The organism is Variovorax paradoxus (genome assembly GCF_009498455.1).
Taxonomy (GTDB): domain Bacteria; phylum Pseudomonadota; class Gammaproteobacteria; order Burkholderiales; family Burkholderiaceae_C; genus Variovorax; species Variovorax paradoxus_H.
Genome location: NZ_CP045644.1, coordinates 1,506,483 through 1,617,605 on the forward strand (window position 1 = coordinate 1,506,483; position 111,123 = coordinate 1,617,605).

The 111,123-nt window shown below is 67.6% G+C and carries 110 protein-coding genes, 1 pseudogene and 1 riboswitch (2 of these 112 running past the window's edge); of the genes and pseudogenes, 62 read left to right on the forward strand and 49 right to left on the reverse strand.

Annotated features, from left to right (window positions below):
- The 3 genes from GFK26_RS06740 to GFK26_RS06750 all read right to left on the reverse strand — a co-directional run.
- Nucleotides 1-203 carry the 5' portion of an SEL1-like repeat protein gene (locus tag GFK26_RS06740; RefSeq protein WP_153281321.1) on the reverse strand. The gene continues 2,725 nt to the left of window position 1, outside the view, so 203 of the gene's 2,928 nt are visible here — the first part of the coding sequence; it begins with the start codon at nt 201-203; its stop codon lies beyond the left edge, outside the window.
- 63 nt (nt 204-266) lie between these two features.
- A complete protein-coding gene (locus GFK26_RS06745; RefSeq protein ID WP_153281322.1) occupies nt 267-1,190 on the reverse strand; it encodes an alpha/beta fold hydrolase in 924 nt (307 codons plus the stop codon).
- A gap of 216 nt (nt 1,191-1,406) precedes the next feature.
- A complete protein-coding gene (locus GFK26_RS06750; protein ID WP_062473724.1) occupies nt 1,407-2,009 on the reverse strand; it encodes a TetR/AcrR family transcriptional regulator in 603 nt (200 codons plus the stop codon).
- 174 nt (nt 2,010-2,183) lie between these two features.
- On the opposite strand from GFK26_RS06750, the gene GFK26_RS06755 reads away from it, so the two are divergent.
- Together GFK26_RS06755 and GFK26_RS06760 are read left to right on the forward strand one after the other, a co-directional pair.
- Nucleotides 2,184-3,128: a CysB family HTH-type transcriptional regulator gene (locus GFK26_RS06755; RefSeq protein ID WP_101490634.1), complete on the forward strand. Its 945-nt coding sequence runs from the start codon at nt 2,184-2,186 to the stop codon at nt 3,126-3,128.
- A 113-nt stretch (nt 3,129-3,241) separates the two neighbouring features.
- Nucleotides 3,242-3,511: a hypothetical protein gene (locus GFK26_RS06760; protein WP_101490635.1), complete on the forward strand. Its 270-nt coding sequence runs from the start codon at nt 3,242-3,244 to the stop codon at nt 3,509-3,511.
- 90 nt (nt 3,512-3,601) lie between these two features.
- Here the strand turns inward: GFK26_RS06760 and GFK26_RS06765 are convergent, their stop codons facing one another.
- Together GFK26_RS06765 and GFK26_RS06770 are read right to left on the reverse strand one after the other, a co-directional pair.
- Nucleotides 3,602-4,072 (reverse strand): RcnB family protein, encoded by a 471-nt coding sequence (locus GFK26_RS06765; protein WP_153281323.1) that lies wholly within the window; start codon nt 4,070-4,072, stop codon nt 3,602-3,604.
- Between the two features lie 137 nt (nt 4,073-4,209).
- Entirely contained in the window at nt 4,210-4,800 is a 591-nt protein-coding gene (locus GFK26_RS06770) for a dihydrofolate reductase family protein (RefSeq protein WP_153281324.1), read from the reverse strand.
- 111 nt (nt 4,801-4,911) lie between these two features.
- Between GFK26_RS06770 and GFK26_RS06775 the strand changes: the two genes are divergently transcribed.
- Nucleotides 4,912-5,334: a winged helix-turn-helix transcriptional regulator gene (locus tag GFK26_RS06775; RefSeq protein ID WP_153281325.1), complete on the forward strand. Its 423-nt coding sequence runs from the start codon at nt 4,912-4,914 to the stop codon at nt 5,332-5,334.
- A 9-nt stretch (nt 5,335-5,343) separates the two neighbouring features.
- On the opposite strand, the gene GFK26_RS06780 is transcribed toward GFK26_RS06775, so the two are convergent.
- From GFK26_RS06780 to GFK26_RS06805, 6 genes are all read right to left on the reverse strand, one after another.
- On the reverse strand, nt 5,344-6,237 hold the full coding sequence (locus GFK26_RS06780; protein ID WP_153281326.1) for a VOC family protein: 894 nt from the start codon (nt 6,235-6,237) through the stop codon (nt 5,344-5,346).
- A 43-nt stretch (nt 6,238-6,280) separates the two neighbouring features.
- On the reverse strand, nt 6,281-7,129 hold the full coding sequence (locus GFK26_RS06785) for an ABC transporter ATP-binding protein (RefSeq protein WP_228121933.1): 849 nt from the start codon (nt 7,127-7,129) through the stop codon (nt 6,281-6,283).
- The gene (locus tag GFK26_RS06790; RefSeq protein ID WP_153281327.1) at nt 7,126-7,977 is read right to left on the reverse strand and encodes an ABC transporter ATP-binding protein; all 852 of its coding nucleotides are present in this window, start codon (nt 7,975-7,977) and stop codon (nt 7,126-7,128) included. Before GFK26_RS06790 ends, GFK26_RS06785 begins: the two co-directional genes overlap by 4 nt.
- Entirely contained in the window at nt 7,958-8,533 is a 576-nt protein-coding gene (locus GFK26_RS06795) for an OsmC family protein (protein WP_153281328.1), read from the reverse strand. Before GFK26_RS06795 ends, GFK26_RS06790 begins: the two co-directional genes overlap by 20 nt.
- Before the next feature lie 14 nt (nt 8,534-8,547).
- Nucleotides 8,548-10,377, reverse strand: coding sequence for an ABC transporter permease (locus GFK26_RS06800; RefSeq protein ID WP_153281329.1), 1,830 nt, complete (start codon nt 10,375-10,377; stop codon nt 8,548-8,550).
- Nucleotides 10,378-10,516: 139 nt separating this feature from the next.
- Nucleotides 10,517-11,701, reverse strand: coding sequence for an ABC transporter substrate-binding protein (locus GFK26_RS06805; RefSeq protein ID WP_153281330.1), 1,185 nt, complete (start codon nt 11,699-11,701; stop codon nt 10,517-10,519).
- Nucleotides 11,702-11,867: 166 nt separating this feature from the next.
- On the opposite strand from GFK26_RS06805, the gene GFK26_RS06810 reads away from it, so the two are divergent.
- Nucleotides 11,868-12,509: a GDSL-type esterase/lipase family protein gene (locus tag GFK26_RS06810; protein WP_153281331.1), complete on the forward strand. Its 642-nt coding sequence runs from the start codon at nt 11,868-11,870 to the stop codon at nt 12,507-12,509.
- Here GFK26_RS06810 and GFK26_RS06815 read toward each other — a convergent pair.
- The gene (locus GFK26_RS06815) at nt 12,487-12,948 is read right to left on the reverse strand and encodes a hypothetical protein (RefSeq protein WP_153281332.1); all 462 of its coding nucleotides are present in this window, start codon (nt 12,946-12,948) and stop codon (nt 12,487-12,489) included. The two genes, GFK26_RS06810 and GFK26_RS06815, sit on opposite strands and share 23 nt — an antisense overlap.
- A 96-nt stretch (nt 12,949-13,044) precedes the next feature.
- On the opposite strand from GFK26_RS06815, the gene GFK26_RS06820 reads away from it, so the two are divergent.
- Nucleotides 13,045-13,422 (forward strand): MerR family transcriptional regulator, encoded by a 378-nt coding sequence (locus GFK26_RS06820; protein WP_153281333.1) that lies wholly within the window; start codon nt 13,045-13,047, stop codon nt 13,420-13,422.
- Here GFK26_RS06820 and GFK26_RS06825 read toward each other — a convergent pair.
- The 4 genes from GFK26_RS06825 to GFK26_RS06840 all read right to left on the reverse strand — a co-directional run bounded on the left by GFK26_RS06825 (nt 13,389) and on the right by GFK26_RS06840 (nt 15,676).
- Nucleotides 13,389-13,913: a class IV adenylate cyclase gene (locus GFK26_RS06825; protein ID WP_153281334.1), complete on the reverse strand. Its 525-nt coding sequence runs from the start codon at nt 13,911-13,913 to the stop codon at nt 13,389-13,391. The two genes, GFK26_RS06820 and GFK26_RS06825, sit on opposite strands and share 34 nt — an antisense overlap.
- A 293-nt stretch (nt 13,914-14,206) precedes the next feature.
- Nucleotides 14,207-14,560 (reverse strand): hypothetical protein, encoded by a 354-nt coding sequence (locus GFK26_RS06830; protein ID WP_153281335.1) that lies wholly within the window; start codon nt 14,558-14,560, stop codon nt 14,207-14,209.
- The gene (locus GFK26_RS06835; protein ID WP_153281336.1) at nt 14,557-15,156 is read right to left on the reverse strand and encodes a cob(I)yrinic acid a,c-diamide adenosyltransferase; all 600 of its coding nucleotides are present in this window, start codon (nt 15,154-15,156) and stop codon (nt 14,557-14,559) included. Before GFK26_RS06835 ends, GFK26_RS06830 begins: the two co-directional genes overlap by 4 nt.
- Nucleotides 15,157-15,175: 19 nt before the next feature.
- Nucleotides 15,176-15,676: a DinB family protein gene (locus GFK26_RS06840; protein WP_153281337.1), complete on the reverse strand. Its 501-nt coding sequence runs from the start codon at nt 15,674-15,676 to the stop codon at nt 15,176-15,178.
- 76 nt (nt 15,677-15,752) lie between these two features.
- Between GFK26_RS06840 and GFK26_RS06845 the strand changes: the two genes are divergently transcribed.
- Complete coding sequence (locus tag GFK26_RS06845; RefSeq protein ID WP_101490650.1) at nt 15,753-17,177, forward strand: FAD-binding oxidoreductase; 1,425 nt, start codon at nt 15,753-15,755, stop codon at nt 17,175-17,177.
- An 85-nt stretch (nt 17,178-17,262) separates the two neighbouring features.
- On the opposite strand, the gene GFK26_RS06850 is transcribed toward GFK26_RS06845, so the two are convergent.
- The 9 genes from GFK26_RS06850 to GFK26_RS06890 all read right to left on the reverse strand — a co-directional run bounded on the left by GFK26_RS06850 (nt 17,263) and on the right by GFK26_RS06890 (nt 25,436).
- Complete coding sequence (locus GFK26_RS06850; protein ID WP_153281338.1) at nt 17,263-18,162, reverse strand: CsgG/HfaB family protein; 900 nt, start codon at nt 18,160-18,162, stop codon at nt 17,263-17,265.
- Nucleotides 18,163-18,293: 131 nt separating this feature from the next.
- Nucleotides 18,294-19,247, reverse strand: a complete 954-nt coding sequence (locus GFK26_RS06855; protein ID WP_099794294.1) for a ParB/RepB/Spo0J family partition protein — start codon at nt 19,245-19,247, stop codon at nt 18,294-18,296.
- Complete coding sequence (locus GFK26_RS06860) at nt 19,247-19,792, reverse strand: RBBP9/YdeN family alpha/beta hydrolase (protein ID WP_153281339.1); 546 nt, start codon at nt 19,790-19,792, stop codon at nt 19,247-19,249. Before GFK26_RS06860 ends, GFK26_RS06855 begins: the two co-directional genes overlap by 1 nt.
- Before the next feature lie 49 nt (nt 19,793-19,841).
- A complete protein-coding gene (locus GFK26_RS06865; protein WP_153281340.1) occupies nt 19,842-20,762 on the reverse strand; it encodes a ParA family protein in 921 nt (306 codons plus the stop codon).
- A 29-nt stretch (nt 20,763-20,791) separates the two neighbouring features.
- Nucleotides 20,792-21,406 carry a LysE family transporter gene (locus GFK26_RS06870; RefSeq protein WP_153281341.1) on the reverse strand — a complete coding sequence of 205 codons (615 nt, stop codon included), beginning with the start codon at nt 21,404-21,406 and terminating at the stop codon, nt 20,792-20,794.
- 114 nt (nt 21,407-21,520) lie between these two features.
- Nucleotides 21,521-22,165 carry a 16S rRNA (guanine(527)-N(7))-methyltransferase RsmG gene (gene rsmG, locus GFK26_RS06875; protein ID WP_153281342.1) on the reverse strand — a complete coding sequence of 215 codons (645 nt, stop codon included), beginning with the start codon at nt 22,163-22,165 and terminating at the stop codon, nt 21,521-21,523.
- The gene (gene mnmG / locus GFK26_RS06880) at nt 22,162-24,150 is read right to left on the reverse strand and encodes a tRNA uridine-5-carboxymethylaminomethyl(34) synthesis enzyme MnmG (protein ID WP_153281343.1); all 1,989 of its coding nucleotides are present in this window, start codon (nt 24,148-24,150) and stop codon (nt 22,162-22,164) included. Before mnmG ends, rsmG begins: the two co-directional genes overlap by 4 nt.
- Nucleotides 24,151-24,327: 177 nt before the next feature.
- Nucleotides 24,328-25,254, reverse strand: a complete 927-nt coding sequence (locus GFK26_RS06885; RefSeq protein ID WP_416222546.1) for a transglutaminase-like domain-containing protein — start codon at nt 25,252-25,254, stop codon at nt 24,328-24,330.
- On the reverse strand, nt 25,251-25,436 hold the full coding sequence (locus GFK26_RS06890) for a DUF1328 family protein (protein WP_056574793.1): 186 nt from the start codon (nt 25,434-25,436) through the stop codon (nt 25,251-25,253). The genes GFK26_RS06885 and GFK26_RS06890 overlap by 4 nt, the downstream gene beginning before the upstream one ends.
- Before the next feature lie 189 nt (nt 25,437-25,625).
- Here GFK26_RS06890 and gstA point away from each other — a divergent pair, with 189 nt between their 5' ends.
- The 15 genes from gstA to GFK26_RS06965 all read left to right on the forward strand — a co-directional run bounded on the left by gstA (nt 25,626) and on the right by GFK26_RS06965 (nt 43,845).
- Nucleotides 25,626-26,234 carry a glutathione transferase GstA gene (gstA, locus tag GFK26_RS06895; protein ID WP_153281344.1) on the forward strand — a complete coding sequence of 203 codons (609 nt, stop codon included), beginning with the start codon at nt 25,626-25,628 and terminating at the stop codon, nt 26,232-26,234.
- A gap of 114 nt (nt 26,235-26,348) precedes the next feature.
- On the forward strand, nt 26,349-27,602 hold the full coding sequence (locus tag GFK26_RS06900; protein ID WP_153281345.1) for a CaiB/BaiF CoA transferase family protein: 1,254 nt from the start codon (nt 26,349-26,351) through the stop codon (nt 27,600-27,602).
- Nucleotides 27,602-28,423 (forward strand): enoyl-CoA hydratase/isomerase family protein, encoded by an 822-nt coding sequence (locus tag GFK26_RS06905; protein WP_153281346.1) that lies wholly within the window; start codon nt 27,602-27,604, stop codon nt 28,421-28,423. Before GFK26_RS06900 ends, GFK26_RS06905 begins: the two co-directional genes overlap by 1 nt.
- A gap of 16 nt (nt 28,424-28,439) precedes the next feature.
- Nucleotides 28,440-29,225, forward strand: a complete 786-nt coding sequence (locus GFK26_RS06910; protein WP_153281347.1) for an enoyl-CoA hydratase/isomerase family protein — start codon at nt 28,440-28,442, stop codon at nt 29,223-29,225.
- A complete protein-coding gene (locus GFK26_RS06915) occupies nt 29,222-31,045 on the forward strand; it encodes an acyclic terpene utilization AtuA family protein (protein ID WP_153281348.1) in 1,824 nt (607 codons plus the stop codon). The genes GFK26_RS06910 and GFK26_RS06915 overlap by 4 nt, the downstream gene beginning before the upstream one ends.
- Entirely contained in the window at nt 31,042-32,034 is a 993-nt protein-coding gene (locus tag GFK26_RS06920; RefSeq protein WP_153281349.1) for a Bug family tripartite tricarboxylate transporter substrate binding protein, read from the forward strand. The genes GFK26_RS06915 and GFK26_RS06920 overlap by 4 nt, the downstream gene beginning before the upstream one ends.
- Nucleotides 32,035-32,089: 55 nt before the next feature.
- Nucleotides 32,090-32,899, forward strand: a complete 810-nt coding sequence (locus GFK26_RS06925) for a GntR family transcriptional regulator (RefSeq protein WP_153281350.1) — start codon at nt 32,090-32,092, stop codon at nt 32,897-32,899.
- A 186-nt stretch (nt 32,900-33,085) separates the two neighbouring features.
- On the forward strand, nt 33,086-34,189 hold the full coding sequence (locus GFK26_RS06930) for an alkene reductase (protein WP_153281351.1): 1,104 nt from the start codon (nt 33,086-33,088) through the stop codon (nt 34,187-34,189).
- 140 nt (nt 34,190-34,329) lie between these two features.
- On the forward strand, nt 34,330-36,831 hold the full coding sequence (locus tag GFK26_RS06935; protein ID WP_153281352.1) for a type VI secretion system Vgr family protein: 2,502 nt from the start codon (nt 34,330-34,332) through the stop codon (nt 36,829-36,831).
- A 14-nt stretch (nt 36,832-36,845) separates the two neighbouring features.
- Nucleotides 36,846-37,958 carry a DUF4123 domain-containing protein gene (locus tag GFK26_RS06940; protein WP_194274043.1) on the forward strand — a complete coding sequence of 371 codons (1,113 nt, stop codon included), beginning with the start codon at nt 36,846-36,848 and terminating at the stop codon, nt 37,956-37,958.
- Nucleotides 37,959-38,001: 43 nt separating this feature from the next.
- Nucleotides 38,002-41,190: a metallophosphoesterase gene (locus GFK26_RS06945; RefSeq protein WP_194274044.1), complete on the forward strand. Its 3,189-nt coding sequence runs from the start codon at nt 38,002-38,004 to the stop codon at nt 41,188-41,190.
- 82 nt (nt 41,191-41,272) lie between these two features.
- Nucleotides 41,273-42,457: a hypothetical protein gene (locus GFK26_RS06950; protein ID WP_153281355.1), complete on the forward strand. Its 1,185-nt coding sequence runs from the start codon at nt 41,273-41,275 to the stop codon at nt 42,455-42,457.
- 61 nt (nt 42,458-42,518) lie between these two features.
- A complete protein-coding gene (locus GFK26_RS06955) occupies nt 42,519-42,767 on the forward strand; it encodes a hypothetical protein (protein ID WP_153281356.1) in 249 nt (82 codons plus the stop codon).
- Between the two features lie 119 nt (nt 42,768-42,886).
- Nucleotides 42,887-43,372: a RidA family protein gene (locus tag GFK26_RS06960; protein WP_153281357.1), complete on the forward strand. Its 486-nt coding sequence runs from the start codon at nt 42,887-42,889 to the stop codon at nt 43,370-43,372.
- Nucleotides 43,369-43,845 (forward strand): GNAT family N-acetyltransferase, encoded by a 477-nt coding sequence (locus GFK26_RS06965; RefSeq protein WP_153281358.1) that lies wholly within the window; start codon nt 43,369-43,371, stop codon nt 43,843-43,845. Before GFK26_RS06960 ends, GFK26_RS06965 begins: the two co-directional genes overlap by 4 nt.
- A gap of 4 nt (nt 43,846-43,849) precedes the next feature.
- Here GFK26_RS06965 and GFK26_RS06970 read toward each other — a convergent pair whose 3' ends face one another.
- Nucleotides 43,850-45,235 (reverse strand): sensor histidine kinase, encoded by a 1,386-nt coding sequence (locus GFK26_RS06970; RefSeq protein ID WP_153281359.1) that lies wholly within the window; start codon nt 45,233-45,235, stop codon nt 43,850-43,852.
- An 8-nt stretch (nt 45,236-45,243) separates the two neighbouring features.
- Nucleotides 45,244-45,933, reverse strand: coding sequence for a response regulator transcription factor (locus GFK26_RS06975; RefSeq protein WP_056574813.1), 690 nt, complete (start codon nt 45,931-45,933; stop codon nt 45,244-45,246).
- Between the two features lie 152 nt (nt 45,934-46,085).
- On the opposite strand from GFK26_RS06975, the gene GFK26_RS06980 reads away from it, so the two are divergent.
- From GFK26_RS06980 to GFK26_RS06995, 4 genes are all read left to right on the forward strand, one after another.
- On the forward strand, nt 46,086-46,934 hold the full coding sequence (locus GFK26_RS06980) for an alpha/beta hydrolase (protein WP_228122052.1): 849 nt from the start codon (nt 46,086-46,088) through the stop codon (nt 46,932-46,934).
- A gap of 17 nt (nt 46,935-46,951) precedes the next feature.
- Complete coding sequence (locus GFK26_RS06985) at nt 46,952-47,239, forward strand: phosphopantetheine-binding protein (protein ID WP_153281361.1); 288 nt, start codon at nt 46,952-46,954, stop codon at nt 47,237-47,239.
- Nucleotides 47,236-48,516: a beta-ketoacyl-[acyl-carrier-protein] synthase family protein gene (locus tag GFK26_RS06990; protein WP_153281362.1), complete on the forward strand. Its 1,281-nt coding sequence runs from the start codon at nt 47,236-47,238 to the stop codon at nt 48,514-48,516. The genes GFK26_RS06985 and GFK26_RS06990 overlap by 4 nt, the downstream gene beginning before the upstream one ends.
- Before the next feature lie 84 nt (nt 48,517-48,600).
- Nucleotides 48,601-49,089 carry a GNAT family N-acetyltransferase gene (locus GFK26_RS06995; RefSeq protein ID WP_228121934.1) on the forward strand — a complete coding sequence of 163 codons (489 nt, stop codon included), beginning with the start codon at nt 48,601-48,603 and terminating at the stop codon, nt 49,087-49,089.
- A gap of 12 nt (nt 49,090-49,101) precedes the next feature.
- Here the strand turns inward: GFK26_RS06995 and GFK26_RS07000 are convergent, their stop codons facing one another.
- Nucleotides 49,102-51,372: a heavy metal translocating P-type ATPase gene (locus GFK26_RS07000; RefSeq protein ID WP_153281363.1), complete on the reverse strand. Its 2,271-nt coding sequence runs from the start codon at nt 51,370-51,372 to the stop codon at nt 49,102-49,104.
- Between the two features lie 162 nt (nt 51,373-51,534).
- Between GFK26_RS07000 and GFK26_RS07005 the strand changes: the two genes are divergently transcribed.
- On the forward strand, nt 51,535-51,729 hold the full coding sequence (locus GFK26_RS07005) for a heavy-metal-associated domain-containing protein (RefSeq protein ID WP_153281364.1): 195 nt from the start codon (nt 51,535-51,537) through the stop codon (nt 51,727-51,729).
- Complete coding sequence (gene cueR, locus GFK26_RS07010; protein WP_228121935.1) at nt 51,726-52,148, forward strand: Cu(I)-responsive transcriptional regulator; 423 nt, start codon at nt 51,726-51,728, stop codon at nt 52,146-52,148. The genes GFK26_RS07005 and cueR overlap by 4 nt, the downstream gene beginning before the upstream one ends.
- Before the next feature lie 22 nt (nt 52,149-52,170).
- Here the strand turns inward: cueR and GFK26_RS07015 are convergent, their stop codons facing one another.
- On the reverse strand, nt 52,171-53,130 hold the full coding sequence (locus GFK26_RS07015; protein WP_153281365.1) for a YcjF family protein: 960 nt from the start codon (nt 53,128-53,130) through the stop codon (nt 52,171-52,173).
- 569 nt (nt 53,131-53,699) lie between these two features.
- Between GFK26_RS07015 and creB the strand changes: the two genes are divergently transcribed.
- Both creB and creC read left to right on the forward strand, forming a co-directional pair.
- Nucleotides 53,700-54,494 carry a two-component system response regulator CreB gene (creB, locus tag GFK26_RS07020; RefSeq protein ID WP_153281366.1) on the forward strand — a complete coding sequence of 265 codons (795 nt, stop codon included), beginning with the start codon at nt 53,700-53,702 and terminating at the stop codon, nt 54,492-54,494.
- Nucleotides 54,491-55,933 carry a two-component system sensor histidine kinase CreC gene (gene creC, locus GFK26_RS07025; RefSeq protein WP_153281367.1) on the forward strand — a complete coding sequence of 481 codons (1,443 nt, stop codon included), beginning with the start codon at nt 54,491-54,493 and terminating at the stop codon, nt 55,931-55,933. The genes creB and creC overlap by 4 nt, the downstream gene beginning before the upstream one ends.
- Here the strand turns inward: creC and GFK26_RS07030 are convergent.
- The 4 genes from GFK26_RS07030 to creD form a co-directional block, all read right to left on the reverse strand.
- The gene (locus GFK26_RS07030; protein ID WP_153281368.1) at nt 55,927-56,532 is read right to left on the reverse strand and encodes a hypothetical protein; all 606 of its coding nucleotides are present in this window, start codon (nt 56,530-56,532) and stop codon (nt 55,927-55,929) included. The genes creC and GFK26_RS07030 overlap by 7 nt on opposite strands.
- Nucleotides 56,533-56,641: 109 nt before the next feature.
- Nucleotides 56,642-59,035 (reverse strand): penicillin-binding protein 1A, encoded by a 2,394-nt coding sequence (locus GFK26_RS07035; RefSeq protein ID WP_153281369.1) that lies wholly within the window; start codon nt 59,033-59,035, stop codon nt 56,642-56,644.
- A 17-nt stretch (nt 59,036-59,052) separates the two neighbouring features.
- Nucleotides 59,053-60,345: a glycoside hydrolase family 3 N-terminal domain-containing protein gene (locus tag GFK26_RS07040; protein ID WP_153281370.1), complete on the reverse strand. Its 1,293-nt coding sequence runs from the start codon at nt 60,343-60,345 to the stop codon at nt 59,053-59,055.
- A complete protein-coding gene (gene creD / locus GFK26_RS07045; protein ID WP_153281371.1) occupies nt 60,342-61,799 on the reverse strand; it encodes a cell envelope integrity protein CreD in 1,458 nt (485 codons plus the stop codon). Before creD ends, GFK26_RS07040 begins: the two co-directional genes overlap by 4 nt.
- Nucleotides 61,800-62,014: 215 nt before the next feature.
- On the opposite strand from creD, the gene GFK26_RS07050 reads away from it, so the two are divergent.
- The 8 genes from GFK26_RS07050 to GFK26_RS07085 all read left to right on the forward strand — a co-directional run bounded on the left by GFK26_RS07050 (nt 62,015) and on the right by GFK26_RS07085 (nt 70,462).
- Nucleotides 62,015-64,075, forward strand: a complete 2,061-nt coding sequence (locus GFK26_RS07050; RefSeq protein WP_153281372.1) for a VIT and vWA domain-containing protein — start codon at nt 62,015-62,017, stop codon at nt 64,073-64,075.
- Between the two features lie 17 nt (nt 64,076-64,092).
- A complete protein-coding gene (gene xrtQ, locus GFK26_RS07055) occupies nt 64,093-65,025 on the forward strand; it encodes an exosortase Q (RefSeq protein WP_153281373.1) in 933 nt (310 codons plus the stop codon).
- The gene (locus GFK26_RS07060; RefSeq protein ID WP_153281374.1) at nt 65,006-65,575 is read left to right on the forward strand and encodes a hypothetical protein; all 570 of its coding nucleotides are present in this window, start codon (nt 65,006-65,008) and stop codon (nt 65,573-65,575) included. Before xrtQ ends, GFK26_RS07060 begins: the two co-directional genes overlap by 20 nt.
- 34 nt (nt 65,576-65,609) lie before the next feature.
- The gene (locus GFK26_RS07065; RefSeq protein ID WP_228121936.1) at nt 65,610-66,857 is read left to right on the forward strand and encodes a biosynthetic peptidoglycan transglycosylase; all 1,248 of its coding nucleotides are present in this window, start codon (nt 65,610-65,612) and stop codon (nt 66,855-66,857) included.
- Entirely contained in the window at nt 66,854-67,618 is a 765-nt protein-coding gene (locus GFK26_RS07070; protein ID WP_153281376.1) for a GNAT family N-acetyltransferase, read from the forward strand. Before GFK26_RS07065 ends, GFK26_RS07070 begins: the two co-directional genes overlap by 4 nt.
- A 61-nt stretch (nt 67,619-67,679) precedes the next feature.
- Nucleotides 67,680-68,582: a pirin family protein gene (locus GFK26_RS07075; RefSeq protein ID WP_416222547.1), complete on the forward strand. Its 903-nt coding sequence runs from the start codon at nt 67,680-67,682 to the stop codon at nt 68,580-68,582.
- A gap of 86 nt (nt 68,583-68,668) precedes the next feature.
- Nucleotides 68,669-69,742, forward strand: coding sequence for a flavodoxin family protein (locus GFK26_RS07080; protein ID WP_153281378.1), 1,074 nt, complete (start codon nt 68,669-68,671; stop codon nt 69,740-69,742).
- Nucleotides 69,743-69,874: 132 nt separating this feature from the next.
- Entirely contained in the window at nt 69,875-70,462 is a 588-nt protein-coding gene (locus tag GFK26_RS07085; RefSeq protein WP_153281379.1) for a Spy/CpxP family protein refolding chaperone, read from the forward strand.
- 94 nt (nt 70,463-70,556) lie between these two features.
- Here GFK26_RS07085 and GFK26_RS07090 read toward each other — a convergent pair whose 3' ends face one another.
- On the reverse strand, nt 70,557-70,931 hold the full coding sequence (locus GFK26_RS07090) for a serine/threonine protein kinase (RefSeq protein WP_153285881.1): 375 nt from the start codon (nt 70,929-70,931) through the stop codon (nt 70,557-70,559).
- Nucleotides 70,932-71,144: 213 nt separating this feature from the next.
- On the opposite strand from GFK26_RS07090, the gene GFK26_RS07095 reads away from it, so the two are divergent.
- The 4 genes from GFK26_RS07095 (at nt 71,145) to GFK26_RS07110 (ending at nt 74,830) form a co-directional block, all read left to right on the forward strand.
- The gene (locus tag GFK26_RS07095; RefSeq protein WP_153281380.1) at nt 71,145-71,942 is read left to right on the forward strand and encodes an endonuclease/exonuclease/phosphatase family protein; all 798 of its coding nucleotides are present in this window, start codon (nt 71,145-71,147) and stop codon (nt 71,940-71,942) included.
- 14 nt (nt 71,943-71,956) lie between these two features.
- Entirely contained in the window at nt 71,957-73,237 is a 1,281-nt protein-coding gene (clsB, locus tag GFK26_RS07100) for a cardiolipin synthase ClsB (protein WP_153281381.1), read from the forward strand.
- On the forward strand, nt 73,234-74,211 hold the full coding sequence (locus GFK26_RS07105) for a lysylphosphatidylglycerol synthase domain-containing protein (protein WP_153281382.1): 978 nt from the start codon (nt 73,234-73,236) through the stop codon (nt 74,209-74,211). The genes clsB and GFK26_RS07105 overlap by 4 nt, the downstream gene beginning before the upstream one ends.
- Before the next feature lie 118 nt (nt 74,212-74,329).
- Nucleotides 74,330-74,830: a polyhydroxyalkanoate granule-associated phasin gene (locus GFK26_RS07110; protein WP_153281383.1), complete on the forward strand. Its 501-nt coding sequence runs from the start codon at nt 74,330-74,332 to the stop codon at nt 74,828-74,830.
- 12 nt (nt 74,831-74,842) lie between these two features.
- Here GFK26_RS07110 and GFK26_RS07115 read toward each other — a convergent pair whose 3' ends face one another.
- From GFK26_RS07115 to GFK26_RS07125, 3 genes are all read right to left on the reverse strand, one after another.
- The gene (locus tag GFK26_RS07115; RefSeq protein ID WP_153281384.1) at nt 74,843-76,102 is read right to left on the reverse strand and encodes a metallophosphoesterase; all 1,260 of its coding nucleotides are present in this window, start codon (nt 76,100-76,102) and stop codon (nt 74,843-74,845) included.
- Nucleotides 76,103-76,224: 122 nt separating this feature from the next.
- Entirely contained in the window at nt 76,225-76,737 is a 513-nt protein-coding gene (locus GFK26_RS07120) for a hypothetical protein (protein WP_153281385.1), read from the reverse strand.
- A 109-nt stretch (nt 76,738-76,846) separates the two neighbouring features.
- A complete protein-coding gene (locus tag GFK26_RS07125) occupies nt 76,847-77,371 on the reverse strand; it encodes a hypothetical protein (protein ID WP_153281386.1) in 525 nt (174 codons plus the stop codon).
- A gap of 413 nt (nt 77,372-77,784) precedes the next feature.
- On the opposite strand from GFK26_RS07125, the gene GFK26_RS07130 reads away from it, so the two are divergent.
- The 3 genes from GFK26_RS07130 (at nt 77,785) to GFK26_RS07140 (ending at nt 80,206) form a co-directional block, all read left to right on the forward strand.
- Complete coding sequence (locus tag GFK26_RS07130) at nt 77,785-78,984, forward strand: ABC transporter substrate-binding protein (RefSeq protein ID WP_153281387.1); 1,200 nt, start codon at nt 77,785-77,787, stop codon at nt 78,982-78,984.
- 179 nt (nt 78,985-79,163) lie between these two features.
- Nucleotides 79,164-79,625 carry a mobile mystery protein A gene (locus GFK26_RS07135; protein ID WP_153281388.1) on the forward strand — a complete coding sequence of 154 codons (462 nt, stop codon included), beginning with the start codon at nt 79,164-79,166 and terminating at the stop codon, nt 79,623-79,625.
- On the forward strand, nt 79,616-80,206 hold the full coding sequence (locus GFK26_RS07140) for a mobile mystery protein B (protein WP_153281389.1): 591 nt from the start codon (nt 79,616-79,618) through the stop codon (nt 80,204-80,206). Before GFK26_RS07135 ends, GFK26_RS07140 begins: the two co-directional genes overlap by 10 nt.
- 74 nt (nt 80,207-80,280) lie before the next feature.
- On the opposite strand, the gene gyrB is transcribed toward GFK26_RS07140, so the two are convergent.
- From gyrB to dnaA, 3 genes are all read right to left on the reverse strand, one after another.
- Nucleotides 80,281-82,902: a DNA topoisomerase (ATP-hydrolyzing) subunit B gene (gyrB, locus tag GFK26_RS07145; RefSeq protein WP_153281390.1), complete on the reverse strand. Its 2,622-nt coding sequence runs from the start codon at nt 82,900-82,902 to the stop codon at nt 80,281-80,283.
- A gap of 134 nt (nt 82,903-83,036) precedes the next feature.
- Nucleotides 83,037-84,143, reverse strand: coding sequence for a DNA polymerase III subunit beta (gene dnaN, locus GFK26_RS07150; protein WP_099794246.1), 1,107 nt, complete (start codon nt 84,141-84,143; stop codon nt 83,037-83,039).
- Between the two features lie 89 nt (nt 84,144-84,232).
- A complete protein-coding gene (gene dnaA, locus GFK26_RS07155) occupies nt 84,233-85,612 on the reverse strand; it encodes a chromosomal replication initiator protein DnaA (protein WP_153281391.1) in 1,380 nt (459 codons plus the stop codon).
- 308 nt (nt 85,613-85,920) lie between these two features.
- Here dnaA and rpmH point away from each other — a divergent pair, with 308 nt between their 5' ends.
- The 7 genes from rpmH to GFK26_RS07190 all read left to right on the forward strand — a co-directional run bounded on the left by rpmH (nt 85,921) and on the right by GFK26_RS07190 (nt 91,541).
- On the forward strand, nt 85,921-86,055 hold the full coding sequence (gene rpmH / locus GFK26_RS07160) for a 50S ribosomal protein L34 (RefSeq protein WP_007834827.1): 135 nt from the start codon (nt 85,921-85,923) through the stop codon (nt 86,053-86,055).
- Nucleotides 86,056-86,156: 101 nt separating this feature from the next.
- Nucleotides 86,157-86,576, forward strand: a complete 420-nt coding sequence (locus GFK26_RS07165) for a ribonuclease P protein component (RefSeq protein ID WP_153281392.1) — start codon at nt 86,157-86,159, stop codon at nt 86,574-86,576.
- On the forward strand, nt 86,573-86,860 hold the full coding sequence (gene yidD / locus GFK26_RS07170; RefSeq protein WP_153281393.1) for a membrane protein insertion efficiency factor YidD: 288 nt from the start codon (nt 86,573-86,575) through the stop codon (nt 86,858-86,860). The genes GFK26_RS07165 and yidD overlap by 4 nt, the downstream gene beginning before the upstream one ends.
- Complete coding sequence (gene yidC, locus GFK26_RS07175; RefSeq protein WP_153281394.1) at nt 86,857-88,542, forward strand: membrane protein insertase YidC; 1,686 nt, start codon at nt 86,857-86,859, stop codon at nt 88,540-88,542. The genes yidD and yidC overlap by 4 nt, the downstream gene beginning before the upstream one ends.
- A gap of 72 nt (nt 88,543-88,614) precedes the next feature.
- Nucleotides 88,615-90,027 carry a tRNA uridine-5-carboxymethylaminomethyl(34) synthesis GTPase MnmE gene (mnmE, locus tag GFK26_RS07180; protein WP_153281395.1) on the forward strand — a complete coding sequence of 471 codons (1,413 nt, stop codon included), beginning with the start codon at nt 88,615-88,617 and terminating at the stop codon, nt 90,025-90,027.
- Nucleotides 90,028-90,128: 101 nt separating this feature from the next.
- On the forward strand, nt 90,129-90,590 hold the full coding sequence (locus GFK26_RS07185) for a Crp/Fnr family transcriptional regulator (protein ID WP_153281396.1): 462 nt from the start codon (nt 90,129-90,131) through the stop codon (nt 90,588-90,590).
- A 105-nt stretch (nt 90,591-90,695) separates the two neighbouring features.
- The gene (locus tag GFK26_RS07190; RefSeq protein WP_228121937.1) at nt 90,696-91,541 is read left to right on the forward strand and encodes a zinc ribbon domain-containing protein; all 846 of its coding nucleotides are present in this window, start codon (nt 90,696-90,698) and stop codon (nt 91,539-91,541) included.
- 114 nt (nt 91,542-91,655) lie between these two features.
- On the opposite strand, the gene GFK26_RS07195 is transcribed toward GFK26_RS07190, so the two are convergent.
- A complete protein-coding gene (locus GFK26_RS07195) occupies nt 91,656-93,641 on the reverse strand; it encodes a monovalent cation:proton antiporter family protein (protein ID WP_153281397.1) in 1,986 nt (661 codons plus the stop codon).
- Between the two features lie 110 nt (nt 93,642-93,751).
- Here GFK26_RS07195 and GFK26_RS07200 point away from each other — a divergent pair, with 110 nt between their 5' ends.
- Genes GFK26_RS07200 through GFK26_RS07215 form a run of 4 tightly spaced genes read left to right on the forward strand, consistent with a single transcriptional unit; the run spans nt 93,752 to nt 96,750 of the window.
- A complete protein-coding gene (locus GFK26_RS07200) occupies nt 93,752-94,726 on the forward strand; it encodes a KpsF/GutQ family sugar-phosphate isomerase (protein ID WP_153281398.1) in 975 nt (324 codons plus the stop codon).
- Nucleotides 94,726-95,274 (forward strand): KdsC family phosphatase, encoded by a 549-nt coding sequence (locus tag GFK26_RS07205; RefSeq protein WP_062473615.1) that lies wholly within the window; start codon nt 94,726-94,728, stop codon nt 95,272-95,274. Before GFK26_RS07200 ends, GFK26_RS07205 begins: the two co-directional genes overlap by 1 nt.
- Nucleotides 95,271-95,921 carry an LPS export ABC transporter periplasmic protein LptC gene (gene lptC / locus GFK26_RS07210; RefSeq protein ID WP_194274045.1) on the forward strand — a complete coding sequence of 217 codons (651 nt, stop codon included), beginning with the start codon at nt 95,271-95,273 and terminating at the stop codon, nt 95,919-95,921. The genes GFK26_RS07205 and lptC overlap by 4 nt, the downstream gene beginning before the upstream one ends.
- 43 nt (nt 95,922-95,964) lie before the next feature.
- Nucleotides 95,965-96,750: an SDR family oxidoreductase gene (locus GFK26_RS07215; RefSeq protein WP_153281399.1), complete on the forward strand. Its 786-nt coding sequence runs from the start codon at nt 95,965-95,967 to the stop codon at nt 96,748-96,750.
- Between the two features lie 91 nt (nt 96,751-96,841).
- On the opposite strand, the pseudogene GFK26_RS34450 reads toward GFK26_RS07215, so the two are convergent.
- A pseudogene (locus GFK26_RS34450) lies at nt 96,842-97,391 on the reverse strand (RNA recognition motif domain-containing protein).
- 259 nt (nt 97,392-97,650) lie between these two features.
- Nucleotides 97,651-97,829, forward strand: a riboswitch (yybP-ykoY riboswitch).
- Nucleotides 97,830-97,846: 17 nt separating this feature from the next.
- Between GFK26_RS34450 and GFK26_RS07225 the strand changes: the two are divergent.
- From GFK26_RS07225 to GFK26_RS07240, 4 genes are all read left to right on the forward strand, one after another.
- Nucleotides 97,847-98,410 (forward strand): TMEM165/GDT1 family protein, encoded by a 564-nt coding sequence (locus GFK26_RS07225; protein ID WP_101490712.1) that lies wholly within the window; start codon nt 97,847-97,849, stop codon nt 98,408-98,410.
- Nucleotides 98,411-98,634: 224 nt separating this feature from the next.
- Nucleotides 98,635-99,795: a homoserine O-succinyltransferase MetX gene (gene metX, locus GFK26_RS07230; protein ID WP_153281400.1), complete on the forward strand. Its 1,161-nt coding sequence runs from the start codon at nt 98,635-98,637 to the stop codon at nt 99,793-99,795.
- Nucleotides 99,792-100,379 carry a methionine biosynthesis protein MetW gene (gene metW, locus GFK26_RS07235; RefSeq protein ID WP_153281401.1) on the forward strand — a complete coding sequence of 196 codons (588 nt, stop codon included), beginning with the start codon at nt 99,792-99,794 and terminating at the stop codon, nt 100,377-100,379. The genes metX and metW overlap by 4 nt, the downstream gene beginning before the upstream one ends.
- Before the next feature lie 37 nt (nt 100,380-100,416).
- Nucleotides 100,417-101,004 carry an IMPACT family protein gene (locus GFK26_RS07240; RefSeq protein WP_153281402.1) on the forward strand — a complete coding sequence of 196 codons (588 nt, stop codon included), beginning with the start codon at nt 100,417-100,419 and terminating at the stop codon, nt 101,002-101,004.
- Here the strand turns inward: GFK26_RS07240 and GFK26_RS07245 are convergent.
- The gene (locus GFK26_RS07245; protein WP_153281403.1) at nt 100,949-101,881 is read right to left on the reverse strand and encodes an ion transporter; all 933 of its coding nucleotides are present in this window, start codon (nt 101,879-101,881) and stop codon (nt 100,949-100,951) included. The genes GFK26_RS07240 and GFK26_RS07245 overlap by 56 nt on opposite strands.
- A 111-nt stretch (nt 101,882-101,992) precedes the next feature.
- Between GFK26_RS07245 and GFK26_RS07250 the strand changes: the two genes are divergently transcribed.
- Nucleotides 101,993-102,505: a bactofilin family protein gene (locus tag GFK26_RS07250; RefSeq protein WP_153281404.1), complete on the forward strand. Its 513-nt coding sequence runs from the start codon at nt 101,993-101,995 to the stop codon at nt 102,503-102,505.
- A gap of 33 nt (nt 102,506-102,538) precedes the next feature.
- Here the strand turns inward: GFK26_RS07250 and GFK26_RS07255 are convergent, their stop codons facing one another.
- Complete coding sequence (locus GFK26_RS07255) at nt 102,539-103,393, reverse strand: DUF72 domain-containing protein (protein WP_228121938.1); 855 nt, start codon at nt 103,391-103,393, stop codon at nt 102,539-102,541.
- Nucleotides 103,394-103,484: 91 nt separating this feature from the next.
- On the opposite strand from GFK26_RS07255, the gene GFK26_RS07260 reads away from it, so the two are divergent.
- Complete coding sequence (locus GFK26_RS07260; protein WP_153281405.1) at nt 103,485-104,996, forward strand: M20 family metallopeptidase; 1,512 nt, start codon at nt 103,485-103,487, stop codon at nt 104,994-104,996.
- 37 nt (nt 104,997-105,033) lie between these two features.
- On the forward strand, nt 105,034-105,909 hold the full coding sequence (locus tag GFK26_RS07265) for an alpha/beta hydrolase (protein ID WP_153281406.1): 876 nt from the start codon (nt 105,034-105,036) through the stop codon (nt 105,907-105,909).
- Nucleotides 105,910-105,915: 6 nt separating this feature from the next.
- Here the strand turns inward: GFK26_RS07265 and GFK26_RS07270 are convergent, their stop codons facing one another.
- The 5 genes from GFK26_RS07270 to GFK26_RS07290 all read right to left on the reverse strand — a co-directional run.
- The gene (locus GFK26_RS07270) at nt 105,916-107,094 is read right to left on the reverse strand and encodes an MFS transporter (protein ID WP_153281407.1); all 1,179 of its coding nucleotides are present in this window, start codon (nt 107,092-107,094) and stop codon (nt 105,916-105,918) included.
- A 106-nt stretch (nt 107,095-107,200) separates the two neighbouring features.
- Complete coding sequence (locus GFK26_RS07275; RefSeq protein WP_153281408.1) at nt 107,201-107,668, reverse strand: YidB family protein; 468 nt, start codon at nt 107,666-107,668, stop codon at nt 107,201-107,203.
- 100 nt (nt 107,669-107,768) lie between these two features.
- Entirely contained in the window at nt 107,769-109,124 is a 1,356-nt protein-coding gene (locus tag GFK26_RS07280; protein WP_153281409.1) for a M20/M25/M40 family metallo-hydrolase, read from the reverse strand.
- Between the two features lie 104 nt (nt 109,125-109,228).
- A complete protein-coding gene (locus tag GFK26_RS07285) occupies nt 109,229-109,960 on the reverse strand; it encodes a 16S rRNA (uracil(1498)-N(3))-methyltransferase (protein WP_153281410.1) in 732 nt (243 codons plus the stop codon).
- Between the two features lie 79 nt (nt 109,961-110,039).
- Nucleotides 110,040-111,123, reverse strand: partial view of an aminoglycoside phosphotransferase family protein gene (locus tag GFK26_RS07290; RefSeq protein WP_153281411.1) — the 3' portion only. Its footprint extends 14 nt past the window's final position; only the last 1,084 of its 1,098 coding nucleotides appear in the window; its start codon lies off the right edge, out of view; the stop codon is at nt 110,040-110,042.

Below are 111,123 nucleotides of genomic sequence, written 5' to 3' on the forward strand. Positions count from 1 at the left end.
AGGTTGTCGGTGCCCGCGTCGCCGAAGACGCGCTGGTGGTCGATGGCCTCGCCGGCCACGCCATCGGCCAGCAGGAGCTGCCAGAGCACGGGGAAGTTGTTGTTGGCTTCGGCGATTTCGTCGGCCGAAGTTTCTTCGGGGTCAGCGCTGTCTTCGTCGCTGGAAATACGGTGTTCAAGATAAAGCCAGGAACGATTGCCCATGTGTGGTCGCGTGTGTCGTCCACGGCGAAGGCCATGGGTGGCGCCCAGTTTAGAGGCGCCGTTTCACGTTCCCGTGACCGTCGCAGGCGACATCAGAAACTGCGTGACGTGCGCGAGCACGGCCTGCTCTTTCAGGATGCGGCGGTGGCCCCAGCCCTGCGTGGGAAAGAGCCGCGCGCCGGCGATCGCGTCGCGAAACGCCTCGGCGTCGGCGAAGCGGTTCACGCGGTCGTCGCGGTCATGCACGATGAGCGTCGGCTGCGCGATGCGCGGGCCCACGGCGGCGGGTTCGAGCTGCTGCATCAAGATGCCCTCGCGCGCCTCGATCAGGCGCTGCATGCCCGCGCGCGTGCGCTCGCTGAGGCCGAACACCTGCGCGAAGTAGCGCGTGTACTCGCGCGGCGACGCCGGCGGTGCGAGCAGCACCAGCCGCTGCGCCGGCAGCCCGCGTCCCGCCGCATAGGCCAGCGCATTGGCGCCCAGCGAATGCGCGACCGCCGCACGCAGCACGTGCCCGTCGGCACCGAGCCGCGCCGCCACGTAGTCGATGGCGCGCGCGAACTGCGGCAGGTTGCTGGCCGTGCCCGCGCTGCGGCCGTGGGCCGGCATCTCCAGCAGCACGGGCCGCAGGCCTTCGGCGGCGATGGCCTGCGCGAGCGGCAGCATCTGGCCCGCATGGCCGCCCCACCCATGCACCAGCAGCACGACCGGCGCCGACTCGGCGCCCGAGTCCTGCGCGGCGAGGTGGTAGATGCCGAGGTTCGCGTCCTCGAACGACCAGGCCTCGCGGCGCCAGTCGGCACCGGGGTGCTGGCCGCGGTACAGCCATTTGGGCGGCAGCGGCGTGCCGAACACACGGTACGCGGCGCGCACGCCGAGCGCGGGCCACAGGCGCTGCGAGGCGCCGAGGCCAAAGCGCATCGCGCGCATCAGCGGGCTGGCGCTGTAGTAGCCCACGGGGGCGGTGGTGGGGGCGGTGGTCGTCATGAGGAAGGCTTCTTTCAGAGGCTCAGTACCAGACCCAGTCCCGGTTGCTGCGCGGCAGGCTGTGCAGCGTGTCCCGCACGCCGCGCACACCGAGAAGGGCCGCGTAGGCGGCGAGAAAGAGGGCAATGATCAGCATGGTGCTTCTCCTTTTTTATCGCACGATGGTGCGAAATCAAGGCAAACGAAGAGGCAAGGGTCGTCGTCTGCGGGTGCGCCTCAGGCGCGGTAGCTGGAAAGAAGGCGCTGCCAGGTCTGGCCCGCGCGCTCGGCTGCATGCCCGTCGCGCAGAAAGCGCGCGTCGTGCAGCTGGTTCATCATGATTCCGTTGATCTCGCTCACGAGCTGGGCGGGATCGGTGTCGGCCTGGAGCTCGCCGGTCTCGACCGCCTGCAGCACCGTGCGGCGCAGTGCGGCACGCCAGCGCGTGATCTCGTCGAACAGCAGGTCGCGCAGCTCGCCTTCGCGGTCGTCGAACTCGAAGGCGCCGGCCACATAAAGGCAACCGTTCTGCGCTTCGACATCGCGCGTGCGGGCGATCCAGCGCGCGACGATGTCGTTCAGGCGGGGCAGGCCCTTGGGCTTCTGCATGGCGGGCACGAACACCTCGGCCAGGAAGCCGCGGCCGTACTCCTCGATGACGGCCTTCTGCAGCGCCTCGCGCGACCCCACGCGCGAGAACACGCCGCTCTTGGACAGCCCGAGCCGGCTCGCCACGGCCTGCAGCGAAATGGCCTCCAGCCCTTCGGCCAGAGCGAGGTGCATCGCCGCGCCGACGATGGCGGCACGGGTGAGTTCGCTTTTCTGGGTCTTGGCGTCCATGCGGCGAACTTTAGCACAGTCGTGCGAAACATCAACTCCCCCATGCAGAAGGGCCTCATAGATGTTTTGCGCATGTGAAACCAACAAACGCATCGTTCCCCGCATTACCGCTTCTGCCGAGAATCGCCGGTCGGCCCCGTTCGGGGTCCGGACCTTTCACCTCCTGCGCGCCCGATGAACTTTCAACAACTGCGCTCGGTACGCGAGGCCGTTCGTTGCGGCTTCAACCTGACCGAGGTCGCCCACACCCTTCACACCTCGCAGCCCGGCGTGAGCCGGCAGATCCGCGAGCTCGAGGAAGAGCTCGGCATCGAGCTCTTCGTGCGTGCCGGCAAGCGGCTCACGGGCCTCACCGAGCCCGGCGGCCACGTGCTGCCGATCATCGAGCGCATGCTGATGGAAAGCAGCAACCTCAAGCACGCGGGCCAGGAGTTCGTCGCGCAGCAAAGCGGCCTGCTCTCGGTGGCGGCCACGCACTCGCAGGCGCGCTATGCGATGCCGGTGGCGGTGCAGGAATTCCGCGCGCAGTTTCCGAACGTGAAACTGCACCTGCACCAGGGCTCGCCCAAGCAGATCGCGCAGATGCTGCTCGACGGCGAGGCCGACGTGGGCATCGCCACCGAGGCGCTGGGCGACTACCCGCAGCTCGTCGCCCTGCCCTGCTACCGCTGGACGCATTCGGTGATCGTGCCGCCAGGGCATCCGCTGCTCGACGCACCGCTCACGCTCGAGGCGCTCACGCAGCACCCGTTGATCACCTACGACACCGGCTTCACAGGCCGCTCGCGCATCGACGAAGCCTTCGAGCAGCGCGGCCTGCAGCCCAACATCGTGCTGGCCGCAATGGACGCCGACGTCATCAAGACCTATGTGCAGTTGGGCCTGGGCGTGGGCATCGTCGCCGGCGTGGCCTACGAGGCCGAGCGCGACACGCAGTTGCGCGCGCTCGACGCGGGTCGGCTGTTCGGCATCAACCTCACCAAGCTCGCCGTGCGGCGCGGCAACTACCTGCGCAAATATGTCTACGCGTTCATCGAATCGTTCGCACCGACCTTGACGCGCGCCATTGTCGAGAAGGCCTTGGGCGACGAGGTCAAGGTTTCTCACTACGAGATTTAGCTCAAGCGCAACGAAATCGACACTTCCGGCTCCAGGGTTGAAAAGAATGCGCGCGGCTTCACACAAGCGGCGTACATTCGGGTTAATTCCTTGGCTCCCGGAACGGATCAGCAATGGCATCGACTTCGCAGCAGCAGCAGAAACTACAGGCCACCCGGGCCGCCCAAAAGGCGGCCGATGCAGCGGAGAAGCGCGAACGCCTGAAGCGTGCCCTGCCTGCCACCGTTGAACTGCTGCAAAGCCGCCAGGCCGATCGCATCGACGATCGCGACATCGACGCCTACGTCGATCTCAACTGGCTCGAATGGCATGGCGGTGGCTTGCGCCTCACCATCACCGGGCGCAACGTGTGCGCCCAGTCGGCCGCCACCGCGGTGGCCTGACAAACCCCTCCCCCAGTTCCCCAAAGAAAAACCGCCACAGTCTCCTGTGGCGGTTTTTGCATGTGCGCGGTGTGAACGCGGAGCGAAGGCTTACTGGCCCGCGATGATCTGCGCGATGAGGCCCGTGGCAATGGCTGCGAGCACGTAGTCACCGCCCACACCCACCCACTGGTAGCCGCGCGGCGGCTGCTGCAGGCGGTAGGCGCGCCAGTCGTTCACCACGTAGTTGCGGCCCCGGTACTCGGTCGGCACGCGGCCACCACGGCGCCACTCGCTGTGCGGCTGCGGGAAGCCCCGGCGGTCGAACTGGCGACCGTCGCGGAAGTCCTGGTCGCCGCGGTAACCGGCGTGAGGGCCGCGGTGCGAGCGGTGGTCGTTGCGCTGTTCGTAGCGGCCTGCACCGCGATGGTCCCCACGGTGGTCATCGCGCTGCTCGTAGCGGCCGCCGCCCGGACGGTGGTCGTCGCCCCGGCGATCTTGCGCCAGCGCGCTGCCTGCTGCCAGGGACAGTGCGAGCGCCGCAACGGCGGCAGTGGTGAGGCGCTTGGTACGGAAGATCATCTGGAACTCCTTTTGTTTGTCTGTGATGACGCCTCCATTGTGTGCAGCCCATGTGTCTGCTTGCGATGCGTCAGGTCTTCGTCGGATGAAATACGGTAAGCGCAGGTATCTGCGCGGCGTGTTGTCCTGCACGTTCTTCATGCGGGTGCGTAGCGGTTCACCACCATGCCGCAGTCGTAGGCCGTCGATCCGAGCAGCCGAAGCGCATGGCCATGGCGCGTGTCGTGAAACACAGAGCGGCCCGCGCCGACGGCCGTGGGGTTCACGAAGAACTGGAACTCGTCGACCAGCCCCGCCGACGTGAGCGACGACGCAAAACCGACACCGCCGATGGTGAGGATGTCTTTGCCCGGCTGGCGCTTGAGCGCATTCACTTCGTCGGCCATGGCGCCGCGTGCGATGTCGGTGCGCTCCCAGCGCGAGGCCTTCAGCTTGTTCGTGAGCACGACCTTGCGTGCCTCGACGATCCGCTGGGCAAAGGCGTAGTCGGGGTTCGCCGGAAAGCGCGTCGCGGCGCGGCCCCAGTGCTCAAGGTAGCCCTCCTCGATGATCTTGCGGCTCAACAGGATGGTGTCGACGCCCGCGAACACGGCGTTGAAGTCACGCTTGAGCGCCGCGTCCCAGCCCCACCGGTCGCCCCAGCCCCACAGCTGCCAGTCGATGTCACCGTTGGCCGGCGACACGAACCCGTCGACCGACATCTGCATTTGCACGATGAGCTTTCGCATCGAAGTCTCCTGAAAAGTCGCTTGCACAAACCGATCTTGAAATGCAAGCAGTTTCAGTATTCTCAAACCGATGCGAAAATGCAAGCAGTTTCTTGAACCGGCGGAATCCCGATGGCCCTCCAGCAGAAGTCCCCGTGCCCGATCAACCTCGCGCTCGAAGTCGTCGGCGACCGCTGGAGCCTGCTGATCGTTCGCGACCTGATGTTTGCCGAGAAGCGGCACTTCCGCGAGTTCCTGCAGTCCGAGGAAGGCATCTCCTCGAACATCCTCACGGAGCGGCTGAACACGTTGGTCGAACATGGCGTGCTCAGCAAGACCGACGACCCCACGCACAAGCAGAAGGCGCTCTACAGCCTCACGCCCGTGGGCATCGACCTGCTTCCGGTGATCACGCAGCTCGGCATCTGGGGGCGCAAGCACCGGCCGGTGACGGCCGAGAGCGGTGCGCCCGCGGCCGCGCTGGAAAAAGGCGGGCCGGTGCTGCAGAAGAAGATGCGGGCCGCGCTGCGCAAGGCGCACCTGGGCGGCCGATAGCGCTGCGCCCTACCCGCCCACCGTGCTGTTCGCCGCGTCGCTGCGCGCACGGCCCTGGGCCACCAGCTCGTCCAGCGGTGGCAGGTCAAGTTCGATCCACGCGCCGTGCGCGCGTGCGAGGTCGAAGGTGCCGGTCGACTGCGGCCGGTCGGTGTGCAGCACCAGCGCGTACGGGCCCTCGCCGCGCACGGCGATGCGCTGTGCGAGCGCGTCCCCACCCAGCTCTGCCGTCGAGGCGCGGTCGCGCGGTGACGACAGCACGAGCACGCTGCTTCCCAATGCGATCACCGCCACGCGCACCTGGCTGGCGGGCACGGCGACGGGCTCGCCGATGTGCGTGCTCGTGTCGTCGGACACGGTGCCCAGCAAGGCGCGGTAGCGCGCCAGCGTGGCGTCGAGGTCGCGCACGGCGATGGCCAGGCTGGCCACGCCAAGCACGCCGTTGGGATGCACGCGCGCGGCGCCCTCGGGCACGCGCAGGGCACGCCGCGTGAGGTCGCCGCACAGGAACGGCAGGTCGGCCGACGGGGCGCGCGCGGTCTGCCAGCGCAGGTGTTCGCCGTCGGGGCGCACGCGCCCGCCGTCGAGCGGGCCTTCGAGCACGAGGCCGCGCGCTTTCGCGTCGGCCACGGTGACCGCCGTATCGCGCGGCAGCAGTGCAAAGTCGACGATGCCTTCGCCGTGCCGCTGCAGCAGCTGCCACCAGCGCTCGGCGGGCGCCGGTTCGCGCCACGCGATGAGTTCGAAGTAGCTGCCGTCGCTGAACACGACGAGCGCGTTGTGCGTGCTGCGGCCCGGATGGTCGCCGCCGCGCAGCACATGGAAGCCGAGCGCGACGTAGTCGGCGATGGCGCGTTCGAGGTCGTGCACGGCGATCACGACGTGGTCGAGGGTCAAGGGCATGGTGAAGGCCTTCCTTCCAGCAGAGGTGGTGTTGTCGTCGTCGTCAGGAGGCTGTGCGGGCGGCGCCCTCGCCACCCAGGTAGGCATCGCGGATGCGTGCGTCGGCCAGCAGCGCGCGGGCCGGGCCCGAGAGCACGATGCGACCGGTTTGCAGCACGTAGCCGTGGTGGGCGATCTGCAGCGCGAGGCTGGCGTTCTGCTCGACCATGAAGACCGAGACGCCCTGCGCGTTGATGCGCGCGATGAGCCCGAGCACCTTGTCGACGTACAGCGGCGACAGGCCCATGGTGGGCTCGTCCATGCACAGCAGCTGCGGCCGGCCCATGAGCGCGCGCGCCATGGCCACCATCTGCTGCTCGCCGCCCGAAAGCGTGCCGGCCAGGAAGCCCAGGCGCTCCGCCACGCGCGGGAACAGTTCGAGCATGCGCGCCAGGTCTTCGGCCACGCCCGCGCGGTCGCGGCGCGCATAAGCGCCCATGAGCAGGTTCTCGCGCACGGTCATCGCGGGGAACAGGCGGCGTGCCTCGGGCACCGAGCCGATGCCCTTGCGGATGATCTGCGGCGTGCTCAGGCCGAGTGTCGATTCGCCGTTGAAGCTGACCTCGCCCGAGCGCGGCTTGAGCAAGCCGAGCACGATCTTCATCGTCGTCGACTTGCCGCTCGCGTTGCCACCGAGCAGGCTGACGATCTGGCCTTTGCGCACTTCGATGTCGAGGTCGAAGTGGGCCTGCACGGGGCCGTAGAAGCTGTTGATCTTCTGGAGTTGGAGCAGTGGACGCGTGGCGTTGCCGGAAGCGGGTGCCGTGGTGCGTTCGGGCAGACCCTCACCCCAACCCTCTCCCCGCAAGGGAGAGGGAGCCAGAAGGCCGGTGCGGGCGACAGTCGCGATCATGCGGGCACCGCTTCTTTCTGCGCTTCGCCGACATGGCGATGGCCGAGGTAGGCCTCGATCACCGCGGGGTCGTTGCGCACCGCGTCCGGCAGGCCTTCTGCGATCTTGCGTCCGTCGTCGAGCACCGCCACGCGGTCGGACAGCTGCATCACGAGGTCGAGCTTGTGCTCGATCAGCAGGATGGTCTGGCCGCGCGCCTTGAGGCCGCGAATGATCTCCAGCATCTCGGCCGTCTCGCTCTCGTTCATGCCGGCGGTGGGCTCGTCGAGCAGCAGCAGGCGCGGCCGCAGCGCGAGGGCACGCGCGATCTCGACGCGGCGACGGTTGGCGTACGAGAGGCTGTAGGCTGGATGGTCGGTGCGCGGCGTGAGCCGTTCGCCGAAGAGCGCGATGATCTCGCGCGCCTCGTCGCGCAGCGCTTCTTCCTCGCGCCGCACGGCACTCGGCTGCACCAGCGCAAGGGCCAGCTCGGCCAATGCACCCAGGCCCGGCACACCGCCCACACGTGGTTTCACGGCGCGCAGCCGCGTGTGCGCGCCGACCAGCACGTTGTCGAGCACCGAGAGGTTCGCGAACACGCGCCCGTGCTGGAAGGTGCGCGCGAGGCCGCGCTGTGCGAGCTGTTGCGCGGGCAGGCCGGTGATGTCGTGTCCGTCGAAGCGCACCTGCCCGGCGTCGGGCTTGTCGAGGCCCGTGACGAGGTTGAACAGCGTGGTCTTGCCCGCGCCGTTCGGACCGATCACGCTCAGCAGTTCGCCTTCGCCCACCTGCAGGTCGACGGCGTTGACAGCCGTGAGCCCGCCGAAGCGGCGCACGAGGCCGCGCACTTCAAGCAGTGGCAAGGGCATCGGCGGTGCGATCGGAAGTGAGGGCGGCCTTCGAGTTCACGAGCTTCACCTCGGCGCGAATGGCCTGCGGGTTGCGCAGCAGGTTGAGGATGGGGCAGTTGCGCTCCACCGCTTCGAACAGCGCGTCGATCTCTTCCCGGCTTGCGGGCGAATCGATGTGCACCGTGTAGCCGATCTCGTGCGGCCAGATCGGCGTCTGCTCGTGGCCCGGCTTGCCGCCGCGCGGGTCGATGACGCCGGTCACCTCGACCTCGAGGCTTTCGAGCGGCACCTGGCGTTCGGCCGCCTGGATCAGGAAGATGTGCGTCACGCAGGTGCCGAGCACGCCCAGCTGCAGCTCGGGCGAACTCGGCCCGAGGTTGTAGCCCGCGAAATCGGGCGGGCTGTCGCTGATGACCTGGTGCTCGCGGATGCGCAGGCGGCGCACGCCGCTGCGGCCTTCGGCGCGCACGCTGGCCTTGAGCTGCGAAGGCTGTGCAGTGCCGGCCGCGACGGTGGCGTTGCGTGCCAGCACGGCGGTGCGTTTCTCGGCGAGGTAGTCGTTGAGGTGGCTCATGGTGTGTGGTTCTTTCAGACAGTGCCGAGCAGGCCTTGGGGACGGAAGCGGATCAGCAGAAGCAGCGCAACGCCGTAGATCAGCATGCGGTACTCGGCCGTCACGCGGAACAGCTCGGGCAGGCTCACGAGCGCGACCGCACCCAGCAGTGCGCCGCTGATGTTTCCGAGCCCGCCGAGGATCACCATCGTGAGTGCGAGGATCGAGATCTGCGAGCCGAAGGTCTCGTGGTTGATGTACGAGTACATGTGCGCGGTGAAGGCGCCGCTCACGCCCGCTGCGAAGCCGCCGAAGCCGAAGGCCAGCGCCTTGTAGCGGTCGGGGCTCACGCCGTAGGCGCGTGCGGCGACCTCGTCTTCGCGCACGGCGCGGAAGGTGCGGCCCAGGTGCGAGCGCAGCAGGCGCCACTGCAGCAGGGCCAGCAGCACCAGTGCACCGAACGAGGCCCAGTAGATCGCCTCGTTCGACGACGCATCGCGACCGAACAGCGACAGCGGCGGAATGCCCGACACGCCGATGGGCCCGCGCGTGAGGCTTTCCCAGTTGAGGATGGTGAGCGCCACGATCTCGCCGATGCCGAGCGTGGCGATCGACACGTAGTGCCCGCGCAGGCGGAAGGCCGGGAAGATGAGCGCCGTGCCGATCAGCGAGGTGAGTACGCCCGCGACCACGATGCCCGTGCCCACGGACAGGTGCAGGTCGAGCACCAGCAGCGACGAGGCATACGCGCCGATGGCCAGCAGCCCCGCATGGCCCAGCGAGATCTGTCCGATGGTGCCGGCCACCAGCGTGAGGCTCAAGGCGAGCGCACCGTAGAGCCACGCGTTGGTGAGCGTCTGCAGCACGTAGGGCGACGGATTGAACAGCGGCAGCAGCACGGCCGCGGCGAACAGCGCGAGCAACACGCGCGGCGGCACGCGCCACGGTTTGCTCGGTGCGATGAAGGTTCCGGTGAGCGGCTCGGGCGGCAGCACACGCTTGCGGCCGAAGAGGCCGTTCGGCTTCCACACCAGAATGACGAGCAGCAGCGCAAACGCAAACAGGTTGCGGTACGGCGTGCCGAGGATCGCCACGCCATAGCTTTCGATGAGCCCCAGCAGCAGGCTGCCGACGATGGCGCCGGGCACGTTGCCCACGCCGCCGACCACCGTCGCCACCACGCCCTTGAGCGTGGCCTGGAAGCTCATCGCCGGGCTGATGTTGTTGTAGTACATGCCCACCAGCAGGCCCGAGAGCCCACCCAGCGCGGCGGCAATGGCGAACACGGTCTGGTTCACGCGATTCACGTCCACGCCCATCTGCTGCGCGGCGTCGCGGTCTTGCGCGGTGGCGCGCACGGCCCAGCCGAGCTTCGTGAAACGCAGGAAGCCGAACAGCACGGCCGCGCTCGTGATGCCGATGCCCGCGATCAGCAGGTCGAGCGCGCCGATGGTGCCGGTGCCGATCTGCAGCCGCCACTCGGGCAGCTGCGTGGGCAGCGCGCGCGGGTCGGGGCTGAACACCAGCTGCACGAGGATGTCGAGCACGAAGCTGATGCCGATGGTGGCCAGCAGCGGCGCGATGCGCGCCGCGCCCTGCAGTGGCCGCAGACCCACGCGCTCGATGAGCATGCCGAGCGCGCCACTGCCGAGCACCACCAGCGCGATGGTGATCGGCAGCGGCGTGTGCAGGTAGGTGATGCTGGCCCAGCCGATGTACGCGCCCACGGTGTACACCGAGCCGTGCGCGAAGTTGATGAGCTGCGAGACGCCGAAGATCAGCGCGAGCCCGACCGCCAGCAACGCATAGATGTTGCCGATGATCAGGCCGTTGACCGTGTGGTCGAAGAAGGAGGTGAAGCTCATCGGTATGACCCCCTCTCCCTCTGGGAGAGGGTTGGGGTGAGGGCAGCGGCCTGTGCGAAGGCCAGACGTGTATCGAAGGCCCCTGCCCTCACCCTGGCCCTCTCCCGCAAGCGGGAGAGGGAACAATTCAAAGACCCGTTCATTTCGACGACGCCACAGCCGCCTTCTCATCGATCTGCGCCCACTTCCCATCCTTCACCACCAGGTTGACGCTCTTCACGCCGATCACGCGACGCGTCTGCGCATCGAAGGTGGCCTTGCCGAAGATGACGCTGGGCACGTCCTTGATCTTGTAGAACGCGTCGCGCACGGCCTTGCGATCGGCCTTCGGGCCGGCCTGGCGCAGTGCGGCGGCGGCGTACACCACGGCGTCGTAGGCGTAGGCGTTGAAGGCGTCGGGCTCCTTGCTGTACTTCGCGCGGAAGGTCTTCACGAACGCCTGCACCTCGGCGCGCGGCTCGTCGGGATAGAAGGCGGTGTTGGTGTGGATGCCGTTCACGGCCGCGCCGCCGAGCTCGATGAACTTGGGCGAGTAGACCGAGCCCACGGCCGCGATCGGCTGCTTCAGGCCCACGCTGCGCACCTGGCCCGCGATGAGCGCGCCGTCGGGGTAGTACGAGATGAGCACCAGCCCGTCGGGGTTGGTGTCACGCACGCGCACCAGGGTCGAGCGGAAGTCTTTCTCGTCGGGCTGGTAGCCCTCGGCAATGGCGAGCTGCGCGCCGCGTTCCTGTGCGGCCTTCACGAGCACGTCCTTGCTGGTGCGGCCCCAGTCGGTGTTCAGGAAGAGCACCGCGATGCGCTTGAAGCCCAGCGTCTTCACGGCGAGGTCGGCCAGCAGCGGCTGCGCGTCGGCCTGGCTGATCGACGGGCTCCAGATGTAGTCGCCGCCCTTGGTGAAGTCGGGGTGCGAGTTGGTGAAGCCCAGCTGCACAAGGCCCGCGCGCTGGTAGATGGGCGAGGCGGCCATCGAGGCCGGGCTGGAGAAGTCGCCGAGTTCGATGAGCACACGCTTGTCGTTCACGAGTTTTTGCGCAATGGCGACGGACTGGCGCGGGTCGCTCTGGCTGTCCTCGAAGTTGTAGGCCAGCGGCCGGCCGTGGATGCCGCCTTGCGCATTGATGTGATCGATCGCGAGGTCGAAGCCGGCCTTCCACTGCGCGCCGTACTGTGCGTTCTGTCCGGTGAGCGGGCCGCTCACACCGAACCACACGGGCTCGCCGCTGGCGGTTGCGGCCCAGGCCGCGAGCGGCGCGGCCAGCAAGGCGGCGGACAGTGCGACCGCATGGCGCAGGAAACGATGGCGGGTGAACAGCGGCGGCATGGGGTCGGACCTCGGTGGCAGTGAAGGGAGGGATGTGCAGGGCCGCGATTCTTCGCCGCTGTCCCCGTGCCGGGAACGAACAAAAACGGAGAGGCTTATGCGCTTTCCGAGCAAGCGAAGGGGCAAGCGCCAAGCGCTGCGCAGCCTCGTTTAAGCTGCGCGCCACATGAAGCGACGCCACCTCCTCCACATGCTCGCCGGCGTGCCGGCCACCGCCCTGCTGCTCTCAGCGTGCGGCAAACGAAAGGCCTCAGCCAACGCGCTGAAGCCCGATGCCCGCGTGCTGGCGCTGGGCGACAGCCTGACCTTCGGCTACGGCGCATCGCCCGAGACGGCATGGCCCGCGAAGCTCGGCGAGCTCACGGGCTGGCAGGTCGAGAACGCGGGCGTCAACGGCGACACGTCGGCGGGTGCGCTGGAGCGCCTGCCCGCGCTGCTGTCCGCCGGCAGCTACGACGCGATCCTGATCGGCATCGGCGGCAACGACATGCTGCGCGGCGTGTCGCCCGCCAGCACGCGCGAGAACCTCGCCGCACTCATCGAGCAGGCGCGCGCGCACACGCCGCATGTGGCGGTGCTGGCCACGCCCGCGCCCGATGCGATGCGCGCGGTGGTCGGCTCGCTCAGCGACGCGCCGTTCTACGAAGAGGTCGCGAAGTCGGGACAGGTGCTGCTGGTCGCGGGTGTGTATTCGGGCGTGCTGTCGGATGCGGCCCTGCGCTCGGACCGCATCCATGCGAACGCGAAGGGCTACGCCCAGGTGGCGGAGCAGCTCGCCGAGCAACTCAAGGCTGCGGGCTGGCGCTAAGGCCCGTCGCGCGGTCGTCGGAGCGCATCGGTGCGCGTGCTGTGGCACCGCGCACCGGCAGGCTCTCCAGCACGCCGAACAACAACTCCATCGCGGTGAAGCCGAGGATGATCAGGCTGGCGCCCTGCGTCACGGCGTAGACCTGCCAGGTGGCGAACAGGAAGCGCGCCACGGCGTCGTAGCGGCCATAGCGCAGGCGCGGATCGCGGATGCGCAGCACGGCCCACACGGTGACCACCGAACCGAGCAGGTTCGCCATCAGCATGTGCACGGGGTCGAAGGCCGGAAAGCTGCCCGGCAGCTGCAGCGTCTGGATGGTCCACAGCAGCAGGGCGTGCACTGCGGCAAAGGTCCACGGCGTGGCGAAGCCGATGGTCACCACGAGGTCGTACCAGGCGCTGGCGCGAACGATGCGTTGGTAGGTGGGAAGCGCGATCATGAAGAAGAGCCCTGCAGGGAGTGAAGAAGCCCCGGAAGCTAAAGCCTCGGGTACGCTCCAGGGTCAAGCACATTCTTCGGCGAAGGAACAACGACCATGCAGATCGGCCAGCTGGCTTCGGCGACGGGCTTGAGCCGCGACACGCTGCGCTTCTACGAAGAGCGCGGCCTGATCCGTGCGGAGCGCGGCAGCAACGGCTACCGGGTCTATGCGAAGGAAACCGTGCAGATGGTGGGCTACATCCGCACCGCGCAGAAGCTCGGCTTCAGCCTGCACGAGATCGGCGACAACCTGCCCGCGGTGTGGGAGTCGGCCGCGCCCGACGATGCGATCGCGGCGCTGCTGGCCGACAAGGTCGCGGTCATCGACCAGAAGATCGCCGAGCTGAACGCGCTGCGGCAAGACCTGCTGGCGCGCGTGCCAGCGGGCTGCCCGATGGCTCAGGCGGCCTGCGCGCGCAACAGGTCGACGTAGGCGCCCTGTACCAGCTGGCGCTCGGCCACGCCGAGCCGGGCCATGAGCGCATGGGCTTCGGCCACGCCGGCCTCGGCGGGCTCGCCCTCTTGCAGCACCACTTCGAGTTCGAGGAATTCACCGAGCCCTTCGACGCGGTCTAGGTGCACGCGCGTGCGGCCCACGAGAAATAGGCGGCGCTGCTTGCGCACGCGGCCGGCTTGGCCCCAGGCGAGCGTGAGCGATTCGCGCAGCGCGTCGGGCGTGGTGACGGGCGTGATCAGGTAGAACGATTCCTTCGGGCCGCTGCTGTCGGCGCGGCGGTAGAAGATGAGCTCGCCGCGGTCGGGGGCGAAGGTGCGCAGCTTGAGGCGGTCGGCGCTTTGCTCGCAGCGGAAGAAGGTGTCGTCTTGTGCGATTTCGGTGGGGCCTTGGTCGGCGAGCGTTGCGGCGATGGCTGCGATGCGGTCTACGCTGTCGATGCGGGCTTTGATCTCTACGTTTCTTGCCATGTCTTCTCGTTTTCTTGAGGCTGTGTTCAGGGCGCGTGCACAGGCCACCGGGTACTTCCCTCCGCGAATGTCCCCCGCTTCGCTCCTCCTTTATTTCGCTGCGGGAAGCACCCAGTGTCCTGCGCACACCGAGCGTGGTCGGGGTTCTGGCCGATCAACGACCACACTGAATGACGCTCACGTCGATGGGGTGCCTTGCGCAGCGAAATCAAGGAGGAGCCGAAGGCGGGGGACATTCGCGGAGCAAGGCTCCCCGTCGGCGGGAGCGTCGCCCTGAACAGCAGCAGAAAAAATCAGGGCGCGTTGCCCTGCGGCCCCACCGGCGGTGGCGCCGCGCGCCCGCTCGAGCCCGGTGCCAGCTTGCGTCCGAAGGACTCGCCCACGTTGCGCACGGGCCGGCTGGCTTTTTCCGACACGTTGCTCACGCCGCGCCGCGTGGCCGCATCGGCGCGGTTGACGCCGCGGCCGGCGGCGTTGGTGCCGCGCTGCACGCTGCCCACCACCTTGCCGTTGCGCGACGGCGAGGGAATGGTGTGGGCGCGTTCGGCCTGCGGCGGGTTGTCGGCGCTCTGCGCCTGTGCAGTGACGGGCAGCCAGAGCGCGGCGGCGATGGCGGCGAGCGATGCGGTGATGTGGAAGGTTTTCATGGCGTCGTCCCCTGGGAGTGGTCTTCGGATTCGGCGGCGGCCGCGCGGGCCATGCGCTCGCTCTTCCAGTACACGTCGTCGCCGCCGTTCATGCGGTTGAGCACGCGTGCGAGCACGAAGAGCAGATCGCTGAGCCGGTTGAGGTATTGGCGCGGCGCGTCGTTGAGTTCGGTGGTGGCGCCGAGCGACACCACCGCGCGCTCGGCACGCCGCGCCACGGTGCGGCACACATGCGCGAGCGACGCGGCGCGCGTGCCGGCGGGCAGGATGAATTCGGCCAGGCGCGGCAAGGTGGCGTTGTGGTCGGCCAGTGCGTTGTCGATCTGCAGCAGCGCCTCGGGCTTGAGCAGCGTGAAACCGGGCATCGAGAGTTCGCCGCCGAGGTTGAAGAGCTGGTGCTGCACGTCGACCAGCAGCTCGCGCACGGGCTCTGGCAGCGGTTCGCACAGCAACACGCCGATGTGCGAGTTGAGTTCGTCCACGTCGCCCATCGCGTGCACGCGCAAGTGGTCCTTGGGCACGCGGGTGTTGTCGCCGAGGCCGGTGGTGCCGTCGTCGCCGGTGCGGGTGGCGATCTGGGAAAGTCGGTTGCCCATGGGCGCTCCTCTGCTCGGTTCAGGTGGTGAGGCTGGCGGCGTCGATCTTGCCGGCCAGCCATTGCAGTCCAGCCAGATGCTGCTGGTCGTGGCTGCACAGGTAATGGATGAGGCTGCGCATCGTGAGCGGGCCGTAGCCCTCGAACACGGCGGTGCGTGCAAGCTGCACATCACTCAGCTGCGAGACGATTTCCATCGTCTGCACGCGTGCGAGGCGGAACTCGGCGAGCACTGTCGCCGCATCGGCCGTGTCGTAGTGGCGTTCGATGGCCAGCGGCTCGCTGTCGATTGATGCGAGCGTCGGATGGGTCTCGGAGAGCGTGCGGCGAAAGCGCATGTGGTAGCCCTCGATCTCGATGTCGCGCACATGGCACAGCTGCTCGATGGCAGTGAAGGCTTCGCTGGGCACGCCCTCCCACGAAGGCGGCGCCCAGTGCCGGAAGGCCTGGGGAATGGCCGTGTAGTGGGCTTCGAGCTGCGATGGAAAGGCCGCAAGGGCTGCAAGGGTCGTGGGGTTCATGTCTTCTACTGAAGCGCATTATGGTGCGCGCTCCGTAAAATGACCGATCCCCCTCAGCCCCTCCAGGAGACGCCCGATGAACGCCCCGACTTCCACCTCGCACCTGATGCCGGCGCTCCATCTGCGCGATGTGCCCGCAGCCCTGATCGACGGGCTGAAGGCGCGCTTTGGCGACAACTGTTCCACGGCGATGGCGGTGCGCACGCAGCACGGGCGCGACGAGTCGTCGTTCGACGCACCGCCGCCCTCGGCCGTGGTGTTCGCCGAAAGCACGCAGGACGTGGCCGATGCCGTGAAGCTGGCCAGCGAACACAGCGTGCCGGTCATTCCCTTCGGCGTGGGCTCTTCGCTCGAAGGCCACCTGCTCGCGGTGCAAGGCGGCATCAGCATCGACGTGTCGCGCATGAACCAGGTGCTGTCGATCAACGCCGACGACCTCACGGTGACGGTGCAGCCGGGCGTCACGCGCAAGCAGCTCAACGAAGAGATCAAGAGCACGGGCCTGTTCTTCCCCATCGACCCGGGCGCCGACGCCTCCATCGGCGGCATGACGGCCACGCGCGCGAGCGGCACGAATGCGGTGCGCTACGGCACGATGCGCGAGAACGTGCTGGCGCTCGAAGTGGTGACGGCAGCGGGTGAAGTGATCCGCACCGGCACGCGCGCGAAGAAGTCGTCCGCAGGTTATGACCTCACGCGCCTCATGGTGGGCAGCGAAGGCACGCTGGGCGTGGTCACCGAGGTCACGCTGCGCATCTACCCGCTGCCCGAGGCCGTGTCGGCCGCCATCTGCTCGTTCCCGAGCATCGAGGCGGCGGTGCGCACCACCATCGAGACCATCCAGCTCGGCGTGCCGATTGCGCGCGTGGAACTGATCGACGTGAACACGGTGCGCATGGTCAATGCCTACGCCAAGTTGAACCTGCGCGAAGAGCCTATGCTGCTGATGGAATTCCACGGCTCGCCGGCCGGCGTGAAGGAGCAGGCCGAGACGGTGCAGGAACTGGCCAGCGGCCACGGCGGCAACGCCTTCGAATGGGCCAGCACGCCGGAAGAACGCACGCGCCTGTGGACCGCGCGGCACAACAGCTACTTCGCGGCCGTCCAGTCGCGCCCGGGCTGCCGCGTGATCTCCACCGACACCTGCGTGCCGATCTCGCGCCTGGCCGATTGCCTGCTCGACTCGGTGGCCGAAGCCGATGCCAGCGGCATCCCCTACTTCCTCGTCGGCCACGTGGGCGACGGCAACTTCCACTTCGGCTACCTGCTCGATCCGAACATCCCCGAAGAGCGCGTGAAGGCCGAGGAGCTCAATCACAAGTTGGTGACTCGTGCGCTGGCGCTCGAAGGCACCTGCACGGGCGAGCACGGCGTGGGCCTGCACAAGATGGACTTCCTGGTGACCGAAGCGGGCGTGGGCGCGATCGACATGATGCGCACGATCAAGCGCGCGCTCGATCCGAAGAACATCATGAACCCGGGCAAGATCTTCAGCCTCTGATCGTTCTCGCGCACGCGTAAAAAAGCCCGGCGGCTCGCAAGAGCGCCGGGCTTTTTCGTGGGCCCGACGGCCCGCGGTTTTCTTCTTACCTCCGGCGACGCGCCGGTGCGGGCTCCGGCGGTACGTAGGTCTGCGACGGTGCGGCACCGCCGTCCACGCCCAGGCGGCCACCGCCGCCGAGGCCCTGCCCGCGCACCGTCTGCGCCTTGTAGTTGCGCAGCGAGCGGACCATCTGGTTGAAGGCGTCCATGAAGGCTGCGGCAATCACCTTGCCTTGCGCGGTGTTCGTGTAGCCGCCGAGGCCACCGGCGCCGCTGCGACCGGCCAGGCCGCCGAAGGCGCCGAAATCGGTCTTGGAGGCACTGCCTTCCGAAGCCGCGACCTGCACGCCGGAGCGGTTGTCGATGAGCGTGAGCAGCGCGCTGGCTTCCTTGGTCTGCATGCTGCCGCCGATGGCTGCGATGGCGCGGCCGCGACCGCCGCCCACGAGGCCGCCGAGCGCGCCGCCGATGCCGCCGGCATCGCTGTTGCTGAACACGATTTCGGGCGACAGGCCGTAGTCGGAGGCGACCATCTGGCCGCGGCCGAAGTTGCTGCCGCCGCGCATTTCGCCCGACTGCTGCAGTGCGCGTTCACGCGTCATCGCGTTCATGCCGGCCGCGCCGCGCTCGACCACGATGAAGCAATTCGACTGCTGCACCAGCAAACGCAACAGATTTGCAGTAGGCGGCAGACGGTACTCGCCCGTGAGGATGGTGTACCAGCCGGCGTTGACGTTCTCGACCAGCGACACGGTGCCCAGTGGCGATTCGCAGCGCTCGAGCTGGCTGCTCGCGCCCGCCGTGGCACCGCCGGCGGCGCTGCCCGTGGCCGTGGTCTTGGCCGATTGGCTGCCCATCTGCATGTCGGTGGTGGCGCAGCCCGTGAGCAGCAGCGCGCCGACGGCGACCGCGGCGAATGGGAACTTGGTGACGAAGAACGGCATGGTGGACTCCCTCGGTTCGATGGTGATGGTCTTGCAACGCTGAACGAAAAACCGCGGTCGAGGATACGCGCAAAGGATTGCAGGAATCAATCAAACGAACGCAGGGGTCCGCGTTCGCAACGCAGGCCGAACTAGGCCGTTCGACGGATGCGCTCGATGAGTCCGTTGAGTGCTTCGATGGAGCCGAAGTGGATCGCCAGCTCGCCGCTTTCGCCGCGCTTCGTGCGCTTCTTGATGCGCACCTCGACCTCGGCCGTGAGCAGGTCGGCCAGTTCTTCCTCGACGCGCTGCAGGTCGCGCGACTTCTCGCCGGCATTGCCGCGCCGCGAGGGCGTGAGCGTGAACTCGGCCGCGAGCTTCTTCACCAGCGCCTCGGCCTCGCGCACCGACATCTTCTTGGCGGCGATCTGGTTGGCGGCAGTGATCTGCGTGCCACGGTCGAGCGACAGCAGCGCGCGCGCGTGGCCCATGTCGATGTCGCCGGCCATCAGCATCAGCTGAGCGGGCTCGGCGAGGTTCAGCAGGCGCAGCAGGTTGCTGGCGGCACTGCGCGAACGGCCGACGGCTTGGGCCGCCATCTCGTGAGTGAGCCCAAACTCTGTGACGAGGCGTTGCAGGCCTTGAGCTTCTTCCAGCGGATTGAGGTCTTCGCGCTGGATGTTCTCGATGAGCGACATGGCCGCCGCGGCCTCGTTGGGCACGTCGCGCACCAGCACCGGCACGGTGTCCAGGCCCGCGAGCCGGGCGGCACGGAAGCGCCGCTCGCCCGCGATGATTTCGTACTCGGCATTCTTGGCCGCGGCCGATTCGGCATCGAGCCGGCGCACCAAAATCGGCTGCATGATGCCCTGCACCTTGATGCTCTCGGCCAGCTCGTAGAGCGCGCCCTCGTCCATGCGGGTGCGCGGCTGGTAGACGCCGGCCACCATCTGGTCGAGCTTCAGGGTGTTGGGGTTCTGCGGCGCGCCGCCCTCTTCTGCCGAGGTGCCGCCGAGCGGGCCGCCCGGGTCGGCGGAGGGTGCGGCCGTCGGGCCGAGCAGCGCTTCGAGGCCGCGGCCCAGGCCCTTGGGTTTCTTGGTCGCCATCAGTGCGTGTCTTTCGAGAGGTCGTTCAGGAGTTGCCGGCCTTCGGGCCAGTCGCCCAGGCCGGATTCGGCGTTCAGGTGGCCGCCCTTGCCGGCGTCGACGAAGCGTGCGCCCCAGTCGCTGGCCAGCTGCTTCGAGCGCGAGGCGTCGCAGTACGGGTCGTCATTGGCGGCGATCAGCACGGCCGGAAACGGCAGCGGCTGGCGCACGATCGGTGCCCAGCCGGGAATCAGTTGGCGCAGGTCGTCGCGCTCCAGATCGCCGGGCGCCACCAGCAGCGCGCCGCGCACCTTGTGCGTGTTGCGCGAATGGGCGGCCCAAGCGGCGGTGAGGATGCAGCCGAGGCTGTGCGCGGCCAGCACCACGGGGCCCGGCGCGGCCAGCACTTCTTCTTCGAGGCGGATGGACCAGTCGCCGCGCAGCGGACGCATCCACTCGTGCTGGTCGACACGGCGGTCGCCGTAGACCGACTCCCAGCGGGTCTGCCAATGGCCGGGACCGCTGTTCTGCCATCCGGGCAGCAGCAGGATGCGGGGTTCACTCATGGCTGGTTGCTACGAACTTGATAGCGCCTGCCGCCCATAGGGGCGGGCATCAGACGGGGTTGGAGTCGGTATCCGCGACGGAAGCAGAAGGCGCGGCGGCCAGCACGTCGTCGGGAATCGGCAGGTCGGGCACCACGCGCGGTGCGGGCGTGACCGGCGGTGCCACCGCGCCCGAGGCGAAGGCGCTCGCGGGCGGCATCTTGGCGACCAACTCTTCCGCGAAGGCGATGAAGGCCTGGCTGCCGCGGGCGGACGGGTCGAACACCACGCCCGGCAGGCCGTAGCTCGGCGCTTCGGCGAGCCGCACATTGCGCGGGATCACGGTGTCGAACACCTTGTCGCCGAAGTGGGACTTGAGCTGCTCGCTCACCTGCTGCTGCAGCGTGATGCGCGGATCGAACATCACGCGCAGCAGGCCGATGATCTGCAGGTTCTTGTTGAGGTTGGCGTGCACCTGCTTGATGGTGTTGACCAGGTCCGTGAGCCCTTCGAGCGCGAAGTACTCGCACTGCATCGGCACGATCACGCCGTGGGCGGCGCACAGGCCGTTGAGCGTCAGCAGGCTCAGGCTCGGCGGGCAGTCGATCAGCACGAAGTCGTACTCGGCGCCGACGGCGGCCAGTGCCGTGCGCAGGCGCTTTTCGCGGCGGTCGAGCGCCACCATTTCGACTTCGGCGCCGGCCAGCTCACGGTTGGCGCCCAGCACGTCGTAGCTGGCCTCAGCCTCGATGAGCTTGTCGGACTTCACCCGCGCCTCGGCCACCGAGGCCGATTCGAGCAGCACGTCGTACACCGTGAGCTCCAGCTGACGCTTGTCGATGCCCGAGCCCATGGTCGCGTTGCCCTGGGGATCGAGGTCGATCATCAGCACGCGCTGGCCTACTTTGGCCAGGCCGGCGGCGAGATTGACAGTGGTGGTGGTCTTGCCGACGCCGCCCTTCTGGTTGGCGATGCAGAAAATCTTGGCCATGTGTCGTCAGTGCGGGTCGTCGGGGTCGGTCAGCGTGAGATCGCGAGCTTGATGCCGAAGGCGATCAAGAACGTGCCAGCCAGCTTTTCGAGCGTGGCCGAGATGCGGGGATTGGCGCGGATGCGCTCGGCCAGAAAGTGCGTGAGCAGCGTCGAGGTCAGGCCGTACAGGAAGGTCAGCACGGCGATGGTCACGGCCATGGCGCCGAAAGTGATGAGGCCCTGGTGGCGCGCCGGATCGACGAACAGCGGGAAGAAGGCCATATAGAACACGATCGCCTTGGGGTTCAGCAAGGTGATCGTCAGCGCCTGGCGCAGGAAATGGCTCGGGCGGATGTTCAAGATCGGCGCCGCACCGGGCTTGGCCAGCAGCATCTTGAGGCCGAGCCACGCCAGGTAGGCGGCGCCCAGCCACTGCACGGCCTTGAAGGCGGCCGGGTAGGCAGCCAGCACGGCAGACACGCCCGCCACTGCCGCCCACATCAAGACCTGATCTCCCAGGATCACGCCGAAGGTCGCTGCCAGGCCGCCACGAATGCCGCCTTTGCTGGTCGAAGTGATCAGCGCCAGATTGCCCGGGCCGGGAATCAGAAGGAACACGACGATGGCGGCGACGAATGCGCCGTAGTCAGCGATGCCGAACATGGGATTTGCCTCGAAAAAGAGAGCCAGGGGGAGGCTTCGAGTCTAAGGCAGGCCGGCGCTGGGAAGATTGCTCCGACACCGGCTTTTGCCGGCGCCGTCGCATCTTTTACGAAATCAGGCGGCCTCTTTGCGCGCCCAGACGATGCAGCGCTCGGCATCCAGGCCCGGCACCGTCAGTTGTTCCACGTGAAACACTGCGACGCCTGCCGGCAAAGCGGCGAGTTCGTCGGTCGGCAGCTTGCCCTTCATGGCCAGCCAGACACCGCCCGGCGCCAGCAGATGCACCGAGCCATTGAAGAAGTCGGGCAGCGATGCGAAGGCCCGCGAGCTGATCACCTCGTAGCTGCCGGCCAGCGATTCGACCCGCGCGTGCAGGCCGCGCAGGTTCGGCAACTCCAGTTCGGCCGCCACCTGTTGCACGAAGGCCGCCTTCTTGGCGACGGCGTCGAGGCAGCTGACCTCGATGCCGGGCCGCATGATGGCGATCACCACGCCCGGCAAGCCGCCACCCGAACCGACGTCGAGCAACTTGCCCTTCCCAGCCCACTCGCGCTGCAGCGGTGCGACGGCTGCGAGGCTGTCGAGCAGGTGGTGCGTCATGACGCCAGCCGGGTCGCGCACGGCCGTCAGGTTGTAGACCTTGTTCCACTTGAGCATCAGCGTGCCGTAGGCCAGCAGCTGTTCGCCCTGCGTGTCGGACAGGGCCACGCCCAAGGCGGCTGCGCCTGCGCGCAGCGTGTCGAGAGGCGTCGCGCTCATGGGGCGGTGTGCGGCTCGGCGGCAGCAGCTTCGGTGGTTGTCGCGGTATCGGCTGCGGCATCGCGGGCGAAGGCCTTGTGCCCGCCCTTGCGCAGATGAATCATCAGCAGCGAGATCGCGGCGGGCGTGACGCCCGAGATACGCGAGGCCAGCCCCAGCGTTTCCGGCCGGTGCTTGTCCAACTTCTGGCGCACCTCGAAGCTCAGGGCCTTGACCTGGCCGTAGTCGAAATCCGCCGGCAGCTTCAGGTTCTCGAAGTGCGCAGCGCGCTCCACTTCGTCGTGCTGCCGTTCGATGTAGCCGGAGTACTTGGCCGAAATCTCGATCTGCTCGATCTCGGACTCGCCCAGGGCCGTACTCGCAGCGTACTTGCCGCCGTCCAGCGACATCAGCGTTGCGTAGTTCACATCAGGCCGGCGCAGCAGGTCGGCTAGGTTGTATTCGTGCTCGATGGCTTTGCCCAGCACCCGCGCCGACTCGGCCGCCGGCAGGTTGCGCGGGTTCACCCAGATCGACTTGAGTCGCTCTGTTTCACGTGAAACAACGTCGCGCTTTCGGCTGAAAGCGTCCCAGCGCGCGTCGTCCACGAGGCCCAGCTTGCGCCCTGCTTCGGTCAGGCGCATGTCGGCGTTGTCCTCGCGCAGCTGCAGCCGGAACTCGGCGCGGCTGGTGAACATGCGGTACGGCTCGGTCACGCCCTTGGTGATCAGGTCGTCGACCAGCACACCCAGGTAGGCCTCGTCGCGGCGCGGCAGCCAGGCGTCTTCGCCCCGGCACTGCAGCGCGGCATTGATGCCGGCGAACAGGCCTTGGGCCGCCGCCTCTTCGTAGCCGGTGGTGCCGTTGATCTGTCCGGCAAAGAACAGGCCGCGGATCGCACGGGTCTCGAAGCTGCTCTTGAGTTCGCGCGGATCGAAGTAGTCGTACTCGATGGCGTAGCCCGGGCGCAGGATGTGGGCGTTTTCCAGGCCGGCCATCGAGCGCACCAGTTGGTACTGGATGTCGAACGGCAGGCTGGTCGAAATGCCGTTCGGGTAGTACTCGTGGGTCGTCAGGCCTTCGGGCTCGAGAAAGATCTGGTGGCTGTCCTTGTCGGCGAAGCGGTTGATCTTGTCTTCGACGCTCGGGCAGTAGCGCGGACCCACGCCGTCGATCTTGCCGGTGAACATCGGGCTGCGGTCGAAGCCCGAGCGAATGATGTCGTGCGTGCGCTGGTTGGTGTGCGTCACCCAGCACGGCATCTGCCGCGGGTGCATCTCGACCTTGCCCATGAAGCTGAACACCGGTATCGGCCTCTTCTCCCCTTCGCCACCGGGCATGCCGTCGCCGGGCTGTTCGGTGCACTTCGAGAAGTCGATGCTGCGGCCATCCAGACGCGGCGGTGTGCCGGTCTTCAGGCGGCCCTGCGGCAGCTTCAGTTCCTTGAGGCGCGCCGACAGGCTGATCGCTGGCGGGTCGCCCGCGCGGCCGGCCTGGTAGTTGTCGAGGCCGACGTGGATGCGGCCGTCGAGAAAAGTGCCCGCGGTCAGCACCACGGTGCGCGCGCGGAAGGAAATGCCCACCTGCGTGACGGCGCCGACCACACGGTCGCCTTCGATCATCAGGTCGTCGACGGCTTGCTGGAACAGGCTGAGGTTCGGCTGGTTTTCCAGGCGGTGGCGGATCGCGGCCTTGTACAGCACGCGGTCGGCCTGCGCACGCGTCGCGCGCACCGCCGGGCCCTTGCTCGAATTGAGGATGCGGAACTGGATGCCCGCCTCGTCCGTGGCAATGGCCATCGCGCCGCCGAGCGCATCGACCTCTTTCACGAGGTGGCCCTTGCCGATGCCGCCGATCGACGGGTTGCAGCTCATCTGCCCCAGCGTCTCGATGTTGTGGGAGAGCAGCAGCGTCTTGGCGCCCATGCGTGCGGAAGCGAGCGCGGCTTCGGTGCCGGCATGGCCACCGCCGACGACGATCACATCGAATTCTTCGGGGTACAGCATTGGAAAAAAGGAGCGCACCACAGGACGCGTGCGCGGCGCAAAAAAGGGCACTAATTTTAAGCGGCGATGCCCTGTCGTGCCCCTGGTGTGGACAAGCTAGAGGGCCACGCCAAAAATGGCCAGAGCCCGCGCCGGGATTGCGGAGGATGCTATATATTTAATAGCAAACAACCCACGTCAGGCGGGCACTTGCGCGGGCTTGGGCACCGGATCGGGCTTCTCGATGCCTCGCAGCTCACCGCTGGGGGCCGGCGTGCGCGGCGGCACCGCGCGTTCGTCCTGCAGTTCCTGAATCGTGAGCTTCTTGTCGGTCATGCGCACGGCGCCGAAGATCGTGGAGAAGGCCACGTCCTTCGCATCGCGCCCCGTGCCCACGCGCACCAGCCGGTCGACGGGCGCCATGCGCGTCGGATCGAACAGCACCCACTGCCCGCCCAGCCAGGCCTCGAACACGGCGTGGAAATCCTGCGGCGGCTCGTCGAACCACACATAGCCCACCACCAGCCGCGCCGGAATGTTGAGCGCGCGGCAGAAGGTGATGCCCAGGTGCGCGAAGTCGCGGCACACGCCGGCGCGCTGCACGAACACCTCGCGCGCCGTGGTGGTCGAGTCGCTGCTGCCCGGCACGTAGACGATGCTGTCGTGGATCCAGTCGGCAATCGCCTGCACGCGGCCGATGCCCGGCGGCAGGTCGCCGAAGAGCTGCTGCGCGCAGCGCGCCAGCAGGTCGGACTCGCAATAGCGCGTGGGCAGCAGGTCGCCCAGCACGGCGTCGGGCAGCTGGCTCACCGGCACTTCGGGCAAGGTCGCCGGCACATGCACCACCGGGCGCCGCACCGTCGCGCGGTAGGCGATGGTCAGCGGGCCGGGTTGGGCGTCGAAGCGCACGTAGCGATTGCCGCTGTCGGCCTCGCAGCCTATCCGCAACCGCGCGGGCGGCTCGATGGTCAGCGTTTCGGCCAGCACCGTCTGCGCGCCCGTGCGCGCGGCCTCGATGTTCAGCCGCAGGTGCGCCGGGGCGTCGACCTCATAGTCCAGGCGCAGGTCGATGTGCGACAGGTGCATGGCACGGGCCAAGGGCGCGCCGGCCGGCAGCGCGGTCAATCGATCGCTTTCTTCACCGCGCCGACGCCGAGTGCGGCCAGCACCACGAACAGCACCGCCAGCACGAGGAACAGCCCGAACAGCAGCTTGGCAATGCCCGCCGCACCGGCCGCAATGCCGCCGAAGCCCAGCAGGCCGGCCACGAGCGAGATGACCGCAAAAATGATCGCGTACTTGAGCATGGTGAACCACTCCTTTGTTGCCTTGCAGCGGCTTGTGCCGCCGTGTCGGGACTGTAGAAAGCCCCGGCCGGCCGCCCGATAGTCGGCGCGCGCGAGCCGCCGTAGGACAAAAACGCGACGCAGCCAAACCCGCTAGCATCCCCTGCGGTCGCACAGATCTTTTCCTTCTATCCATTGGAGTTTTTTCGAATGAAGCTGTACTACTCGCCCGGCGCCTGCTCGCTCTCCCCCCACATCGCGCTGCACGAAGCCGGCATTGCCTTCGAACCCGTGCTGGCCAGCATCAAGAGCCACAAGCTGCAAGACGGCACCGACTACTACGGCATCAACCCGCTGGGCTACGTGCCGATGCTCGAGCTCGACGACGGCACCCGCCTGCGCGAAGGCCCGGCCATCGTGCAATACATTGCCGACCTCGCCCCCACCAAGAACCTCGCGCCCGCCAACGGCACGATGCCGCGCTACCGCCTGCAGGAGTGGCTGACCTTCATCGGCACCGAGATGCACAAGGGCTTCAGCCCGCTGTTCAACCCGGCCATGCCCGAAGAAGCCAAGACCATCTCCAAGGACAAGCTCAAGGCCCGCTTCGAGTGGCTCGACAGCGAACTCGCCGCCAAGCAGTACCTGATGGGCGAGCATTTCAGCGTGGCCGACGGCTACCTGTTCACCGTGACCAACTGGACCAAGCCCACCGGCGTGGACATCTCGGCCTTCCCCAACGTGCTGGCCTGGCACGCCCGCGTGGCCGCCCGCCCCGCCGTTCAGGAAGCAATGAAGGCCGAAGGCCTGCTGAAGTAAGCCGAAGCCCACCGATCCGGGGGAAAACCCGGATCGATTCAGCCAGAAGCCGCCTTGCGCGGCTTTTCTTTTGCCTCATAAACTCTATAAATAGAACTTTAGAGATTGAGGCCGATGTCTTCTTCTTCGCCTTCTTCCAGCCCGGACGAACCCGGCGCACCCGGTGCACGTGGCCCGCTCACCGGCGTGCGCGTCGTCGACGTCACGACCATCTTCATGGGCCCTTCGGCCACGCAGATGCTCGGCGACCTCGGCGCCGACGTGATCAAGGTCGAAGCGCCCGAGGGCGACGTGGTGCGCGGCATTGGCGCCCAGGGCCAGCAGAAGATGGGCCCGCTGTTCCTGGGCATGAACCGCAACAAGCGCAGCATCGCGCTCGACCTGAAGTCGCCCGAGGGCCGCGCCGCGCTGCTCGACCTCGTGCGCGACGCCGACGTGCTCACCTACAACGTGCGCCCGCAGGCCATGGAGCGCCTGGGCCTGGGCTACGACGCGCTCGCCGCCCTCAACCCGCGCCTGCTCTACGTCGGCATGTTCGGCTTCTCGCAGCGCGGGCGCCATGCCGCGAGCGCGGCCTTCGACGACCTCATCCAGGCCGCCTGCGCCCTGCCCCAGGCCATGGCCATGGGCAGCCCCGACGGCACGCCGCGCTACCTGCCCATCACCATCGCCGACCGCTCGGTGGGCCTGTATGCCTTCGGCGTGATCAGCGCCGCGCTCTACGGCCGCGAGCGCACCGGCCGCGGCCAGCGCATCGACGTGCCGATGTTCGAGACCATGGTGCCGCAGGTGCTCGGCGACCACCTCTACAACCAGACCTTCGTGCCGCCGCAGGGCGACTTCGGCTACCCGCGCCTGCTCTCGCCCGAACGCCGCCCCTACCCGACACGCGACGGCCACGTCTGCTGCCTGATCTACACCGACCCGCAGTGGCGCGCCTTCCTCGCCGCCATCGGCCAGCCCGCACTGTTCGACAGCGACCCGCGCTTTGCCGACATCCGCGCGCGCACGCGGCACATCGACGCGCTCTACGCGATGGTCGGCGAGGCGCTGGCCACGCGCACCACCGCCGAGTGCCAGGCCCTGCTCGCGGGCACCGACATCCCGGTGTTCCCGATGCACACCTTCGACACGCTGCTCACCGACGCGCACCTGCAGGACATCGGTTTCTTCAGCGAGATGGACCACCCCGACGTCGGCCGCATCCGCCAGATGGCCGTGCCCAGCGAATGGTCCGGCACGCCGCCCGGCCCCGCCACGCCGCCGCCGCGCCTGGGCCAGCACAGCCGCGAGGTGCTGCGCGAAGCGGGCTACGACGACGCGCGCATCGACGCCCTCATTCACAACGGCGCCGTGCGCGCATCCTGATGACCACCACCGCTTCTTCCTTCATCGCCTGCGACATCGACGGCCACGTCGCCACCCTCGCGCTCGACCGGCCCGAACGCCGCAACGCCTTCGACCTCGAGATGCGCGCGCAGATGTTCGATGCGATCCGCAATGCCGTCGAAGACCCACAGGTTCGTGCCATCGTCCTCACCGGGCGCGGCGGCCACTTCTGCGCGGGCGGCGACGTCAAGGGCATGCGCGAGATCGAACGCCTCGAAGCATCCGCCGGCCGCCTGCGCATGAAGGACGCACAGGCCGGCATGCGCCTGCTGATGCAGAGCGACAAGCCCGTCGTCGCGGCCGTCGAGGGCTGTGCCTACGGCGGCGGCTTCGGCCTTGCGCTGACGGCCGACATCGTGCTCGCCGCGCCCAGCGCGCGCTTCTGCATGTCGTTCATGAAGGTCGGCCTCGTGCCCGACTGCGGCTCGCTCTTCACGCTCGCGCGCAGCGTGGGCCTGAACCGCGCCAAGGCGCTGATGCTGTCGGCGCGCGAGCTCGACGCACAGACCGCGAGGGACTGGGGCATCGTGCATGAAGTCATCGCCGCCGAGGCGCTGCTGCCGCACGCACAGGCCCTCGCCGCCGTACTGGCGAACGGCCCCGCCACCGCCATCGCCCTCACCAAGCAGGGTCTGCAGCGCACCTTCGACAGCGACATGGACGCGATGTTCGAGTTCGAAGCCATGGCGCAAGGCCTGGCCTTCGCCACCGACGACCACCGGCAGGCCATCGACGATTTCACGCAGCGCCGGCCGGCGCGCTTCCAGTGGCCCGCCTCGCCCTCCTCTTCTTCCTCTTGACTCAAGGACCCACCGCATGACCGACCACGCCCCGTCCCCCACCGAACTGCGCGAGGAAATGCGCGGCGCCGTGATGTGGCTCACCATCGACCGCGAAGCACGCCGCAACGCCATCAGCGCGGGCGTGCTCGCCGGCCTGTCCGATGCGCTGGCGCGCGCCAACCACAACACCGACGTGCGCGCCGTCGTCATCACCGGCGCGGGCACGCGCGCCTTCTGCGCGGGCGCCGACCTGCAAAGCGGCAGCGCCTTCAAGTTCGATTACTCGCAGCCCTACCAGGGCTTCGCCAACCTGTTCCGCCAGGCGAAGCAATCGACCGTGCCGCTCATCGCGCGCGTCAACGGCGCGTGCATGGCCGGCGGCATGGGGCTCATGGGCATGTGCGACATGGCCGTGGCCAGCAGCCAGGCCGTGTTCGGCCTGCCCGAGGTGAAGGTCGGCCTCTTTCCCGCGCAGGTGCTCAGCGTGCTCGGCGACCTGCTGCCGCGCCGCGTGCTGTCCGAGATGTGCATCACCGGCGAGCCGATCACCGCCGCGCAGGCGCTCGAACACGGCCTCGTCAACCGCGTGAGCGATGACGTCGACGAGAGCGTCGACTGGCTGCTCGGTCGCATGCTCGACAAGTCGCCCGCCGCCATCCGACGCGGCCTGTACACGATGAAGAAGATCGAGGCGATGGCGTTCGAGGAATCGATGGCCTTCACCGAAAGCCAGATCGCCCTCTTCGCCCTGACCGAAGACGCCGCGGAAGGCCAACTCGCCTTCCGCGAAAAACGCAAACCGCAATGGAGTGGCCGATGAACAGCAGCACAAAAAACAGCAAGGACCGCGTCGTCCGCATCGGCGGCGCCTCCGGCTTCTGGGGTGACAGCAGCGTGGGCGCACCGCAGCTCGTGGCCAGCGGACAGATCGACTACCTGGTGTTCGACTACCTGGCCGAACTCACCATGTCGATCCTTGCCGGCGCACGGCTCAAGAAGCCCGAGCTGGGCTACGCCACCGACTTCGTCTCGGTCGCCATGAAGGCCGTGCTCAAGGACGTGGTGGCGCAAGGCATCCGCGTCGTGAGCAATGCCGGCGGCGTCAATCCGCAAGGCTGCGCCGACGCACTGGCCGCGCTCGCTGCCGAGCAAGGCATCGCGCTGAAGATCGCCGTGGTGAGCGGCGACGACGTGTCGCCGCTGCTGCCCGAGCTGCGCGCATCGCAACCGCCCGTGCGCGAACTGCAGAGCGGCGCGGCCCTGCCCGAGCGCGTGCTCACCGCCAACGCCTACCTCGGTGCGCGGCCCGTGCAGGCGGCGCTCGATGCGGGCGCGCAGGTGGTCATCACCGGCCGCTGCGTCGACTCGGCCGTCACGCTCGGTGTGCTGATGCACGAATTCAAATGGCAGCCCGGCGACCACGACCTGCTGGCGGCCGGCAGCCTCGCGGGCCACATCATCGAATGCGGCTGCCAGGCCACCGGCGGCCTGCACACCGACTGGGACACCGTGCCCGACTGGCCGCACATCGGCTACCCCATCGTCGAGTGCAGCGCCGACGGCGGCTTCGTCGTCACCAAGCCCGCGGGCACCGGCGGCAAGCTCACGCCCGCGGTGGTCGGCGAGCAGATGCTCTACGAGATCGGCGACCCCGCCACCTACCTGCTGCCCGACGTGGTGGCCGACTTCACGCAGGTGCGCATCGAACAGGCCGGCGAACACCGCGTGGCCGTGCACGGCGCGCGCGGGCGCGCACCGACCGCCACCTACAAGGTCTGCGCCACCTACGTCGAAGGCTTCAAGACCGCGGCGCAGCTCACCATCGTCGGCTTCGATGCGGTGGCCAAGGCGCGTCGCACCGGCGAGGCGATCCTCACGCGCACGAGCGAGCTGATCGCGGCCGCCGGCCTCGGGCCCTACAGCGGCACGCAGCTCGAAGTGCTGGGTGCCGAGTCCTGCTACGGACCGCACGCCCAAGCCACGCCAACGCGTGAAGCCATCCTGCGCCTCGCGGTGACGCACCCGCGCAAGGAAGCCCTGGAGCTGTTCGCACGCGAGGTCGCGCCGGCGGGCACCTCGTGGGCGCCGGGCACCACGGGCGCGGGCGGCGGGCGCGCATCGGTCTCGCCGTCCATCCGGCAGTACGCGTTCCTGCTCGACAAGGCGCGGGTGCAGCCGCGCGTCACGGTCGATGGTGCGCCGGTCGAGGTGCCGCCGACGCAGGCGGGGCCGGGAGACGGCGCACCCCGTGCGGCGGTCGCTTCGGCAGACACCGTGCCCGACATCGACACCGCCGACGGCATCGAGGTGCCACTGATCCGCCTGGCCTGGGCCCGCAGCGGCGACAAGGGCGACACCTCCAACATCGGCATCATCGCGCGCCACCCCGCGCTGCTGCCGCTGCTGCGCGCGCAGCTCACCGAGGCCCGCGTGGCCGCATGGCTCGCGCACCTGGTGAAGGGCCGCGTCACGCGCTACGACGTGCCCGGCATCGACGCCTTCAACTTCGTCTGCGAACAGGCGCTCGGCGGCGGCGGCATGGCCTCGCTGCGCAACGACCCGCTGGGCAAGGGCATGGGACAGATCCTGCTCGCGATGCCGGTGCGTGCGAGCACCGCCCTGCTGGCGCTGTTGCCATGAACGCCGCGCGCATCCGGCGACGCAGGCTGGTGCTGGGCAGCTGCGGCGCCGCAGTGCTCGGCGCGCCGCTGCATGCGCTGGCGCAGCCGGCCTGGCCGTCGCGGCCGATCCGCCTCATCGTCTCCTTCAGCGCCGGCAGCGGCAACGACACCATCGCGCGTGAACTCGCGGTTGCGATGACGCAGCAACTGGGCCAGAGCGTGGTGGTGGAAAACCGCGGCGGCGGTGGCGGCGTGATCGGCACCGACGCCGTCGCCAAGGCCGCGCCCGACGGCTACACCATCGGCCTGGGCACCAGCTCGCAGCTGGTGATGAACGTCGGCCTGTACCGCTCGCTGCCCTTCGACGTCGAGAAAGACCTGCAGGCCATCGGCCTGGTCTCGCGCACGCCGCTCGTGCTGGTGGCCAGCGCCGACATGCCGGGCACGCTGAAGGAACTCATCGCGCTCGCGAAAGCCAAGCCCGGCGTGGTCAGCTACGGCTCCGGCGGCCCGGGCTCCATCAGCCACATCGTCGGCGAAGCCTTCGCCAAGGCGGCCGGCGTGCAGCTGCTGCACGTGCCCTACAAGGGCAACGGCGCCGCGCTGGTCGACCTTTCGGGCGGCCATGTGAAGCTGCTGTTCGACGGGCTGATCTCGACCGCACCGCTGGCGAAGCAGGGCAAGCTGAAGATGCTCGCGATCTCGGGCGACAGGCGCAGCCCGATGGCACCGGCGCTGCCGACCTTCGCCGAGCAGGGCCTGCGCGACTACGAGGCCTACACGTGGAACGAGCTGATGGCGCCCGCCGGCACGCCGCCCGAGGTGCTCGCCAGGCTCAATGGCGCGCTCAACCAGGCGCTGGCGTTGCCGGCCGTGCAGGCGCGGCTCGCGCAGGGCGCGTCTGATCCGCTGGGGCCGACCACGTCTGCGCAGGCCGAGACCTATGGACGGGCCGAGCGCGCGCGATGGGTACCATTCATCCGCTCGCTGCGCATCGACACTCCCTGAGGCGCAGTCCCGCCACGCCACGCCACGCCGTACAGCACAGCGCACCGCCCCCGACATGAACCTCCCCGCCGCGTCCCCTCTTCCTTCGCCCCTGGGTGGCGACCACGGCGCGGGCGTCACGCAGTACCTGCAACTGGCCAGCGTGCTGCGCCACCGCATCGCCCATGGCGAACTGCAGCCCGGCCAGCAGCTGCCCACCGTGGCGCAGCTCGCAGCCGACTACAAGCTCGCGCGCGTTACCGTGCGGCAGGCCTACGGGGTGCTCGCGCGCGAAGGCCTGCTCACCAGCCAGCGCGGGCGCGGCACCTTCGTCGCGGCGCGGCCCGCTGCCTGCGCAGACCCGCTGCTGCGCAACGCCATCAACGATCCGCGGGCGCGCAACATCCGTTTCGACATCCTCGAGCAGCGCCGCCAGCAGCCGCTGCCCGAAGGCCTGGCACGCGGCAGTGCCACCTTTGCGGACTACGCCTTCATCCGCAAGATTCACGTGCACGACGACGAGCCCTTCTGCCTCGTCGAGATCCATGTGGCGTCGGAGATCCACGCGCTCTTTCCGCCCGACAGCGAACAGCACCACAAGATCGCCCACCTGCTCGAACAGCACGCCGCCGACCGCATGCACAAGGTGCAGCAGACGCTCACGGTGGCGCCGGCCGACCTGCTGCTCGCGCAGTACCTGCACTGCTCCTTTGCCACCCCCATCGCGCACATGGAGCGCCGCGTCTTCGACACCCAGGGCCGCATCGCGCTCGCCGGACGCTTCTGGTACCGGGGCGACCGCTTCGTGTCCGACATCGAGATGCCCTTCGCCACCTGGGCCAACGCCGGGGCGTCGCTGATCCCCGAGGCCCTGGCGCTGCCCTGAGAAGGGTGAACGAACCCGCCATGCCCGCTCATCCCGCCCAGGCGCGCGGCTCGGCCACGCCGGATTCATTCACACCTTCTGAGCTGACCTGTCGTCCCTAGCACCAATCGGGACAACCGTGCGACAGCAGGGTTGAGGCGGGCGGCTTAGCCTCGGGCCTGTTTCAACTCTGCCCCTCCATCCGCGATGTCCACCCTTTTCGACCCCGTCCAGGCCGGCGACCTGCAGCTCGCCAACCGCATCGTGATGGCGCCCCTCACGCGCAACCGCTCGCCCAATGCGATCCCGCCCGACATCGCCGCCACCTACTACGCGCAGCGCGCCAGTGCCGGCCTGCTCATCACCGAAGCCACCGCCATCAGCCACCAGGGCCAGGGCTATTCCGACGTGCCCGGCCTCTACGGCACCGAACAGCTCGACGCCTGGAAGCGCGTGACCGACGCCGTGCACGCCCAGGGCGGCAAGATCGTCGTGCAGCTGTGGCACGTGGGCCGCGTCTCGCACACCGAACTGCAACCCGATGGCGGAAAGCCCGTCGCGCCCTCGGCCATCACCGCCAAGACCAAGACCGTGCTCATCAAGGACGGCGTGCCCACCTTCGTCGAAACCTCGGAGCCGCGCGCGCTCGACGCCGCCGAGCTGCCCGGCATCGTCCACGCCTACGCCGTGGCCGCACGCAGCGCCGTCGAGACCGCGGGCTTCGACGGCGTGGAGCTGCACGGCGCCAACGGCTACCTGCTCGACCAGTTCCTGAAAGACGGCAGCAACAAGCGCACCGACGACTACGGCGGCTCCATCGAGAACCGCGCACGCCTGCTGCTCGAATCCACGCGCGCCGTGGTCGACGCCGTCGGCGGCGGCAAGACCGGCATCCGCCTGTCGCCCGTCACGCCCGCCAACGACGCGCACGACAGCGACCCGCAACCGCTGTTCACCTACGTCGTGAAACAGCTCGCACCGCTGAACCTGGCCTACATCCACATCATCGAAGGCGCCACCGGCGGCCCGCGCGAAATCGCCGACCGCCCCTTCGACTACGAAGCCCTGAAGGCCGCCTACCGCGCCGCTGGCGGCAAAGCCGCCTGGATGGTCAACAACGGCTACGACCGTCCGCTGGCCGAAGAAGCCCTGAAGGAAGGCGACGACCTCGTGGCCTTCGGCAAGCCCTTCATCTCGAACCCTGACCTGGTCCGCCGGCTGCGTGAGAACGCGCCGTTGAACGAGCTGGACAAGGCGACGATGTATGGGGGTGGGGTGAAGGGGTATACGGACTATCCGGCGTTGAGCTGAGTCGGCCCTTCGGCGTCAACTTCTTCGCGCTAGCCTCGCCCTTTTTCGCAGGCAGCGCGTGAGGTGACGATTGTTCGCAGTGTGCGCCGCGCAGTCCCTGCAGACTGCGCCGACCTCTTTTCCTCCCAAGGAAGTCGTCGATGCCGCGCACGCTGTCTGTTTCTTCTGCTGCGATTCCTGTTGTTCTTGGTCGCCCCGTGCTGGAGCCTGTGCGGCTGTCGGGGCATGAGGGGCTCAATGGCCTGTTTGCCTACGAGCTCTTTCTCAAGACCCCGGATGTGCTGGCTCTGTCCGGCGTCTCTTCTGGCGCCGACTTTGATCTCGATGCGTTCATCGGCCGCGAGATCAGCTGCGAGATCGAACTCGATGGTTCTGTCCCTCGCCAGCTCAACGCCCTGATCACCGACGCGGCCCTTTGGGGCGAAGAAGGCCGCCACGTCCAGTACAAGCTCACCCTTCGCCCCTGGCTGCACCTGGCCACCCTGCGCACCGACTGCAGGATCTTCCAGAACCTCAGCGTCGTTCAGATCCTGGACGCACTGCTCGCCAGCTACGCCTTCCCCGTGGACAAGCGCCTGATCGAGCACTACCCGGCGCGCGACTACCAGACCCAGTTCAACGAGAGCGACTTCGCCTTCTTTGCCCGCCTGTGCCAGGAATGGGGCATCAGCTACCACTTCGAGCATTCGGACGGCAAGCACCGCTTGGTGCTCTCGGATGCCATGGGTGCGTATTCGGCTGGCGATGCGCTGTACGAACAAGTCGAGTACCACGCCCCGGGCTGGAAGATCGATGCCGAGTACATCCACAGCTTCGTGCCTGCCCATCAGCTCACCAGCGGGAAGTACGCCACCCGGGACTACGACTACACCCGGCCGAGGGCTGATCTGAGTGTTTCTCGAACTGATCCGCGCCCGACCGGGCAGGCTGACGGCGAGGTCTACCAGTGGCATGCAGGAGCGGGAAGCAGTCACTACGCCCAGCCCAATGCGGGGGCTGATGCAGGCACTGATCCTCACGGCGACGGCCGCTTGCTCTCTCTTCTGCGCATGCAGGCACTGCGCACCCATGGCGCCCGGGCCCAGGCCAGCGGCAACCTTAGAGGCATGGTGCCCGGATGCACCTTCCAGCTGATGAAACACCCGAGGGAATCGGCCAATGGCGAGTACCTGATCCTGGACACCCGCTTCCTCATCGAGGACGTGGCCGAAGACAGCCAGAACCGCGAAGCCAATCCTGACCGCAAGCAGCAATGGCGCGTGCAGGTGGACTTCACGGCCCACCCGGTCACAGAGCCCCTGCGTCCCGAGCCGACACAGCCCAAGCCCGCGATGGTCGGCCCGCAGGTCGCGCTGGTGGTGGGCCCCGAGGGGCAGAACCTGTGGACCGACGAGCTGGGGCGCATCAAAGTGCAGTTCCCCTGGGACCGGCTGGGAGAGAAGAACCAGCACAGCAGCTGTTGGGTGCGGGTGAGTTCACCTTGGGCAGGCAACCAGCTCGGGGGCATCCAGATCCCTCGCATTGGTCAGGAAGTCATCGTCGGCTTCATTGCGGGAGACGCGGACCTGCCGATCTGCATGGGGCGGGTGCACAACCAGGTCAATCTGCCGCCGTGGCAGCTGCCCGGCCAGAGCGCATTGAGCGGGTTCAGGAGCCGGGAGCTGACCGAGGGTGGGGGCAACAGTGCGGCGGGCCGCTCGAATCACCTGATCCTGGATGACACGGCTGAAAAAATCCAGGCGCAGCTCAAGAGCGATCACCAGAGTTCAAGCCTGAGCCTGGGAGCGATCACGCGCATCGAGGACAACGCAGGCAGAAAAGACCCAAGGGGTGAGGGCTTCGAGCTGCGCACCGACGCTCACGGCGTATTGAGAGCGCAGGACGGGATGCTCATCACGACCGAAGGCCGCCCCGATGCAGCTCGTCACGCCAAGGACATGGGTGAAACCATCCAGCGCCTGACGAGTGCACGCGACCAGATCGAAGGCCTTGCCGACGCGGCCCGCACGGCCGAGGCTCAGGACGGCAACGACGACCAGTCCACCGTCGCCCAAGCCATCAAGCAACAGAACGAAGACCTCCGGGGCCACGGCAGCTCATCGACCGAAGGCCGCTTCCCCGAACTGGCCGCGCCGCATCTCGTGCTGGCCAGCCCCGCGGGCATTGCAGCCACCTCCACCACGCACCTGCATGCACACACCGGCACGCACATCCAGCTCACCAGCGCCGGCCACACCTCCCTGAGCGCCGCGCAACGCCTCCTCGCCAGCGTGGCGGAAGGCATGCGCATCTTCACGCTCAAGAGCGGCATCAAGGCCTTCGCATCGCAAGGCGACATCCGCATCGAAGCCCAAAGCGACGCCATCGAGGCCACCGCCTTGAAAGACATCAACATCGTGAGCACCGAAGACACGGTCTACATCACTGCCAAGAAGAAGGTCACGATCAACGGCGGCACCAGCTTCAGCGAATGGAGCGAAGGAGGCATCCGCCACGGCACGCTGGGCACATGGATCGAGCATGCCGCGATGCATGGGACGCCAGGGCCGGACAAGAAGCCAGGGCCGACAGCGCAGACCGTGTGCTGGGAGTGCCTGGCACGCGCCGCCCGTCAGGCCTCGCCCGTGGCGCCCCGCGTTTGACAAGACCGACACCGATGGAAATTCCAGCGTACGAACGCGAAGCGTTCGAGGACGAGATTTCGCAAACCATTGCGCAGGACATAGGCACTTTCGTCCGCCTCTCGCGCCAGAGCGGTCAACGTGGCCACGCACTGGTGAACGCCGGCCAATGTGGGGTGGTCGACGAAAACAGGCAGGAAGACGGATGGATAGCGCGTCTGGTGGCGCGATACCAACTCGATGCGACACCTTTGTTCCTTCACACGCCGGAAGCCGCTGCGGCCGGCGTCGGACCTTGGTTGGTCGAACTGCCATCCATGGCCGAAGCGGCGGATGCATCGCCATGGCTGCACGACCTCGCACGCGGAGCAGGTGCCGTGCATGCCCTCAGTCTCGTGGCTTCGCCATTGCGGCCGGTCACGCTGGCAGCGCACCTTCGCAGTTGGCTCGACGCCGTGATACCCCCGGATCCTGCGCTCGACGACGACGAGGCCGTCGGCGCCGTGCTTCGCTGGTTCGATCCGCGCATCGGCTTCGACATGGTGATCCGCTGGCCCGACGACGTTCGGCAAGACTTCTTGAGCGCATTCACCTGGGCAGGATGGAACGCCGAATTCCATCCGCACGGTCTTCGATGCAGCAAGCCATTTGCGCCGCGAAGTGCCGCGCGCACAGCACCCTTGCGATTGGACAAGGACCTGCTGCTCGCCATGGCTCCGCTCAACCGGGCCGATGCACTCCTGGCCCATGTGCATGATCGTTTCGGGTCGCCAGTGTTCCAGCACATCGCCCCTGCCTTGCAGCGTTGGATCGCCCTCGATCAGCTGCAAGCCGTGCAGCGCCTCGGCCTGAACGATTTCGAAAACTGGATCACGCTGCTGCATCAGTCGCTGAGCCTGCACCCCGAACTGCCGCAGCTACCCGGCCTTGCCAAAAACTGGGTCGACACGCGAGCTGCGGGGCGCACGCTCGCCCACGTGCTTGAAGCGCAGCCGGCCGAGTGGTGGCAACAACAACAGAATGCCGCGCCTCGCACCTGGGCCCAGTGGGCGTCTCGATTTCTCGCGCCATTGCAGGCGCGACGCGGCACACCTGATGCCGCCCATGCCTTTTCCGCGCTGTTCTCGGACGCGCCGGCCGTCGCCTGACGTCGACGTCTCACCCACTCGCCTCACTCCAGATCGATCCGTCATGCCCTACCAGCCCAAACCCGGCGTCTGCGACTGTTCCGAAACACCGCTGCTCGAAGAAGAAGCCATCATCCTGTTCCCCAGCCTCGGCACGCCGTTGCTGCTGGCCCCGGGCCAGGTCAAGGCCAGCATCTTCATCGCCGCGCCTTCGAGCATGCGTGGCAAGGCCAAGGCAGCGATCCCTATCGGTGAGGCCGTCGAGATGTACAGGCTGGTCGACCAGCATCTGCGTGTGGTCGACCTTGCAAGCAAACAGGAAGCCGAGCAGGCCGAGGGGTCGACGCGGACCGGTACCCTTTTCAAAGACGGCACGGCATGTGCTGCCGCCAAACCTTGCATCAAAGCCTGGCTCGTTGGCTCTTTCGGACCTGGGGCGCTCATCAGCGATCGACACGGCCGCCCCTTCGCCACCATCGCCCCTGCAGCGGCCCAGATCTACACCAAGGTGCAGGACGTCTACGAGGTCGAGCTCGACTTGTCAGCACCGCCCTTCGCCGATCTGCAGAAGCCCGGCGCCATGAAAAGCCTCGCCTGGATGATCCGACTGAGCGCCGAAGACAAGAAGCTTGAGGCCTTCAAAGGCGTCAAGTACGCCGAGGCCCAAGACCTTGCCATCGCACGCTTCCTGCAACAGCAGGCCACGCGCGACCCTTGGCACTTCGACAAGCTATACGAGTTCGCCATGCCGCCGCCCGATGTCCCGTTCAGCTGGAGCAAGCCCGGCCAAAGACCCGAACTGGACACCCTCCTCAAAAGCTGGCACCCCGTCAAGCGCATGACCAAGCCGCACCTCAAGCTGGGGCATCTCTCCGACGTTCATATCAACATGCGCCAGAACGCCATGGGCCGCAGCGATGCCAAAGTGCTCGAGGAGGCCGACGCGGCTTGGAACCGGCCCGTCGGCAGCAAGGTCTGCAACAGCTTCGAGGCCCTCAAGAAGCTGTTCGAGACGATGGCCACGGGCAGCGACCAGGTCGATGCCGTGCTGCTCACCGGAGACTTGATCGACTACAACCGCAACTTCAATCCCATGGCAGAACCCGGCGGCCCGGGCAGGATCGGCGAGCAGTGGAAAGCCTTCAACCTGCTGGGCAATGTCTTCGACAAGGAAAAAGGCCGCCGCCTCTATCCGAGGGGCCTGGACGACATGATGGTCTTCAGCCTGGTGCGTGAGATGTACCGCAATCCGGCGTACCAGTTGCCCATCATCATGACGAGCGGCAACCACGAGGCCTACCAGGTGCCCTACGGCATCAGCGCTCGGGTGGAGGCGGGCGACCAGCACAACTGGGCGTTCATGCTCGGCGTACTCGAGACCGCGACGCCCAACAGCCGCGATGCACGCAAACGCATGGAAGAGAACGCCCGCACGTCCTGGCCCGACGGCAATGTTCCGGCCGAGGCCCGACGGGCGCAACGAGCCCTTGCGCAGCCCGATGCCGTGGAGCGCCACCGCGCCCAGTTCGAAGCCGCCAGCGCCTGGACGCGCGGCAAGGCCAATGAAGGCATGAGCCGCGACCACAACATGACCATCTACGAGGCCTGCCTCGCCTATGGTCCCACCTACGGCCACGCATTGACGGGCTACAACTTCGACGGCGGCCAGTTCGACTGGTTCTATGCGCTGTTCACACCGCTTGCGGACGTGGTGTATGCCTACGGCGCGGAGAGCACCGACAAGCCGGGCGCCAAAGCCGGACAGGTGATTGCAGCGCTGGGCTGGGGCATCGACGAGAACTTCAAGAACCTGCTGGGCATTGCCGATTGGGGCGTGGACCGCCAGGGGCCGGGAATACTCCCGCGCGCCACCGAGTCGTTCAGCCGCGACCAGCTCAAGCTGCTGACGCAGGCCCGAAGCTACAAGGCTGCGAGCAAGGGCACGCTCACCGTCGCCACGCATTTCACCATCGTGAGCTTCGACGAACCCGAGCCCTACAGCAACGTGGCCAAAAAGAAGGACCGGGTCTTCTTCCACCCGCGCGACGGCGCCACCGGTGTCTGGGGCATGAAGGCTGCACTGAACCACGTCAACGTGGGCACCTGCGAAAAAAACCAGGCCACCTACCTGGCCCAATACGTTCAGCCGATGGATCAGGCGAAGGCCAGCCCCACCCCCAAGGTGGATTGGCATCTGTCGGGCCACAGTCATCGCTCGGGCGTCTACAAGCTCGGGTGGGACCCCCGCGGCATCTACGCATCAGATGGCTGGCGCGTCGAGGTGCGAGAAGCCAAGGACCCAGGCATCCACAACACGCAAACAGTCAAACCGAACACCGTGACGGCGCTGATCGTCTCCAGTTGCGGCGGGCCCATCGGCTACCAAAACCTGGACGGCGAACTCAGCGCCTGGACCGGCCGCCCGCCCGCGGGGACCACGCTCGACCCCACAACGGGCGAGATCCGGCAAGTGAAGACCGATCGGTGTCATGTCGAAGGCAAATTCCAGGGCAAGGGCTTCAACGAAAAGCCCCGGCTGGCGGTGGCACTCGACTACCTGCACGCAATGAGCGGCTTGCCCAAGAAAGGCAACATCCGTGTGCCCTTGCGCTTCAAGCCTGGGTACTTCGCCAAGAGCGGTCAGCTGGAACTGGTCCTGAGCGAGCAGGTGCGCAAGCTAGGGTGCGTGGTGAGCGTGACGTTGTGGGTGTTCGAGAAGAACAAGAAGAGCGGGGCCAAGCAATGGCATCGCATCGAGTCACAACTGAACACCTCTACTTTGGGCTTCAAGAATGAAGACAAAGCGAAGCTGCTTTCGATGATGGAAGCGATGACCTTGGATGCCAACGGTGCATTGGCAATGGCGTGGAGTCCCAAGTCAGTGATCGAGAGCAACCCGAACGCCGAATACGTCACGCTCAGCCGGCGACTCGTGCAATCCTTCTGCGAAGTCACGCTGAGCAAGCCCGTCCCCACCGATGCGGGTGAGGACTGGGCCAAAGACATGCTCCATGCGGACCCTTGGGTGTTTCCTTTGGATATCGCCCTCATCGACGGCAACGTGAACATGGGCGGGTTCAGCTTGAACAAGTCGGACCCGGCGCATCCAAAGAACGCCGCATGGTACTTCGGGCGGCCCATGGGCGAGCGCGGCGAAGTGCCCGACTGGGATTTCTTGTCTGACAACTTTGCTAGCAAAGGATATGTCGACAAGAAGTCCGCCATCTGGGTCAACAAGGACGCCGTGCGATAGGCAGTCCATGCAGCGACGCGACTTCCTTTCTACCTTCGGCTTGGCAACAGCCTCCTTTTTCTTCCCCTTGACTGGATGCTCCATGAGCAGCAAACCCAACATCAAGAATTTCAGCAGGATCTACCGCTATTTGCAGGATCCGGATTTGCGCACCCGTGAAACTGGCGATGCGCTGCTGACGATCGAAGGCGCGGAGTTCAGTGGACTCAATCTTCAAGGACTGGTCTGGCGCCATGTGAAATTCGTCAACTGTGACTTTGCGGGTGCCTATGAAATCAAGCTCGATCGACTTGAGAAGAGCACTTTCGAGAACTGCAAGTTTGTCGGAATTCACGGTTTTGGCGACATGGTGGACGTGACGCTTCATCGCTGTGCCTTTGATGGAGAAACCTATGTGATGGGCTACTCGGACAGCAAGCGCCTGGTGTTCGACGACTGCAACTTCGTCGGAACGGACAGCAACCGCAATCACTGGGGTGCAGTGGGCGGCTACGGAGAAGCAGAGTTCGTGAGATGCAAAGGCAAGTGGTTCGACTTGAGCGGACTCACCCAGTTGGTGATCCGAGACTGTGAATTCGAAACCGTTTCGAGCAAGCACGACCCCAGAGAGGTGGCCAATGTGCATGCGCCGGTTTTGATAGAACGCAGCAAGTTGCGCGGCACTTTCAATATGGTTGCGAGTTCAATCCAATCTCTCACCATCCGTGACACCGTCATCGACGCGCTCGATTTGACCGATACAACCATCAAAGGCGAAGTGACGATGGAGCGCGTCCGCGCAGGCAAGTTAGGTATGGCCGTTGCTTCCGGTCAGGCGCTTGCACTGAAAGCCGTCATAGTCACCGGCAATGGGCAGGAAGTCTTCTATCTCTCAGCGAACCGGTTCGCCAGCGCGTTGTTGGAGAACTGCGTCTTGCCCGACAACTTGAGCGGGGAGAAACCATGGATGGGTGGTGCGCAGAAGGAGCCCGCATACCAAGCCAGGCCACCACTCAACAAGAATTTGACCATTCGCAAATCCAAAGCATCACGCCTGGACGCGAGTTACTTGAACACAGCGCACCTGGTCTTGGATGGTTCCGAGTTCAATCATCTTGATCTGAGCTATGGGCGGATCGGCTTGATGGAGATGAACAACACCCAGATCGGGTTTTCCTTGGATTTGACCCACTGCCAGGTCAACGACTTCAAGCAAACGGGTGGCACCAGTTTGAAGAGCCTGGGCGGTCTCAAGCTCGACGGTTCCAACATCAACCTGCCGCAATGAACCATCCGCACATGAGAAAAATAGACAGATTCGATCTCGACAGCCACCACATCGAGCTGACATGAAAGGCTGCTTTTCAGATCCACATTTCTTCCTGCTGTGCAGCATTCCCTGGCTTCTTCTGGGGTTGCTCGTCGGTGGCATCGTGCTCGGGTTCAAGATGGCACGAGACGGAGCAGGGTTCTCAAGATTCATGGGGGTTTTGATCTTTCTCACATGCCTGCTCAGCGCGCCTCTTCTTCTCTGGCTCAACACGATGATTTTTAGCAGTAGCCTGTCGTTCGGCAGCAATTGGATGGGCACTCGATAGTCGGTGCTCCGTGGCCGAACCAATGGCAGCGTCTACCCCATTGCGAGCCGTACGACGAACGAATTGCCCTGGCTGCACGCCGCGCGTACCCTTGGTTATTTACCGCACGCATCCTGACCATGACGCGCATTGCCGAACGCCTTAACGCCCTGGGCCTCGTCCTTCCTCCTCCCGTGACGCCACCTCTCGGCGTCAACCTCCCCTTCCAGTTCGTCCGCCTCATCGGCCGACGCGCCATCATCTCGGGCCATGGTCCATTGAATGCCGACGGCCGCATCGCTGCGCCGCTCGGCAAGCTCGGCGCCGAGTTGACCGTCGAGCAGGGCTACACCGCCGCGCGCCTCACCGGGCTTGCGATGCTCGGCAGCCTGCAGCGTGCGCTCGGTGACCTGGACCGCATCACCGCATGGACGCGTGTGTTCGGCATGGTCGCCTCGGCGCCCGGCTTCGACAAACAACCGGCGGTCATCAACGGCTTCTCGGACCTCATCCTCGAACTCTTCGGTCCCGACATCGGCGCCCATGCGCGCAGCGCCGTAGGCATGGCCGAGCTGCCCTTCGGCATTCCGGTGGAGATCGAGGGCGAAGTCGAGTTCGACGCATGAGCGTCGAACCCGCGCCCTGGCACCTGCGCCGCGCGACCGCCGACGACGTGGCAGCCGTCACCGCCTGCGCCGTCGAGGCCTTCCGCACCTACATCCCGCGCCTGGGTCTCACGCCAAGGCCGATGACGCGCGACTATGCCGAGGCCATCGCGCATCTGCAGGTCTGGGTGGCCGAGCGGCCGGCGCAACAGATCGGCGCGGCGCTGCTGCTCGATGTGACCGACGAAGGCTTCCTCATTGATGTGATCGCCGTTCACCCCGACCACCAGGGCAGCGGCGCGGGCCGCGCATTGCTCGACCTCGCCGAGCGCGAAGCGCTGCGCCAGGGCCACGGGTCGATCTACCTGTTCACGAACGAGAAGATGACCGAGAACCTCGCGCTCTACCAGCGCATCGGCTACGTTGAATACCGGCGCGAATCGCTCGATGGCCGCACGCGCGTCTATCTGCGCAAGCCACTGACGGCCGCGTGAAACCTCAGGCGTCGTCTGCGAAGGTCACGCTCACGCGCAGACCCGCAGGCTCCGCCGCTTCGAGCCGCAACTCCGCCCCCAGCAACTCGGCATAGCGCGCCACGATCGACAGCCCCAGCCCCGCGCCCTGCCCCAGCTTCTGGCCTGCGGGACCTTGCGCCCAGCGCTGCATGAGGTCGCGCTGCGCTTCGAGGGGAATGCCGGGTCCGTCGTCGATCACGCTCAGCGTGCGGCCCGCGAGTTCGACCGTGATCGTGCGACCGCCATAACGCAGCGCGTTGTCGATGAGGTTGTCGAGGATGCCCTCCACCAGCGCTTCGTTGGCAAGCACCGTCACGCCGTCGTCGAGACCGCGTGCGCCCAGGTCGACACCGCGTGCATCGGCACGCGCGAGGTGGCGCAGCACGGTCTGTTCGGCCAGCACATCGAGCGCCACCGGTGTGCGCTGCAGGTCGGTGCGCGCCTCGTCGGCCAGCGCGAGTGCGAGCAGCTGGTCGATGAGGTGGCTCGCGCGTGCCTGCCGCTCGGACACGCGCGTGAGCTGTTCGCGCCACACCGCGGTGTCGTGTTGCGCGAGCCCGTACTCGGCGAGTGCGCGGATGCCGGCGAGCGGCGTGCGCAGCTCGTGCGCGACGTTGCCCACGAACTCGCGTTGCGCGCGCACGCTGTAGCGCAGGCGATCGAACAGCGCATTCACCGCATCGCCCAGGCGCTGCAGTTCCTTCGAGGTCTGCGCCACGGCCACCGGCGAGAGGTCGCGCACGTCGCGCGTGTCGAGCGCACGCTGCAAGTCGCCGAGCGGTCGCAGATCGCGTCGGATGCCATGCCAGAGCCACACGGCCAGCAGCACGAGCAGCAGCACCTGAGGCGCCATGGCATAGAAGAGCAGCCGTTGCACCAGTGCCGCGCGGCTCAGCGTGGTCTGCGCCACGATGACGCGGTAGGGCATGTGCAGGCCGGGCTCCGCGTCGTGATCGAGCACGACCGCACGCAGCACGTTCCCGTCGTAGTCGATGTCGGAAAAGCGGTAGCGCGAACCTTCGTCGGGCAGCGGCGCCTTCAGGTCGCCCCTGCCCGAGATGGGCGTGCCGTCGAGCCGCTGCACCGAGAAGTAGACCTTGTCGGTCTGGTCGAACAACACGGTCGCCACTTCGCGCGGCGTCAGCAGCAGCTCGATGCCGCGCTCGCCGGCCTGCACGTTGGCCGACAGCGCATAAGCGTCGTCGAGCATGCCGCGGTCGAAGGCCTGTTCGGAGAAGTAGTTGGCGATGACCAGTGCGATCACCGCGCCCGCCATCCAGGTCAGCGCCAGCGGCACCAGCACGTTGCGCAGCACGCGCCGCGTGAGCGACGGCGCGGTGCGAGCGGCCGTCGGCGTTGCCTCGCTCACAGGCGGCCTCACACCTCGGCTTCGAGCAGGTAGCCGATGCCGCGCAAGGTGCGGATGCCCGCACCCGAACCGAGCAGCTTCTTGCGCAGGCGCGAGATGAAGGCCTCGAGCGCGTTGTCGCCGAGCGATTCGTCAAAGCCCGAGAGCTTGTCCGACAGCGCCCGCTTGCTCACCGTGCGGCCCGGCGGGCTCATGAGCTCCCACAGCACCTCGAACTCGCGCGCCGGCAAATCGAGCGGTGCGTTCGCGACCGCGAAGCGCCGCGCCTTGCGGTCGAGCTTGAGCTGGCCGAGCACCACGATGTCTTCGGTGCCCTTGGCGCGCCGCACCAGTGCGCGCAGCCGCGCTTCCACCTCGGCGAGATCGAAGGGCTTGCCCAGGTAGTCGTCGGCGCCCGCATCGAGCCCGGCGATGCGCTCTTCGGTGCGGCCGCGCGCCGTGAGCACCAGCACCGGCGTGCGGTCGCCGCGTGCACGCGCCTGTCGCAACGCAGTGAGGCCGCTCGCGAGGCCGCTGGTGGGGCTGGCGGTGGCAGGCAGGTTGAGGTCGAGCAGCACGGCATCGAAGGGCTGCACGCGCCACAGATGGTCGGCGTCCTCGACGTTGGTCGACACATCGACCCGGTGGCCCGCGTCGGCGAGGCTGCGCAGCATCACGTCGCGCAGCACGGTGTCATCTTCCACAAGCAGGATTCGCATGGTGAGTGAATGAGTGGGTGTGTGATTCTGTGGATCTGCCCTGGCGAAAGACGCGTCAGCGGCCGGTCAGTCGCTCACCGCGATAAACGCGGCATGAGCATACGACACGCCTTCCGATGAGTGCACGCGATCCCTCCGATCCCTTGAGCCTGGTGTCCCCCGCCGTGCAGCGCACCGCGGTGGTTCTGCTCCATGGTTTATGCAGCACACCTGACGAGCTGCTGACCGTGCAATCGACCTTGCAGCGCCACGGGTATGCGGTGCAGCCGCTGTGCATCGTGGGCTACTCGTTCGACGCGGCCGCGCCACTGCAGCAGGCCGTGCCTTTCGAACGCTGGCTCGACACGCTCGAAGCGCACGTGAAGGCGCTGCGGCGCACGCACGACCGCGTGATGCTGGTCGGCATCTCCGCCGGCGCATCGCTGGCGCTGGGCGGTGCCATCCGTTGCGGACGCGAGGTGGACGCGCTGGTGCTCATGTCGACCACGCTGCGCTTCGACGGCTGGGCCGTGCCACGCACGCGCTGCCTGCTGCCGCTGGCTTTCTACACGCCGCTGGGCCGCTTCTGGCAGTACCGTGAGCGCCCGCCCTACGGCGTGAAGAACGAGCGCGTGCGCACCTGGATCGAACGCGAACTGCGCCATCGCCAGGTCTCGCGCGCCGGCAGCGCGGTGATCGGCGTGGGCCACCTGCGCGAGCACGACCGGCTCATCCGCCATGTGAGGCGACGCCTGAACGACGTGCAGTGCGAACAGGTGCTGGCGCTGCATGCGCGCGAAGACGAGGTGGCCAGCCTGTCGAACCTCGACCTGCTCGTGCGCGGGTTGCGCTGCGCCTCGCTGCGCACCGTGGTGTTGAACAACAGCTACCACATGATCTCCATCGACAACGACCGCCAGCAGGTGGTGCGCGAGACCCTCGCCTTCGCCGAGACCGTGGCCCACGGTCCGGTGCCCGCACCCGTGTTCCGCGCCCGCGGACTTTCTGTTCTCCACGCCTGAAAGAAAGGAACCCCCTCATGTCTTCCTCTCCCACCTTCAACAGCATCGCCGCCCTCCTCGAGACCGACTTCCGCGTCGCGCGCGCGGAGATCTCGCCGGCCACCGCGCTGTCGGACCTCGGCCTCGATTCGCTCGCGCTCATGGAGTTCGTCTTCGCGGTAGAAGACGCCTTCCACCTGCGCATTCCGGAAGACCGGCTCGACCCGCGCGAAGCCGGCATCACGCTGCAGCGGCTGTGCGAGGTGATCGATGCCGAAGGCGAAGCTGCCGCCGCGCGCAGCGAGCCGATGGCTGCCACCGCATGAGCAGCGGCGCCGCCCACGCCGTGCTCGCGGCCGCCTCGACCGCGCACACCGCTGCCGCACCTGTGCATGTGAGCGGCCTCGGCTTTGTCACGCCACTCGGACGCAGCATCGAGGCCTTCGACGATGCGCTGTTCGCCGGCCGTTCCGCGGTGCGCGCGCAGACGCTCGAAATCCCCGGCATGGACCCGATGGCGATTGCCGCCGCCACCTGCCACTTCGACGCCAGTGGTGTGCGCAGCGCCTCGCGCCTGCCACTCGACCGTGGCACCGCGATGGCATTGGCCGCTGCGCAAGATGCCGCGGCCGATGCCGGGCTCGACCTCGACACCATCGACCGCGACCGCCTCGGCATCTTCTGGGGCAGCGGCCTGGCCGGCGCCAGCACCTTCGACGCCACCACGCGCGCGCTCTACGGCGCGCAGCGCCGCATGCGCCCCACCACCGTGCTCACCGTGATGCCCAACGCGGCCGTCGCCGAACTGGCACTGCACTTCGGCGCGCGCGGTGCAGCGCTGGCCTATGCCTGCGCCTGCGCTTCGTCCGCGGTGGCCATCGGCGAAGCCATGCGCGCCATCCGCGGCGGCTGGATCGACATCGCCATCGTCGGTGGCCACGATGCGATGCTCACGCCCGGGGTGATGGCCAGCTGGCACGCGATGCGCGTGATGGCGCCGCCACCGGCCGATGCGCCCGCGTCTGCCTGCCGTCCGTTCTCGGCCGACCGCGCGGGCTTCGCCATCGGCGAAGGCGCGGCGGCGCTGGTGCTCGAATCGGAGGCGCATGCACACGCACGCGGCGCCGGTGCGCAGCCCTTCGTTCTCAGCGGCTACGCGAGCAACTGCGACGGCACGCACATCACCAACCCCGACCCGGCCGGCCAGGTGCGCGCGATGCGTGCGGCGCTGCGCGACGCCGGACTCACGCCGTCTGACATCGGACACATCAACGCCCACGGCACGGCCACGACCGCGGGCGATGCTGCTGAAGCCGCGTCGATCGGTGAACTGTTCGGAGATGCCGCGCCGGTCAGCGCGACCAAGGCGATCCACGGCCATGTGCTCGGCGGCGGCGGTGCCATCGAACTCGTGGCGGCGCTGCGCGCATTGGCCCGCGAGACCTTGCCGCCCATCGCGCACCTGCAGACGCCGGATGCTGCGTTCGGCAACGTCGACTTCGTGCGCGGCGCCGCACGTGAGGCGCGGGGGCTGCGCCATGTGCTGTCGAATTCCTTCGCCTTCGGCGGCACGAATGCGGTGATCGTGGCGAGCCGGCGCTGACCTCCAGAGGGCAGAAAAACCGGTGCCATCGTCGGCACCGCCTTGCTATGCTGCGCCGCATCGTTCCCACAGAAGAAGCGCGACATGCCCCTGCACCGCCTCGCCACCCCCTCTGATTTCGACGCCGTCTTCGATCTCTACATGCACGAGCGGGTCGTGCCCTACCTCGGCTATGACCCGATGCCGCGCGAAGACTTTCGCGCGGTCTTCCAGGGCCTGATCGACAGCGGTGCTTTCTTCATCTTCGACGTCGATGGCCAGGTCGCCGGTTTCTACCGCGTCACACGCTACCCGGGCCGTGCGCAGCATGTGGCGAGCCTGGGCACGCTCGCGGTCGATCCCACATTGCATGGCCGCGGCATCGCGCAAACCATGGTGACCGACGTGCTCGCGCGGCTGAAGGCCGAAGGCGTTCGCCGCGTCGAGCTGATGGCCGAGAGCGACAACGCCACGGCCCTGCGTTTCTATGCCCGGCTGGGCTTCGTGCACGAAGGCACGCTGCGCCAGTTCTACCGCCGGGCCGGCGAAGCGGACTTCATCGACGAGCATCTGATGGCGCTGCTGTTCGACTGATCCGCTGTCGGGTCAGTGCTGTTGTTGCTGGTGCTTCGGCTTCCAGCGCCGCAGCAACAGCGCATTGGCCATCACGCTCACGCTCGACAGCGCCATCGCCGCACCGGCCACCACCGGACTCAACAAACCGAAGGCCGCGAGCGGGATGCCGGCCACGTTGTAGGCAAAGGCCCAGAACAGGTTCTGCCGGATCTTCGCCACCGTGCGGCCCGAGAGCTCGAGCGCTTCGGCCACGAGCGCGAGGTCGCCGCGCATCAGCGTGATGCCGGCTGCTTCCATCGCCACGTCGGTGCCACCGCCCGAAGGCGCCATCGCGATGCCCACATCGGCCGCGGCCAGTGCGGGCGCATCGTTCGCACCGTCGCCGACCATCGCGACCACATGGCCGTTCTTGCGCAACGCGCTCACCTGCTCGGCCTTGTCGGCGGGCAGCACGTCGGCGCGCACGTCTTCGGCGGGAATGCCGAGCCGCGCCGCCATCGCCTGCGCCGCGCGCAGGTTGTCACCCGAGATCATCACCACGCGCAGGCCACGCGCACGCAAGGTGCGGATCGCTTCGGCCGCCTGCGGCTTCGGCTCGTCGGCGAAGGCCAGCAGTGCCTGCACATGTGCAGAACCGGCGTCGTCGAAGCGCAGCAGTGCGGACACCGTGGCGCCTTGCGACTGCAGGCGCTCGATGTCGGCTTCGGCCGGCATCGCATCGAGTTCGCGGCACCAGCGCAAGCTTGCGAGGGCCCAGGTCGTGCCGTTCACTTCGCCGCGCACGCCGCGGCCCGGCATCGCCTGCATCGCGCCGAGCGGCGGTGCCTGCACGCCGCGTTCAGCCGCAGCCGTCAGCACGGCGCGTGCGAGCGGATGCTCGCTGCCGCTTTGCAGGCTGGCGGCCGTGGCGAGCAGGTCGTTTTCGTTGGCCAGCGCACCGGCCGCGGGCAGCAGCGCCGTGAGCACGGGGCGGCCCACCGTCAGCGTGCCGGTCTTGTCGAAGGCCACGGTGTCGACGCGGTGCGCGATTTCCAAAGCCCGCGCGTCCTTGATGAGGATGCCGTGCTTCGCAGCCACGCCCGTGCCCGCCATCACCGCCACCGGCGTCGCGAGGCCCAGCGCACACGGACAGGCGATGACCAGCACCGCCACCGCATGGATCAGCGCAGTCTCGACGCCGGCACCCGCAACCATCCAGCCCGCGAACGTGACCAGCGCGATCAGCAACACGACCGGCACGAACACGGCCGCCACCTGGTCGACCATGCGCTGGATCGGGGCCTTGGCGGCCTGCGCGTCTTCGACCAGCCGGATGATGCGCGCCAGCACGCTTTCGGCGCCGACCGCGCGCACCTCGATGACCATGCGGCCGTCGCCGTTCACCGCGCCACCGGTCAAGGCATCGCCGGGGTTCTTCGCCACGGGCAGCGGTTCGCCCGTGAGCATCGATTCGTCGACCTCCGATTGCCCTTCGAGCACGCGCGCATCGGCCGGCACGCGCTCCCCGGGGCGCACGGCGAGGCGGTCGCCGACCATCACGTCGGCCAGCGGCACGTCGCTTTCCTTGCCACGCGCGTTGATCAGGTGCGCCACTTCGGGCCGCAGCTGCTGCAGCGCGCGGATCGCCGACGTGGCCTGGCGCTTGGCGCGCGCCTCGAGCCACTTGCCCAGCAGCACCAGCGTGATCACCACCGCCGAAGCTTCGAAATACAGGTGCGGCACCATGCCGTGCCCCGCATGCTCGCCGGTGGCGGCGCGCCACCACAGCCACAGCGACAGGCCGAAGGCCGCGCTGGTGCCCAGCGCCACGAGCAGGTCCATGTTGCCGGTGCGGGCCTTGGCCGCGTGCCAGCCCGCGCGATAAAAACGCGCGCCGAGCCAGAACTGCACCGGCGTCGCCAGCAGCAGCTGCACCCAGGGCGGCAGCATCCAGCTCTGGCCGATGAGGTCGCCGAGCATCGGCGCCATCAGCGGGATCGACAGTGCCAGACCGACGGCCACGGGCATGAAGCCGTGCCAGGGCGACATCGCCGCGGCCTCGTCTTGCGCAGTGCTTTCGGCACGCGGCTCGTAGCCGGCGGCGCGCACGGCACGGCGCAGCAGCAGCGCCATGTCCTCGCCGCCGGTGGCCACGATGCGGGCCGACTCGGTCGCGAGGTTGACGCTCACGTCCTGCACGCCGGGCACGTTCTTGAGCGCGCGCTCCACGCGCATCACGCACGAGGCACAGGTCATGCCGCCGACCGAGAGGTCCAGCGTGGCGGCGGCGGCCGATGAGGGTGGGGGCTGAATGTGTTCCATGGTGCCGAGGCTAAAGCCTGACACCATGGCAAGGTCAAGCGGCGGTTTTTCAAAGCCCTTGGCTGGACGTTGACATCGTGAGAGGGTTGAAACTGGCGTTGTCCCCGATTCGGGTGTTCAATCCTTCCACCCTTCATCCATTCCCCCCAAGGAGCAACGACGATGAGCCAGAAATTCCAGGTCTCCGGCATGAGCTGCAACCACTGCGTGGAGGCGGTGCAGGACGCGGTACAGACGGTCGATCCGCATGCGCAGGTCACGGTCGATCTCGAAACCGGCCATGTGGACGTGCTGAGCCAGCAGCCGCGCCAGGACCTCGTGGCCGCGATCGAGAACGCCGGCTACACCGTTCAATGACGACAGCGACCATGGCCCACGGCCGCCAGGTGGCCATCGGCGAGGCCGCGCGGCTGTCGGGCGTTTCGGCGCGCATGGTGCGCCACTACGAAGGCCTGGGCCTGCTGCCGGCGGTGGCGCGCACCGAGAGCGGCTACCGCCAGTACAACGACGCCGACATCCACACGCTGCGCTTCATCAAGCGCTCACGCGATCTGGGTTTTTCGATGGAAGAAATCGCCGAACTGGTCGGCCTGTGGCACAACCGCCGCCGCGCCAGCTCGAGCGTGAAGCGCATCGCCGAAAAGCACCTCGGTGAACTGGAGCAGCGCATCGCCGACATGCAGTCGATGCGCAGCACGCTCGCGCACCTCGTGCATTGCTGCCACGGCGATGCGCGGCCCGACTGCCCGATCCTCGACGACCTGAGCCAGGTCTGAGCCTGAGCCTGAGCCGCGAGGCTCAGGCGTTCTTCACGAGCGACAGGACCTGGCTCGTGTCCAGCGTGCGCGCCCGTTCCTGGATCGCCGGCAGGTACTGCGTCTGCAGGCCCTGCCCTTCCTTCACCACGTTGGAGAACGCGTCCTTCAGCATCTGCGTGGACAGCGTGCGGCCGCCCGCGTAGTAGCGCTTGGCCACATGGCCCAGCGCATAGGTCGACGCGAAGCTCATGCCCGAGCTCACGGCCTGCTTGCCGAGACCGCCCAGAAGGCCGCCGCCGACCTTGCCCAGCAAGCCGCCAAGCAGCTTGCGCCCGGCCTGCTCCAGGTACTGCGAGGTCAGGCCCACGCCCACGGTGGCCAAAAAATCCTTGATGTGGCCCGTGTCCAGCTGGTAGCCGTGCGCCTGGCCGATGCGATAGACCAGCTTCATCTGCAGCGGAATGATCGCCATGGTCGACAGCGTTTCGGGCAGCAGCTCGAGCGCGCCGTTGAGGATGGCGGCGTTGAGGATCGCGCGGTCCAGCTCGGTGCTGTCGGGCGCCTGCGGCGCGGCGGGGGCTGCCGCTGCAACCGCAGTCGCGCCCGTGGCCGCCACAGCCGCCGGCACCGCGGCGGCAATGTCTTCCGCCCGCTGCGAGAACTGCGCCGCCGAGGCGTCCAGGCCGAGCGAGCTGCGCACGTCCATCAGAAAGAGCCGCTCCGGCTCCGACTGCACGCCGTCGGCGTCGCACATGCACACCGCCATCTCGTACGCCAGCTGCCGCGACTCGGCGCTTTTCAGCTCGCCGGCCACCGAGGCCAGCGACACCCGCTTCATGAGCACATCTTGATAGATCGTCGGCAGGTTCACGCCGTCGGCCTGCGACAGGCCCTCGGCGATGCGCTTGATCTCGGCGCGCTCACGTTCGTGCTTTTCGCCGTCGACGAAGGCCGCCAGCAGGCTCAGGGTGACGATCGCTTTTGTTTCAGAAGGTGTCATGTTCGAGTTTTTTCGTCATGTGAAGGAACGGATTGGGTCCGCACCGCGCCCGAAGGTTCCGCTTCGCGTTCTCCCCACAAAACTGGGACAACTCTGTGGGTAACCCCGGCACTGCTCTGTAGGGGCGTTGCAAGTCATTGATTTACAACGGAAATCTACAACATGCCCAAATAACAGGCACTTGATTTCTTTGTCCGAAAACCGCCTTTCGCAGAATTGTGGAAGGCTGTCAAAGGACAACTCTGGGGAGAGTTCTGGCACAAGCCATCGGTTATCCACAGGGCCGGCGGGTTACCCCATGTTGTCCAAGTTGCGGGTACACCACGGAAGCGCGGGTGCGCACAGTGACGCAGGCATGACAAGTCGTTGTCACGTCAAGGAAAAAGCGACCTTTCCACAGAAGGGTGCGACCCTTATCTACTACTACTAATTTGAATAAGAAGAATAAGAAGACAGGAAGAGGAAAAGCCGCGCCCGAAAAAAAAAGCCGCGAAAGGCCGCGCCGGTCCCCGGCGCCTCGGGCGAAAAACCGGGCACGGGTCGTCCTTGGGCCTCGCTAACATCACCGGATGAGCTTCAAACCCCGGATCCTGATTGCCGAAGACGAATCGGGCATCGCCGACACGCTCCAGTACGTTTTGAGCAGCGACGGCTTCCAGCCGGTGTGGTGCGCCACGGCCGAAGAAGCCATCGCGCAGTTCGCGCAGGAACGCCCCGCGCTCGCCATCCTCGACATCGGATTGCCCGACCTGAACGGCTTCGAGCTCTTCAAACGCCTCCAGGCGCTGAATCAGTCGATGGGCGGCCCGGAGGTACCGATGGTGTTTTTGACGGCCCGCAGCGACGAAATAGACCGCGTGGTGGGCCTCGAACTGGGTGCCGACGACTACATCGCCAAGCCGTTCTCTCCCCGGGAGCTGGTCGCCCGGGTCCGAACCATCCTGCGGCGCAGCGCCAGAAACGGCGCAGGAAGCCCACCAGCGGCCGCAGCGACAAACCATGGGGTGCTTCCTCAAAACGCGCCGGCGCCGCCTCCAGCGGCGCCACAGACCCCTGCAACGCCCTTTTCGCTCGACAGCGAGCGCATGCAAATCCGTTACTACGGACGGCTGCTGGAACTCTCGCGCTACGAATACGGCCTGCTCAAACTCATGGTCCAGCGCCCGGGGCGCGTGTTCACGCGCGACGAACTGCTCCAGCTCGTCTGGGACGACGCCAGCGACAGCTTCGACCGCACGGTCGACGCGCACATCAAGACGCTGCGCGCCAAGCTCAAGACCATCGCGCCCGAGGTCGAGCCGATCCGCACCTTGCGCGGCACCGGCTACGCGCTGCACGAAGAATTGCCTGCCAGCAGGGCATGACCCGGCGCACGCGGATCTTCATTGGCATCCTGCTGATCTACACGGCAGGCATCGCTTTCCTGCTGTACCGCGTCGTCTCCGACATCGACCCGCGCTACCGCGAGTCGGCCGAAGAATCCCTGGTCGAAACCTCGCAACTCATGGCCAGCCTGGTCGAGCAGGACGTGATCGCTGGCGCCATCAACACGGCGCGGCTGGAGCCGCTGTTTCGCAGCGTCTACACGCGCGAGTTTTCGGCCCAGATCTACAACCTGCACAAGAGCCGGGTCGAGCTGCGCGTGTACGTCACCGACCGCACCGGCCGCGTGATGTTCGATTCGCTCGGCCGCCACCTGGGCAACGACTACTCGCAGTGGAGCGACGTGAAGCGCACGCTCGGCGGCCTGTACGGCGCGCGCACCTCGCGCGACGTCGACGGCGACCCGCGCACCTCGGTGATGTACGTCGGCGCGCCGATCCGCTGGAACGACGAGATCGTCGGCGTCGTCAGCGTCGGCAAGCCGGTGCAGAGCTTCGGCCAGTTCGTCGAAGACGCACGCGTGCGCACCATCTGGGTCGGCGTCGGTTCGGCACTGGCGCTGCTGCTGCTCACCGTGATCGTTTCGGTGTGGCTGGTGCGGCCCTTCGGCCTGATCCGCGACTACTGGACCTGGGTGCGCGCGCAGCGCAGCCTGAGCCTGTCGCGCATGGCGCGGCGCGCCGTCGATGCGGTGCGCACCGGCTTCGGCGAAATGCGCGACGCGCTCACCGGGCGCAACTACGTGGCCGACTACGTGCAGACCTTCACGCACGAAGTGAAGAGCCCGCTGTCGGCCATTCGCGGTGCGGCCGAGCTGCTGCAGGAACCGCAGATGCCGCACGACCAGCGCGAACGTTTCCTGAAGAACATCGAACGCGAAACCCAGCGCATCCAGGAAATCGTCGACCGCATGATGGAACTCACCGCGCTCGAAACGCGGCGCACCCTCGACCGCACCGAACCGGTCGCGTTGGGCCCGTTGATCGAAGACATTGCGGGCAGCGCGCAACCCGCCGCGTCGCGCCGCGGCATTCGATTGATCGTGAATATTCGGGAGCCCGCGCGTGTTGAAGGCGATCCGTTCTTGCTGCGCCGCGCGATCAGCAATCTGCTCGACAACGCGCTCGATTTTTCACCGCCCGACAGCGAGGTATTGCTGACGTTGGAAACCACCTCGCGGCTGGCGCGCATCAACGTGCGCGACCACGGCCCGGGCATTCCGGACTACGCGCAGGACAAGGTCTTCGAGAAGTTCTATTCGCTCGCCAGGCCGCACAGCCAGAAGAAAAGCACGGGACTCGGACTGGCGTTCGTGAAGGAAATTGCGACCTTGCACCGGGGCCGCATCGACCTGGGCAACGCGACGCGCGGCGGCGCCGTGGCGACGCTCACGCTGCCGCTGCTGTCAACGCATCACTGACCGACCAGGGCGCGATACGCCTCGCGCGTCTCGGGGCTCACGGCGTCGAGCAATTGCTCGTACGAGGTCTGGTGCCGCGCCAGCATGCGCGCCGAGGCCACGGCCTTCGACTTGCAGAACCAGTGGCAGGTGTGCTGCATCAGGAACAGCTCGGCGGACATCGTGAAGGCCTTCGATTTCGGTGAACGGCCCGCCGTATTTTTCGCCACGCCCGCGATGCCGCGCGCGTGAATCCGCAGCGCTTCGCGCAGGTCGAAACTCGCGGACGGGAACAGCGTGGTGGCGAACGGCAAGGCCACCGGCAGCCGGCTCACGCGCGTGTCGGCTTCGGGTTCGCGCGCCAGGTCGGCGGCGAAGGTCTCGAACTGGGCGGCGAGCTTTTCCTCGGTGCTGTCGAGCAGGTGCCAGATCTGCTGGCGGCGCTCGGCGTCGTCTTCGCCGAGGCAGCGCAGGTAGCCCTGGGTCAGGCTCTCCATCAGCTTTTCGATCTGGTAGCGGCCCAGATGGCGACCGAGCAGCGCGATGCGCTGGCGCTGTTCCTTGGACTTCAGGATGTAGAAGCCGGCGGCAATGAGTGCCACCAGGGTGAGGATTTCCATGGATGCGAGAAAAGGGGAGAGAAGAGAAAAGGCAAAAAAATCGCGGGGGCCGCGGCACCGAGTGTAGGCACCGCGCGTCCCCCGCGTCTTTGGGCGATCTCGCCGCCGGCTAGCGGAAGAAGTCCAGGATGCGGTTGCGTTCTTCGGGCGGCGGCGGCGCACCGATCGGCGCGCCCGTCAGCACCTCCACCGGCTGTATCGGCTGCTCGGCGCTTTCCAGGCCCAGGCTCGCCACGTTGTGGCCCGGCGTGAAGTCGTCGAAGTACCACTCGCCGTCGATGCTCACCACGCCGGCCGGCTCGGCCGGCAACATCACGGGCACGCCGCGCAGCGCCGACTGCATGTAGCCGGTCCAGATCGGCAGGCTCAGGCTGCCGCCGGTTTCGCCGCGCACGCCGAGCTGGCGCGGCGTGTCGTAGCCGACCCAGGCGATTCCCACGCGCGTCGGCTGGAAGCCGGCGAACCAGGTGTCGAACGAGTCGTTGGTGGTGCCGGTCTTGCCGAAGAGGTCGTCGCGCTTGAGCGCCTGGTAGGCCTTGAAGCCGGAGCCGCCCTTGACCACGCTCTGCAGCAGCGATTCCATGACGAACGCGTTGCGCGCGGGAATGGCGCGGCGGCTTTCGTCGAGCGCCGGAGGCTCGGTTTCCATCAGCACCTTGTCCTTGAGGTCGGTGACGCGGGTCACGAGGTACGGGTTCACGCGGTAGCCGCCGTTGGCGAACACCGAATAGCCCACCGCCATCTGCATCGGCGTGACCGAGCCGGCGCCCAGGCCCATCGGCAGGTTGGCCGGGTGCTTGTCCTTGTCGAAGCCGAACTTGGTGACCCAGTCTTGCGCGTAGGGCGCGCCGATCGACTGCAGCACGCGCAGCGTGACCAGGTTCTTCGACTTCATGAGCGCATTGCGCAGCGGCATCGGGCCTTCGAAGGTGCCGTCGAAATTCTTCGGGTCCCAGGGCTGGCCGCCGCTGGCGCTGGCATCGAAGACCAGCGGCGCATCGTTCACCACGGTGGCGGGCGTGAAGCCTTTTTCGAGCGCGGCCGAATAGATGAAGGGCTTGAAGCTGGAGCCCGGCTGGCGCCAGGCCTGCGACACGTGGTTGAACTTGTTCTTGCCGAAGTCGAAGCCGCCGACCAGCGCGGTGATGGCGCCGCTGCGCGGGTCCATCGCGATGAAGGCGCCTTCGACTTCGGGCAGCTGCGTGATTTCCCAGGTGTTCTTCGGCGTCTTCGCCACGCGGATCACGGCGCCGCGGCGGATCTTGATGTTCGGCGCCGCCTTCGCGGCCAGGCCGGACTGCGCGGGCTTCAGGCCCTCGCCCGAGATCTCGAAGGCTTCGCCGTTGGCGCGCACCACGGTCACTTCCTTGGCGCTGGCTTCCAGCACCACGGCCGAAATCACGTCGCCGTTGTCGGGGTGCTCGGCCAGGGCTTCGTCCACCGCTTCGTCGATCTCCTTCTGGCCGCTGGCCGGCAGGTCGACGAACTTCTCGGGGCCGCGGTACACCTGACGGCGCTCGTAATCCATGATGCCCTTGCGCAGCGACTTGTACGCCGCCGCCTGGTCGGCCGCGACCAGCGAGGTGTAGACCTTCATGCCGCTGGTGTAGATGCTGTCGCCGTACTGCGCGTACATCATCTGGCGCACGGTTTCGGCCACGTACTCGGCGTGCAGCCGGTTCGGGTCGGCGGCGTCGCGCAGGTGCAGTTCTTCCTTCTTGGCCTCGGCCGCTTGCTCGGCGGTGATGAAGCCGGTTTCGTGCATGCGGTCGATCACGTAGAGCTGGCGCGCCCGCGCACGGCGCGGGTTGACAACAGGGTTGTTGGCGCCGGGCGCCTTCGGCAGGCCGGCGAGCATGGCGGCCTCGGCAATGGTCACCTGCTGCAGCGGCTTGCCGAAGTAGGCCTCGGACGCAGCGGCAAAACCGTAGGCGCGGTTGCCCAGGTAGATCTGGTTCAGGTAGATCTCGAGAATCTGGTCCTTGCTGAGCTGCTGCTCGAGCCGGAAGGCCAGCACGATCTCCGAGGCCTTGCGGCTCAGCGTGCGCTCCGAGCTCAGGTAGACGTTGCGCGCCACCTGCATCGTGATGGTCGAGGCGCCCTGCTGGCGCCCGCCCTTGAAGCTGGCCACGGCCGCGCGCGCGAAGCCCTTGTAGTCCACGCCGCCGTGGTCGTAGAAGCGCGCGTCTTCCACGGCCAGCACGGCATCTTTCATGACCTTCGGAATGTTCGCGAAGGGCGTGAGGTTGCGGCGCTCCTCGCCGAACTCGCCGATCAGCGTGCCTTCGGTGGTGTACACGCGCAGCGGCAGCTTGGGCCGGTAGTCGGCCAGCTCGGAAATGTCGGGCAGCTTCGGGTAGATGGCGACCACCCCCACGATGGCGGCGCCCAGCAGCACGACGGCGCCGGCACCGGCCACGACGGCGCTCCAGCCGGCGATGCGTTTCCAGGGGAGCTGGCGCAGCGCACCGGCGGGTTGGGACGAACGAGGTTCTTGGGACATTGGGATGGGGCCAGGGGCTAGCGAAGAGGTTGGAGCCGTGGCGCGCGCGGGCGTTCCGTCACCCGGGGATCGAGCGCGCCGCGCGGCACGCCTTCCAGCGCGCAGTGCATGGCATCGAAATACTTGTCGTGGTCGTAGGCGATGAGCAGCAGGTCCACCCCGGCGTCGAGTGCGCCCAGGGTGGCGTTGCAAAGACCTCGGTTGTAGGCCCCGCCCATCGTGAGGTCGTCGGTGACGAGCAGGCCCTGAAAGCCCCATTCGCCTCGAATCACCTGCCGCACGATTTTGCGTGAGAAAGAGACCGGCGCGTCCGCGTCGAGTTCCCCAAGGATGACATGGGCCAGCATGATCGCGGCATCCGAATGTTTCGACACGTCTTGAAACGGCTTCCAGTCGTGCGCGGCGAGACGGGCCACGGGCGTGCGCAGTTCGGCACCCACGTGGTGCGTGTCTTCGGTCACGCCGGCGAGGCCGGGAAAGTGCTTGAGCGTGCCGCGCACACCAGCCGATTCAAGGCCTTGCTCGTAAGCGAGCGCCACCTGCGCGGTGACTTCGGGGTCGCTCGAAATGGCGCGTTCCTCGATGCGGGTGTGCAGGTCCCAGCGGCCCGGGGCGCGGCCAGGACGCAGGTCGACCACCGGGCTGAAGTTCAGCGTGATGCCCAGCGCGGCGAGCGCCCCGCCCTGCTGCGCGCCGTAGGCGCGGGCACGTTGCAACAGTTCGTGTGCGGGCACGTCGGCGTCGAGCAGGCGGGCGAGCGCCGGCTGGTGCGGCACCATCGGCGACAGGCGCGAAACCCCGCCGCCCTCCTGGTCGGTCGCCACCACCAGCGGTGGCAGGCCGGCCGCCTGTCGCAGCGCCTGAAGACCGGCGATTTCCGCGCGCAAGGTGTCGGCGCTGCGGCCCTTCACATTGCGGCCGGTGACGAAGATGCCGCCGATCAGGCCCCGGCGGGCCAGCTCGCGCAGGTCGTTCGCGTCGTCATAGCCGACGATGAAACGCGCACCGAGTGCCTGCGCCACCGGGCCCGAAGCGGCGTTCACTTCCAGCCGATGCTGGCGCGAGGCCAGCTCGTGGCCCAGCGCCGTCAATGTCGCGCCGACTGTCAGGGCCAACGCCACGACACGGCGCGCGCCGCGCGCGCTGCGCCAGGCGATCGCGCCGCTGGCGCACAGCGCGGCGAGCAGCAGCGGCAGCTCCTCCTCGCGCAGAAAGCGCAGGTGCGGGTCCTTCAGGTGCCAGGCCCAGGCGCACAGCACGGCCAGGAGCAGCCAGCCGAGCACACCGGGCATGGCGCGCAGCAGTTTCATGCGTCCACCGTGGCCGCTGGTACAGCCTCGTTGCGGCGCGACAGCGCATACCAGTCGACCTTGCGCGTCACGAGCATCAGCGTGGCCAGCATGCCGAAGATCAGCAGCGCGCCCAGCAGCAGCGCATTGCTTTCCGAGGCCAGCAGCCCGTAGAGCGCGCCGTACAGCAGCGCCACGAAAGCGGCGAACGACAGGCCGCGGCGCCAGCCGCCGAGCACCGCGCTGAAGTACACGGCCAGCAGCGCCACGCTGGCACCGGCCGCGCCCGCGTAAGCGAAGTGGAAGGCGAATTTTTCCGACAGCGCGAGCAGCAGCAAAAAGAACAGCGCGATCGACAGGCCCACCAGCCCGTACTGCACCGGATGCAGGCGCAGCTTGCGGAACAGCTCGAACATGAAGGCCGCCATCAGCACCAGGCCGATGAAGAGGGCACCGTACTTGCCGGCGCGCGTGCTCATCGAATACACGTTGACGGGCTGCGCGAGCGACACGTCGAAGGTCTGCAGCGGCCCCGAGGCATGCCGCGGCGCAGACGCCGTGCGCACGACGGCCGCCGCGGCATCGCTTTCGCCGCCCGACAGGCCGGCACGCACCTGTTCGCGCGCCGTGGTCACGAGCGAGGACACGCGCCAGTGCGCGTCGAAGCCCTGCGGCGTCACGCTGCGTTCGGACGCAAGAAAACGGCCGCCGAAGCTCGGGTGCGCCCACGGCGAACGCAGGTGCGCGGTGGTTTCCTCGGCGATCGGCACCATCGACAGCGTGTCCTGGCCCACCAGCGAAAGCTTCATGTCGAAGGTGAGCGGCTTGCCCGCCTGCCAGGCGGCGAGCGCGGCGCCGGAGAGCGGCGCGTGGATGCCGTCGGCGTACGTGGCGTGATCGGGCAGGCCGGGCACGCGCTGGCGAAAGCGCAGTGCTTCGCCTTCGATTGTGAGCGCGGGCGAACCGTCGATGCCGCGCAGGTCGCTCACGTGGAAGGCGACGAGCGGCGGGCTGAACTCGATCGACGAGCCGCTCTCGCTGTGCGGCACGGACCGCGGATCGAAGCCCGCGAAGCCGCCGCCGAGCGCGGCCGTCAGCGTGTAGAACGGAATGCGGAAGATGCCGCGGTAGCGCTCCTGCGTGGCCATGCTGCCGTCGATGTTCAGCTTGTCGGGGAACACGGCGTGCGTCATCTCCTTGCTCTGCGGGGCCTGGCCGATCACCTTCCCCTGCGCGTCGCGCAGCGGCTCCATCCAGCGCTCCACATACGGCACCAGCAGCACGGGGCCGACCATGGTTTGCGGCCCGGCGTAAGACGCGGCAAGTTCGTGCGCCGCCTCCCGCTGGCTCTCGCCGCGGGCGCGGTTGAGGTCGTCGATCCGTGCCAGCGGAATGCACAGCACCAGCAGCAGGAAGAACAGGCCGGCCACCTTGACCAGCACCGAGGCCTGCAGGGCCTTCAACAGTTGAAGCATGGGTTTCTCCCCTCTTTTTTGGGTTTTTCGTGATGAGGTGCCGATGCTCTCCGCCCGACCCGAAGGCCGTATGAAGCCGCCGCGCGGCGCACTTCACACAGACTTCACACAGCGGCGCATTCCCCTGTGGCGACTTCAACGCGCCTTCCAACTGCCTTCTCGCACGCTCACGACAGTGAGGGCTGTGCAAGTTCGCACGCAGAAGGACACCCGCCATGGACACCCCCACCACCCCACGCCCCGGCCGTTGGCTCTGGCTCGCCACCGTGAGCCTGGCGACCGTGGGTTTCATCGCCATGGGCGCCCGCCCGGCCCACGCGCAGGAAGCGCCCGCCGGTCCGCGCCTGAAGACCGAGAGCCCGTACTTCTTCGTCAAGAGCGACGACCCCTCGGTCGACCGTCTGCCGCTGAAGGGCACCGAGGTCTCGGTCAAGATCTCGGGCGTGATCGCCGACGTCACGGTCACGCAGACCTACCGCAACGAAGGCCAGCGCGCCATCGAGGCGAAATACGTGTTCCCCGGTTCCACCAAGGCGGCGGTGAGCGGCCTCAACGTGCGCCTGGCCGACCGCCTGATCACGGCGCAGATCCGCGAGAAGCAGCAAGCCAAGATCGAATACGACACGGCCAAGAAGGAAGGCAAGACCGCCGCGCTGCTCGAGCAGCACCTGCCCAACGTGTTCCAGATGAACGTCGCCAACATCCTGCCGGGCGACGACGTGAAGGTGGAGCTGCGCTACACCGAGCTGCTGGTGCCGCAGTCGGGCAACTACCAGTTCGTATTCCCGACCGTGGTCGGCCCGCGCTACAACAGCCCGCAGTCGGAGAACGCGCAAGCCAAGTGGGTCGCGCAGCCCACGCTGCGCGCCGGCGTGGCACCGAACACGAGCTTCAAGCTCACGGCGAGCATCGACACGCCGATGGGCCTGAAGGAAATCCGCTCGGCCACGCACACCATCGACGTGAAGAAGCGCGACGAAAACCAGCACGCCGACATCACGCTGGGCGCCGACGGTCGCCCCGCCGACAACCGCGACTTCGTGCTCGACTACCGCCTGGCGGGTGAAAAGATCGAGTCGGGCCTCATGCTCTACAAGGGCCAAGGCGAGAACGCAGAGAACTTCTTCCTCGCCATGGTCGAGCCGCCCAAGGCCGTGGCCGCCAGCGCCATCTCGCCGCGCGACTACATCTTCGTGGTCGACATCTCGGGCTCGATGCACGGCTTTCCGCTCGACACCGCCAAGACCGTGCTCGAACGCCTGATCGGTGGCCTGCGCCCCAGCGACACCTTCAACGTGCTGCTGTTCTCGGGCAGCAACAAGATGCTGTCGCCCCAATCGGTGCCGGCCACGCGCGCCAACATCGAACAGGCGCTCTCGACGATCAAGAACTACAGCGGCAGCGGCAGCACCGAGCTGATCCCGGCGCTCAAGCGCGTGTACGCCGAACCCAAGGCCGCGAACGTGTCGCGCACCGTGGTGGTGGTGACCGACGGCTACGTGACGGTCGAGCGCGAAGCCTTCGAGCTGGTGCGCAACAACCTGTCGAAAGCCAACGTGTTCGCCTTCGGCATCGGTTCGTCGGTGAACCGCAGCCTCATGGAAGGCATTGCACGTGCCGGCATGGGCGAGCCTTTCATCATCACCGACCCGGTGCAGGCGCCCGAGCAGGCCGCGCGCTTTCGCCGCATGGTGGAGTCGCCCGTGCTCACGAACGTGAAGGCCACCTTCGGCGGCCTCGACGTGTACGACGTGGAGCCGCAGGCGCTGCCCGACGTGCTGGGCGAGCGCCCCGTGATCGTGTTCGGCAAGTGGCGCGGTGAGCCCAAGGGCCGCGTGATCATCGAAGGCCAGAGCGCCAGCGGCCCGTACCGCGAGGAAGTGCGCATCACGCCGCAGACGCGCCAGGACACGGCCGCGCTGCGCACGCTGTGGGCACGCCACCGCATCCAGGGCCTGAGCGACCAGGAAGCGCTCGAAGGCAGCGCCGCCTTCAAGGACCGCATCACCGAGCTGGGCCTGAAGTACAGCCTGCTCACGCAGTACACCAGCTTCATCGCGGTGGACAAGGTGGTGCGCAACCTCGCGCCGCAGAACAGCGTGGACGTGAACCAGCCGCTGCCGATGCCGCAGGGCGTGAGCGACCTGGCGCTGGGCGCCGAGGTGCCGAGCACGCCGGAGCCGGAAACGCTGGGCGCGATCGCCGTCGTGCTGTCGATGCTGGCCATGCTGCGCCGCCGCGCACGCCGCAGCGACCCGCGCCGCTTCACCGCCTGAACACAGGACGCACGACCATGTCTCTGGCAACCCTGGCCCATCACCATCCGCGCGTCGTGGACTGGGCCATCCGCATCGACCGCACGCCGGCCTTCGGCTGGCTCGCGCTGCAGTGCGCCGCCCTCGCCCCCACCGGGGTCTGGATGGCCCGCCGCCTGCAGGACGGTTCCGACGATCCGCTGGGGCTCGTGGCGCTGGTCGCCCTGGCCGCGCTCGCCTGGCAGTGCCGGCGCGAGTTGCGCGCCTCGCCGCGGCTGGGCTGGCTCGCGCTGGCCGGCGTGGGCACCGTGTTCGCCACGCTGCTGCGCACGGGGCTCGGTGGCCTGCCCGCGCTGCCGCCGCTGGCTTCGGGCCTGGTGGCGGTGCTCTCGCTCGCGGCCGGGTTGCTGGCTTTCTTGCCGCGCGGCGTGGCGGCGCTGCCGGTGGCCGGGTTGTCGGTGCTGGCGCTGCCGCTGCTGTCGTCGCTGCAGTTCTATGCGGGTTACCCGCTGCGCGTGGTGACGGCCGAAGCCAGCCGCTGGCTGCTCGCGCCGGGCTTCGAGGTGGCGCGCGAAGGCGCGACGCTGATGGTCGACGGCCGCCTGGTGATCGTCGACGCGCCCTGCTCGGGCGTGCAGATGGTGTGGCTGGGCTACTTCACGGCCTGCGCGGTCGCGCTGTGGGCGCGGCGCGGCGACCGCGCGTTCCTGCGCCGCCTGCCGGCCGTCGGCCTGCTGGTGCTGGCCGGCAACATCGTGCGCAACAGCGTGTTGATTGCCTTCGAAGGCGCCGGCCACGCGCTCGCACCGTGGGCGCACAACGCACTGGGGCTGGTGCTGCTGGCCGTGGTGTGCGGCGCCATCGCGCGCCTGATGGTGCCGGCGCGCGTGGCGCCGCGCATCGACCTCGAACGCCCGCTGCCGGGCCTGATCACCGCCGAAGGAGGCCGCCGTGTCGATACCGTTCGTTGAGCGCTGGTTCGCCAACCATTTCATCAACCGCGTGGGGCACAAGAGCGCCTTCGCGCTGGCGATGCTGCTGTGCGTGCTCTGGTCGGCCGCGGCGGCGCTGCGCGCGCCGGCCGAAGAGGCCGACGCGATGGGTTCCCACGAATGGCCGAGCCAGTGGGACGGCGTGCCGCTGCGCCCGCTGGCGCTGAGCGAGGTCGAGCAGCGCTTTGCCGATCGCTTTCCGGGTGCCATCGGCCGCATGACCGACGGCCACCAGACGCTGGTGATGCGCGCCGTGAACCGGCCCACGCGCATGCTGCATCCGGCCGCCGACTGCTACCGCGCGCTGGGCTACCGCATCGAGCAGGCGCGGCTGGAACGCGACGCGCAGGCGCGGCTGTGGCGCTGTTTTGTGGCGCAACGGCACGGTACGGCAAATTTCCGCGTCTGCGAGCGCATCGTCGACGCCCAAGGCACGGCTTTCACCGACACTTCGGCTTGGTACTGGGCGGCGGCCAGCGGCCAGTCGCACGGTCCGTGGCAAGCTGTCACCGTGGCAAGACCGATGTGATGAGAACGCGTTTGTGAAGAAGACCCTGAGATTCGTGATTTACGGGCTGCTGGCCCTCGTCCTGACAGCCCTGGCGGCCATCTTCCTGATCGCCAGGATCGCCCTCGCGCCGGCGGCGGGCGAGTGGAGCACCACGGTCAAGGCCGGCCCGCTCGACTTCGAGGTCGGCGTGCCGACCGCGGTGCGGCTGGCCACCTCGTCGTGGTTCGCGCCGCGGCTGAACGGCCATGCGCTCGACACCCGCTTCGGCACCGTGCATTTCACCTGGGACGAGAAAACCGGCCAGCAGCAGATGCGCTGCGCGCCGTGCAGCGCCGACGTGCCGGCGCTCGGCACGCAGCCGATCAAGGTCGAGCGGCTGGTCGCCACCGTGCGGCGCGACGGCAACACGCTGGCCGGCACCTTCGAGGCCACGCCCGAGGCGGCCAACGGCAACGCGCTGCTGCAGGGCACCTGGACCGGCCGCCTCGCGCCGAAGAACCTGCAGCTTGACCTCCGCGTGCAGGACGCGCCCATCGCCCGCTGGTATGCCGTGCTGGTGCCGGCGCTGCCCGAGCTGCAGCGCGCCCGCATCGGCGGCACGCTGGCGCTGCAGGCGCAGCTGCTGCTGCCCGACGCCACCTTCGCGGTGCAGCCGGCCATCAGCCAGTTCACCGTCGAAGGGCTGGGCACCGAGGCCATGCTGGGCGCGCGCACCAGCTGCGGCCCGTCGGCCAGGCTGGCCAACGACAGCTGGCTGGCGCGCGCCGTCATCGCGGCGGAAGACCAGCGCTTCTTCAGCCATGCGGGCTACGACCTGACCGAAATCCTGGCCTCGATCGACCACAACCAGAAGCCCGGCCAGACCCGGCGCGGCGGCAGCACGCTCACGCAGCAGCTGGCCAAGCTGCTGGTCACCGGCAGCGACCGCACGGCCGAGCGCAAGCTGCGCGAGCTGCTCTACGCGGTCGAGATGGAGCAGACGCTGGGCAAGGCCCGCATCCTGCAGCTGTACCTCGACAACGCCCCCTGGGGCGGCAACCTCTGCGGCGGCGAGGCCGCGGCGCGGCGCTACTTCAAGCGCAGCGCGCGCACGCTCGAACCGGCACAGGCCGTCTGGCTCGCGGCCATGCTGCACAAGCCGCAGGCCGTGCTCGAGCAATGGCGTCGCGACGGCACGATCGATCCCGACCGCACCAAGTGGGTGGCCGAGAGCGTGCGCGGCATCAGCCGCAACCAGCGCGAGGCGCTGCTCAAGAACGTGGCCGCAGCCAAGTACGCACCGCCGGAAGCCGTGCAATGAGCATCGCCCCGCACGACATCGAAGCCATCGAGCGCGCCACCGTCGCGGCGGTCGCGCCCGAAGCCTGCGAAGAACTCGACGGCTGGCTGCTGCCCTTCGACCGAGGCACCGTCAAGCGCGCCCGCTCCGCCGTGCCGCTGCACCGCGATGCGGTCGAACCCGCCACGCTCGACCGCATCGAAGACCGCTGCGACAGCCGCCAGGTCGCGCCTGCGCTGCGGCTGGCCGATGCCGCCTGCTTCGACACGCTGCGCGCCGAACTCGCGCGCCGTCACTACGTCGATGACAACCCCACCTGTGTGCAGACCGGCTCGGCGCGGCGCATGCGCGACCTCGTTGCGGCGGACGTCCGGCTGGCCGACGTCGATGCGTCGCCCGATCCGGATTGGGCCGCGTTGTTCCTTGGCGAGGGCTTCGACCCGGTCGACGGCGTGCACCGCGTGCGCTCGCTGTCGCGCGCCACGGGCTCGCTCTTTGCCAGCGTGCGCGAAAACGGCGCCACCGTGGCCGCCGGCGCCATGGCCTTCGGCCACGGCTGGGCCAGCGTGCACGGCATGCGCACGGAACAGTCACAGCGCGGGCGCGGCCTGGCCCAGCGCGTGCTCGCCGGGCTGGCGCAGGCGGCACTGGCGCGCGGCGTCGAACGCGTGTTCCTGCAGGTCGATGCGCAGAACCAGCCGGCGCTGGCGCTGTACCGCCGTGCGGGCTTCGAGACGCGCTGGCAGTACTGTTATTGGCAGCGCCAGCAGTGGCCGCGCTGAGCTGAACCCCACCGGCAGTGGGCACCCCCACGGGTGGCGCGGTCGCGGCTTTGGTGCCACCATGGACGGCATGACGAACGTCCGTGCCCCCCACCACCCCACCGATCCCGTCGCCACCCCGCGCGGCATCGACCACATCGTGGCCGGTGTTTCCACCAGTGACGGCGACGGCGTCAAACTCACCCGCGTGCTACAGCAGCCGCTGCAGAAGCGGCTCGACCCCTACCTGATGCTCGATGCCTTCGGCAGCGACAACGCGGGCGACTACATCGGCGGCTTTCCGAACCACCCGCACCGGGGCTTCGAAACGGTCACCTACATGATCGCCGGGCGCATGCGCCACCGCGACAGTGCGGGCCACGAAGGCCTGCTCGAAAACGGCGGCGTGCAGTGGATGACGGCCGGCCGCGGCCTCGTGCACAGCGAACTGCCCGAGCAGGAAGAAGGCCTCATGGAAGGCTTTCAGCTCTGGCTCAACCTGCCCGCGAAAGACAAGATGCGCGAGCCCTGGTACCGCGACATCCAGAGCAGCGAGATCCCCGAGTTCACGACCGCCGGCGGCGCGCACGTGCGCGTGATCGCGGGCACCAGCCATGGCATCGCGGGCGCGGAGCAGCGCGCGCACACCGAGCCGCTGTACCTGGACATCACGCTGCCGCCCGGCGCCGAGTTCGCGCAGCCGCTGCCTCATGACCACAACGCGCTGGTTTACGTGTTCCGCGAATCGCTGTGGATCGCGGGCAGCGAGGTGCCGACGCGGCGCATGGCGATTCTTGCGAACGACCCCGGCAGCGACGGCGTGGTGCTGCGCGCGGGCGCCACCAACCACAGCCCGGCGCGCGCGCTGCTGATTGCAGGCAAGCCGCTGAACGAGCCCATCGCGCAGTACGGCCCTTTCGTGATGAACACGCAGGAACAGATCAAGCAGGCCGTGCACGACTTCCAGAACGGAAAGCTGGGCTGAGTCCGAAGCCGCTGTAGTCGCTCGCCTACTGCAAGTCGGCGTGGCGTTCGGTTCGCTCTGGCGCGTGCGCGGCCTAGATTGCGGCCATGCCTCCCACGATACGCAAAGGACAGGCGCCGCCCACGCTGCAGCGCGCCGAGTTCCACGACCGCTTCATGCAGAGCTTTCACGACCCGGCGTTCCGGGCCGAGGCCGGGGCGCTGCAACGCCTGGAAGACATCGCCTGGAAAGCGTACGACGAAGGCCGCAAGGCGCCCGTGACACGCCGCGCCGGGCCCGGCTATGCCGACCCCGACTACGAACTCTCGGTCGACTGGCTCGACGCCCGCGCGCGCATCGACGCGGCGCAGGCGGCCTGGGGCCGGCCCGAGACGCGCTCGCGCGTGCTGCTGATCAACGGCTCGCCGCGCAACGATGGCACCTGCCCCGGCGAGATCTCCAAGACCTGGCGCCTCACGCAGTGCGCGCGCGAGGTGCTCGACAGCAGCGGCATCGAGACCGACGTGCTCGACCTGAGCCGGCTCACTTCGGACTACGGCCGCCACATCCACCCGTGCAAAGGCTGCGTCTCCACTGCCATGCCGCTGTGCCACTGGCCCTGCAGCTGCTACCCCAATCACGCGCTGCGCCAGACCGGCGACTGGATGAACGAGATCTACGAACGCTGGGTGGCCGCGCACGGCGTGATCGTGCTCACGCCCACGCACTGGTACCAGGCCGCGAGCCCGATGAAGCTCATGATCGACCGCCTCGTGTGCGCCGACGGCGGCAACCCCGACCCCACCAGCACGCACGGCAAGAAGCCCGACGAGGCCAAGGCGCTCGAGCTCGAGGGCTGGGGCTACCCGAAGCACCTCGAAGGCCGCGTCTACGGCGTGGTGGCGCACGGCGATGTGGCCGGCACCGAGAGCCTGCGCCGCAACCTCACGGACTGGCTCGACTGGATGGGGCTGATCGACGCCGGCGCGCAGGCCCGGCTCGACCGCTACATCGGCTACTACGCCCCCTATGCCACCAGCCACGATGCGCTCGACGCCGATGCCGACGTGCAGGAAGAAGTGCGCAACGTGGCCCGCGCCGTGGCCATCGGTGTCGCCGCGCTGCGCGCCGGCACGCTGAAGGTGCCCGACCGCACGCTGAAGCCGCCGCGGCTCAAGTAGCGGGCCGTGCCGCGGTTCATGCTTCTTTACGCAGGCTCACGCGCGGCTCACGGACGCGTTACAGAGGCGCTCCACACTTCGCTTCACCCGCTGCCCTTTGGCGGCGGACTTCTTCGAAAGGAAGCGACTCTCATGATTTCTCTTCGCCAACGCATCGTCTGGGCCAGCCTGCTGGGTTCCGCCGCCCTCGCCTCTTCGGGCGCCTTCGCCCAGGCACCGGCCGCCACCACGCCTTCGACCGCAGCGCCCACGGCCGCCACGGCACCTGCCGACGCCACCGCCGCACCCAAGGCACAGCACAAGCGCATGGACCCGGCCCAGCGCATGGAGCGCATGAAGGAGCACCGTGCCAAGCGCCTGGCCGCACTGAAGGACAAGCTCAAGCTCACCAGCGCCCAGGAAGGCGCGTGGAGCACCTTCACCACGGCGAGCCAGCCGCCCGCCGGCACGGCGCGTCCGCAGCGCATGGACCGTGCCGAGTTCGCCAAGCTGACCACGCCCCAGCGCCTGGAACACATGCAGGCCCGCCAGGCCGAACGCAGCGCACGGTTCGCCAAGCGCGCCGAAGCCACGAAGACCTTCTACGCCGCGCTGACGCCCGAGCAGCAGAAGACCTTCGACGCCGAGACCGCGAAGTTCGCGGGCCATGGCCATCGCGGGCACCGCGGCCACCATGGCGGTCATGAAGGCCACCACGGCGCAGCGCCTGCCAAGGGCTGACCGGGCGGCCGGCTGAAGGGGCCGGCCTCCAGAAAAAGGGCAAGAAAAAGCCCGCGACGCCTCAAGCGCCGCGGGCTTTTTCGTGGGCGCCGCATTACTGCGGCGTGCCCGTCTTCTCGGTCGGGTTGGTCGGCACCGCCGGGCGCTCACCCGGCTGGCCGAAGCGCGGCTTCACGTGCTGCGCCTCGGCGCGAACTTCCGCGCGTGAGCGCTCGCCCGTCGGCGGCGGCATCGCGTTGGGCTGGTGGTTCACCGTGGTGCTGGCCTCGCCCTTGGGCACCACGCTGTTGGCGTTGTTGCGGTTCTGCGCGCGGGCCTCGGCCTTCACGGCTTCGCGCGAGGCAGGCACCGAGCTGTCGCCCGCCATGGGTTGCTGGACGGGTGTCGGCATCTGGGCCTGGGCGGCGCCGGCGCCCAGCAGGGCGGCCAGCAGCGCGGTGGGGATCGTCAGGCGTTGCAGGGTGGTCATCATGAAAGCTCCTTTGCAAATTGAATGAAAAAGCACAAAGCCGGGCGCCATGGCATCGGCTTTGAAACCACCGTAGGAGCCCCGTTTCAGGCCGGGTGTGGGGGTGCGGCAGGCCTGCCTGTAGGAGTCCGCCGCCCCTGCGTGAAAGGCACGCGAAGAAGGTGGCGCGTTCCTACAGTCGGCGCGCGCGCGGCCACGTACAACAGGGCACCGATGTCCTCTTTCCCTTCTTCTCCGTTGCCCGAAGCCGCGGTGGCCGCCGCACCGGCCTCGCTCAAGGTCATGACCGTGAACACCCACAAGGGCTTCACGGCACTCAACCGCCGCTTCATCCTTCCGGAGCTGCGCGACGCGGTGCGCACCGTGGGCGCCGACGTGGTGTTCCTGCAGGAGGTGATGGGCACGCATGCGCGCCACTCGCGCACGGTGAACAACTGGCCCGAGGCGCCGCACTACGAATTCCTGGCCGACACGATGTGGCCGCAGTTTGCCTACGGGCGCAACGCGGTGTATCCGAAAGGGCACCACGGCAATGCCGTGCTGTCGAAGTTTCCGATCGTGCATTACCGCAACCACGACGTGTCCGTGAGCGGCCCCGAGAAGCGCGGCCTGCTGCACTGCGTGCTGCGCCTGCCGGGCCGCACGGTCGACGTGCATGCGATCTGCGCGCACCTCGGGCTGGCCGAGGCGCACCGCCAGCAGCAGCTGGAACTGCTGTGCCACATCGTGCGCGACGAGGTGCCGGCCGATGCGCCGCTGATCGTCGCGGGCGACTTCAACGACTGGCGCGGCCGCGCGCACGAGGTGCTGGCCGAAGGCGCGTCGCTGCGCGAGGTGTTCGTGCATGCCCACGGTCGCGCGGCGCGCACCTTTCCGGCGCGCCTGCCGCTGCTGGCGCTGGACCGCATCTACGTGCGCAACGCAGGCGTGCACGCGCCCGTGGTGCTGCCGCGCCGGCCCTGGTCGCATCTGTCGGACCATGCCCCGCTGGTGGCGGACATCGAGCTGTGAACGCCGAGGCCCCCATGCACGACACCCATGAGCGTGCCGGCCACTGGACCGGCGGCAACCGCATCGAACTGCTGGAGAACGGCGAGGAGTTCTTTCCGCGCGTGTTCGAGGCGGTCCGCCAGGCGCAGCGCGAAGTGATCATCGAGACCTTCATCCTGTTCGAGGACAAGGTGGGCCTGGCGCTGCATGCGGCCATGCGCGCAGCGGCGCTGCGGGGCGTGAAGGTCGACCTGATGATCGACGGCTTCGGCTCGCCCGACCTCTCGCGCGAGTACCTCGAGAGCCTGGCCACGGCCGGCGTCAAGGTGCGCGTGTTCGACCCGGGCCAGCGCTTCCTGGGCCAGCGGCTCAATGTGTTCCGCCGCATGCACCGCAAGATCGTGGTGGTCGACGGCGTGCGTGCCTTCGTGGGCGGCATCAACTACTCGGCCGATCACCTGCTCGACTTCGGGCCCAAGGCCAAGCAGGACTACGCGGTCGAACTGGCGGGGCCGATCGTGGCCGAGATCCACCAGTTCGTGCTGCGCGCGATTGCGCTCGGCGGCAAGGGCGCCGGATGGTTCCGGCGCCGGCTGAAGCAGGCGCCGCCGGCCGAGCAACTGCAGGCGGCGGGCGAGGCCGACGCGATCTTCGTCACGCGCGACAACCGCCGCCACACCAACGACATCGAACGCCACTACCGCGCGGCGATCCGCGCCGCGCGCGAGCGCATCGTGATCGCCAATGCGTACTTCTTTCCGGGCTACCGCCTCATCAAGGAGCTGCGCCGCGCCGCGCGCCGCGGCGTCGACGTGCGCCTCATCCTGCAGGGCGAGCCCGACATGCCGATCGTGAAGACCGCCGCCAGCATGCTGTATCACCACCTGCTGCACGCCGGCGTGCGCATCTACGAATACTGCGACCGCCCGCTGCACGGCAAGGTCGCGCTCATGGACGACCGCTGGAGCACCGTGGGCTCGAGCAACCTCGACCCGCTGAGCCTGTCGCTCAACCTCGAAGCCAACATCGTGGTGCGCGACACCGCGTTCAACAACCTGCTGTGGGAGCGCATGGACCAGCTCATGCAGCACAGCTGCAAGCAGGTCGGCGCAGACGACCTGGCCAGCGAATGGAGCGGCTGGCGGCTGGTGCGCAGCTTCTTCGTCTTCCACTTCCTGCGCTGGTATCCGTCGTGGCTCAACCGCCTGCCGCGCCATGCGCCGCGCCTGACGCCGGCCGAGGCCACCGACCTCATGGCACAGCAGCAGAAGCGGCGCGACAGCGACGAAGGCACGGCGCGCACGGAGACGGCATGAGTGCCTCCCTCGCGCTCACGCATCGGCCCTGGTGGCCGTGGGTGCGGCGCGTGGCGATCTTGGCCTTCTTCGGCGGCATTGCCTGGCTGCTGCTGAAGCAGGCGCGCACCATCGACTGGGCCGAGGTGTTTGCTGCGCTGCGCGCGCTGCCGGCCCTCACATTGCTCGCAGCCGGTGCCCTGGCCGCCGCCAGCTTCGCGCTCTACAGCACCTACGATTTGCTGGGCCGCTACCTCACGAAGCACCGGCTCGGCGCTGGCACGGTCATGGGCGTGACCTTCATCAGCTACGCCTTCAACCTCAACTTCGGCTCGCTGGTGGGCGGCGTGGCGTTTCGCTACCGGCTGTATTCGCGCCTGGGGCTCGGCAACGAGACCATCACGCGTGTGCTGGGCTTCAGCATGCTGACCAACTGGCTCGGCTACCTCGTGGTGGCCGGCGCCGCGTTCTGCTTCTGGCCGATGGCGCTGCCGCCCGACTGGAAGATCGACGGCGGCGGCCTGCGCATGCTCGGCGCGGTGCTGTTGATGGTGTCGCTCGCCTACCTCGCGCTGTGCGCGTTCTCGGACGGCCACGTCTGGCGCGTGCGCGGCCATGCGCTGCGCACGCCGACGGTGCCGATGGCCTTGCTGCAGCTGGCGATGTCGTGCGTCAACTGGTCGCTCATCGGCGGCGTGATCTGGGTGCTGCTGCAGGGCGAGGTCGGGTATCCGCAGGTGCTCGCGGTGCTGCTGGTCGCCGCGGTGGCGGGCGTGGTCACGCACGTGCCGGCGGGGCTCGGCGTGCTGGAGGCCGTGTTCGTCGCGCTGCTGGCGCACGAGGTGGCGGAAACGCGGCTGCTCGCCGCGCTGCTCGCCTACCGCGCGCTGTACTACCTGCTGCCGCTGGCCGTGGCGCTCGTCGCTTACCTCGTCACCGAGGCGCGTGCGCGTCGGCTGCGCGCGGATGCCGGCCACAACGACAACAAACGTTAAATATTGCCCGCAGAAAGCGACCGATCAATGAAATGACGGTCAGGAATTGTTGCACTGCAGCAATCTTCACTTCGCAGGCCTATAGTGGCCCTCTGTTCCCTCACGCACCCCTCTTCCCATGTCGTCCTTCAGTACCACCGCCCGCCTGGCCAGTCCGCTGATGCAATGGGTCGACCTGGCCCTCAAGACCCACGAAACCCTGCTGTCGTCCGGCACGGTGATCCGCGTGCGCACCGAGCGCATCGCCAAAGCCGGGCTCACGCCCAGCGCGGCCGACCTCGCGGAGTTCCAGTTGATGGGCCACGAAAAGCTCGCCGCGGCGAGCGAATCGGGCCTGGCCATGGCTAGGCAATGGCACAGCAGCCAGGCCTCGCTGGCCCAGCGTGCGTGGCAGCAATGGCTGCAGGGCACCACCGCCCTCTTCTCGCTGGCCGGCAGCTTCACGCCGGCGCAGGCGGCGACACACGGCGATGCGCTCGTGCAGGCCACGGCGCGCGGCGCCAGCACGATGGGTCAGTTCACGGGTGTGGCAGCGCGCATTGCGCGCGAAGGCCTGAAGCCGATCCACACCGCCGCCACGTCGAACGCGCGGCGGCTGCTGGCCGAACTGCAGGCCTGAAGCCGCTGCGTTTCAGGGTTGCGCCGGGACCAACGTCACCAGCGTGATTTCCGACGGTGCGCCGAAACGCTTCGGCGGCCCCCAGTAGCCGGTGCCCCGGCTCACGTAGATCCACATGTCGTGCAGCCGGTGCAGGCCGGCCGTGAACGGCTGCTGCATGGGCACGAACAGGTTCCAAGGGAAGAACTGGCCGCCGTGCGTGTGGCCCGACAGCTGCAGCTGGTAGCCGGCCGCGGCCGCCACCGGCGCGCTGCGCGGCTGGTGCGCCAGCAGCACGCGCGTATGCACCAGGGGCGGTGCGTCGTGCAGCGCCAGGTGCGGATCGCTCGCGTGCGCGGCGTCGAAATGGCCGGCGGTGAAGTCGGTCACGCCGGCCAGCACCAGCGCGCTCTCGAACAGCTCTTCATCGGTCTGCGCGCCGCGCACGTTGCGCGTCTGCAGCACCACGTGCTCGTTCAGCAGCACCTTCAGGCCCAGGCGGCGCAGCTCGTCGATCCAGGCGTGCGCGCCCGCGTAGTACTCGTGGTTGCCCGTGACCACGAAGGTGCCGTGGCGTGCGCGCAGGCCCGCGAGCGGCGCGATGTGATCGCGCAACTCGGGCACGCTGCCGTCCACCAGGTCGCCCGTGATCGCGATGGCGTCGGCGCCGAGCCGGTTCACCGCGTCGACGATGCGCTGGATGTAGCCGCTGCGGATCGTCGGACCCACGTGGATGTCGCTGAGCTGCGCGATCGTGAAGCCCGCGAGCGCCGCGGGCAGCCCGCGGATCGGCACCTCGACCTGCTTCACGCCGGCCGTGCGGCGCGCATTGAAGAAGCCGATCAGCGACACGCCCGTGGCCAGCGCCAGCACCGCCAGCGCGCTCCAGGGCGCGATCGCGTCCCACGGCACCTGCAGGCCGCCGAGCGCGCTTGCCAGCCAGGCCAGCAGCAAGCCGAGGTCGCGCACCAGCGTCAAGATGAACAGCGAGGAAAACCAGCCCATGCTGATGAGGCCGATCCAGTGCAGCGTCTCGCCCGCCGGCTTCGCCTTGCGGTCGGCGCGGTGGCTGCGTGACACGAACGGCAGCGGCATCGTGACAGCCGACACCGCCAGCAGCACGAGGGCGAGTGGCCACGCAGGCGTGAGCGACGCGAGCGCGGGCAGCAGGCGCAGCGCGATATAGACGTGCAGCAGCGCGGTCAGGACGCTCAGGGGACGGATCGGCATCGGGACGGAAGAAGACGCGGGCATCGCCCGGGACACGGCATCTGCAAGGCGCATGCCGCGCATTCAAGGCACCGAAAGCTGCCTGGGTCGCTATTTTTTCTATAGCGCGCGGCAACCGGATAGCGGGCATTGTGGCGTCGCGGGCGTGGCCGGTCGGTGCCGGTCGCGGCACCGTGCCGCTGCGCTTACCGCACCGTGCGCGTGCCGGCGGAAGCCATGTCGGTGCCCGCCGGCCATTCGAACACCGCCTTGGCCGGCGCGCCCAGTGACACCAGCAGCGTTTGCTTCAGCGTCTGGCCGCCGATGCGAGCCTCCACTTCATAGCGGCCCGGTTCGAGCCGCGCCACCATGAACGGTCCGCCCGAGACGACGTTGTCGAGCAGCGCCGTGCCGTGGCTGTCGCGCACGGTGACGTGCACGCCGGCCGCGAAGTCGGCGCGGCGGCCGTCCTTGATCGCGAATTCGAAGCTCGCGGGCCAGCGCGGCGACACGGTTTCCATCAGCTGTGCCTCGTCCTGGCCGATGCCGCCGCTCATGTACTCGACGCCGTGCGCCATGAGGATCGGCGGGTTCATTGCCGCCTGGGCAGGCTGTGCCGCCAGTGCGCCGCCGAGCAGCACGAGCACGGCCGCAGCGCTCGCCGCAGCCACGGGCCGGGCGTGCGATAACAGGAACAAGGGGGTGGTGGTGAGAGACATCGAAGCCTTCCTTTCCGGGCAATGGTGGCGACAGGCCACGCAGGCAGGCAATGTGCCGGGCACGGCTTAAGGAAGGCTTAACTGCGCGGGCCATGGTGGCCCGCCCGGGTCAGCGCGCGGTGGTTTGCGCCAGCGCCTGCGGCAGCGGCGGCGCGATCGAAGCCATGTCGAAGTTCGACGGCCAGACGAACGAGGCACGCGCCGGAATGCCGGCGATCACGACCAGCTGCTGCGTGAGCGTGAGCCCGCCGAGCGTCACGTCGACGTCGTAGGCGCCCGGATCGAGCCGCGCGAGCATGTAGGGCGCCTGGGTCTGCACTTGCATGACCGTCTGGCCCGTGTACTTCTGGCGGATCTCGATCGCCGCCTTGGCCGGGAAGCCGGCCTGCTGCGCGCCCTTGCCGTCGTTCACGCGGAGGTCAATGGTCGCGGCCCAGCGCGGCGCGACCATTTCCAGGAAGGCGGCTTCGCCCTTGGCGGCGCCGCCGCACATGTATTCGATGCCCTGCGCGACCTGGATCGGCGGGTTCGAGAACGCATGGGCCGGCGACACGGCCGCGAGGAGTGCCGCGGCGGCTGTGGCACCGCCCAGAACCAGTGCAGCCAGGGGCCGCTGGAAACGCTTGGGGTTCATTGCTCTGTGTGTCCTCGATCTTGCGTGACAGGAAATCCGTCAGGAATTTTGCTTAGCAAGAGTCGGGCTAGATATAGCGTTTACGAGGAAGCTTCTGCGTTGCGCAGGTGAATGCTATTGTTTTCATAGCTGGTGACGCCCGTGTGACGGGCGCCTCCCTCGCTTTTTGAAGCCTATTCATCGGAAACCCTGAGACGGGACTCCGCAGCCTTGGGCCGGGGGGCCATTCACCGGTTCGGCGCAGCCCCGCGCGCACGGGGCTCACGCCCGCGACAGGCGTTACCCCCGAATTTCTCAATTGGAATTGGCAACAGAAATTGGAAATAGTGCGCAATTGACTGGGCATACCCTAGCTATTGGAGAGCGCGCAAAGAAATTAGGCTCGACCTCTTCTTCCAAAGCGCTAAAGCCAAATGCCTCATTCAAATCACCGGTTCATTTTTTTGCTGATGGGTCTGGCGCTGGCCGCCCAGGCAAGCGCACAGCAACCCGCGCCGATCCGCATCGGCGTCATCGGCCCTTTCACGGGGCCCTCGGCCGATTTCGGCCTGCCCATGCTCAACGGCGTGAAGATGGCCGTCGACGAAATCAATGCCGTGGGCGGTTATCTCGGGCGCTCGCTCGAATTGGTGATCAAGGACGATCAGGCCAATCCGGACATCGGCCATCCGCAATCCCAGGCCCTCGTCAGCGAAAAAGTGGTCGCCACCATCGGTTTCTGCAATACCGGCGTGGCGATGAAATCATTGGCCGTTTTCAATGACGCGAAATTGCCACTGATCGTGCCCTGCGCCACCGGCTCGGCGCTGACCTCGACCTATCCGCCGGCCACGAGCTATATCTTTCGCACCTCGCCCAAGGACAGCATCCAGGCGCCTTTCGTGGTCGACGACCTGATCGCGCGGGGCTGGAAACGGGTCGCCGTGCTGCACGACACCACCGGGTACGGCGAGGCGGGCGTGAAGGACGTCGAAAAAGCGCTGGCGGCCAAGAACCTCAAGCCCGTGTACGTGGGCCGTTTTCCGCTCGGCGTGAAAGACCTGACGAAGGAGCTGTCGGAGGCCAAGGCGGCCGGTGCGGACGTCATCTTCAGCTACACCGTGGGCCCGGAAAACGCCGTCATTGCGCGCGGCCGGCAGGCCTTGAACTGGAAGGTGCCCCAGGTCGGTGCCTGGCCGCTGTCCTTCCCTTCGTTCATCGACGGCGCCCGCGATGCCGCCGAAGGCGCGTTGATGGCGCAGAGCTTCATCGCCGAGCCCAGCAACGAGCGCCGCTCGTCGTTTCTTTTCCACTACGTGCAGAAGTTCAACACCAAGCGCATCCCGGTCCCGATGGCCGCCGCGCAGGCGTACGACGCCACGTACCTGCTGGCCCACGCGATGTTCAATGTGCCGAATGGCAAACTCGAAGGCCCGTTCATCAAGGCTTCGCTGGAGCAGTCCAAGCGGCCGTACTACGGCGTGGTCACGACCTACGACAAGTCGTTCTCGGAGAACGACAAGGACGCGATTTCGCCCAACATGCTGGTGATGGGCGTGGTGCGCAACGGGCAGATCACCTTCGCGTACCCGGAGGACGCGAAGCGCAACCTGTTCGTGCAGCGCAAGCAGTGAATGGGGCGTTGGCAGGACGCCCTCGGCTGAGCAGATGTGGGCGCGGGTTACGTTGGAGTGCTGCCTCAAAGCGCAGCAAGTATTCTTCATGTGCTTCCCTATAGGGAAGCAAGTGTTTTGATTTTGCTGCGTCAAAGGCTATCATCCAACCACTAGATGTAAGCCTATGAGCTAGCAAAATGTCCTCTGAACTGAACCAGCTTCGACTTGAGCAACTGCAAGCCACCGTGTCCGCCTATGCCGAGATGGTGAAACGGCCCCGGCCGTCGCGCGGATGGCTGAAGCTGATTCGAGAAACGCTGGGGCGCACGGAGCGCCAGCAAGCCCAGCGCTTGGGCATTTCAGGGCCGACATTGCACAAATCCGAGCGGTCGGAAGCGGACGACCGAATCACGCTTGGCCAGTTGCGCAAGCTCGCCGACGGACTTGACTGTGAGCTCGTCTACGCCCTGGTGCCGCGCCGCCCCCTCACGGAAATGATCAAGGAACGCGCCCGAGCCATCGCCATCGAAGAGGTCGGCGGGGTGGCCCACACGATGAGCCTCGAAGACCAACGGCCAGCCTCGGAGCGACTTCGCAAGCAGGTGGAACGCAGGACCGAGGAACTGATGCGCGGCCGATGGTCAGAGCTATGGCGATAGACCTTGAAGCGCAGGATGGCCAGACACCCCTGGACCCTGACGAGAAGGCCGGACTTCTTCCGGAACACCTGGCCACCCAGAGCGACCTGAACGACTGGGAGCAGGAGAACATCCTGCGCGCCGTGCGTTGGCTGAAGCGCTTGCGGTCACCAGACGTCCTCAGCGAGGAGTTCTGCCGGGCGTTGCATGAACAGATGTTCGGCAAAACCTGGGCGTGGGCGGGCACGTTTCGCAAGTCGGACAAGAACATCGGCTGCGACTGGACACAGGTGGGCGTCAAGCTTGCGCAGCTGTTCGGAAACACGCGCTGGTGGGTCGACAACGCCACATTTCCCCCCGACGAAATCGCAGCGCGCTTTCACCGCGACCTGGTCTGGATTCACCCGTTCCCCAACGGCAACGGGCGGCACTCTCGCATGATGGCCGACGCGCTTCTACGCAGCCTTGGCCAGCCTGCGTTCTCCTGGGGAAACGGCGGCAATCTGGTCGCCGCCGACGACGCGCGGGTGCGGTACCTGGCCGCCCTGCGTGCCGCGGACCAAGGCGACTACCAGCTGCTGCTCGCGTTTGCTCGCACCTGAGCTCACCCGAAAACGAACGAAGGGGCCGGCAACGCCAGCGCCCTGCTGTGGCTCGGGGAGGAAGACCTCCCCGGTCAGACGTCGATGTTCGACGCGCGCAGCGCGTTCTGCTCGATGAACTCGCGGCGCGGTTCCACCTCGTCGCCCATCAGCATCGTGAACACGCGGTCGGCTTCGATCGCGTCGTCGATCTGCACGCGCAGCAGGCGGCGCACGGTCGGGTCCATGGTGGTTTCCCACAGCTGCTCGGGGTTCATCTCGCCCAGACCCTTGTAGCGCTGGCGCGAGGTGGCGCGTTCGGCTTCGCCGATCAGCCACTTCATGGCCTGGCGGAAGTCGTCGACCTTTTCTTCCTTGCCACGCTCGCCTTCGCCGCGCTTGACCAGCGCGCCTTCGGTGCTCAACAGGCCGCGGAAGGTGTTGGCGGCTTCGGCCAGTGCCGCGTAGTCGGCGCCGTGCACGAAGTCCTGCGTGATCACGCTGGACTTGATGTTGCCGTGGTGGCGGCGGCTGATGCGCAGCAGCGGCTTGTCGGTGCGGGCGTCGAACTCGCTGCTTACCTCGGCCGGCACACCGGTCGTGTTGAGCTCGCGCAGCTTGGCTTGCAGTGCCACGGCCGAGGCCTCGGCGGCGGGCGGCGTGTCGAGGTCGAGCGCCACGCCGTCGGCGATGGCGCGCAGCGCTTCGGCGTCCATGAAGTTGCGCAGGCGCGCAATCACGGCCTCGGCCACCTGGTGCTTGCGCGCCAGCTCGGCCAGCGTGTCGCCCGACAGCGTGGTCGAGGCGGCGCCGCCGGTCTCGATGCTCGCGTCTTTCAGCGCCACCTTGAGCAGGAAGGCGTCGAGCGCGGGGCCGTCCTTCAGGTACTGCTCTTCCTTGCCGACCTTGACCTTGTACAGCGGCGGCTGCGCGATGTAGATGTGGCCGCGCTCGACCAGCTCAGGCATCTGCCGGTAGAAGAACGTGAGCAGCAGCGTGCGGATGTGCGCGCCGTCCACGTCGGCGTCGGTCATGATGATGATGCGGTGGTAGCGCAGCTTGGCGACGTTGAAGTCGTCCGCGCCGCCGCCCGCCGTGGTTGCGCCGGCGCGGCCGATGCCGGTGCCGAGCGCGGTGATCATCGTGAGAATTTCGTTGCTGGTGAGCAGCTTCTCGTAGCGCGCTTTTTCGACGTTCAGGATCTTGCCGCGCAGCGGCAGGATGGCCTGGAACTTCCGGTCGCGGCCCTGCTTGGCGGAGCCGCCGGCGGAGTCACCCTCCACCAGGTAGACCTCGCACAGGGCGGGGTCCTTTTCCTGGCAGTCGGCCAGCTTGCCGGGCAGGCCCATGCCGTCGAGCACGCCCTTGCGGCGCGTCATTTCGCGGGCCTTGCGGGCCGCTTCGCGGGCGCGGGCGGCCTCGACGATCTTGCCGCAGATGATCTTGGCGTCGTTCGGACGCTCCTGCAGGTAGTCGGTGAGCAGGCGGCCGACGATGTCTTCCACCGGCGCGCGCACTTCGCTGGACACCAGCTTGTCCTTGGTCTGGCTGGAGAACTTGGGCTCGGGCACCTTCACGCTCAGCACGCAGCACAGGCCTTCGCGCATGTCGTCGCCGGTGACCTCGACCTTCGCCTTCTTGGCGAACTCGTTCTCTTCGATGTACTTGTTGATGACGCGGGTCATCGCGGCGCGCAGGCCCGTGAGGTGGGTGCCGCCGTCACGCTGCGGGATGTTGTTGGTGAAACACAGCACCTGCTCGTTGTAGCCGCTGTTCCACTGCATCGCCACTTCGACGCCGATGTGCGTGCCGGGGATGCCGCCGTAGGTGTCGGCCGGCTTCTCGCCCGCTGCGTAGAACGAGTTCGGGTGCAGGACGGTCTTGCCCTTGTTGATGAACTCCACGAAGCCGCGCACCCCGCCGGCGCCGGAGAAGTCGTCTTCCTTGCCGGTGCGCTCGTCGAGCAGGCGGATGCGCACGCCGTTGTTCAGGAAGCTCAGCTCGCGCAGGCGCTTGCTCAGGATCTCGTAGTGGAAATCGTTGTTTTCCTTGAAGATCTCCGTGTCGGGCAGAAAGTGCACTTCGGTGCCGCGCTTGTCGGTGTCGCCGATGACCTTCATGGGCGAGACCTCGAAGCCGTTCACGGTGTCGAGCAGGCGGTTCTGCACGAAGCCGCGGCTGAATTCGAGCTCGTGGATCTTGCCTTCGCGGCGCACGATGAGGCGCAGCTTCACGCTCAGCGCGTTCACGCACGAGACGCCCACGCCGTGCAGGCCGCCCGAGACCTTGTAGCTGTTCTGGTTGAACTTGCCGCCGGCGTGCAGTTCGGTGAGCGCAATTTCAGCGGCCGAGCGCTTGGGCTCGTGCTTGTCGTCCATCTTCACGCCGGTCGGGATGCCGCGGCCGTTGTCGGTGACGGAGATCGAGTTGTCGGAGTGGATGGTCACGACGATGTCGTCGCAATGGCCTGCGAGCGCTTCGTCGATGGAGTTGTCGACCACTTCGAACACCAAATGGTGAAGGCCCGTGCCGTCGGAGGTGTCGCCGATGTACATGCCCGGACGCTTGCGCACGGCTTCGAGGCCTTCGAGGATCGTGATCGCGCCTTCGCCGTAGCTGGAGTCGGCGACAACGCCTTCGGGCGCCACGATCTGGATTTCGGGGGTGTAGACCGGCTCGGTGTGCGGCACGTCGGGCTTGTTTTCTTCAGCACTCATTCGGATATTCCTCTGTCTCTCACGGCATTCACGTGATTTGTCGGGCTCTCAAAAGCTCAATTCGCCGCCTCTTGAAAGCGCAAACCCGCGGAGGGCCGCGGGTCGTGTGCGCAAGGCGCTGTGTCTTGGGGGGTCTAGATGCGCATCGGCATCACGACGTACTTGAAAGATGCGTTCTCGGGGATGGTTAACAAGGCCGAGCTGTTGGAGTCGGCCAGGTCCAGCTTGACCATGTCCTGGTCCATGTTCGACAGCGCGTCGATCAGGTAGGTCACGTTGAAGCCGATTTCGATGCTGTCGCCGCCGTAGTCGATGTCGAGCTCGTCCTGGGCTTCTTCCTGCTCGGCGTTGTTCGACGCAATGCGCAGCGTGCCCGGCTCGATGTTCAGGCGCACGCCCTTGAACTTCTCGCTGGTCAGGATGGCGGTGCGCTGCAGGCTGGCCAGGAGCGGCGCGCGGCCGAGCGTGACGGTGTTCTTGTGGTTCTTGGGAATCACGCGGTTGTAGTCGGGGAACTTGCCCTCGACCAGCTTGGTGACGAACTCCATGCCGCCGAAGCTGAACTTGGCCTGGTTGTTCGCGAACTGCATCTCGATGGCGCCTTCGGCGTCGGACAGCAGGCGCTGCATTTCGAGCACGGTCTTGCGCGGCAGGATCACTTCTTGCCGGGGCACCTCGACGTCGAGCAGCGCCGACGAGAACGCCAGGCGGTGGCCGTCGGTGGCGACCAGGCTCAGCTGCTTGCCTTCGGCCACGAACAGGATGCCGTTGAGGTAGTAGCGGATGTCGTGCACGGCCATCGCGAACGAGACCTGCGAGAGCAGGTCTTTGAGCGTCTTTTGCGGCACGCTGAACACGGGGCCGAAATTGGCGGCTTCCTGCACCAGCGGGAAGTCTTCGGCGGGCAGCGATTGCAGCGTGAAGCGGCTCTTGCCACCCTTGAGCACGAGCTTGCTGGCGCTCGATTCGAGGCTCACGGTCTGGTCGGCCGGCATGGTGCGCAGGATGTCGATCAGCTTGCGCGCGCCGATGGTGGTCGTGAAGTTGCCCTCGTCGCCACCGAGCTCGGCGGTGGTGCGGATCTGGATCTCGAGGTCGCTGGTGGTCAGCTGCAGCTGGCCGCCGGTCTTGCGGATCAGCACATTGGCCAGGATCGGCAGGGTATGACGCCGTTCCACGATGCCAGCCACCGACTGCAGGGCGGCAAGAACTTTGTCTTGGGTTGCCTTCAAAACGATCATGTCTTCTTCCTCTTCTCTTATCTCTTTGAATCAGCTTTCAGGACGCCATTCTCCGCTGTCGCGAGGGGCGTTCTTGATGACATTCGGCTTCAGCCTTTGAGGGTCTGTTCGAGGACGTGGAGCTGCTGGTTGAGTTCGGTGAGCTGCTGGCGCTCGCCCGAAATCTTGCGCACCGCGTGGAGCACCGTCGTGTGGTCGCGACCGCCGAACAGTTCGCCGATTTCCGGCAGGCTCTTCTGCGTGAGCTCCTTGGCCAGGTACATCGCGATCTGCCGCGGCCGCGCAATGCTGGCCGGGCGTTTCTTGCTGTACATGTCGGCGACCTTGATCTTGTAGTAGTCGGCCACCGTCTTCTGGATATTTTCAACCGAGATCTGCCGATTCTGGATCGACAGCAGGTCGCGCAGCGCCTCGCGCGCCAGGGCGATCGAGATCTCCTTCTGGTTGAAGCGCGAGTACGCCAGGATCTTGCGCAGGGCGCCTTCGAGCTCGCGCACGTTGGAGCGCACGTTCTTGGCCACGAAGAAGGCGACTTCTTCAGGCATTTCGGCGCCCTCGACGCGGGCCTTGTTGATCAGAATGGCCACGCGCATCTCGAGCTCGGGCGGCTCGATCGCCACCGTGAGACCCGAATCGAAGCGCGACACCAGCCGCTCGTGGATGTCGGCCAGACCCTTGGGATAGGTGTCGCTGGTCATCACGATGTGCGACTTCTTGGCGAGCAGGGCCTCGAACGCGTTGAAGAACTCTTCCTGCGTGCGGTCCTTGTTGGCGAAGAACTGCACGTCGTCGATCAGCAGCAGATCGAGCGAGTGGTAACGCTCTTTGAACTCATCGAAAGTCTTGCGCTGATAGGCCTTGACCACATCCGACACGAATTGCTCGGCGTGGATGTAGAGAACTTTCGAATCGGGCCGGTCGGCCAGCAGCCGGTTGCCCACCGCGTGCATCAGGTGGGTCTTGCCCAGGCCGACGCCGCCGTAGATGAAAAGCGGGTTGTACAGGTGGCCCGGCATGCCGGCCACGTGCATGGCCGCGGCGCGCGCCATGCGGTTGGCCGTGCCCTCGACCAGGGTGTCGAAAGTGAGCCCCGAATTGAGGCGGTTCTTGAAGCCGGCGGCGGCCGGTTCCTCGCCCGGACCAGCCACGTCGCGTGGCACGTCCGTTTCGGCCATGAGGGTCACGGGGGCCATGCGGACGGGGGTTTCCCGCGGAGCGAGCGCTAACTCGATGGCGACCGGCTGGCCGTACATCTTCTCGGCCATGGCCGCGATCTTGCCGGCGTACTGGGCACGGATCCAGTCGAGCTTGAAGCGGTTGGCGACGAACACCGTCATGCGCGAAAGGTCGTCGGCGACCTGCGCGGTGAGGGGCTTGATCCAGGTGTTGAACTGCTGCTCGGACAGCTCCTGCGCGAGCTGGTCGACGCAGGCCTGCCACAGGCTTTCGCCGATGCCGTCAGTCGACATGGGCGCTTGAAAAAGTGATGGAACCCTCGGGCATTTCTTGTATAGGTATTGTGGATATTCTCTGCTGGAAGGCGCCGGGCATTCTAACTTGTCAAAACCTTATCCACATGCTGCGCTGCACACGGAAAGGCCCGCAAATCCAGTCGAAGATTGTTCCGGCGGCCAATGTTTGCGATAATTGCGGGTTTCCCTGAAAAGCCTTCACAGCGTCTTTCGGGGGCCATCCGAAACTCGCTCCCCCAGCGCTCGCCAGGTTTGTGCATGCCTTCATGCGGAAACCGGCGCAAACAGGGAATCAGGAAACCATCATGAAACGCACTTACCAAGCATCCAAAGTCCGCCGCGCCCGTACCCACGGCTTTCTGGTCCGCATGAAGACCCGCGGCGGCCGTGCCGTCATCAACGCACGCCGCGCCAAGGGCCGCAAGCGCCTGGCCGTCTGACGGCACCCCACCTGCCGTTGTCAGCCGCCGACACGTCCGCGCAGGCTCCTGCAGCCTCTGCGCCTGGCCCCGCCAGCAGTGACGTCCGCGGCCCGGCTTCCTTGCAGCGGCTCAAGACCCGCGCGCAATTCCAGGCCGTCCTCGCAGGTGCCACCGTGGCGCGCACTGCCCATTTCGCATTGCACCGCTGTGCGCTCGATGTTTCCGCATCGGGCGCCGCTTCGCTGTTTCCGTCCGATGAGGTCTGGCTGGGTGCCATGGTGCCCAAGCGCTGGGCACGCCGCGCGGTGACGCGCAACGCCATCAAGCGCCAGATCTACACCGTGAGCGCCGCGCCCGGTGTTGTGTTGCCGCGTGCCGCGCACGTGGTGCGTCTGCGCGCCGGTTTCGATCGCAAGGTGTTCGTGAGCGCCTCTTCGGACAAGCTCAAGGCCGCCGTGCGCGCCGAGCTCCAGCAGCTGCTGGCGCGCGCCGCGCGTCCGCCGGCACCGGCCGCCTCCCGCGCACCCGCCTCCGCATGAAACGCCTGCTGATCGGCCTCGTGAAGGGCTACCGCCTGCTGCTGAGCCCCTGGCTCGGGCAGTCGTGCCGTTTCACACCGACCTGCTCCGTGTATTCGATCGAGGCGCTGGAAGTGCACGGCGCGCTCAAGGGCAGCTACCTGACTCTGCACCGCATCGCGCGTTGCCAGCCCTGGTGCCAGGGCGGCCACGATCCGGTTTCACCGAAATCACAGCGTCGCACTGACACGTCAGGCTCGCTGTTTTCGTCTCTTCTCTCCTCCGACAAGAAGTCTTCGTCATGAACGATATCCGCCGCACGATCCTGTGGGTGATTTTTGGTTTCTCGCTCGTGCTGCTGTGGGACCAATGGCAGGTCTTCAACGGCAACAAGCCGACCTTCCTGCCGTCGACCAAGCCCGCCGCCACGGCACCGGCCGCCGGTACACCCGCCACCAACAACGGCGTGCCGACCGCGGCTGCCGCGGCCGGTGGCACCGCAGGTGCCGTGCCCACGCAGGCGGCCCCGGCCGCGCCGCGCGAGCAGGTCGTGGTGACCACCGACCTGTTCAAGGCGACGATCGACAGCGAAGGCGCCACGGTCAACCACCTCGAACTGCTCAAGTTCGACGAAGCCGACCGTACGAAGCGCGTCGTGCTGTTCGAGAATGGTTCGCCCGCCACGCGCTACGTCGCCCAGACCGGCCTGCTGAACCCCGTCGCTGGCGAAGCCTTCCCCAACCACCTGACGGCCATGACGCCGAAGGCCGGTCCGCGCGCGATGGCCGATGGCCAGAACACGCTCGAAGTGAGCTTCGAAAGCGCCCCCGTCGGCGGCCTGAAGTACATCAAGACCTACGTGTTCAAGCGTGACGACTACGTCATCGGCGTGCGCCACGAAGTGGTCAACGTGAGCGACCAGCCGCGCGACGCGCAGCTGTACATGCAGCTGCTGCGTCACGGCACCGTGGCCGCCGGCACGATGTTCGGCACCAACACCTTCACGGGCCCGGCCGCGTACACCAACGAGAAGAAGTTCCACAAGCTCGACTTCAAGGACATCGCCAAGGGCAAGATCGAGCCGCCGCCGCCGGCCAACGACGGCTGGATCGCGATGGTGCAGCATTACTTCGCGTCGGCCTGGCTGCTCAAGGGCGACCCGGCCAGCGAACAGCTGCGCCGCGAATTCCGCGTGAAGGACCTGGGCGACAACCTCTTCACCGTGGCCATGGTGGCCACGCTGCCGAAGATCGCCCCCGGCGCCACGCAGGTCGTGAACAGCGCGCTGTTCGCCGGTCCCGAAGAAGAAAAGAAGCTCGAAGCCATCGCCCCGGGCCTGGACCTGGTGAAGGACTACGGCATCTTCGCGATCATCTCCAAGCCGCTGTACTGGCTGCTCACGCAGCTGCACGGCATCCTGGGCAACTGGGGCTGGGCAATCGTCGCGCTCGTGGTGCTGCTGAAGGCGGCCTTCTACTGGCTCAACGCCAAGGCGTACGCCAGCATGGCCAAGATGAAGGCCATCAACCCGAAGATCATGGAAATGCGCGAGCGGCTGAAGGACAAGCCGCAAGAAATGCAGCAGGAGATGATGCGGATCTACAAGACCGAAAAGGTCAATCCGATGGGCGGCTGCTTCCCCATCGTGATCCAGATCCCGGTGTTCATCGCCCTGTACTGGGTGTTGCTGTCGTCGGTTGAAATGCGCCACGCCCCGTGGATCGGCTGGATCACCGACCTGTCGGCACCCGATCCCTGGTACATCCTGCCGATCGTGATGACGCTCACCTCGCTGTTCCAGACCTGGCTCAACCCCACGCCGCCCGATCCGATGCAGGCCAAGCTGATGTGGATCATGCCGCTCGCGTTCAGCGTGATGTTCATCTTCTTCCCGGCCGGCCTGGTGCTGTACTGGATCACGAACAACGTGCTGTCGATCGCGCAGCAGTGGTTCATCAACAAGCGGCTGGGCGTGCTGGGCAAATAAGCCGCACGACCATCGTTACGCAAAGGGCCGCATTCGCGGCCCTTTGCTTTTTGCTGAAAGAATCGCGCTGTCATGACCCTCGCCCGCACCTCCGATCCCATCGTCGCCATCGCCACCGCCCCGGGGCGCGGAGCGGTCGGCATCGTTCGCGTGTCGGGCGCCCGGCTGGCGCCGCTGGTCGAGGCGCTGTGCGCCCGCGCGCTCAAGCCGCGCGAAGCCACGTACCTGCCCTTTCGCGATGCGCAGGGCGAGCCGGTCGACCACGGCCTGGCGATTCACTTTCCGACGCCGCATTCCTACACCGGCGAAGACGTGCTCGAGCTGCAGGCGCACGGTGGCCCGGTCGTGCTGCAGCTCTTGCTGTCGCGCTGCCTCGAAGCCGCGGCTGAAGTCGATCCGGCTACCAACCGCCCGCGCCTGCCCGGCCTGCGCGTGGCCGAGCCGGGCGAGTTCAGCCAGCGTGCCTTTCTCAACGGCAAGATCGACCTGGCGCAGGCCGAGGCCATCGCCGACCTGATCGACGCGAGCACCGAAGCCGCTGCGCGCAGCGCCGGGCGTTCGCTGTCGGGTGCGTTCTCGCGCGAGATCCACACACTGCGCGACGCGCTGATCCACCTGCGCATGCTGGTCGAAGCCACGCTCGACTTTCCCGAGGAAGAGGTCGACTTCCTGCAGAAAGCCGACGCCACGGGCCAGCTGCAACGGCTGCAGGCACAGCTGGCTGCCGTGCAGTTGCGTGCCAAACAAGGGGCGTTGCTGCGCGAAGGCATCAAGGTGGTGATCGCGGGCCAGCCCAACGCGGGCAAGAGTTCGCTGCTCAACGCACTGGCCGGCGCCGAGCTGGCCATCGTGAGCGCCATCGCGGGCACCACGCGCGACGTGGTCTCGCAGACCATCCAGATCCACGGCGTGCCGCTGCATGTGGCCGACACCGCCGGCCTGCGCGACAGCACCGACGAGGTCGAGCAGATCGGCGTGGCGCGCGCCTGGGGCCAGATCGAAAGCGCCGATGCCGTGCTGTTCCTGCACGACCTCACGCGCGCCGGCCAGCCCGATTACGCCGCCGCCGACGCCGAGATCCTGGCCGGCCTGCGGCGCAAGCTGCCGGCGAGCGTGCCGGTGCTCGATGTGTGGAACAAGCAAGACGCCGCATCGTCGGCCACGCCGCCGGCCGAAGGCATTGCGCTGTCGGCCAAGACCGGCGCGGGCATCGAGGCGCTGCGCGACCAGTTGCTGGCGATGGCCGGCTGGCAGGCCGTTCCCGAAGGCGTCTACCTCGCACGCGCGCGCCATGTGCAGGCGCTGGCCCGCGTCGAGACGCACCTCACGCTGGCGGCCGCCCACCTGGCGGCGCAGGCGCAACTGCTCGATCTGCTGGCCGAAGAGCTGCGGCTGGCGCAGAACGCGCTCAACGAGATCACCGGCGAGTTCGGCGCGGACGACCTGCTGGGTGTCATCTTTTCGCGCTTCTGTATCGGCAAATAGCGACACATGCGTGCGCTTCGCCGGGGAAAGCGTAAACAGTTGTAGCCGAACCTCGGGGCCTTCGCGGATACTTCGGATCACTTGCGGGGGTCGAGAAAAACATGTCCATCCAGAACCTGAGCCGCTCCATTGCGGAGAACCCGAGCGCCGACGCGTTCGCGCTGACCTTGAGCGTCGCGCAATGGGACACGCTCGCGGGCTACTTGCAGCCCATCGAAACAGCCATCGGCGACGTGCTGATCTCGCAGGGCACGCACGACCGCTCGGTGTTCTTCGTCGAAAGCGGCGCCATCAGCGTGCACCGCGTCAGCAGCAAGGAGCAGATGCGCCTGGCCGTGCTGTCGCCCGGCTCGGTGGTGGGCGAAGGCTCGTTCTTCTCACGCGAGCCGCATGCGGCCAACGTGGTGGTCACGGGCGCGGGGCGCGTGTGGCGCCTCACGGCCGTGCGGTTCTCAGAGATGTCGAACCGCCAGCCCAACATGGCGCTGGACATCGCGATGGCGCTCGGCGGCGTGATCGCCAAGCGCATGGCGCATCGCTCCAAGCGGGTGGCAGTCACCTGAGCGAGCTGAGCTGAGCTGAGCCTTCCGGCTCGCCGCGCGCTGCCAGCCGCCGCACAACAACAAGAACAAGTCTTCGTTTCCGATCCTGAGAATTGCTGGTGAGCCATGGCCTTGATCTGCCCGGTCTGTGACGCGGACAACCGCGACGGTGCCAACTTCTGCAGAAGCTGCGGCGGCCGGCTGTCGGCCGCCGACCGCGTGCCGCCCCCGGCGCCCCGTCCTGCCGATCGCGAATGGGCCACCACCGCACCGGCCCAGCTGCGCGCGCCGACCATTCCGGCGCCGTTGTTCGATCCCGCCGAGTCGAAGCGGGCATCGTCGCCCGCCTCCACCGGCCGGATGCCCGAGCCGCCGCCACCGCCGCCGCCGGCGGATGAGCGAACCGTGATCGTGGCGCCGGGGCGTGGCGGCGCCGCATCGTCCTTGCCTCCGTCCGCGCGGGTCGATCGGCCGAAGACGCGGATCAAGGTCAAGCGCATCAAGCCGCCCGAGCCGGTGCTGCGCCCGCGCGGCATCGGGCTGTGGCTGGGGCTGCTCATCGTCGCGCTGTTGCTCGTTGTCGCGGGCTGGCTGGGTTACGGGACTGGCGACAAGGCGCCCGAGCCGGGCGTGGTGCCGACGCCGGCGATCGCACCCGCTCCCGTCGTGGCACCGCCAGCGGTCGAGCCCGCGCCCGTCGCTGCCGAGCCCGCCCCGCCCGTGGCCGAACCGCCACCCGCCGAAGTGGTCGCCGAGTCCGCGGAATCCGCACCCAAGCCGACGCCTGCCGCGAAGCCGCGCAAACCGGCGACACCTCCCACGCCGGCGCCCCAGGCCGCCCCGCCCGCAGCGCCTCTGGCCGCCGTGCCGTCCCCGCGCCCGCACCGCCAGCCCCGCCGGCCGACCCGCAGGCCCAATGCGGCGACCGCAACTTCATCGCCAAGGCGCAATGCATGGCGGCCCAGTGCGTGAAGCCCGAGTACAAGTTGCACGCGCAGTGCGAAGCGGTGCGCCGTCAGCAGCGCATCGACGAAGAAAAGCGCAATCCGTCGCTCTTGAACTGAGCGCGCGCCGGCCCCGGCGGCCTCAGCCTTTTTGCAGCCGCTCGATGGCAATCGCCAGCGCGGCGGGCTTGCCGGACAGCACCAGCGTGTCGCCGTCCGACAGCAGCGTGTCGTCGTCCGGCACGCGCGCCTGACCGTCCTGGCGGCGCAGGTTGGCCACGCGCACGCCCAGCGTCGGCAGCGCCATCCGTCCCAGCGTCTGGCCGATCGCGCGGGCGCCCGGCGTGAGCGTGAAGCTGTTCAGGCGCTCGTGATCGATCTCGTCGGCGTTGTCGTCATCGGCGCCGTGGAAGTAGCCGCGCAGCAGGTTGTAGCGCGCGTCGCGCTGGTCCTGCACCACGCGGATCACGCGCCGCATCGGCACGCCGACCAGCGCCAGCGCATGGCTGGCGAGCATCAGCGAACCCTCGATGGCCTCGGGCACCACCTCGGTCGCACCGGCGGCCTGCAGTTTCTCGAGGTCGTGGTCGTCCTGGGTGCGCACGATCACCGGCACGTGCGCCGCGTGGGCGCGGGTGTTGGCCAGCACTTTCATCGCGCCCCCCACGTCGAGGTAGGTGACGACCACCGCGCTGGCGCGCGCCAGGCCTGCCGCCATCAGCGCCTGCAGCCGCGCCGCGTCGCCGAACACCACCGAATCGCCGGCCGCGGCGGCCTGGCGCACGCGGTCGGGGTCGAGGTCGAGCGCCATGTAGGGAATGCCTTCGCGCTCCAGGATCCGCGCCAGGTTCTGGCCGCAGCGCCCGTAGCCGCAGATGATCACGTGCTGCGCGGTGTTGATGGTCTTGCGCGCGATGCTCGTCATCTGCAGCGACTGCTGCAGCCAGTCGCTGGCCACCAGCTTGCGCACGATGGTGTTGGTGTACATCACGATGAACGGCGTGGCCAGCATCGAGAGCACCATCGACGCCAGCACCGGGTTGGCCAGCCACGGCGGCAGCAGGTTGCGGTCTTGCGCGAGCGTGAGCAGCACGAAGCCGAACTCGCCGGCCTGCGCCAGGTACAGGCCGGTGCGCAGCGACACGCCCGAGGTCGCGCCCAGCACCTTTGCCAGCACCGTCACCAGCCCCAGTTTGAACAGCAGCGGCACCAGCAGCAGCACGGCCACCAGCAGCCAGCGCTCGACCACGATGTGCCAGTCGAGCGACATGCCGACGGTGATGAAGAACAGCCCCAGCAGCACGTCGTGGAAGGGGCGGATGTCGGTCTCGACCTGGTGCTTGTATTCGGTCTCCGACACCAGCATGCCGGCGATGAAGGCGCCCAGCGCCAGGCTCAGCCCGGCCAGTTCGGTGAGCCAGGCCAGGCCCAACGTGATCAGCAGCACGTTCAGGATGAACAGCTCTTCGCTGCGCCGCCGCGCCACCAGCGTGAGCCACCAGCGCATGATGCGCGGCCCGCCGTAGAGCAGCACGCCGATGAGGAAGGTCGCCTTCACCAGCGCAAAACCCAGTGCCTTGGCCAGCGCCTCGGGCGGCGCGCCCAGGGCGGGAATCAGCACCAGCAGTGGCACCACGGCCAAATCTTGAAACAGCAGCACGCCCATCACGCGCTTGCCGTGCTCGCTCTCCAGCTCGAGCCGCTCGGCCATCAGCTTGACCACGATGGCCGTGCTGCTCATGGTGAGCGCGCTCGACAGCGCCAGCGTGGTCTGCCACCCGAGCTGCCAGGCCGGCGGCAGCTGCGTGGCGATGAGCAGTGCGCCGACGGTGGCCAGCGCCATGGTCAGCAGCACCTGCAGCAGACCCAGCCCGAACACGTGCTTGCGCATGGCGCGCAGCTTGGGCAGGCTGAACTCGAGCCCGATCACGAACATCAGGAACACCACGCCGAATTCGCCCAGGTGGCGGATGCCTTCGGAGTTCTGCGCCAGCGCCAGCGCATGCGGGCCGATGAGCACACCGGCCGTCAGGTAGCCGAGCATCGGCGGCAGCTTGAGCGACCGGCAGGCCACCACGCCGATCACCGCGGCCAACAGATACAACAGCGTGAGATCGAACGAAGACATAGGCGCCGATGCTAGAGCAATGTCCGTGCCCCGGGCTTCCCGGGCCATGTGATCGCCGGCCGCGCCCGCCTCGTAAAATCCGCCGATGAGCTCCGCCCCGCCCCGACCCCATGGTCGACCCCGAAGCCATCCTGGCCCGGGCACGCGTCACATTCGACATCGAAGCCGAAGCCGTCCTCGGCCTGAAGGCCCGCGTCGGTCCGAGTTTTGTCGAGGCCGTGCGCAAGATTCTCGAAGTGCGCGGCCGCGTGGTCGTGATGGGCATGGGCAAGAGCGGCCACGTCGGCCGCAAGATCGCCGCCACCCTCGCCTCCACCGGCACGCCCGCGATGTTCGTGCACCCGGCCGAGGCCAGCCACGGCGACCTCGGCATGATCAAGTCGGTCGACCTCGTGCTCGCCATTTCCAACAGCGGCGAGGTCGACGAACTCACCGTGCTGCTGCCGGTGGTCAAGCGCCAGGGCGTGCCCCTGATCGCCATCACCGGCCGTGCCGATTCCACGCTGGCGCGCCACGCCGACATCGTGATCGATGCCGGCGTCGCCAAGGAAGCCTGTCCGCTGAACCTCGCGCCGACCGCGAGCACCACCGCCCAGATCGCCATGGGCGACGCGCTGGCCGTGGCTCTGCTCGACGCGCGCGGTTTCGGCTCCGAAGACTTCGCGCGCTCGCACCCCGGCGGCGCGCTGGGCCGCAAGCTGCTCACGCACCTGAGCGACGTCATGCGCTCGGGCGACGAGGTGCCGTGCGTGCCGCCGACGGCCACCGTCAGTGAGCTGATGCGCGCGATGAGCATCAAGGGCTTTGGCGCCGCTGCGGTGGTCGAGCCCGACGGCCGGGCGCTGGGCATCTTCACCGACGGCGACCTGCGCCGCCTCATCGAAGCCGGCGCCGACCTGCGCACGCCCAAGGCGGCCGACATCATGCACCGCGACCCGCGCACCATCCGCGTCGACGCGCTGGCGGTGGAAGCGGCCGAACTCATGGAGCAATGCGGCATCACCCGCCTGTTCGTGATCGACAGCGCGGGGGTGATCGTCGGCGCGGTGAACACCAACGACCTGATGCGCGCGAAGGTCATCTGATGCCGCTTGATTTCCAGGCCGAGACCCTGCTGGCCGCGCAAGATGTGCGCATCGTCTTCTTCGACATCGACGGCGTGCTGACCGACGGCGGCGTGTACTTCACCGAGCACGGCGAAACGCTCAAGCGCTTCAGCATCCTCGACGGCTACGGCCTCAAGCTGCTGCGCAAGGCGGGCATCACGCCGGCCGTGATCACCGGGCGCGACTCCAAGCCGCTGCGCGTGCGGCTCGAGGCGCTGGGCATCGAGCACGTGCGCTACGGTACCGAAGACAAGCTGCCCGCCGCTGAGGCCATGCTGAAGCAGCTCGGCTTCACCTGGGCGCAGGCCGCCGCCATCGGCGACGACTGGCCCGACCTGCCCGTGCTGACCCGTGTCGGCTTCGCGGCGGCGCCGGCCAACGCGCACGCCGAAGTGCGCGCCGTGGCGCGCTACGTGACCACCGCGCGCGGCGGCGAAGGCGCGGCGCGCGAATTCTGCGACCTGCTGCTGACGGCCTGCGGCCAGTACCGCCCGCTGCTCGACGCTGCCCTGGGCCCCCGACCATGAGCCCGCAGCTGCGACGCGCCTGGAACCTGACGCGTGATGTGCTCGACCGCAGCACCATCTACCTGCCGATCATCCTGATGTTCGGCGTGGCGCTGGGCACCTACTGGCTGGTGCGCAACGCGCCCAAGCTGCTGGAGCCCACCGTCAAGGCCGCGCCCACGCACGAGCCCGACTACTTCATGCGGGATTTCGTCATCAAGAACTTCCTGCCCAACGGCGACTTGCGCAGCGAGCTGCATGGCGTCGAAGGGCGGCACTACCCGGACACCGACACCATCGAGGTCGACCAGGTGCGCATGCGCTCGGTGTCGCCCGAAGGGCTGGTCACGCGCTCGTCGGCCAACCGGGGCCTGTCGAATGCCGACGGCAGCGAGATCCAGCTGTTCGGCAACGCGATCGTGATCCGCGAACCGGCGGTCAGCGCGAGCGGCAAGGCCACGCCGCGGCTGGAGTTCCGGGGCGAGTTCCTGCACGCGTTCCTCGACACCGAAAAGGTGAAGTCGAACAAGCCGGTCACGCTCATCCGCGGCAGCGACCAGTTCACGGGCGATTCGCTCGACTACGACAACCTGAGCGGCGTGGCCAACCTCACAGGCCGCGTGCGCGGCGTGCTGGTGCCCTCGGCCGCGGCGGGCAAGCCGCGCTGAGCGGCTGCACTACAAAAACAAGTTCCCGGGAGACGACCGACACATGACCACCGCCGCACCGCTCGTCTTCATCACCGGCGCTTCCAGTGGCATCGGCCAGGCTTTGGCCGCGTCTTTCTACGACGCGGGCTACCGGCTGGCGCTGGTCGCGCGGCGCACGGCGGAGATCGACGCTTGGGCCACAGGTCGCCAGCTGGACGCGGGCCGCTACCAGGTCTACGGTGCCGACGTGGCGGACACCGACAGCATCGTGGCTGCCGGCACCGACTGCATCGCGCGCCAGGGCGTGCCCGACGTGGTGATCGCCAACGCCGGCATCAGCATCGGCATCGACACGGCCGATCGGTCGGACATCGACGTGCTGGCGCGCACCTTCGCCGTCAACAACGTGGGGCTGGCCGCGACCTTCCATCCGTTCGTGCAGGCCATGGTGAAGCGCGGCAGCGGGCGGCTCGTGGGCATCGGGAGCGTGGCCGCCATCCGCGGGCTGCCGGGGCACGGCGCCTACTGCGCGAGCAAGGCCGGCGTGGTCGCGTACTGCGAGAGCCTGCGCGGGGAATTGCGCACCAGTGGTGTGAAGGTTGTCACGCTGTGCCCGGGCTACATCGACACGCCGCTGACCCAGGGCAATCGCTACGGCATGCCCTTTCTCATGCAGCCCGAAGACTTCGCGGCCCAGGCGCTGCGCGCCATCAAGGCCGGCACCAGCTACCGCGTGATTCCGTGGCAGATGGGCGTGGTCGCCAAGGTCATGCGCCTGCTGCCCAATGCCGTGCTCGACCGCGCCGTGCAGGGCCGGGCGCGCAAGAAGCGCAGCGGCGAAGCCTGAGCTTCATCGCCGTCGCACAGGCAAAGAAAAAGGCTCCCGAGGAGCCTTTTCTGTTTGTGTGCCGTGAGGCATGCGAAGGATTGAACGGGGTTCAGTACCCACCGTTGCCGCCGCCGCCGTAGCCGCCCCACCGCCGCTGCGACCACCGCCGCCGCCGCCACGGGACCTGCGCCGTAGGGGCTGCGGAAACCGCCATCGCCACCACCGCCGCCGCCACCCGAACGACCACCACCGCCGCCGTAGCCGCCGCCACCGCCACCGCCGGAACGGCCACCGCCGCCACCACCGTAGCCGCCACCACCGCCGCCGCCGTAGCCACCGCCACCACCGCCGCCATAACCACCACCACCGCCGCCGTAGCCGCCACCGCCGCCACTGCGGGGGGGACGTGCTTCCATGGGACGTGCCTCGTTGACGACCACGCTGCGGCCACCCAGGGGTTGGCCGTTCATGCCGTTGATGGCGGCCTGTGCTTCCGCGTCACTGCCCATCTCGACAAAGCCGAAGCCCTTCGAGCGGCCCGTGTCGCGCTCCATCATGACCTTGGCGCTGGTCACTGCGCCGAACTGGCCGAAGGCCTGTTCGAGATCACCGTCGCGCACCGAATAAGGCAGGTTGCCGACGTAGAGTTTGTTGCCCATCAAGGGACTCCTATAAACACATCAAGAAAAGCGATGGAGTCCCGAAAGCATCACTCAAACGAGAGCCGCCGAGCCGCGCGAAACTGACCGATCACCGAGTTGCTTCCTCCCAAAATCAAGAGGGAGGCTCGTGCATTATGGGTGAAATATCAAAAAAGCAAGCATGAATTTGCGTCTTGAGGTAGCGACTTTTGAAACCAATGGAAGTTAGCGCACGCCTACCTGTTTGAGCCGGGCCAATTGACGATGCGGCTACAATTTGCGGGTCATTGGGGAGTAGCCGCCTTCCGCTTACGAGAAGGGCCCGCGTCAACAGACTTGTCCTTGCCCCACGAGGACATGGCGCGTGCAGTGAACACACCTGGCGAGACCTTTGACCGCACAACTTCGGGAATATGGCCGAAGGTGTTGTGCGGTCAATTGCGTCCTTCGGCCCAAGGAACCCCACATCTCTCATGGAAGCTTTTCTCGTTGCAACGGGCGTGGTCGCGCTCGCCGAAATGGGCGACAAGACCCAACTCCTGGCCCTTTTGCTGGCCGCGCGTTTCAGGAAACCCTGGCCGATCGTGCTCGGCATCTTCGTTGCCACGGTCGTCAACCACGCGCTGGCCGGCGCGGTCGGCAACTACATCACGCGCTGGCTCGGCCCCGAGGTGCTGCGCTGGATTCTGGGCGGCTCGTTCATCGCGATGGCCGTCTGGATGCTGATTCCCGACAAGCTCGATGAAGACGACGCCCCCGGCGTCTCGAAGTTCGGCGTCTTCGGCACCACCGTGATCGCCTTCTTCCTGGCCGAGATGGGCGACAAGACCCAGATCGCCACCGTCATGCTGGCCGCCCGCTTCACGCAGGACTACGCCTGGGTCGTCGTCGGCACCACGCTGGGCATGATGCTGGCCAATGCGCCGGTCGTGTGGCTGGGCGACAAGATCGTGCGGCGCGTGCCGATCAAGCTCGTGCACGGCATCTCGGCGGCGATCTTCCTGGTGCTGGGCGTCGTGATGATCGTCGGCTGGTAAGAAAAGAAGGAGGAATCCCTTCCAGAAACACCGCGGAACCGGCTTCGCCGGGCCGCTGGTGTTGCCCCCGGAAAGGGGGTTGGAGAAGCGACACGAAGTGCGCGAAGCCTGGGGGATATACTTGGTCTGCGCCGATTTGCTTCAGCTTGCGGGCGCTTTATAAATTCTGCTAAAGACGGCTGCCGAACCCGGCTCGTTTTTGGCGAGGCCGGGTTTTTTCATTCATGTCGTCGCCATCACCTTTGGTCGTCACCCCGCAGTCGATGCAGTTCGCAGGCCCGCTGGCCTTGCGCAGCGGCGCTTCGATCAGCGGCTACACGCTCGCCTACGAAACCTACGGCACCCTCAACGCCGAGCGCAGCAATGCGGTGCTGGTGTGCCATGCGCTCAATGCCTCGCACCACGTCGCGGGCGTGTACGAGGGCCAGGCCCGCTCCGAGGGCTGGTGGGACAACATGGTGGGCCCGGGCAAGCCGCTGGACACCGACCGCTTCTTCGTGATCGGCGTCAACAACCTCGGCTCCTGCTTCGGCTCGACGGGCCCGATGCACGTGAACCCCGCCAACGGCCGCGTCTACGGCGCCGACTTCCCGGTGGTCACGGTCGAAGACTGGGTCGATGCCCAGGCCGTGCTGCTCGACGCGCTCGGCATCCAGACGCTCGCGGCCGTGATGGGCGGCAGCCTCGGCGGCATGCAGGCGCTGTCGTGGACGCTGCAGTACCCCGACCGCGTGCGGCACGCCGTGGTGGTGGCCAGCGCGCCCAACCTCACGGCCGAGAACATCGCCTTCAACGAGGTGGCGCGCCGCGCCATCGTGACCGACCCCGACTTCCACGGCGGCCACTTCTACGAATACGGCGTGGTCCCCAAGCGCGGCCTGCGCATCGCGCGAATGATCGGCCACATCACCTACCTGAGCGACGACGTGATGAACGCCAAGTTCGGGCGCATCTTGCGCAGCGCCGTCGAAGGCGAGGTGGCGGGGCTCGACTACCGCTATTCCACGCAGGACATCGAGTTCCAGATCGAAAGCTACCTGCGCTACCAAGGCGACAAGTTCAGCGAGTACTTCGACGCCAACACCTACTTGCTGATCACCCGCGCGCTCGACTATTTCGACCCCGCGCGCCACCACGGCGGCCAGCTCAGCACCGCGCTGGCGCAGGCCACGGCCAAGTTCCTGCTCGTGAGCTTCAAGACCGACTGGCGCTTCTCGCCCGCGCGCAGCCGCGAGATCGTGAAGGCGCTGCTCGACAACCGCCGCAACGTGAGCTACGCCGAGATCGACGCGCCGCACGGCCACGACGCCTTCCTGCTCGACGACGTGCGCTACATGGGCGTGGTGCGCTCGTACTTCGAACGCGTCGCCAAGGAATTCCAATGAGCGACATCGAACATCAGCGACTGATTGCACAGCTCGTGCCGAAGGGCTCGCGCGTGCTCGACCTGGGCTGCGGCGACGGCAGCCTGCTCGACCTGCTGCAGCGTGAACGCGGTTGCACCGGCTACGGCGTGGAGATCGCCGACGGCAACGTCCTGCAGTGCATTCGCCGCGGCGTCGACGTGATCCAGCTGAACCTCGACGAAGGCCTGGCGATGTTCGACGACGCCACCTTCGACGTCGTGCTGCAGATCGACACGCTGCAGCACCTGCGCAATGCCGAGGTCATGCTGCGCGAGACCGCGCGCGTGGGCCGCTTCGGCATCGTCGCCTTTCCCAATTTCGCGCACTGGCCCAACCGCCTGAGCGTGGCGCGCGGGCGCATGCCCGTGACGCGTCGGCTGCCCTACCAGTGGTACGACACGCCCAACATCCGCGTCGGCACCTACAAGGACTTCGAGGTGCTGGCCGGCAAGAACAACCTGCGCGTGCTCGACGCCTTCGGCCTGCAGAACGGCCGCGACGTGCGCTGGCTGCCCAATGCGCGCGCCAGCACGGCGGTCTTCAAGTTCGAGCGGGGCGGCTGAGCACGCCGCCCTTGCACCGCACGGACATCGGGTCGGAATGAGCTTCACGCTCGCGCAGCCGGTTCACAGCGAACTGCTCATCAAGAAAAGCCGCTTCATCGGCTGCGTGCAGTCGGTGCCCGACCGCGCAGCTGCGCTCGCCGTGGTCGCCTCGCTTCGCGCCGAACATCCGGCTGCCGCGCACGTGTGCTGGGCCCTGATGGCCGGCGGCCAGTCGGCCGCGAACGACGATGGCGAACCCGGCGGCACGGCCGGACGCCCGATGTTGGAGGTGCTGCGCCACCAGCAGGTGGAAGGTGCGCTCGCCACCGTGGTGCGCTACTTCGGCGGCGTGAAGCTCGGTGCCGGCGGCCTCGTGCGGGCCTACACCGATGCCGTCGCGCAGGCCCTGCTCGGCGCCACGCTGGTGCCGCTCGTGCGCCAGCACCACCTGCAGTGCGCCGTGCCCTACGCGCTCGAGGGGCTGGTGCGGCGCGAGCTGACCGCCATCGGCGCGGTGCTCGAAGACGTGCAGCACGGCGACGACGTGCGCTTTGCCTTCGCGCTGCCCGCACCCGAGGCCGACGCCTTCATCGCGCGCCTCGACGATGCTGCGCAAGGGCGCGTCGTCTGGCCGACGGCGTGACCCGCTTCGGTGGCGCCTTGCCCGGCGTCGGTTCTGCCGACAGTGCGAGCACGCCGCGCGATGCGAGGGCGATCGGCTGCGCCAGGTCGTCGTCGACACCGCGCCGCGTCATCTCGGCGGTCACGATGCCGGTGGGCACGGCCAGCACGCCCCATCCCACCAGCATCATCACGGAAGCAATCGCGCGGCCCAGGTCGGTCTTGGGCACGAGGTCGCCGAAGCCGACCGTGGCCATGGTGGAGATGGCCCAGTAGATCGCCACCGGGATGCTGGTGAACCCGTGCGTCGGGCCTTCGACCACGTACATCAGCGTGCCCATCACCAGCACCACGAGCATCACGAAGCCCACGAACACCGTGATCTTGCGCCGGCTGGAGGCCACCGCCGACACCAGCGTGCGGTACTCCACCGAATAGCGCGAGAGCTTGAAGATGCGGAACACACGCAGCAGCCGCAGGATGCGCACGTCGATCAGGTAGGCCAGCTCCGGCGCGAAGGCCACGAGAAAGGTCGGCAGCAGCGCCAGCAGGTCGATCACGCCGTAGAAGCTCAGCGCGTAGCGCAGCGGCTTGTTCACGCAGCACAACCGCGCGATGTACTCCAGCGTGAAGAGAATCGTGAACACCCATTCGAGGGCATTGAACAGAGGCCGCCACTGGTCGCGGATCGACTGCACGCTGTCCAGGATGACGACCAGCACGCTGGTCACGATCACCGCGATCAGCGCCAGGTCGAACCACAGGCCGGCGGGCGTGTCGGCCTCGAAGATCACGGTGAACAGCCTGCGCCGCCAGCCACGCGCGGGTTTGTCGAACCGCGAGTCGGTGTCGGAGGGCGTGGACAGGGCTTCGATGTTCGGGCGGGGCAGGCGAGTCATGCGGGCATTGTCAGGGGCCGGGCGACTTATTCAGTTACGCTTATTGCGCAATGAAGTGCCGCATGCCGCGGGTGCGTTCTTACGATAGCTCCTTTCTTGAGGAGCTCCCCATTGGCCACACAGTCCCCCTTTTTCGGCAAGCGCGATCGTGACACCGACTCGCTGACTTCGCGTCCCGCACCGCTGGTTGGTTCGGGCACCAATCTCTCGGGCACTCCCGTCAATCCCTCCTCGTTGACCGCGCAGGCCGGCCTGGCCCCGGCGGCTGCGCCCGCCAAGGAAGGCGGCAGCAAGCTCACCGTCGGCCCGAACATCAAGCTCAAGGGCGTCGAGATCACCGATTGCGACACGCTCGTGGTCGAAGGCCTGGTCGAGGCCACGATGGATTCGCGCCTGATGCAGATCGCCGAACAGGGCGAGTTCAAGGGCTCGGCCGAGATCGACATCGCCGAGATCCGCGGCGTGTTCGACGGCAACCTCACCGTGCGCGAGAAGCTCGTCATCCACTCGACCGGCAAGGTCACCGGCAAGATCCGCTACGGCAAGATCGTGATCGAAGAAGGCGGCCAGCTGTCGGGCGAAATCAGCTTCGGCGCCAAGCCGTCGCTGCACGCAGCGGCCTGATGGGCCTGACGCGCCCGGTCTTCTGACGATCGATCAGGGCGCTTTCTTTTTCGGTGGGGCCTTCCTGGCCGCCGGCTTCGGCTTGTCCGCGGCGGCGGCCGTTCCTGCGTCTGCAGCCGGCGGTGCCCACCCCAGGCGCTCCAGCAAGGCACCGGCCGCGGCCGGTGCCCTTTCCTTGGCGCCGTTGATGAAATACACGAACACGTCGCGCGCCTTCGGTGCCGCGGCCCAGCCTTGCGCGCGCCCGGCCCAGGTGTCGAGCGCCTTGGGCGCGTAGCCGGTTGCAAGCGACGCGTCGGCCATCATGAGCCGCGCATAGGCGACGTCGCCTTCGGGCTCCTCGAACGACGGAAACTTGTCGGCGTCGGTGAACACGGTCGACACCTTGTGCTTCTTCGCCATCGCCTTGTAGGCGGGCGTGATGAAGCTCTCGTGGCGCACGTCCATCACATGGCGCAGCACGCGGCTGCCCTCCTTCTTCGGCAGCAGTTCCAGAAACGCCTCGAAGTCTTCCGCATCGAACTGCTTGGTCGGCATGAACTGCCACACGATCGGCCCGAGCTTGTCGCCCAGCTCGCTCACGCCGCTGTCGATGAAGCGCCGGACCGACTCGCCCGCGCTCGCCAGCACCTTGCGGTTGGTCGTGAAGCGCGAGGCCTTCATCGAGAACATGAAGTCATCCGGCGTGTCGTCGTGCCACTTGCGGAAGGTCTCGGGCTTGAAGGTGCTGTAGTAGGTGCCGTTGATCTCGATGGCGCTCACCTGCCGGCTCGCGTAGTTCAACTCCTTCGCTTGCGCGAGGCCCTTGGGATAGAAGTTGTCGCGCCAGGGCTCGTAGGTCCAGCCGCCTATCCCCACCTTGATCCGCGTCGATGGTGCCTTGCTCACATTGCGCTCCGGGTTTTGAGATCGCCCGCACTCTACGCGCGCTCGCCGCGAGGCGCAAAATGCGTTTTTTCGTCCCCGCGGAGAACCCCCGATGAACGCCCCCCTGCACCGTGAAATGCCCGCCGGCACGCTCGACGCGACGCGCGCCCTCTCTGATGTCACCGCCCAATGGGACGGCGACATCGTCAAGCAACTCACCGACTACATCGCCATTCCCGCCAAGTCGCCCGGCTTCGACAAGGACTGGTCGGCCAACGGCTACCTGGAGACCGTGCTGCGCAACGCCGCGGCCTGGGTCGAGGCGCAGAAGGTCGAAGGCCTGAAGCTGGAAATCGTGCGCCTCGAGGGCCGCACGCCGGTGCTGTTCTTCGAAGTGCCGGCCAGCGGCACGAACATGGCCGAGACCGTGCTCATGTACGGCCACCTCGACAAGCAACCCGAATTCACCGGCTGGCGCAACGACCTCGGCCCGTGGACGCCCAAGTACGAGAACGGCCTGCTCTACGGCCGCGGCGGCGCCGACGACGGCTACGCGGTGTACGCCAGCGTGGCCGCGCTGCAGGCGCTCAAGGCGCAGGGCGTGGCGCATCCGCGCATCGTCGGCCTCATCGAGACCTGCGAGGAAAGCGGCTCCTACGACCTGCTGCCCTACGTCGACGCGCTGCGTCCGCGCCTGGGCCAGGTCGAACTGGTGATCTGCCTCGACTCGGGCGCCGGCAACTACGACCAGCTGTGGCTCACCACCTCGCTGCGCGGCATGGCCAGCGGCACGCTCAAGGTCGAGGTGCTGACCGAAGGCATCCACTCGGGCGACGCCTCGGGCCTCGTGCCCTCGAGCTTCCGCATCATGCGGCAGGTGCTCGACCGCCTCGAAGACAGTGCCACCGGCCGCCTGCTGCCCGCGAGCTTCCATTGCGAAGTGCCGGCCGACCGCCTGGCGCAGGCCAAGGCCACCGCCGCCATCCTCGGCGACGAGGTCTACAAGCGGTTCCCGTGGGCGCACTACGACTGCGGCGGCTCGACCATGTTCGCGCTGCCGACCACCACCGACCCGCTCGAAGCGCTGCTCAACCGCACCTGGAAGCCCACGCTGTCGGTCACCGGCGCCGAAGGCTTCCCGGCCCTGAAGGACGCGGGCAACGTGCTGCGCCCCTACACCGCCTTCAAGCTCTCGCTGCGCCTGCCGCCGCTGGTCGATGCGGCCGAGACGGTGCAAAAGCTCAAGGCCCTGCTCGAAGACAACGCGCCCTATCAGGCGCGCGTCACGTTCGAGAGCAACGGCGGCGCCACCGGATGGAACGCCCCCACCATCACGCCGTGGTTCGAGGACGCGCTCAACAAGGCCTCGCGCGCGCACTTCGGCGCCTCGTGCGGCTACATCGGCCAGGGCGGCACGATCCCGCTGATGAACATGCTGAGCGCGGGCTTCCCGACGGCACAGATGATGGTCTGCGGCGTGCTCGGCCCGAAGAGCAACGCGCACGGCCCCAACGAGTTCCTGCACGTGCCCTACGCCAAGAAGCTGACGGCCGCCGTGGCCGAGGTCATCGCGGCCCTGCCGGTCGCGCACCGCGCCGCGGCTGCGGAGCCGGTGTCGGCTTGAGCGCCGCGCCGGGCCGGGCCGCGCCAAGGGTGCGCCAATGATCGACGCGCTGCCCTTGCCGCACCGCGTGTCGCTGTCCACGCCGGACGGCGAGACGCTGGCACTGCGGCGGCTGCCCGTCGCCGGCACACCCCGCGCTGTCGTCGTCGTGGTGCACGGGCTGGGCGAGCATGCGGGGCGCTATCACGGCCTCGCCAAGCAGTTGCATGCCTGGGGCTTCGCGGTCTGGGCGCACGACCACCACGGGCACGGCGAATCCACCGGTGCACGCGGCGGCCTGCCGAGCGAACTGCGGCTGGTCGACGACCTCGCCCTGGTGATCGACGATGCGCGCCGCGAGAACCCCGGGGTGCCGCTGGTGCTGCTCGGCCACAGCCTGGGCGGCCTGGTCGCCGCGAGCCTGGTGGCGCGCGGCGTGCGGCCGGTCGATGCGCTGGTGCTGTCGTCGCCGGGGCTCGATCCGGGGTTGAATGGCGTCCAGAAGATGCTGCTGGCCGTGCTGCCGCGCATCGCGCCCAACCTGCGCGTGGGCAACGGGCTCGACGACAACTACCTCTCGCACGACCCGGAGGTGGTGCAGGCCTACCGCGACGATCCGCTCACGCACGACCGCATCGGCAGCCGGCTGGCGCGCTTTCTCGCGCACGAAGGCGCGGTGGTGCAGCAGCACGCGGCGCACTGGCCGGTGCCCACGCTGCTGGTCTACGCGGGGGACGACCGGCTCGTGCGGCCGGCTGCGAGCCGCGCCTTCGCGGCGGCTGCGGCGCCCAGCGGCAAGGTCGAGGCGAGGTGCTTCGACACGCTGTACCACGAGCTCTTCAACGAGCTGGATGCAGAGCCCGTGTTCGACACGCTGCAGCGCTGGCTCGACCGGCGGTTTCAGGTCGCGACCGTGTCGACGCTCGCCGCCTGAGGTCGCTCAGGCCTTGGCCGCCAGTGCTTGTTTGCGCTGGGTCTGCGCGAGCCAGAACAGCGCCGCGCCGGTCAGCGCCACCGGCACCAGCGAACCGTAGTTCAGCAGCTGCCAGCCCTGCGTCGTCACCAGCACGCCCGAGGCGAACGAGGTCAGCGCGAGCGTCGCGAACACGCAGAAGTTGAGCGCGCCCTGCGCGCGGTCGCGCTCCTCGGCCGTGTACGCCGTGAGCGAGAGCGTCGTGCTGCCGGTGAACAGGAAATTCCAGCCCACGCCCAGCAGGAACAGCGCCACGAGGAAGTGGTGCAGCTCCACGCCCGACAGCGCCACCACAATGCAGCCGAGGTTGAGCGCCAGCCCCACCCCCATCACCGGCAGCACGCCGAAGCGGCGAATCAGGTGGCCGGTGAAGAAGCCCGGCGCGAACATGCCGATCACGTGCCATTCGAGCACCAGCGCCGCGTCGGAAAACGGCAGGCTGCAGATCTGCATCGCGATGGGCGTGGCGGCCATCAGCAGGTTCATCACGCCGTAGCTCAGCGCACCCGCGGCGGCGGCCACGATGAACACGGGCTGCCGCATGATCTCGCCCAGCGACCTGCCGCCGGCCGCTTCCTTGCGCGTCGGCGATGGCGGGAATTCGATGAAGCGCATCACCGCCATCGACAGCAGCGCCACCGCCGCCAGCGCGATGTAGGCGCCGGCAAACGGCACGGAAAGGGCGTCTCGCGTGAAGGTGGCGAGGTTCGGGCCGGCCACCGCACCGATCAGGCCGCCTGCCATCACCATCGACACGGCCTTCTCGCGCCAGGCCGGCAGGGCCAGTTCGGCCGCCGCGAAACGGTAGAGCCCGGCGTTGGCGTTGTAGTAGCCCGCGACCACCGTCGCGAAGCACAGCAGCCAGAAGTTCTTCGAGGACGCCGCGTAGGCGCACAACAGCGCCGAGCCGACCGCCACCGCCAGCCCGATCTGGAACGAGCCGCGGCGGCCGAAGCGCTGCTGCGTGCGCGCCACCAGCCCCGTGCTCAGCGCGCCGCCCACCACGTAGCCCATCACGGGCAGCGTGGCCATCCAGCCCTGCGGCGCGATGCCCAGGCCCACGAGGCCGTTGATGGCGATGAAGGTGACGTTGTTGGTCAGGAGCAGGCCCTGGCAGATGGCCAGGAGCCACAGATTGCGATTCATGGGGCGCGGTTCTACGCGATTGGGCGACGAAGGCAAGGCGCCGGCCAAAAAAAAGCGCCCTCGCGGGCGCCGGAATTCTGAGAATGGAAATTCGCCGGGTGGCAGCTCAGGCCGGCTTGTTGCCTTGCAGCAGACCGCTCAGCGAACCCAGCAGGTCGTCCTGGTTGCCCAGGCCTTGCTCGGGCACCTTGCCTTGCGGCGTGAGCTGGTTGATGAGGGCCGGCAGCATGGTGGCCAGCATCGGCAGCAGCATTTGTGCGTTGATGCCGAGCTTGGACGCGATGGCGGCGATCGTGTCGCCGCCCAGCGCGTTCTGCAACTGATCGCCCGAGACCGGCCGGTTTTCGCCGTTGCCGATCCACGAGCCGATCACGTCGCCCATGCCCGCCTGCTCGAATTTCGAGACCATGCCACCGAGGCCGCCCTGCCCGCCGTTGTTGGCAAGCAGGCCGCCCAAGGCGCCGGCGAGGCCTCCGAGATCTCCCAATCCCCCGAGGCCACCGCCCTGCGGTTGCTGCTGTTGTTGTGCAGCGCCTCCCAGCACCTGACCGAGTACCGAATCGAGCAATCCCATGGCGTTTCCTTGGTGTGTGACAGAACCGGCGGCATTTTCCGATGCCCCGGACCGCAAGCCGAAGGTGGCGTGACCACTTTCAAGCTTGCATCGTGACAAATTACTTGGTCCGCGCAGGCCGTTTGGGAAGCAATGCGGGATTGACCCCTTGCACGCCCACCAGGCCCAGCACGGTGACGAGCGAATTCTGCGCGCCTTTCCATGCATCTGTCACGTCGATCGACTCGGCCAGCGAATGGAATCCGCCCGACTTGCCGCCGCCGCCGATGATGATGGCCGGGATGCCCAGCGAAATAGGAACGTTCGCATCCGTGCTGCCGCCGCGCAGCAGCGTCTTGTGGCCAAAAGCACTGTTGGCGCGCGTGGCGGCCTCGACGATCACCGAGTCGGGCGCCGTGCGACCGCCCGGGCGGTCGCCGATGAGCTTGGTGCTCACGCTCAGGCTGCTCACGTTCCAGCGCTTGTTCTCTTCCGCCACGGCCTCGTCGAGCGTGGCGAGGATCTTCTTTTCGGCTTCGAGCAGCGAGGCCATGTCGTCCGAGCGGATGTCGATCGCCATGCGGGCATCGGGCGCGATGGTGTTCACCGAGGTGCCGCCGCCCACGGTGCCGACGGTGAAGGTGGTCTTGGGGAAGCTGGGCGTGCGCACCTCGGCGATCTTGGCGATGGCGCGGCCCATGCCGTGGATCGCGCTGGGGACATGGCCGAAGGCGCCGAAGCTGTGGCCGCCCGGACCCTTGAAGGTGACTTCGTAGCGGTGGCTCGCGGTGCCGAGCACGAGCACGTGGCCGTCGGGCGAGGGCTCCAGGCCGACCATGCCGTCGATGTCGAGGTGGTCGCGGAAGATGGCCTTCATGCCGCGCAGGTTGCCCAGCTCTTCCTCGCCGACGTTGGCGACGAACATCAGGTCGCCGACGGTCTGGATCTTGTTGTCGTTGAGCACCTTGAGCCATGACAGCAGCACCGACAGGCCGCGCGTGTCGTCGCCGATGCCGGGTGCGAAGAGCTTGCCGTCGCGCTCCTTCACCTTGACGTCGGTGCCGGCGGGAAAGACCGTATCGAGGTGCGCCGAGACCAGCAGCTTGGGACCGTTGCCGGTGCCCCTGCGCAGGCCGATCACGTTGCCTTCGGCGTCGATCTTCGCGTCGGTCAGGCCGAGCGCCCTCATGCGCGCCAGGAAGGCTTCGGCGCGCTTCTGTTCCTTGAAGGGCGGCGCCTCGATCTCGGTCAGGGCCTTCAGTTCTTCGACCGTGCGTTCGTGGTCGGCCTTGACCGATTCCAGCAGCTTGCGGATTGCGGGCGATGCCATGAGCTGGGTGTAGGCCTGGTCGACCGCGGGGCTGACCTGCGCCGGCGTGGGCGCGACGGCCTGGTTCTGGGCGTGGACGGCGGGCATGGCGCACAGCGCGGCCAGAACGAGGGGGGCGAGACGAAACGCGCGGGATGAACGAGGCATGAGGGAGCGGCCTTTCCGGGGAGGCGGATTGAACAATAAAAAGGAAGCGGCCATTGTTCCGCAGGCACCCGGTTCGCGCCTCGCGGAAAACCCCCCGGAACGGCTCAAGCGCCGATGAGCGACACCAGCGCCGCGAGCGCCGCGGTTTCTGCGCGCAGCACGCGCGCGCCCAGCGTGGCTGGTGCGAAGCCGCGCGCGATGGCGTCCTGTTCCTCGGAGGCGCTGAGGCCGCCTTCGGGGCCGCTGAGCACGAGGGCGGGCTGTGCGCTGGATGTCGCTGCAGCCACGGCGGCCACAGCACGCGTGCCGTCGGCCAGGCTGAGCACGAGGCGTGTCGCTGCAGCGTCCGAGGCGGCCGCACCGCCGAGCCAGCCCCCGAAGGATTGCACCGGATGGATCACCGGCACGCGGTTGCGACCGCACTGCTCGCAGGCCGCGACGGCGATGGCTTCCCAGTGCGCCCGTTTCTTCTCGGCGCGCTCGCCCGACAGGCGCAGCACGCCGTGCGCGGTGGCCAGCGGCTGGATGCTGGTCACGCCGAGCTCGGTGGCTTTTTCGACCAGCCAGTCCATGCGCTCGTTGGCCGGCATGCCGACCGCCAAGTGCACGGGGCGGGCCGCTTCGCGCTCGACCGGCGTGTGGGCGCCGACCGCCACGGCGACCTCGCTGCGGCCCATGCGCTCGACCGTCGCGGCGTACTCGCCGCCCGCGCCATCGAACAGGGTGAGGGTGTCGCCGGGCTGCATGCGCAGCACCTGCACATGGCGCGCGGCGCCCGGCGGCAGCGCCAGGCTGGCGCCGGCGGACAGGGGCACGGAGCAGTGAAAACGGGGCATGCTATGAAATCAGGAGCCGACGGCGCCCGTGGTGCGGGCGCTACAGCGATTTTCTTTTTCGGCTTTTTTCAGTTTCTCTTCAGACTCGGCCGTAGGCGAAGCCGGTGACGGCTGTCGTGCCCTCGACCTCGTCGATCACCCGCACGAGCGGCGTGAGTTCCATGTAGCGGCTGGCGGTGGCGCGGATGTAGGCGATGAAGCGCGGCGTGTCGGCCAGGTAGCGCGGCTTGCCGTCACGCAGCGTGAGGCGCGCGAAGATGCCGGCGACCTTGAGGTGGCGCTGCAGGCCCATCCATTCGACCGCGCGGTAGAAGGCGCCGAAGTCTTCATCGACCGGCAGGCCCGCCTTGCGTGCGGCGTTCCAGTAGCGGATGGTGATGTCGAGCACAAACTCCTCGTCCCAGCTGAGGAAGGCGTCGCGCATCAGGCTGGCGATGTCGTAGGTGACCGGGCCGTAGACGGCGTCCTGGAAGTCGAGCACGCCCAGCGGCTGGCCGGCATCGCCGCCCACCATGAGGTTGCGCGGCATGAAGTCGCGGTGCACGTACACGCTCGGCGACGCGAGGTTGTTCTCGACGATCAGCGCGAAGGCGCGGTCCAGGCGTTCTTTCAGCCGGCCTTCGACGGCCACGCCGCGGTGCTTGCCGATGTACCACTCGGGAAAGAGCGCCAGTTCACGTTCGAGCAGCGCCCGGTCGTAGGGCGGCAGCACGCCGGGTTTGGAAGCCAGCTGCCAGCGGATCAGCGCGTCGATGGCCTGGTCGTAGAGCGGCCGGTTGGCGTCCGGCTGGGCCGGGTCGATCACGTCGAGCATGGTCTGGCGGCCCAGGTCGTCGAGCAGCAAAAAGCCGTGGTCGCGGTCCCATTCGAGCACTTGCGGTGCCGTCACACCGGCCTCGGTCATCAGCTGTGCCACCTGCACGAAAGGGGCGCTGTTTTCCTTGTCGGGCGGCGCATCCATCACGATGCGCGTGCGGCCGTCGGTGGTGTCCAGGCGGAAGTAGCGGCGGAAGCTGGCATCGGCCGAAGCCAGCCGGACGGTGTCCGGTCGCAGTTGCCGGGCGCCGGCGATACCGGCCAGCCAGCCCCGGAACGCTTCGGCCCGCTGCGGATCTGTCCAGAGAATGGCCTGGGCGGGGTGTGGGGTCGTGGACGCCGGGGTC

Coding starts and splice junctions, on each gene's coding strand:
- GFK26_RS06940 (WP_194274043.1), top strand. CDS start 36,846: ATGGAAATTCCAGCGTACGAACGCGAAGCGTTCGAGGACGAGATTTCG.
- metW (WP_153281401.1), top strand. CDS start 99,792: ATGAGCGACATCGAACATCAGCGACTGATTGCACAGCTCGTGCCGAAG.
- cueR (WP_228121935.1), top strand. CDS start 51,726: ATGACGACAGCGACCATGGCCCACGGCCGCCAGGTGGCCATCGGCGAG.
- mnmE (WP_153281395.1), top strand. CDS start 88,615: ATGACCCTCGCCCGCACCTCCGATCCCATCGTCGCCATCGCCACCGCC.
- GFK26_RS06825 (WP_153281334.1), bottom strand. CDS start 13,913: ATGGCAAGAAACGTAGAGATCAAAGCCCGCATCGACAGCGTAGACCGC.
- GFK26_RS06845 (WP_101490650.1), top strand. CDS start 15,753: ATGAACGCCCCGACTTCCACCTCGCACCTGATGCCGGCGCTCCATCTG.
- GFK26_RS07260 (WP_153281405.1), top strand. CDS start 103,485: ATGAACGCCCCCCTGCACCGTGAAATGCCCGCCGGCACGCTCGACGCG.
- GFK26_RS07110 (WP_153281383.1), top strand. CDS start 74,330: ATGTCGTCCTTCAGTACCACCGCCCGCCTGGCCAGTCCGCTGATGCAA.
- GFK26_RS06935 (WP_153281352.1), top strand. CDS start 34,330: ATGCCGCGCACGCTGTCTGTTTCTTCTGCTGCGATTCCTGTTGTTCTT.
- GFK26_RS06870 (WP_153281341.1), bottom strand. CDS start 21,406: ATGTTCGGCATCGCTGACTACGGCGCATTCGTCGCCGCCATCGTCGTG.
- GFK26_RS06955 (WP_153281356.1), top strand. CDS start 42,519: ATGAAAGGCTGCTTTTCAGATCCACATTTCTTCCTGCTGTGCAGCATT.
- GFK26_RS06835 (WP_153281336.1), bottom strand. CDS start 15,156: ATGGGCAACCGACTTTCCCAGATCGCCACCCGCACCGGCGACGACGGC.
- GFK26_RS06905 (WP_153281346.1), top strand. CDS start 27,602: ATGACCACCACCGCTTCTTCCTTCATCGCCTGCGACATCGACGGCCAC.
- GFK26_RS06985 (WP_153281361.1), top strand. CDS start 46,952: ATGTCTTCCTCTCCCACCTTCAACAGCATCGCCGCCCTCCTCGAGACC.
- GFK26_RS07115 (WP_153281384.1), bottom strand. CDS start 76,102: ATGCGCGGCATGCGCCTTGCAGATGCCGTGTCCCGGGCGATGCCCGCG.
- lptC (WP_194274045.1), top strand. CDS start 95,271: ATGAGCCCGCAGCTGCGACGCGCCTGGAACCTGACGCGTGATGTGCTC.
- GFK26_RS06750 (WP_062473724.1), bottom strand. CDS start 2,009: ATGGACGCCAAGACCCAGAAAAGCGAACTCACCCGTGCCGCCATCGTC.
- mnmG (WP_153281343.1), bottom strand. CDS start 24,150: ATGCTGTACCCCGAAGAATTCGATGTGATCGTCGTCGGCGGTGGCCAT.
- GFK26_RS07120 (WP_153281385.1), bottom strand. CDS start 76,737: ATGTCTCTCACCACCACCCCCTTGTTCCTGTTATCGCACGCCCGGCCC.
- GFK26_RS07135 (WP_153281388.1), top strand. CDS start 79,164: ATGTCCTCTGAACTGAACCAGCTTCGACTTGAGCAACTGCAAGCCACC.
- GFK26_RS06815 (WP_153281332.1), bottom strand. CDS start 12,948: ATGATCGCGCTTCCCACCTACCAACGCATCGTTCGCGCCAGCGCCTGG.
- GFK26_RS07000 (WP_153281363.1), bottom strand. CDS start 51,372: ATGGAACACATTCAGCCCCCACCCTCATCGGCCGCCGCCGCCACGCTG.
- GFK26_RS06780 (WP_153281326.1), bottom strand. CDS start 6,237: ATGCCCTTGACCCTCGACCACGTCGTGATCGCCGTGCACGACCTCGAA.
- GFK26_RS07005 (WP_153281364.1), top strand. CDS start 51,535: ATGAGCCAGAAATTCCAGGTCTCCGGCATGAGCTGCAACCACTGCGTG.
- GFK26_RS07030 (WP_153281368.1), bottom strand. CDS start 56,532: ATGGAAATCCTCACCCTGGTGGCACTCATTGCCGCCGGCTTCTACATC.
- GFK26_RS06840 (WP_153281337.1), bottom strand. CDS start 15,676: ATGAACCCCACGACCCTTGCAGCCCTTGCGGCCTTTCCATCGCAGCTC.
- xrtQ (WP_153281373.1), top strand. CDS start 64,093: ATGTCTCTGGCAACCCTGGCCCATCACCATCCGCGCGTCGTGGACTGG.
- rpmH (WP_007834827.1), top strand. CDS start 85,921: ATGAAACGCACTTACCAAGCATCCAAAGTCCGCCGCGCCCGTACCCAC.
- GFK26_RS07050 (WP_153281372.1), top strand. CDS start 62,015: ATGGACACCCCCACCACCCCACGCCCCGGCCGTTGGCTCTGGCTCGCC.
- GFK26_RS06745 (WP_153281322.1), bottom strand. CDS start 1,190: ATGACGACCACCGCCCCCACCACCGCCCCCGTGGGCTACTACAGCGCC.
- GFK26_RS06960 (WP_153281357.1), top strand. CDS start 42,887: ATGACGCGCATTGCCGAACGCCTTAACGCCCTGGGCCTCGTCCTTCCT.
- GFK26_RS07245 (WP_153281403.1), bottom strand. CDS start 101,881: ATGACTCGCCTGCCCCGCCCGAACATCGAAGCCCTGTCCACGCCCTCC.
- GFK26_RS06910 (WP_153281347.1), top strand. CDS start 28,440: ATGACCGACCACGCCCCGTCCCCCACCGAACTGCGCGAGGAAATGCGC.
- dnaA (WP_153281391.1), bottom strand. CDS start 85,612: ATGTCGACTGACGGCATCGGCGAAAGCCTGTGGCAGGCCTGCGTCGAC.
- GFK26_RS06770 (WP_153281324.1), bottom strand. CDS start 4,800: ATGCGAAAGCTCATCGTGCAAATGCAGATGTCGGTCGACGGGTTCGTG.
- GFK26_RS07185 (WP_153281396.1), top strand. CDS start 90,129: ATGTCCATCCAGAACCTGAGCCGCTCCATTGCGGAGAACCCGAGCGCC.
- GFK26_RS07215 (WP_153281399.1), top strand. CDS start 95,965: ATGACCACCGCCGCACCGCTCGTCTTCATCACCGGCGCTTCCAGTGGC.
- creD (WP_153281371.1), bottom strand. CDS start 61,799: ATGCTTCAACTGTTGAAGGCCCTGCAGGCCTCGGTGCTGGTCAAGGTG.
- GFK26_RS07085 (WP_153281379.1), top strand. CDS start 69,875: ATGATTTCTCTTCGCCAACGCATCGTCTGGGCCAGCCTGCTGGGTTCC.
- GFK26_RS06865 (WP_153281340.1), bottom strand. CDS start 20,762: ATGGCCAAGATTTTCTGCATCGCCAACCAGAAGGGCGGCGTCGGCAAG.
- GFK26_RS06945 (WP_194274044.1), top strand. CDS start 38,002: ATGCCCTACCAGCCCAAACCCGGCGTCTGCGACTGTTCCGAAACACCG.
- GFK26_RS06920 (WP_153281349.1), top strand. CDS start 31,042: ATGAACGCCGCGCGCATCCGGCGACGCAGGCTGGTGCTGGGCAGCTGC.
- metX (WP_153281400.1), top strand. CDS start 98,635: ATGTCGTCGCCATCACCTTTGGTCGTCACCCCGCAGTCGATGCAGTTC.
- GFK26_RS06760 (WP_101490635.1), top strand. CDS start 3,242: ATGGCATCGACTTCGCAGCAGCAGCAGAAACTACAGGCCACCCGGGCC.
- GFK26_RS07205 (WP_062473615.1), top strand. CDS start 94,726: ATGCCGCTTGATTTCCAGGCCGAGACCCTGCTGGCCGCGCAAGATGTG.
- GFK26_RS06755 (WP_101490634.1), top strand. CDS start 2,184: ATGAACTTTCAACAACTGCGCTCGGTACGCGAGGCCGTTCGTTGCGGC.
- GFK26_RS06925 (WP_153281350.1), top strand. CDS start 32,090: ATGAACCTCCCCGCCGCGTCCCCTCTTCCTTCGCCCCTGGGTGGCGAC.
- GFK26_RS07040 (WP_153281370.1), bottom strand. CDS start 60,345: ATGAAACTGCTGCGCGCCATGCCCGGTGTGCTCGGCTGGCTGCTCCTG.
- GFK26_RS06915 (WP_153281348.1), top strand. CDS start 29,222: ATGAACAGCAGCACAAAAAACAGCAAGGACCGCGTCGTCCGCATCGGC.
- GFK26_RS07035 (WP_153281369.1), bottom strand. CDS start 59,035: ATGTCCCAAGAACCTCGTTCGTCCCAACCCGCCGGTGCGCTGCGCCAG.
- GFK26_RS06830 (WP_153281335.1), bottom strand. CDS start 14,560: ATGAAAACCTTCCACATCACCGCATCGCTCGCCGCCATCGCCGCCGCG.
- GFK26_RS06805 (WP_153281330.1), bottom strand. CDS start 11,701: ATGCCGCCGCTGTTCACCCGCCATCGTTTCCTGCGCCATGCGGTCGCA.
- GFK26_RS07265 (WP_153281406.1), top strand. CDS start 105,034: ATGATCGACGCGCTGCCCTTGCCGCACCGCGTGTCGCTGTCCACGCCG.
- GFK26_RS07275 (WP_153281408.1), bottom strand. CDS start 107,668: ATGGGATTGCTCGATTCGGTACTCGGTCAGGTGCTGGGAGGCGCTGCA.
- GFK26_RS06775 (WP_153281325.1), top strand. CDS start 4,912: ATGGCCCTCCAGCAGAAGTCCCCGTGCCCGATCAACCTCGCGCTCGAA.
- GFK26_RS06950 (WP_153281355.1), top strand. CDS start 41,273: ATGAGCAGCAAACCCAACATCAAGAATTTCAGCAGGATCTACCGCTAT.
- rsmG (WP_153281342.1), bottom strand. CDS start 22,165: ATGAGCGCGACGCCTCTCGACACGCTGCGCGCAGGCGCAGCCGCCTTG.
- GFK26_RS07225 (WP_101490712.1), top strand. CDS start 97,847: ATGGAAGCTTTTCTCGTTGCAACGGGCGTGGTCGCGCTCGCCGAAATG.
- GFK26_RS06785 (WP_228121933.1), bottom strand. CDS start 7,129: ATGATCGCGACTGTCGCCCGCACCGGCCTTCTGGCTCCCTCTCCCTTG.
- GFK26_RS06860 (WP_153281339.1), bottom strand. CDS start 19,792: ATGAGTGAACCCCGCATCCTGCTGCTGCCCGGATGGCAGAACAGCGGT.
- GFK26_RS07195 (WP_153281397.1), bottom strand. CDS start 93,641: ATGTCTTCGTTCGATCTCACGCTGTTGTATCTGTTGGCCGCGGTGATC.
- clsB (WP_153281381.1), top strand. CDS start 71,957: ATGCACGACACCCATGAGCGTGCCGGCCACTGGACCGGCGGCAACCGC.
- GFK26_RS06850 (WP_153281338.1), bottom strand. CDS start 18,162: ATGCCGTTCTTCGTCACCAAGTTCCCATTCGCCGCGGTCGCCGTCGGC.
- GFK26_RS06890 (WP_056574793.1), bottom strand. CDS start 25,436: ATGCTCAAGTACGCGATCATTTTTGCGGTCATCTCGCTCGTGGCCGGC.
- GFK26_RS07190 (WP_228121937.1), top strand. CDS start 90,696: ATGGCCTTGATCTGCCCGGTCTGTGACGCGGACAACCGCGACGGTGCC.
- gyrB (WP_153281390.1), bottom strand. CDS start 82,902: ATGAGTGCTGAAGAAAACAAGCCCGACGTGCCGCACACCGAGCCGGTC.
- creB (WP_153281366.1), top strand. CDS start 53,700: ATGAGCTTCAAACCCCGGATCCTGATTGCCGAAGACGAATCGGGCATC.
- GFK26_RS07015 (WP_153281365.1), bottom strand. CDS start 53,130: ATGACACCTTCTGAAACAAAAGCGATCGTCACCCTGAGCCTGCTGGCG.
- dnaN (WP_099794246.1), bottom strand. CDS start 84,143: ATGATCGTTTTGAAGGCAACCCAAGACAAAGTTCTTGCCGCCCTGCAG.
- GFK26_RS06995 (WP_228121934.1), top strand. CDS start 48,601: ATGCCCCTGCACCGCCTCGCCACCCCCTCTGATTTCGACGCCGTCTTC.
- GFK26_RS07105 (WP_153281382.1), top strand. CDS start 73,234: ATGAGTGCCTCCCTCGCGCTCACGCATCGGCCCTGGTGGCCGTGGGTG.
- creC (WP_153281367.1), top strand. CDS start 54,491: ATGACCCGGCGCACGCGGATCTTCATTGGCATCCTGCTGATCTACACG.
- GFK26_RS06930 (WP_153281351.1), top strand. CDS start 33,086: ATGTCCACCCTTTTCGACCCCGTCCAGGCCGGCGACCTGCAGCTCGCC.
- yidC (WP_153281394.1), top strand. CDS start 86,857: ATGAACGATATCCGCCGCACGATCCTGTGGGTGATTTTTGGTTTCTCG.
- GFK26_RS06820 (WP_153281333.1), top strand. CDS start 13,045: ATGCAGATCGGCCAGCTGGCTTCGGCGACGGGCTTGAGCCGCGACACG.
- GFK26_RS07270 (WP_153281407.1), bottom strand. CDS start 107,094: ATGAATCGCAATCTGTGGCTCCTGGCCATCTGCCAGGGCCTGCTCCTG.
- GFK26_RS07200 (WP_153281398.1), top strand. CDS start 93,752: ATGGTCGACCCCGAAGCCATCCTGGCCCGGGCACGCGTCACATTCGAC.
- gstA (WP_153281344.1), top strand. CDS start 25,626: ATGAAGCTGTACTACTCGCCCGGCGCCTGCTCGCTCTCCCCCCACATC.
- GFK26_RS06765 (WP_153281323.1), bottom strand. CDS start 4,072: ATGATCTTCCGTACCAAGCGCCTCACCACTGCCGCCGTTGCGGCGCTC.
- GFK26_RS07285 (WP_153281410.1), bottom strand. CDS start 109,960: ATGCCCCGTTTTCACTGCTCCGTGCCCCTGTCCGCCGGCGCCAGCCTG.
- GFK26_RS06800 (WP_153281329.1), bottom strand. CDS start 10,377: ATGAGCTTCACCTCCTTCTTCGACCACACGGTCAACGGCCTGATCATC.
- GFK26_RS07070 (WP_153281376.1), top strand. CDS start 66,854: ATGAGCATCGCCCCGCACGACATCGAAGCCATCGAGCGCGCCACCGTC.
- GFK26_RS07240 (WP_153281402.1), top strand. CDS start 100,417: ATGAGCTTCACGCTCGCGCAGCCGGTTCACAGCGAACTGCTCATCAAG.
- GFK26_RS06990 (WP_153281362.1), top strand. CDS start 47,236: ATGAGCAGCGGCGCCGCCCACGCCGTGCTCGCGGCCGCCTCGACCGCG.
- GFK26_RS07095 (WP_153281380.1), top strand. CDS start 71,145: ATGTCCTCTTTCCCTTCTTCTCCGTTGCCCGAAGCCGCGGTGGCCGCC.
- GFK26_RS07280 (WP_153281409.1), bottom strand. CDS start 109,124: ATGCCTCGTTCATCCCGCGCGTTTCGTCTCGCCCCCCTCGTTCTGGCC.
- GFK26_RS07075 (WP_416222547.1), top strand. CDS start 67,680: ATGGACGGCATGACGAACGTCCGTGCCCCCCACCACCCCACCGATCCC.
- GFK26_RS06975 (WP_056574813.1), bottom strand. CDS start 45,933: ATGCGAATCCTGCTTGTGGAAGATGACACCGTGCTGCGCGACGTGATG.
- GFK26_RS07130 (WP_153281387.1), top strand. CDS start 77,785: ATGCCTCATTCAAATCACCGGTTCATTTTTTTGCTGATGGGTCTGGCG.
- GFK26_RS06855 (WP_099794294.1), bottom strand. CDS start 19,247: ATGGCGACCAAGAAACCCAAGGGCCTGGGCCGCGGCCTCGAAGCGCTG.
- GFK26_RS07090 (WP_153285881.1), bottom strand. CDS start 70,931: ATGACCACCCTGCAACGCCTGACGATCCCCACCGCGCTGCTGGCCGCC.
- GFK26_RS07140 (WP_153281389.1), top strand. CDS start 79,616: ATGGCGATAGACCTTGAAGCGCAGGATGGCCAGACACCCCTGGACCCT.
- GFK26_RS06790 (WP_153281327.1), bottom strand. CDS start 7,977: ATGCCCTTGCCACTGCTTGAAGTGCGCGGCCTCGTGCGCCGCTTCGGC.
- GFK26_RS06810 (WP_153281331.1), top strand. CDS start 11,868: ATGAAGCGACGCCACCTCCTCCACATGCTCGCCGGCGTGCCGGCCACC.
- GFK26_RS06965 (WP_153281358.1), top strand. CDS start 43,369: ATGAGCGTCGAACCCGCGCCCTGGCACCTGCGCCGCGCGACCGCCGAC.
- GFK26_RS07125 (WP_153281386.1), bottom strand. CDS start 77,371: ATGAACCCCAAGCGTTTCCAGCGGCCCCTGGCTGCACTGGTTCTGGGC.
- GFK26_RS07080 (WP_153281378.1), top strand. CDS start 68,669: ATGCCTCCCACGATACGCAAAGGACAGGCGCCGCCCACGCTGCAGCGC.
- GFK26_RS06900 (WP_153281345.1), top strand. CDS start 26,349: ATGTCTTCTTCTTCGCCTTCTTCCAGCCCGGACGAACCCGGCGCACCC.
- yidD (WP_153281393.1), top strand. CDS start 86,573: ATGAAACGCCTGCTGATCGGCCTCGTGAAGGGCTACCGCCTGCTGCTG.
- GFK26_RS06795 (WP_153281328.1), bottom strand. CDS start 8,533: ATGAGCCACCTCAACGACTACCTCGCCGAGAAACGCACCGCCGTGCTG.